Source organism: Kangiella profundi (assembly GCF_002838765.1).
GTDB classification, from domain to species: domain Bacteria; phylum Pseudomonadota; class Gammaproteobacteria; order Enterobacterales; family Kangiellaceae; genus Kangiella; species Kangiella profundi.
Genome location: NZ_CP025120.1, coordinates 115,343 through 230,685, shown reverse-complemented (window position 1 = coordinate 230,685; position 115,343 = coordinate 115,343). Strand labels below are relative to the sequence as shown.

At 44.2% G+C, this 115,343-nt stretch carries 105 protein-coding genes and 1 tRNA gene (2 of these 106 running past the window's edge); 55 read left to right on the top strand and 51 right to left on the bottom strand.

Annotation, left to right across the window (positions count from 1 at the left end; translation table 11 throughout):
• The 3 genes from groL to CW740_RS01085 all read right to left on the bottom strand — a co-directional run.
• Positions 1-905 carry the 5' portion of a chaperonin GroEL gene (groL, locus tag CW740_RS01095; RefSeq protein WP_106645823.1) on the bottom strand. It extends 739 nt beyond the left edge of the window, so only the first 905 of its 1,644 coding nucleotides appear in the window; the start codon lies at positions 903-905; its stop codon lies off the left edge, out of view.
• Positions 906-949: 44 nt separating this feature from the next.
• Entirely contained in the window at positions 950-1,240 is a 291-nt protein-coding gene (groES, locus tag CW740_RS01090) for a co-chaperone GroES (protein ID WP_106645822.1), read from the bottom strand.
• A gap of 160 nt (positions 1,241-1,400) precedes the next feature.
• The gene (locus tag CW740_RS01085) at positions 1,401-1,925 is read right to left on the bottom strand and encodes an FxsA family protein (protein WP_106645821.1); all 525 of its coding nucleotides are present in this window, start codon (positions 1,923-1,925) and stop codon (positions 1,401-1,403) included.
• Positions 1,926-1,992: 67 nt separating this feature from the next.
• Between CW740_RS01085 and cutA the strand changes: the two genes are divergently transcribed.
• The 7 genes from cutA (at position 1,993) to CW740_RS12695 (ending at position 8,389) form a co-directional block, all read left to right on the top strand.
• Positions 1,993-2,346, top strand: coding sequence for a divalent-cation tolerance protein CutA (gene cutA / locus CW740_RS01080; RefSeq protein WP_106645820.1), 354 nt, complete (start codon positions 1,993-1,995; stop codon positions 2,344-2,346).
• Positions 2,347-2,571: 225 nt separating this feature from the next.
• A complete protein-coding gene (locus CW740_RS01075) occupies positions 2,572-3,108 on the top strand; it encodes a TlpA disulfide reductase family protein (RefSeq protein WP_106645819.1) in 537 nt (178 codons plus the stop codon).
• Positions 3,105-3,329: a DUF4266 domain-containing protein gene (locus CW740_RS01070; RefSeq protein ID WP_106645818.1), complete on the top strand. Its 225-nt coding sequence runs from the start codon at positions 3,105-3,107 to the stop codon at positions 3,327-3,329. Before CW740_RS01075 ends, CW740_RS01070 begins: the two co-directional genes overlap by 4 nt.
• Positions 3,330-3,371: 42 nt before the next feature.
• Positions 3,372-4,676: a DUF3570 domain-containing protein gene (locus tag CW740_RS01065; RefSeq protein ID WP_106645817.1), complete on the top strand. Its 1,305-nt coding sequence runs from the start codon at positions 3,372-3,374 to the stop codon at positions 4,674-4,676.
• Between the two features lie 15 nt (positions 4,677-4,691).
• Entirely contained in the window at positions 4,692-5,597 is a 906-nt protein-coding gene (locus CW740_RS01060; protein ID WP_106645816.1) for an FAD:protein FMN transferase, read from the top strand.
• A 149-nt stretch (positions 5,598-5,746) separates the two neighbouring features.
• Positions 5,747-7,654 (top strand): protein-disulfide reductase DsbD, encoded by a 1,908-nt coding sequence (gene dsbD, locus CW740_RS01055; protein ID WP_106645815.1) that lies wholly within the window; start codon positions 5,747-5,749, stop codon positions 7,652-7,654.
• A 459-nt stretch (positions 7,655-8,113) separates the two neighbouring features.
• The gene (locus tag CW740_RS12695) at positions 8,114-8,389 is read left to right on the top strand and encodes a DUF7683 domain-containing protein (protein WP_106645814.1); all 276 of its coding nucleotides are present in this window, start codon (positions 8,114-8,116) and stop codon (positions 8,387-8,389) included.
• 101 nt (positions 8,390-8,490) lie between these two features.
• Here the strand turns inward: CW740_RS12695 and CW740_RS01045 are convergent, their stop codons facing one another.
• Positions 8,491-9,477 carry a DMT family transporter gene (locus CW740_RS01045; RefSeq protein ID WP_106645813.1) on the bottom strand — a complete coding sequence of 329 codons (987 nt, stop codon included), beginning with the start codon at positions 9,475-9,477 and terminating at the stop codon, positions 8,491-8,493.
• 230 nt (positions 9,478-9,707) lie between these two features.
• Positions 9,708-10,418 (bottom strand): winged helix-turn-helix transcriptional regulator, encoded by a 711-nt coding sequence (locus CW740_RS01040; protein ID WP_106645812.1) that lies wholly within the window; start codon positions 10,416-10,418, stop codon positions 9,708-9,710.
• 393 nt (positions 10,419-10,811) lie between these two features.
• Between CW740_RS01040 and aroQ the strand changes: the two genes are divergently transcribed.
• The 3 genes from aroQ to accC are packed head-to-tail and all read left to right on the top strand — an operon-like array spanning position 10,812 to position 13,117.
• The gene (gene aroQ / locus CW740_RS01035; RefSeq protein ID WP_018623416.1) at positions 10,812-11,252 is read left to right on the top strand and encodes a type II 3-dehydroquinate dehydratase; all 441 of its coding nucleotides are present in this window, start codon (positions 10,812-10,814) and stop codon (positions 11,250-11,252) included.
• Positions 11,253-11,264: 12 nt separating this feature from the next.
• On the top strand, positions 11,265-11,723 hold the full coding sequence (gene accB / locus CW740_RS01030; RefSeq protein ID WP_106645811.1) for an acetyl-CoA carboxylase biotin carboxyl carrier protein: 459 nt from the start codon (positions 11,265-11,267) through the stop codon (positions 11,721-11,723).
• A gap of 44 nt (positions 11,724-11,767) precedes the next feature.
• Positions 11,768-13,117, top strand: a complete 1,350-nt coding sequence (gene accC, locus CW740_RS01025; RefSeq protein ID WP_018623418.1) for an acetyl-CoA carboxylase biotin carboxylase subunit — start codon at positions 11,768-11,770, stop codon at positions 13,115-13,117.
• Between the two features lie 58 nt (positions 13,118-13,175).
• Here the strand turns inward: accC and CW740_RS01020 are convergent, their stop codons facing one another.
• A complete protein-coding gene (locus CW740_RS01020; RefSeq protein WP_106645810.1) occupies positions 13,176-13,907 on the bottom strand; it encodes a hypothetical protein in 732 nt (243 codons plus the stop codon).
• On the bottom strand, positions 13,882-14,532 hold the full coding sequence (locus tag CW740_RS01015) for a hypothetical protein (RefSeq protein ID WP_106645809.1): 651 nt from the start codon (positions 14,530-14,532) through the stop codon (positions 13,882-13,884). The genes CW740_RS01020 and CW740_RS01015 overlap by 26 nt, the downstream gene beginning before the upstream one ends.
• 168 nt (positions 14,533-14,700) lie before the next feature.
• On the opposite strand from CW740_RS01015, the gene prmA reads away from it, so the two are divergent.
• From prmA to CW740_RS00970, 9 genes are all read left to right on the top strand, one after another.
• The gene (prmA, locus tag CW740_RS01010; protein WP_106645808.1) at positions 14,701-15,588 is read left to right on the top strand and encodes a 50S ribosomal protein L11 methyltransferase; all 888 of its coding nucleotides are present in this window, start codon (positions 14,701-14,703) and stop codon (positions 15,586-15,588) included.
• A gap of 57 nt (positions 15,589-15,645) precedes the next feature.
• Positions 15,646-16,407 (top strand): zinc-ribbon and DUF3426 domain-containing protein, encoded by a 762-nt coding sequence (locus CW740_RS01005; RefSeq protein WP_106645807.1) that lies wholly within the window; start codon positions 15,646-15,648, stop codon positions 16,405-16,407.
• Positions 16,408-16,689: 282 nt separating this feature from the next.
• On the top strand, positions 16,690-17,670 hold the full coding sequence (gene dusB, locus CW740_RS01000; RefSeq protein ID WP_188459669.1) for a tRNA dihydrouridine synthase DusB: 981 nt from the start codon (positions 16,690-16,692) through the stop codon (positions 17,668-17,670).
• Positions 17,667-17,972, top strand: coding sequence for a DNA-binding transcriptional regulator Fis (gene fis / locus CW740_RS00995; RefSeq protein ID WP_012800185.1), 306 nt, complete (start codon positions 17,667-17,669; stop codon positions 17,970-17,972). The genes dusB and fis overlap by 4 nt, the downstream gene beginning before the upstream one ends.
• 62 nt (positions 17,973-18,034) lie before the next feature.
• The gene (gene purH / locus CW740_RS00990) at positions 18,035-19,600 is read left to right on the top strand and encodes a bifunctional phosphoribosylaminoimidazolecarboxamide formyltransferase/IMP cyclohydrolase (protein ID WP_106645805.1); all 1,566 of its coding nucleotides are present in this window, start codon (positions 18,035-18,037) and stop codon (positions 19,598-19,600) included.
• Between the two features lie 17 nt (positions 19,601-19,617).
• Positions 19,618-20,901, top strand: coding sequence for a phosphoribosylamine--glycine ligase (gene purD / locus CW740_RS00985; protein ID WP_106645804.1), 1,284 nt, complete (start codon positions 19,618-19,620; stop codon positions 20,899-20,901).
• Positions 20,902-20,992: 91 nt separating this feature from the next.
• A complete protein-coding gene (locus CW740_RS00980) occupies positions 20,993-23,632 on the top strand; it encodes an intermembrane phospholipid transport protein YdbH family protein (protein WP_106645803.1) in 2,640 nt (879 codons plus the stop codon).
• A 64-nt stretch (positions 23,633-23,696) separates the two neighbouring features.
• Complete coding sequence (locus CW740_RS00975) at positions 23,697-23,891, top strand: YnbE family lipoprotein (protein WP_106645802.1); 195 nt, start codon at positions 23,697-23,699, stop codon at positions 23,889-23,891.
• An 11-nt stretch (positions 23,892-23,902) separates the two neighbouring features.
• A complete protein-coding gene (locus CW740_RS00970) occupies positions 23,903-24,235 on the top strand; it encodes a YdbL family protein (RefSeq protein WP_106645801.1) in 333 nt (110 codons plus the stop codon).
• A gap of 25 nt (positions 24,236-24,260) precedes the next feature.
• On the opposite strand, the gene CW740_RS00965 is transcribed toward CW740_RS00970, so the two are convergent.
• A complete protein-coding gene (locus tag CW740_RS00965; protein WP_106645800.1) occupies positions 24,261-24,857 on the bottom strand; it encodes a glutathione S-transferase in 597 nt (198 codons plus the stop codon).
• Positions 24,858-24,885: 28 nt separating this feature from the next.
• On the bottom strand, positions 24,886-26,385 hold the full coding sequence (locus CW740_RS00960; RefSeq protein ID WP_106645799.1) for an AAA family ATPase: 1,500 nt from the start codon (positions 26,383-26,385) through the stop codon (positions 24,886-24,888).
• Between the two features lie 111 nt (positions 26,386-26,496).
• Between CW740_RS00960 and coq7 the strand changes: the two genes are divergently transcribed.
• A complete protein-coding gene (gene coq7, locus CW740_RS00955) occupies positions 26,497-27,135 on the top strand; it encodes a 2-polyprenyl-3-methyl-6-methoxy-1,4-benzoquinone monooxygenase (RefSeq protein WP_106645798.1) in 639 nt (212 codons plus the stop codon).
• A 110-nt stretch (positions 27,136-27,245) separates the two neighbouring features.
• Positions 27,246-27,617 carry a DUF6746 family protein gene (locus CW740_RS00950; protein WP_106645797.1) on the top strand — a complete coding sequence of 124 codons (372 nt, stop codon included), beginning with the start codon at positions 27,246-27,248 and terminating at the stop codon, positions 27,615-27,617.
• Positions 27,618-27,673: 56 nt separating this feature from the next.
• On the opposite strand, the gene CW740_RS00945 is transcribed toward CW740_RS00950, so the two are convergent.
• Positions 27,674-31,168 (bottom strand): PKD domain-containing protein, encoded by a 3,495-nt coding sequence (locus CW740_RS00945; protein ID WP_106645796.1) that lies wholly within the window; start codon positions 31,166-31,168, stop codon positions 27,674-27,676.
• Between the two features lie 72 nt (positions 31,169-31,240).
• Entirely contained in the window at positions 31,241-32,098 is an 858-nt protein-coding gene (locus CW740_RS00940) for an ion transporter (RefSeq protein WP_106645795.1), read from the bottom strand.
• Positions 32,099-32,498: 400 nt separating this feature from the next.
• Between CW740_RS00940 and metK the strand changes: the two genes are divergently transcribed.
• Both metK and ahcY read left to right on the top strand, forming a co-directional pair.
• Entirely contained in the window at positions 32,499-33,659 is a 1,161-nt protein-coding gene (gene metK / locus CW740_RS00935) for a methionine adenosyltransferase (RefSeq protein WP_106645794.1), read from the top strand.
• 89 nt (positions 33,660-33,748) lie between these two features.
• Complete coding sequence (gene ahcY, locus CW740_RS00930) at positions 33,749-35,146, top strand: adenosylhomocysteinase (protein ID WP_106645793.1); 1,398 nt, start codon at positions 33,749-33,751, stop codon at positions 35,144-35,146.
• Between the two features lie 48 nt (positions 35,147-35,194).
• Here ahcY and CW740_RS00925 read toward each other — a convergent pair whose 3' ends face one another.
• Positions 35,195-35,410 carry a hypothetical protein gene (locus tag CW740_RS00925; RefSeq protein ID WP_106645792.1) on the bottom strand — a complete coding sequence of 72 codons (216 nt, stop codon included), beginning with the start codon at positions 35,408-35,410 and terminating at the stop codon, positions 35,195-35,197.
• Between the two features lie 132 nt (positions 35,411-35,542).
• On the opposite strand from CW740_RS00925, the gene CW740_RS00920 reads away from it, so the two are divergent.
• Both CW740_RS00920 and CW740_RS00915 read left to right on the top strand, forming a co-directional pair.
• The gene (locus CW740_RS00920; RefSeq protein WP_106645791.1) at positions 35,543-36,892 is read left to right on the top strand and encodes an adenosylmethionine--8-amino-7-oxononanoate transaminase; all 1,350 of its coding nucleotides are present in this window, start codon (positions 35,543-35,545) and stop codon (positions 36,890-36,892) included.
• 2 nt (positions 36,893-36,894) lie between these two features.
• Entirely contained in the window at positions 36,895-37,623 is a 729-nt protein-coding gene (locus CW740_RS00915; RefSeq protein WP_106645790.1) for a 16S rRNA (uracil(1498)-N(3))-methyltransferase, read from the top strand.
• A gap of 11 nt (positions 37,624-37,634) precedes the next feature.
• Here CW740_RS00915 and CW740_RS00910 read toward each other — a convergent pair whose 3' ends face one another.
• The 8 genes from CW740_RS00910 to pilG are packed head-to-tail and all read right to left on the bottom strand — an operon-like array spanning position 37,635 to position 50,048.
• On the bottom strand, positions 37,635-38,099 hold the full coding sequence (locus CW740_RS00910) for a chemotaxis protein CheW (protein WP_106645789.1): 465 nt from the start codon (positions 38,097-38,099) through the stop codon (positions 37,635-37,637).
• An 8-nt stretch (positions 38,100-38,107) separates the two neighbouring features.
• On the bottom strand, positions 38,108-38,701 hold the full coding sequence (locus tag CW740_RS00905) for a chemotaxis protein CheB (protein ID WP_106645788.1): 594 nt from the start codon (positions 38,699-38,701) through the stop codon (positions 38,108-38,110).
• An 18-nt stretch (positions 38,702-38,719) separates the two neighbouring features.
• Positions 38,720-45,397: an Hpt domain-containing protein gene (locus tag CW740_RS00900; RefSeq protein WP_106645787.1), complete on the bottom strand. Its 6,678-nt coding sequence runs from the start codon at positions 45,395-45,397 to the stop codon at positions 38,720-38,722.
• 20 nt (positions 45,398-45,417) lie between these two features.
• Positions 45,418-46,293 (bottom strand): CheR family methyltransferase, encoded by an 876-nt coding sequence (locus CW740_RS00895; protein ID WP_227523874.1) that lies wholly within the window; start codon positions 46,291-46,293, stop codon positions 45,418-45,420.
• Positions 46,294-46,307: 14 nt separating this feature from the next.
• Positions 46,308-48,650, bottom strand: coding sequence for a methyl-accepting chemotaxis protein (locus tag CW740_RS00890; RefSeq protein WP_106645786.1), 2,343 nt, complete (start codon positions 48,648-48,650; stop codon positions 46,308-46,310).
• A gap of 42 nt (positions 48,651-48,692) precedes the next feature.
• Entirely contained in the window at positions 48,693-49,241 is a 549-nt protein-coding gene (locus tag CW740_RS00885; protein ID WP_106645785.1) for a chemotaxis protein CheW, read from the bottom strand.
• Positions 49,242-49,247: 6 nt separating this feature from the next.
• Positions 49,248-49,613 carry a response regulator transcription factor gene (locus CW740_RS00880; RefSeq protein WP_106645784.1) on the bottom strand — a complete coding sequence of 122 codons (366 nt, stop codon included), beginning with the start codon at positions 49,611-49,613 and terminating at the stop codon, positions 49,248-49,250.
• Between the two features lie 36 nt (positions 49,614-49,649).
• Entirely contained in the window at positions 49,650-50,048 is a 399-nt protein-coding gene (gene pilG, locus CW740_RS00875; RefSeq protein WP_018623445.1) for a twitching motility response regulator PilG, read from the bottom strand.
• 239 nt (positions 50,049-50,287) lie between these two features.
• On the opposite strand from pilG, the gene gshB reads away from it, so the two are divergent.
• The 5 genes from gshB to CW740_RS00850 are packed head-to-tail and all read left to right on the top strand — an operon-like array spanning position 50,288 to position 55,633.
• On the top strand, positions 50,288-51,238 hold the full coding sequence (gene gshB / locus CW740_RS00870; protein WP_106645783.1) for a glutathione synthase: 951 nt from the start codon (positions 50,288-50,290) through the stop codon (positions 51,236-51,238).
• Positions 51,239-51,288: 50 nt separating this feature from the next.
• The gene (locus tag CW740_RS00865) at positions 51,289-52,212 is read left to right on the top strand and encodes an energy transducer TonB (RefSeq protein WP_106645782.1); all 924 of its coding nucleotides are present in this window, start codon (positions 51,289-51,291) and stop codon (positions 52,210-52,212) included.
• A gap of 47 nt (positions 52,213-52,259) precedes the next feature.
• Positions 52,260-52,820, top strand: coding sequence for a YqgE/AlgH family protein (locus tag CW740_RS00860; protein WP_106645781.1), 561 nt, complete (start codon positions 52,260-52,262; stop codon positions 52,818-52,820).
• On the top strand, positions 52,820-53,257 hold the full coding sequence (ruvX, locus tag CW740_RS00855) for a Holliday junction resolvase RuvX (RefSeq protein ID WP_106645780.1): 438 nt from the start codon (positions 52,820-52,822) through the stop codon (positions 53,255-53,257). Before CW740_RS00860 ends, ruvX begins: the two co-directional genes overlap by 1 nt.
• A 48-nt stretch (positions 53,258-53,305) precedes the next feature.
• Positions 53,306-55,633, top strand: a complete 2,328-nt coding sequence (locus tag CW740_RS00850) for a bifunctional diguanylate cyclase/phosphodiesterase (RefSeq protein WP_227523873.1) — start codon at positions 53,306-53,308, stop codon at positions 55,631-55,633.
• An 89-nt stretch (positions 55,634-55,722) separates the two neighbouring features.
• Here CW740_RS00850 and CW740_RS00845 read toward each other — a convergent pair whose 3' ends face one another.
• Entirely contained in the window at positions 55,723-56,862 is a 1,140-nt protein-coding gene (locus CW740_RS00845; protein ID WP_106645779.1) for a PilT/PilU family type 4a pilus ATPase, read from the bottom strand.
• Positions 56,863-56,871: 9 nt separating this feature from the next.
• Positions 56,872-57,906: a type IV pilus twitching motility protein PilT gene (locus tag CW740_RS00840; RefSeq protein ID WP_106645778.1), complete on the bottom strand. Its 1,035-nt coding sequence runs from the start codon at positions 57,904-57,906 to the stop codon at positions 56,872-56,874.
• Positions 57,907-57,944: 38 nt separating this feature from the next.
• Here CW740_RS00840 and CW740_RS00835 point away from each other — a divergent pair, with 38 nt between their 5' ends.
• The 7 genes from CW740_RS00835 (at position 57,945) to CW740_RS00805 (ending at position 63,864) form a co-directional block, all read left to right on the top strand.
• On the top strand, positions 57,945-58,628 hold the full coding sequence (locus CW740_RS00835) for a YggS family pyridoxal phosphate-dependent enzyme (protein WP_106645777.1): 684 nt from the start codon (positions 57,945-57,947) through the stop codon (positions 58,626-58,628).
• Between the two features lie 128 nt (positions 58,629-58,756).
• Complete coding sequence (proC, locus tag CW740_RS00830) at positions 58,757-59,614, top strand: pyrroline-5-carboxylate reductase (RefSeq protein ID WP_106645776.1); 858 nt, start codon at positions 58,757-58,759, stop codon at positions 59,612-59,614.
• Between the two features lie 22 nt (positions 59,615-59,636).
• The gene (locus CW740_RS00825) at positions 59,637-60,224 is read left to right on the top strand and encodes a YggT family protein (RefSeq protein ID WP_106645775.1); all 588 of its coding nucleotides are present in this window, start codon (positions 59,637-59,639) and stop codon (positions 60,222-60,224) included.
• A gap of 148 nt (positions 60,225-60,372) precedes the next feature.
• Entirely contained in the window at positions 60,373-60,822 is a 450-nt protein-coding gene (locus tag CW740_RS00820) for a DUF4426 domain-containing protein (RefSeq protein ID WP_106645774.1), read from the top strand.
• 114 nt (positions 60,823-60,936) lie between these two features.
• Positions 60,937-61,569 carry an RdgB/HAM1 family non-canonical purine NTP pyrophosphatase gene (gene rdgB / locus CW740_RS00815; protein ID WP_106645773.1) on the top strand — a complete coding sequence of 211 codons (633 nt, stop codon included), beginning with the start codon at positions 60,937-60,939 and terminating at the stop codon, positions 61,567-61,569.
• A gap of 5 nt (positions 61,570-61,574) precedes the next feature.
• On the top strand, positions 61,575-62,807 hold the full coding sequence (hemW, locus tag CW740_RS00810) for a radical SAM family heme chaperone HemW (RefSeq protein ID WP_106645772.1): 1,233 nt from the start codon (positions 61,575-61,577) through the stop codon (positions 62,805-62,807).
• Between the two features lie 49 nt (positions 62,808-62,856).
• On the top strand, positions 62,857-63,864 hold the full coding sequence (locus CW740_RS00805) for an META domain-containing protein (protein WP_106645771.1): 1,008 nt from the start codon (positions 62,857-62,859) through the stop codon (positions 63,862-63,864).
• Between the two features lie 395 nt (positions 63,865-64,259).
• Here the strand turns inward: CW740_RS00805 and trmB are convergent, their stop codons facing one another.
• Positions 64,260-64,961, bottom strand: coding sequence for a tRNA (guanosine(46)-N7)-methyltransferase TrmB (gene trmB, locus CW740_RS00800; protein ID WP_227523872.1), 702 nt, complete (start codon positions 64,959-64,961; stop codon positions 64,260-64,262).
• A gap of 172 nt (positions 64,962-65,133) precedes the next feature.
• Between trmB and CW740_RS00795 the strand changes: the two genes are divergently transcribed.
• The 6 genes from CW740_RS00795 to CW740_RS00770 all read left to right on the top strand — a co-directional run bounded on the left by CW740_RS00795 (position 65,134) and on the right by CW740_RS00770 (position 70,942).
• A complete protein-coding gene (locus tag CW740_RS00795; RefSeq protein WP_106645769.1) occupies positions 65,134-66,963 on the top strand; it encodes an SLC13 family permease in 1,830 nt (609 codons plus the stop codon).
• A gap of 11 nt (positions 66,964-66,974) precedes the next feature.
• Complete coding sequence (mutY, locus tag CW740_RS00790; RefSeq protein ID WP_106645768.1) at positions 66,975-68,030, top strand: A/G-specific adenine glycosylase; 1,056 nt, start codon at positions 66,975-66,977, stop codon at positions 68,028-68,030.
• A 50-nt stretch (positions 68,031-68,080) separates the two neighbouring features.
• Positions 68,081-68,356 (top strand): oxidative damage protection protein, encoded by a 276-nt coding sequence (locus tag CW740_RS00785; RefSeq protein ID WP_018623463.1) that lies wholly within the window; start codon positions 68,081-68,083, stop codon positions 68,354-68,356.
• A gap of 91 nt (positions 68,357-68,447) precedes the next feature.
• Positions 68,448-68,523: transfer RNA gene (locus CW740_RS00780), tRNA-Phe, on the top strand.
• A 218-nt stretch (positions 68,524-68,741) separates the two neighbouring features.
• Entirely contained in the window at positions 68,742-70,172 is a 1,431-nt protein-coding gene (locus CW740_RS00775; RefSeq protein ID WP_106645767.1) for an NfeD family protein, read from the top strand.
• Positions 70,173-70,192: 20 nt separating this feature from the next.
• A complete protein-coding gene (locus CW740_RS00770) occupies positions 70,193-70,942 on the top strand; it encodes a slipin family protein (protein WP_106645766.1) in 750 nt (249 codons plus the stop codon).
• A gap of 57 nt (positions 70,943-70,999) precedes the next feature.
• On the opposite strand, the gene CW740_RS00765 is transcribed toward CW740_RS00770, so the two are convergent.
• The 12 genes from CW740_RS00765 to tssC form a co-directional block, all read right to left on the bottom strand.
• Positions 71,000-72,406: a T6SS phospholipase effector Tle1-like catalytic domain-containing protein gene (locus tag CW740_RS00765; protein WP_106645765.1), complete on the bottom strand. Its 1,407-nt coding sequence runs from the start codon at positions 72,404-72,406 to the stop codon at positions 71,000-71,002.
• Between the two features lie 2 nt (positions 72,407-72,408).
• On the bottom strand, positions 72,409-73,536 hold the full coding sequence (locus CW740_RS00760) for a hypothetical protein (protein WP_157826388.1): 1,128 nt from the start codon (positions 73,534-73,536) through the stop codon (positions 72,409-72,411).
• Positions 73,533-73,931, bottom strand: a complete 399-nt coding sequence (locus CW740_RS00755; protein WP_106645763.1) for a hypothetical protein — start codon at positions 73,929-73,931, stop codon at positions 73,533-73,535. Before CW740_RS00755 ends, CW740_RS00760 begins: the two co-directional genes overlap by 4 nt.
• A 9-nt stretch (positions 73,932-73,940) precedes the next feature.
• Entirely contained in the window at positions 73,941-74,222 is a 282-nt protein-coding gene (locus CW740_RS00750) for a PAAR domain-containing protein (RefSeq protein ID WP_106645762.1), read from the bottom strand.
• Entirely contained in the window at positions 74,219-74,746 is a 528-nt protein-coding gene (locus tag CW740_RS00745; protein ID WP_106645761.1) for a DUF4123 domain-containing protein, read from the bottom strand. The genes CW740_RS00750 and CW740_RS00745 overlap by 4 nt, the downstream gene beginning before the upstream one ends.
• 20 nt (positions 74,747-74,766) lie before the next feature.
• Positions 74,767-76,860 carry a type VI secretion system Vgr family protein gene (locus CW740_RS00740; RefSeq protein WP_106645760.1) on the bottom strand — a complete coding sequence of 698 codons (2,094 nt, stop codon included), beginning with the start codon at positions 76,858-76,860 and terminating at the stop codon, positions 74,767-74,769.
• Between the two features lie 71 nt (positions 76,861-76,931).
• A complete protein-coding gene (locus tag CW740_RS00735) occupies positions 76,932-77,405 on the bottom strand; it encodes an Hcp family type VI secretion system effector (protein WP_106645759.1) in 474 nt (157 codons plus the stop codon).
• 151 nt (positions 77,406-77,556) lie between these two features.
• Positions 77,557-80,214 (bottom strand): type VI secretion system ATPase TssH, encoded by a 2,658-nt coding sequence (tssH, locus tag CW740_RS00730; RefSeq protein ID WP_106645758.1) that lies wholly within the window; start codon positions 80,212-80,214, stop codon positions 77,557-77,559.
• Positions 80,215-80,227: 13 nt separating this feature from the next.
• Complete coding sequence (locus CW740_RS00725; protein ID WP_106645757.1) at positions 80,228-81,022, bottom strand: type VI secretion system baseplate subunit TssG; 795 nt, start codon at positions 81,020-81,022, stop codon at positions 80,228-80,230.
• 10 nt (positions 81,023-81,032) lie between these two features.
• Entirely contained in the window at positions 81,033-82,805 is a 1,773-nt protein-coding gene (tssF, locus tag CW740_RS00720) for a type VI secretion system baseplate subunit TssF (RefSeq protein WP_106645756.1), read from the bottom strand.
• The gene (tssE, locus tag CW740_RS00715) at positions 82,798-83,226 is read right to left on the bottom strand and encodes a type VI secretion system baseplate subunit TssE (protein ID WP_106645755.1); all 429 of its coding nucleotides are present in this window, start codon (positions 83,224-83,226) and stop codon (positions 82,798-82,800) included. The genes tssF and tssE overlap by 8 nt, the downstream gene beginning before the upstream one ends.
• 3 nt (positions 83,227-83,229) lie before the next feature.
• The gene (gene tssC / locus CW740_RS00710; RefSeq protein WP_106645754.1) at positions 83,230-84,627 is read right to left on the bottom strand and encodes a type VI secretion system contractile sheath large subunit; all 1,398 of its coding nucleotides are present in this window, start codon (positions 84,625-84,627) and stop codon (positions 83,230-83,232) included.
• Between the two features lie 185 nt (positions 84,628-84,812).
• Between tssC and CW740_RS00705 the strand changes: the two genes are divergently transcribed.
• A complete protein-coding gene (locus tag CW740_RS00705; protein ID WP_106647969.1) occupies positions 84,813-85,205 on the top strand; it encodes a DUF3224 domain-containing protein in 393 nt (130 codons plus the stop codon).
• A 3-nt stretch (positions 85,206-85,208) separates the two neighbouring features.
• Here CW740_RS00705 and CW740_RS00700 read toward each other — a convergent pair whose 3' ends face one another.
• From CW740_RS00700 to CW740_RS00690, 3 genes are all read right to left on the bottom strand, one after another.
• Positions 85,209-85,541 (bottom strand): hypothetical protein, encoded by a 333-nt coding sequence (locus tag CW740_RS00700; protein ID WP_106645753.1) that lies wholly within the window; start codon positions 85,539-85,541, stop codon positions 85,209-85,211.
• Positions 85,542-85,654: 113 nt separating this feature from the next.
• Entirely contained in the window at positions 85,655-86,224 is a 570-nt protein-coding gene (locus tag CW740_RS00695) for a flavodoxin family protein (protein WP_106645752.1), read from the bottom strand.
• A gap of 323 nt (positions 86,225-86,547) precedes the next feature.
• Positions 86,548-88,203 carry a serine hydrolase domain-containing protein gene (locus CW740_RS00690; protein ID WP_106645751.1) on the bottom strand — a complete coding sequence of 552 codons (1,656 nt, stop codon included), beginning with the start codon at positions 88,201-88,203 and terminating at the stop codon, positions 86,548-86,550.
• A 540-nt stretch (positions 88,204-88,743) separates the two neighbouring features.
• Between CW740_RS00690 and CW740_RS00685 the strand changes: the two genes are divergently transcribed.
• From CW740_RS00685 to murI, 3 genes are read left to right on the top strand one after another with little or no spacing between them, the layout of a single operon-like run.
• Positions 88,744-89,334 carry a TRAP transporter small permease subunit gene (locus CW740_RS00685; protein WP_106645750.1) on the top strand — a complete coding sequence of 197 codons (591 nt, stop codon included), beginning with the start codon at positions 88,744-88,746 and terminating at the stop codon, positions 89,332-89,334.
• A complete protein-coding gene (locus CW740_RS00680) occupies positions 89,327-90,715 on the top strand; it encodes a TRAP transporter large permease (protein WP_106645749.1) in 1,389 nt (462 codons plus the stop codon). The genes CW740_RS00685 and CW740_RS00680 overlap by 8 nt, the downstream gene beginning before the upstream one ends.
• A 16-nt stretch (positions 90,716-90,731) precedes the next feature.
• Positions 90,732-91,550: a glutamate racemase gene (gene murI / locus CW740_RS00675; RefSeq protein WP_106645748.1), complete on the top strand. Its 819-nt coding sequence runs from the start codon at positions 90,732-90,734 to the stop codon at positions 91,548-91,550.
• Between the two features lie 29 nt (positions 91,551-91,579).
• Here murI and CW740_RS00670 read toward each other — a convergent pair whose 3' ends face one another.
• The gene (locus tag CW740_RS00670; protein WP_106645747.1) at positions 91,580-92,686 is read right to left on the bottom strand and encodes a TRAP transporter substrate-binding protein; all 1,107 of its coding nucleotides are present in this window, start codon (positions 92,684-92,686) and stop codon (positions 91,580-91,582) included.
• Between the two features lie 131 nt (positions 92,687-92,817).
• Between CW740_RS00670 and CW740_RS00665 the strand changes: the two genes are divergently transcribed.
• Positions 92,818-93,549 carry a 2OG-Fe(II) oxygenase gene (locus tag CW740_RS00665; protein WP_106645746.1) on the top strand — a complete coding sequence of 244 codons (732 nt, stop codon included), beginning with the start codon at positions 92,818-92,820 and terminating at the stop codon, positions 93,547-93,549.
• A 97-nt stretch (positions 93,550-93,646) separates the two neighbouring features.
• On the opposite strand, the gene CW740_RS00660 is transcribed toward CW740_RS00665, so the two are convergent.
• From CW740_RS00660 to uvrD, 6 genes are all read right to left on the bottom strand, one after another.
• The gene (locus CW740_RS00660; protein WP_106645745.1) at positions 93,647-94,783 is read right to left on the bottom strand and encodes a S8 family serine peptidase; all 1,137 of its coding nucleotides are present in this window, start codon (positions 94,781-94,783) and stop codon (positions 93,647-93,649) included.
• A 325-nt stretch (positions 94,784-95,108) separates the two neighbouring features.
• A complete protein-coding gene (locus tag CW740_RS00655; RefSeq protein WP_106645744.1) occupies positions 95,109-96,242 on the bottom strand; it encodes a S8 family serine peptidase in 1,134 nt (377 codons plus the stop codon).
• Positions 96,243-96,481: 239 nt separating this feature from the next.
• The gene (locus CW740_RS00650; RefSeq protein WP_106645743.1) at positions 96,482-98,308 is read right to left on the bottom strand and encodes a S8 family serine peptidase; all 1,827 of its coding nucleotides are present in this window, start codon (positions 98,306-98,308) and stop codon (positions 96,482-96,484) included.
• A gap of 395 nt (positions 98,309-98,703) precedes the next feature.
• Entirely contained in the window at positions 98,704-100,779 is a 2,076-nt protein-coding gene (locus CW740_RS00645; RefSeq protein ID WP_106647966.1) for a S8 family serine peptidase, read from the bottom strand.
• A 422-nt stretch (positions 100,780-101,201) separates the two neighbouring features.
• Entirely contained in the window at positions 101,202-103,502 is a 2,301-nt protein-coding gene (locus CW740_RS00640; RefSeq protein ID WP_106645742.1) for a S8 family serine peptidase, read from the bottom strand.
• Between the two features lie 208 nt (positions 103,503-103,710).
• The gene (gene uvrD / locus CW740_RS00635) at positions 103,711-105,891 is read right to left on the bottom strand and encodes a DNA helicase II (RefSeq protein WP_106645741.1); all 2,181 of its coding nucleotides are present in this window, start codon (positions 105,889-105,891) and stop codon (positions 103,711-103,713) included.
• A 56-nt stretch (positions 105,892-105,947) separates the two neighbouring features.
• Between uvrD and CW740_RS00630 the strand changes: the two genes are divergently transcribed.
• The 3 genes from CW740_RS00630 (at position 105,948) to CW740_RS00620 (ending at position 108,256) form a co-directional block, all read left to right on the top strand.
• Positions 105,948-106,712, top strand: coding sequence for a 2-keto-4-pentenoate hydratase (locus tag CW740_RS00630; protein WP_106645740.1), 765 nt, complete (start codon positions 105,948-105,950; stop codon positions 106,710-106,712).
• A gap of 133 nt (positions 106,713-106,845) precedes the next feature.
• Positions 106,846-107,808: a D-2-hydroxyacid dehydrogenase gene (locus CW740_RS00625; RefSeq protein ID WP_106645739.1), complete on the top strand. Its 963-nt coding sequence runs from the start codon at positions 106,846-106,848 to the stop codon at positions 107,806-107,808.
• A 58-nt stretch (positions 107,809-107,866) separates the two neighbouring features.
• Positions 107,867-108,256 carry a hypothetical protein gene (locus CW740_RS00620; RefSeq protein WP_106645738.1) on the top strand — a complete coding sequence of 130 codons (390 nt, stop codon included), beginning with the start codon at positions 107,867-107,869 and terminating at the stop codon, positions 108,254-108,256.
• A gap of 37 nt (positions 108,257-108,293) precedes the next feature.
• On the opposite strand, the gene CW740_RS00615 is transcribed toward CW740_RS00620, so the two are convergent.
• From CW740_RS00615 to lptM, 6 genes are all read right to left on the bottom strand, one after another.
• Complete coding sequence (locus CW740_RS00615) at positions 108,294-108,857, bottom strand: hypothetical protein (protein WP_106645737.1); 564 nt, start codon at positions 108,855-108,857, stop codon at positions 108,294-108,296.
• Positions 108,858-108,991: 134 nt separating this feature from the next.
• Complete coding sequence (locus tag CW740_RS00610; protein ID WP_106645736.1) at positions 108,992-109,657, bottom strand: HAD-IA family hydrolase; 666 nt, start codon at positions 109,655-109,657, stop codon at positions 108,992-108,994.
• 3 nt (positions 109,658-109,660) lie between these two features.
• Positions 109,661-110,560, bottom strand: coding sequence for a tyrosine recombinase XerC (gene xerC / locus CW740_RS00605; RefSeq protein ID WP_106645735.1), 900 nt, complete (start codon positions 110,558-110,560; stop codon positions 109,661-109,663).
• Positions 110,561-110,575: 15 nt separating this feature from the next.
• Positions 110,576-111,253 (bottom strand): DUF484 family protein, encoded by a 678-nt coding sequence (locus CW740_RS00600; RefSeq protein WP_106645734.1) that lies wholly within the window; start codon positions 111,251-111,253, stop codon positions 110,576-110,578.
• A 113-nt stretch (positions 111,254-111,366) separates the two neighbouring features.
• The gene (gene dapF, locus CW740_RS00595) at positions 111,367-112,197 is read right to left on the bottom strand and encodes a diaminopimelate epimerase (protein ID WP_106645733.1); all 831 of its coding nucleotides are present in this window, start codon (positions 112,195-112,197) and stop codon (positions 111,367-111,369) included.
• Positions 112,194-112,421: an LPS translocon maturation chaperone LptM gene (gene lptM / locus CW740_RS00590; RefSeq protein WP_106645732.1), complete on the bottom strand. Its 228-nt coding sequence runs from the start codon at positions 112,419-112,421 to the stop codon at positions 112,194-112,196. The genes dapF and lptM overlap by 4 nt, the downstream gene beginning before the upstream one ends.
• A 177-nt stretch (positions 112,422-112,598) precedes the next feature.
• Here lptM and cyaY point away from each other — a divergent pair, with 177 nt between their 5' ends.
• The 4 genes from cyaY to CW740_RS00570 form a co-directional block, all read left to right on the top strand.
• Positions 112,599-112,916: an iron donor protein CyaY gene (gene cyaY, locus CW740_RS00585; RefSeq protein WP_106645731.1), complete on the top strand. Its 318-nt coding sequence runs from the start codon at positions 112,599-112,601 to the stop codon at positions 112,914-112,916.
• A 30-nt stretch (positions 112,917-112,946) separates the two neighbouring features.
• Positions 112,947-113,615, top strand: a complete 669-nt coding sequence (locus tag CW740_RS00580; protein WP_106645730.1) for an alpha/beta hydrolase — start codon at positions 112,947-112,949, stop codon at positions 113,613-113,615.
• A 153-nt stretch (positions 113,616-113,768) separates the two neighbouring features.
• Positions 113,769-114,806 (top strand): sensor histidine kinase, encoded by a 1,038-nt coding sequence (locus CW740_RS00575; RefSeq protein WP_106645729.1) that lies wholly within the window; start codon positions 113,769-113,771, stop codon positions 114,804-114,806.
• Between the two features lie 6 nt (positions 114,807-114,812).
• On the top strand, positions 114,813-115,343 hold the 5' portion of the coding sequence (locus tag CW740_RS00570) for a LytR/AlgR family response regulator transcription factor (protein ID WP_106645728.1). 174 nt of this gene lie beyond the right edge of the window; only the first 531 of its 705 coding nucleotides appear in the window; the start codon lies at positions 114,813-114,815; its stop codon lies beyond the right edge, outside the window.

Genomic DNA, 115,343 nt, shown 5'->3' with positions numbered 1-115,343 from the left:
GAGATCACTGTTGCACCAGTTAGGATTGCGATGTCTTCAAGCATGGCTTTACGACGGTCACCGAAACCTGGAGCTTTTACAGCAGCAACTTTCACGATACCACGCATGGTGTTCACTACTAGAGTGGCTAGCGCTTCGCCTTCAACATCTTCAGCGATGATCAATAATGGACGGCTGGCTTTAGCAACACCTTCCAATACAGGCAATAATTCGCGGATATTTGAGATTTTCTTGTCAACCAACAGGATGTATGGGTTTTCAAGTTCAGCCTGCATGCTTTCTGCGTTAGTCACGAAGTAAGGAGACAGGTAACCACGGTCAAACTGCATACCTTCAACAACGTCTAGTTCGTTGTGTAAACCTGAACCTTCTTCAACGGTGATAACGCCTTCTTTACCCACTTTAGCCATGGCTTCAGCAATGATTTTACCGACGCTTTCGTCAGAGTTTGCTGAGATAGTACCTACCTGAGCGATAGCTTTTTGGTCTTCGCATGGAACAGAGATGTTTTTCAACTCTTCTACTGCAGCAGTAACCGCTTTTTCGATACCGCGCTTCAGATCCATTGGGTTCATGCCAGCGGCTACGGCTTTCAGGCCTTCAGTAACGATTGACTGAGCCAATACGGTTGCAGTTGTAGTTCCGTCACCAGCGATGTCGTTAGTTTGTGATGCTACTTCTTTAAGCATCTGTGCGCCCATGTTTTCGAACTTATCTTCAAGTTCGATTTCTTTAGCTACAGAAACACCATCTTTAGTGATGGTTGGGGCACCGAATGATTTGTCTAGAACAACATTACGGCCTTTAGGACCTAGTGTTACTCGTACTGCGTTAGCTAGAGTATTAACGCCTTTTAGCATGCGTTTGCGGGCGTCATCTCCAAAACGTACGTCTTTTGCCATGATTATTTTCCTCTAAAATTAGTTGAATTTCGGTTAATTTCTATTAATTAGCCTTCAATTACGGCCATGATGTCGTCTTCACGCAAAACTAGAAGCTCTTCGCCGTCAGCTTTAACTTCAGTACCGGCATATTTTCCGAATAACACTTTATCGCCAACTTTAACGTCGACAGCGCGAACTTCGCCAGAATCCAGTGGCTTACCGTTACCAACGGCAAGAACTTCACCACGGCTTGGCTTTTCTTTAGCGTTATCAGGAATCACGATACCGCCAGCTGAGGTTGTTTCTTCTTCTAAACGGCGCACGATGACGCGATCATGTAATGGACGTAAGTTCATGTTTTTCTCCTGGTATAGAAAGTAGTTAACTCACTATAGAAAGTTTGTTTTTAAGAAATAACCTAATAAAAATTAGTTGCGGCTTTATATGGGGGCTTTTTGCTAGCACTCAAGGGGGCTGAGTGCTAATTTTTTTAATTTTTTACATCTTTTTAGTAACTTATTGTTTTTCATCATCTTTTCTTTCGTATTCACCTTCAATAGTTCGACTTCCGCTGACTCTGGTTTGTTCTTTATAACGCTCTTCGTGTTCTGTATTGGAGCGAGTCTCGCTCTGCTGGTGATATTCGTAGTAAAAATTACCCTGTCCGTTCATTTTCTGGAACTTGAACCAACCGGCTTTAACCATGCCTTTGGCGAAGGCGCTGCGAGTTGCAGGTATCAACCACAGAAAGCCAATAGTATCGGTTACGAAGCCTGGTGTTATCAGAAATGCACCAGCAATGATCAGTAAGACACCCTCAATAATTTCCTGCGCTGGAGCCTGTCCCTGTTGCATCTTGCCTTTAAAGCGTTCGAAAACTGATAGCCCCTGATGCTTTAACAATCCGACACCGATGATACCGGTTAACAGAATCAGACCAATGGTCGCAGGCGCGCCTAACCAGTTGCCAACTTCAATCAGCACGTAGATTTCAAGAGCGGCCAGAACAATGAACAGTAGAAAAAATGATCGAAAAAACATAAGTGTGTCTTTAATAAAGGTTAGCTTTATAATGGGGACACTCGAGTAAATCACAAGTTCTACGGATATGACACGACTTTCTGAACAGGACGATTTTCAAGTAGCCCTATGCACAGCTCCGGATCAGGAAACGGCAGAACGACTGGCCGAACTGATGGTCAGCGATCAGCTGGCGGCCTGTGTCAACATAGTGCCAAACATCACCAGTGTTTATCGCTGGCATGATGCTTCTGGTCGCTCTGCTGTCGAAAAGGACGCGGAAGTACTGATGATCATCAAGACCCATGCCGAGCTGATGGCTGAACTGGGTGAGCTGTTGGAAAAAGAGCATCCCTACGATGTTTTTGAGCTAATCAGCTGTAACATCGAGCAGGCGTCATCAGCCTATCTTGAGTGGCTTGAAAACAGTCTTCGCTTTTAATCCAACACAAGCACTCTATCATTAAGTGCGGTTTTGAGAGCTATGCCTCATTGATTATAAGCTATTGATTTTATAGCCACTGCTGAGTCTGTAACTACCAATTATAGACATATGTCCCCTGCCTATTTTGTTGTATTGCGCATCAAACGCGCATTTGTTCGTTGCCCCAGATCAAGCCTGAGCTCATATTAGCCAACATTAATATGACATATTTAGGCTTGTATCATGCGAACACCTTTAAAACAGCTCTTGTCGAGCCTGCTTCTGCTGGCTGTCAGTTCCCTGGGTTCATCTATCGCTACAGCAGGTGATTCCGAACACAACAATCTGTTGGATCAACTTAATCTTGAGCAATATCACGGCAAAGTAGTGTATGTCGATTTCTGGGCTTCCTGGTGTGGCCCATGCCGCCAATCATTTCCGGTAATGAATGAATTACAGGAAGCCTATGGCGAGGATAATTTTGTCATCATTGCCATCAACGAAGATTCCGAGCCTGGCGCTGCGGCACAATTCTTACAGCAGTATCCCGCCAATTTCACAATCTTTTATGACCAAAATGGCGAGTTAGCCAAATACTTTAAGGTTGATGCTATGCCAACCAGCTACCTGCTGGATCAGACTGGCGCAGCCAAATACCGTCATCGTGGCTTTCGTCAAAAAGATGTAGCCAAACTCGAACAACAGATCGAATCTTTACTTTCCGACCACTCACAAAATGCTGGGACCTCCAGTACCAGCAATTCAGGAGATACAGAATGAAGAAACAATCGCTACTGTTACTGGCCACTCTCGGTTTTAGTCTACTGAGTGGCTGCTCCACCATGGGCGTCAATGCATGGGAAAAAGACCTGCTAGCTAAGCAAGAAATGGCGCTTGATGAACAACCGTTAACTGATGCTCTTGATGATCACATTTACTTCAGTAAAGAAGCTTCCAGCGGTGGTCGAGCCTATGCTGGTGGTGGTTGTGGCTGTAACTAGAGACTAATACCGGCAACTGATAACAATAGTGAGTACTCACCTATGAAAAAGAATTTACTACTCAAATCTGCACTGGCGACTGCTACCTTGACCCTTATAACGGGCACTGCGCAGGCTGACGAGGGTCAGGAGCAAGCGGCACCAGCAAGTAAAGAGCAGGCGATCGGTGACTGGAAATTTGATGCAGCGTTTTTGTTTTACTCGGAAAGCGATAGTCGCGTGTCTGCCATTGAGCCAGTCTTCAATGCCAACAAGCGTCTTGATGAAGAAGAGTATCTGAACCTCAAACTGACGGTTGACTCTTTAACCGGCGCTTCTCCCAGCGGTGCAGTAGCCAGCAACCAACCTCTAACATTTACCCGTCCTTCAGGTAATGCGAGTTATACGGTTAGTGCCAATCAATACCCCTTGGATGATACCTTCAAGGACACCCGCGTTGCTTTGGCTACAAACTGGACTTTTCCGGTTTCAGATATGACCAAGGCGGGACTTGGAGCCAATATTTCTAAAGAATACGATTATTTGTCAGCCTCAATTAATGGCAACATCAGTTACGACTTTAACAATCGTAACAGCACCCTGTTCGCTGGCCTGTCTTATGCGTTCGACTCAATTGATCCGGTTGGCGGTGCGCCAATTGCTTTTGGTCGCATGCAGCCGGTTGGCGATCCGCAGAACAAACTTAGCGGTAGTCAGGATAAGGACACGCTCGATCTGTTAGTCGGCATTACCCAGGTCATTGATCGTGAAAGCCTGTTCCAGATTAACTACTCCTATAGCATGTCAGATGGTTATCACAATGATCCTTACAAAGTGCTGAGCGTGCTCGATGATCAGGGCAACTACTTTGATGATGGTATCCCAGTTGCCAATGTGCTTTTTGAAAGTCGTCCTGACGAACGTACCAAGCATGGTCTGTTCGGTCGCTACAAACGCTATATTGATGGCGATATCCTCGACGTTTCCTATCGTTACATGACGGATGACTGGGAAATCGATTCACATACCGTCGATCTGAAGTATCGCTTTGCTTTCGATAATGGCGACTACCTACAGCCTCATGTTCGTTATTACACCCAGACTCAGGCCGATTTTTACCAGCCCTATTTGCGTCAAGATCAGCCTTTGCCACAATTCGCGTCATCTGATTACCGACTGGCAGAATATGATGCAGTAACGCTTGGTTTAGAATATGGCTGGATGTCATCCGGTGGCAACCAATGGCGGATGGCTCTGGAGCTGTATAACCAGACTCCTACCGAACCAGAAAAATACGGTGTGCTGCAGCAGCAAACCTTGTTACCGGACTGGAATGCCGTTATGTTAAGGGTCAATTATTCCTTTTAAACTAGCGTCCTGCTCATGAATGAGGCGTTACACTCGATTGTCTATAAAAACTCGCAGGGCTTTGTCACTGGCCATTTTACGGCCATGGCAGGCTCCTGTGAGGTCATTATCGAAACATCGGATCAGGAACTGGCCGAAAAAGTTACTTATGCCGTTGCCAGCGAAGCCTGGCGCATAGAAAGCACCTTCAGTCGTTATCGCAGTGACAATATTATTTACCGCATCAACAACGCGGACGGAGCGCCCATTGAGGTCGATTCTGAAACGTCGCGCCTTCTGGATTTTGCCGATCTATGTTTTGAGGTCAGTGATGGCATGTTTGATATCACCTCCGGAGTACTCGGTAAGATCTGGAAGTTCGACGGCAGTTCTAACGTCCCTGATCAGAGGGATATTGATAGGCTGTTACCCAAAATTGGTTGGGATAAGGTGACATGGTCCAAACCAACTTTACAGATGCCCGCGGGCATGGCTCTCGATTTTGGTGGAATTGGCAAAGAATATGCAGTTGACTCGGCGGCACAGCTAGCACGTCAGATTACAGAGCTGCCAATATTGATCAATTTTGGCGGTGACATAGTGGCTACTGCACCGCCGATTAGCCGAGAACATTGGCTGATTGGCATTGAGCCTTTAGCATTAGGGCAAAACACCGTACCTCCGCAAGTCGCCTTGAAGCATGGCGGAGTGGCTACCAGTGGCGACAGTAAGCGCTATCTGGTGCATAAAGGCAAAGTGCTAAGCCATGTGCTTAATCCTAAAACAGGCTGGCCAGTTGCCAATGCTCCCGCCTCGGTTACGGTGCTTTCCAGCAACTGTACACAGGCTGGTATGCTGTCGACGCTGGCCATGTTGCAGGGCGCTGACGCGGAAGATTTTCTTCGGTCACATGAGGTGGAGCACTGGATTCAGCGAAGATAACGACAAAATAGTTCAATTAAGCAGATTATTTACAGAAAGCTGACACTGGCTTTCAGGAATTTACATACAGTTCACCTGGCTTTGCGTAAAATAACGTGTTATCTCAGCGATTGAACTGCGGTTAATCATTATCAAAGGTCACTCTTTACATGAAAATCGGCATTAAAACCTCTATTCACAGCTTCTTATTGGCGTTTTTTAGCTTCGTCGCCCTGAGCCTATCCTCAAATAGCTCGCAGGCAGCCCAGATTGATCTCAACAGTCTGCTTGGCGAAGAAGAGGAACTACTCAAAGTCGATGACGCTTTTGTGCTTCAGGCTGAGATTTTAGACAACACCGTATTGGTCAAATTTGAAATCGCTGATGGCTATTACATGTATCGTGAGCGCTTTGGTTTCAAAAGCGACAATGCAATTCTTGGCGAACCTCTGATTCCGGATGGCAAGGAAAAAGACGATCCTTATTTAGGACAGACCGAAGTCTATTATCACTTCATTGAAATTGCGGTCCCTTATTCCAATGCGACCAACCCAATGACACTGAGCATCGATTTCCAAGGCTGCGCTGAGGACAGACTCTGTTATCCACCGACTACCCGTGAAGTCACTCTTGAAGTTCCGGCTTCAACATTGGCTCTTGCCAATAGCGGCGAACCAGCAGCAGACCTTCAAGCTGCTAAAGATGGTCAGCAGGGCTTTGTCAGTGAACAACAGAGCCTGATGGAAGATCTTGAACAAAAGGGTGTATTCTGGAACTTTTTCAAGTTCATACTAATTGGACTGGGGCTGACCTTCACGCCCTGTGTTTTCCCGATGATTCCGATTATTTCAGGCATCATCGCTGGCCAGGGGAAAGACATCACCACCCGTAAAGCCTTTGGTCTTGCCTTGAGTTATACCCAGGCCATGGCCATCGTCTACACCATCTTCGGTGTGCTAGTTGCGTTGGCGGGCCAATCGCTTTCTGGCTACCTGCAAAGCCCGGCATTCGTTATTGGTGCCGCGATAGTATTTGTTCTGTTATCGCTATCCATGTTTGGCTTTTACGAACTGCAACTACCCGCAGGACTACAAGCTAAACTGGCGGAAAAAAGTAATAGTCAGAAAACCGGTAGTTATATCGGCAGTGCGATTATGGGTGCTATTTCGGCCCTAATCGTTTCGCCCTGCGTTACGGTGCCACTGATTGCCATCCTGCTGATCATTGCGCAAACCGGTGACATTCTATTAGGTGCCGTTTCCCTGTATGGGCTCGGTATCGGTATGGGTATCCCACTGATCATTATCGCAGTCACCGAAGGTCGCTTCCTGCCAAAGGCTGGCAATTGGATGAATGCCATTAAAGCCGCTTTCGGTGTCGCCATGTTGGCAGTCGCTCTGTATTTAGTGAAGCACCTACTGCCAAATAGCGTCTACATGTATGGTTGGGCATTATTGGCACTCATTCCGGGCTACTACCTGTTCAGAAACCAGCTACCAAATCTTGGCTGGAGAAATCTATTTGCCGGTTTAGGTCTGGTACTGATGATTTACGGTGCACTGCTGGTGATAGGCGGCGCTCAGGGTAATCGCAATTTATTACAACCTCTTGGGCAATCATACTCCGTGATGACCACCCAATACTCACAGATGGCAGAAGGACCTGCCACAATTAAACCTCAGGGCACATTAACCGACAGCTCAAAACCTCATCTGCAGTTTGAACGGATTAAAGCTCTCTCTCAACTAGAACAGCGAGTTGCAGAGGCCAACGCGCAGGGTAAAACCGTCATGGTCGACTTTTTCGCCGTATGGTGCGCCGCCTGCTATGAATTTGAAGAGCTTGTTTTCTCTGACCCAGCGGTACATGCTGCGCTCAGTAATACCGTGTTACTTCAAGCCGATGTAACCGCCAATGATCCACAGGATGTTGAACTCATGAACGCCTTCAACATACTTGGCTTGCCTAGCATTCTGTTTTTTGATCTTGAAGGTAATGAGTTAACTCAGTACCGGGCCAATGGTTTTGAAGAAGCAGATATTTTTGTAAGAAGAATTAACGCAGCGTTTGGGTCGTAGTTTTTTTACTCTTGTCATCCCCGCGTAGGCGGGGATCCATGCTCTTATATATTCCATTCCTGAACTTATAGTTTCGCTTCTCTGCGAGTTACTTTTCTTGCGTGGTCAAGAAAAGTAACCAAAAGAAGACCACCCCGATATTGAGGCCACGCTACGCGTGACTTCCTGCGCCACTCCCAAAATACTTAACGCAGGGTCTGCCCCTTTGGGTACCAGAATTTACATCACATCCCTGTACTGATAATTCTTATCAAAATCATCTCCCCAAGGGGATTTCCTTCGGTCACAGATTTTGATTACTATATTTTGTACGTGTCTTAGCTCAATATAAGGGGATCATTTGAGCAAACTTTAACATTAGTTGCTCCTGAACAATTCACTGTAAACATGTAATACAATATTGGCTGGTAATGAGCAAAGTGAACCCCAACAAATTAGCTTCAAATAACACTGAATATTATGATTGATTCCACCTATAAAGTAAGAAGGTACATATCAGAATTTTGCAACCATTCTGACCAGTTATTAGCAGAATACGACCTTAGGTCTTTTGACCTGCATAAATTTCAAAACGAATTCGGGGTTATTGACATGAAAAATCCGATGTTTGACTGCTACCCATTACATTGGTCTAACATACCTTTCATGAAGGCTTATCTTTCATTGGAGCCTGAATGGGATTTCGTAAACAAATCATACTTTGTTGAATCTCAAAGTATCGAAGAGCAAAACTAAGAATCTCTTATTTTAAAACAATGGCCCTCACACTTTAGACTCTAATATATTCTGATAAAAAAAGCCGGCGTAAGCCGGCTTTCTCCTTGGCTTAACACACACTAAGGGGTTTCTACTAAGCCAAAACTTTTACGAATTTTCTGCTTTGCTTTATGTCTCAATGAACGAGTAACCATCTCCTGTTCGATAAAGACTGTTTTCGGACGTGGTTTAGTCTGTGACCAGATGACGCCAAATAGTACTAAGCCAGCCGCTACATACTGCATGTTGTTCAGTGTTTCACCTAACAACGCCCAACCAAAGAACATTGTGCCTAGCGGCAGAAGGTTCATTAAGCTGCCGACCTGGCTGGCAGGCATGGTTTTAAAGGCGAAGTTGTAGCAAGTAAATGCAAATATGTTTACGCCAAATGCCAGGAACATAATCGCCAGTACCGCTTCCGCTGATACGTCAAAACTTATCGGTGCGCCCTGCACAAATACCAGCGGCAGGAAGAAGATACTACCCATGACAGTTTGCAGTAATGTTAAGAATACCGGCGAATAGCGTTGCGAAAGACGACGCGCCAATAAACAATAGCCGGTGGCTGCCAAAATGGCGCCGAACTCTAATGCATTACCCAGCATTGGGTTTGAAGCATGCTCGCTGGATGAGCCCGACAGGGTCAGCCAGACCACACCGACTACTGCAATAACACAGCCCACGACCAAACGGCTATTGAGCTTTTCTTTCAATAGATAGTAAGCGCCCACTGCCACTAAAAGCGGCTGTAATGCTGTTACCATGCCTGCTTCGGATGCTGTAGTGTAAGTCAGTGCATAGCTTTCAAAAATAAAGTATAGGCACGGCTCACAAAGGGCTAACAATAATAATAGCCACCAGTCGCCTTTCTGGTACTGCTGCTTCTTCGCCATAGGTGGCAAGAAGAAAATCAGTACCGCAGTGGCTAGAATCATGCGCAGGAATACCGTCATGATCGGCCCGAACTCGGCAATCGCCAGCTTCATGGCAACAAATGATGCTGACCATAAAATGACCGCCAGAATTAAACCGGCGAACGCTAGTTGCTGCTGTGGTAGTTTTTTCATGATATGCCCTGCCCAAAACAATCAATCTGATAGAGCTGCGCATTGTATGAATTTCGTTCAAATAAGAAAAACGATCTTTTTTCATCCCTGTTATAAATTAAAGTTATACGAAGGACAGATTCAGATTACATTGGGCCTGTTTGTCTCTTGTCGATAAATGAATAACATTAAGGCCTCCTCAACCAAGGAAGCCTCAAATTCTTAGCTATGGTAGGTTTTTGCAGATGGGTTTATGCGACTGCTTCAGTTTCTTCTAATAGCTCAAGGCGATAGCCGTGTTGATACACGGTTTTGATGCGATACATTCCGTCACCTTTAATATTAAGCTTCTTCCGCAATGAGCTGACATGAGCGTCAACCGTTCTGGTACTGATATCGCAGTCGATACCCCATATTTTCTTGAGCAGGAACTTTCGCGAGTAAAGGCGCCCTGGATTTCTGAGGAATAAGGCTCCGAGATCAAACTCTTTGGAGGTGAGACTTATCGGCTTATTATTAAAACTAATTTGCTTGAGCCCCATTGCAATCTTATAAGGCCCCAATTCAAAGTTATCCTGGTGCATGGTGTATCTTGCATCATTCACCAGCTTATTGGCATAGCTTAATAATGTATTGGGCTGAATCGGCCGGGTAAGGAAGTTATCAAAATGGTGTGTGCAGACTTGATGTAGCTGCTTTTCTTCGCCTTTGTCTGCTATGAAAAGAATTGGGCCCTGCCACTTTAGGAATACACGAATCTGTTCCAATAGCCACTCAGTGGTATCATCGTTTCGCCAATCCAGTATCAGCAAATCAAACTCTTCTGCTTCTAACTGTTTCAGCAGATGCTTTCTGTCCTTGCCAATATAACACTGGTAGCCTGCATCTTTTAATGCCACCAGATAAGGTTCATCAAACTCGAACTCCTGAACCAGATGCAATACTTTTGGTAATTTAGACATGTCTCCGTACTCCCTTTACTCATTCTCGCTTTAATATTGCTCGCTTGAGACTCCTTGCAAATTCCACTGCGTAGGCACTGTAATAGTTTACAAAATGCTTTTGTTTATTTTTTATACGCCTTACCTACACTAGCAGATTTTTTTGAAATGTAAAATTATTATGTATCAATTTGTAGACGCCCGTTAATTAGACTATCGTCGAATTAATACTACTCCGACCATTAAGATTAAATGTGGTTATTTGCTCCTAACTTACTGTAAAATGCACCATCTTATTTTTTGCTTACTGCGTCACACTGGATCGGCTTTAAAAACCGGCTCCATATCGATAAACTGACTTTTCAGCGAAAATAACCGAATTTAAGCTATTTTTAGCGTTACTTAGGTAATGGTATGGCACATATTTTGCTTTTGCATGGCCCAAATCTTAATCTTCTTGGACAACGTGAGCCTGACGTCTATGGCAGCGATAGCCTGGAAAGCATCGATATGGCCGCCAGAAAGCAGGTAGAGTCAGCCAATATGCGCTTTTCCAGCCTGCAAAGTAACTCTGAAGCTGAGCTAATTAACGCTATTCAACACGCAAAAGTCGACAATGTGTCGCTAATTGTTATTAACCCAGCTGCATTCACGCATACCAGCGTTGCTTTACGCGATGCTCTGCTAGCAGTTGATATTCCCTTTATCGAAGTGCATCTATCCAACCCACATCGTCGAGAAGCTTTTCGTCGTCACTCCTATTTCAGTGATGTCGCGCTAGCCGTAGTCGCTGGGTTTGGGGCGGACAGCTACCGCTATGCCATAGATGCAGCCATTAAAACCCTACAACATTAACAGGTAGTGATTATGGATTTACGCAAAATTAAAAAACTAATTGAGTTGGTCGAAGAATCTGGCGTTGCCGAACTGGAGATCCAGGAAGGTGAAGAGTCAGTTCGTATCTCTCGCCACAGCTCAGCCGCTCCAGCACCAGTTCATTATTCAGTTCCGCAAGCAGCTCCAGCGCCACAGGCAGCACCGGCTCCACAACAGGATAGTGCACCTGCTCAATCAGCTGAGCCTGAAATGAGCGGCCATATTATCCGTTCACCAATGGTTGGTACTTTCTATGCCGCTCCATCACCTGGCGCCAAAGATTTTGTCCAGGTTGGCCAGCAAGTTAAAGGAGGCGATGTTCTGTGTATTGTTGAAGCGATGAAGATGATGAACCAGATCGAATCGGACGTTACCGGTACGGTTAAAGCCATTCTGGTATCCAACGGCGAGCCTGTTGAATACGACGAGCCAATGTTCATCATTGAGTAAATCCTACGGCTTGTAAAAGCCCATGAATGAATAGGACACTGAATATGTTAGAAAAAGTGGTCATAGCCAATCGCGGTGAAATTGCCTTGCGCATTTTGCGCGCCTGCCGCGAATTGGGAATCAAGACCGTCGCCGTGCACTCGACCGCTGACGAAGATTTGATGCACGTACGACTGGCTGACGAGTCAGTGTGTATCGGTCCAGCTTCAGCACAAGCCAGCTACTTAAATATCCCTGCGATTATTTCTGCAGCTGAAATTACCGATGCAGTGGGTATTCACCCCGGTTACGGTTTCCTTGCCGAGAATGCTGATTTTGCCGAACAGGTCGAGCAAAGTGGTTTCACTTTCATCGGCCCTAGAGCAGATACCATACGCCTGATGGGCGATAAGGTTTCTGCAATATCTGCGATGAAAAAAGCAGGCGTACCTTGTGTGCCCGGTTCCGACGGTCCATTAGGCAATAATGAAAAAGATAACATCGCCATGGCTAAGCGCATCGGTTATCCGGTCATCATCAAAGCCGCCGGTGGTGGTGGTGGTCGCGGTATGCGTGTTGTGCGTAAAGAAAGCGAATTGGTTAAAGCGATTGAGCTTACCAAGGCCGAAGCAGGCTCTGCATTCAACAATGACATGGTTTACATGGAAAAATTCCTGGAAAACCCGCGTCATATTGAGATTCAAGTTTTAGCAGATAGCCACGGTAATGCGATTTACCTAGGTGAACGCGACTGCTCGATGCAACGCCGTCACCAGAAAGTGGTTGAGGAAGCGCCAGCTCCAGGCATTTCTGAGCAGATGCGTCGTCATATTGGCGAGCGCTGCGTTCAAGCCTGTAAAGAGATTGGTTATCGCGGAGCCGGTACATTTGAGTTCTTGTATGAAAAAGGCGAGTTCTATTTCATTGAGATGAACACTCGTGTGCAGGTTGAGCATCCTGTAACCGAACTGATTACTGGTGTGGATATCATTAAGGAACAGCTGCGTATTGCCAGCAATCAGCCCCTATCGTTCAAGCAAGAAGACATCAAGCTGAACGGTCACTCTATCGAGTGTCGTATTAATGCTGAAGATCCTGACACTTTCATTCCATCGCCAGGTGTTATTCAGCGCTATCATGCACCGGGTGGCCCAGGAATTCGAATCGACTCGCACATTTATGCAACCTACAAGGTTCCGCCCTACTACGATTCAATGATTGGTAAATTGATTACGCATGGTGAAACTCGTGAAGTTGCAATTGCGCGCATGCAGATGGCGTTAGAAGAAATTGTGATAGATGGTATTAAAACCAACATCCCATTACAGAAGCGTATTCTTGCTGATGCTAACTTCCACAAAGGTGGCACTAATATTCACTATCTGGAACAACACATGTTTGGCGAGAAAGAGTAAGCGTTAACCTGTACTTCTTAAGCCGCCCTGTTTTTTTCAGAGAAACTAGGCGGCTTTTTTATTGCCAGTCAATTTGATCAATGAATCGCCATATAATCTTAGGCTTATGCTCCTTTCCTTCAATAACCAGCAAATCAACACCTTCGCCATCACCTGAATCTTTGACCACCCATTCAGTCATAATCATCAGTTCTTCCATCCCATCAGCATTAAAGTCCGCTCTGGCAATTTCAGTAATCTTGACGCTTAAAACATCATTCAACAAAATTTCAAATACATGATCCTGAACAGTATTGTTCTCATTAATATTGAGTTCGCCTAATGTTTTCCGCTCAGCATTTCGTTCCTGTTGTTCATTAAAACTAGGAATTACATTTGCAGGAAACTGTTTTAAATAATCTGTGGTTAAGGGGTTTGGCAGATAGCTGGAAGTTGCTGGCTTAGCATGGATAAATTGCCTGGCAATTGCACAATCCAACTTAGCGGCAAGCAATAAATCAACTTCTGTTTCAATCACTGAATTGATTGGCGTTGCATCAATTTCCATACAATTCTGCAAATATCGCTCATCATTGTTCTTAAACTTTATCGGAGAATAGAGTTTCAAACGTGTATTACTATAGTTCTCACCCAGCTTTTCAAAATGCTCTACGATATTGGGATTGAGCCATTTCTTTTTCATTTCAGCTTGTTGATTACTGTTCTGGTCGCAACCAGTCGATAAAGTAATCAGCAATGTAATAGCTGCAATCGAGCGGATAAGACTAGGAAGCCTTAGATTTTTTCGCATCTTGGTCCTGCTGTTTCTGTTGTGCGATTAATAACAAATCACGTACATAATTGTTTCGAGTCGTTGAAACCTGTCGTCTCCGCGATTCGGCAGCAGCTGTTTTCCAGTCTTCAATTTTGATGGCACCATTAAATTTTGGCCAGCTGGTACGCAAGTTTGTCATGCCTAAATTAAATATCATATCGAATAGAGCCATCTGCACTTCATCCGGAAAATCATCAAAGTTACGCTGGAAGCCGTTTTTCTTGCTATAAAGCTGAGCTAATTCCCGGTAAAAACTTTCGATATGTTTCATCAGCAAAGCTTCTATATCCTGATCCAGCATTATTAAACGGGTAAATTGCTTATAATAACTGGCTTTATAACGACGCGGATTGTCCGGCCCATTTAATTGCACGAACTGATATTCTGCTCGCTTTTCTTCTTCAGTTGCACGGCGCAACCACCAGTTGAACATTCGGGGAATGTAAAGAGGAAGTTCTGCGGCAGCATCTTCTGAAACTACTTGATGACCGATACCAATTGTCACCTTACCTACAGAATCCAAATAGAAATGATTGACGCAGCCCTCAAGTTTTTCCAGTTGCTCAATCAGTGCATCCTTTACGCTATCCTTTAGCGACATAATAACTCCTTGTTGCCCTTATCCATTACTTGCCATTGGCAAGCCGATCAGTATCTTTTCTGACCTAATTGAGGTTATAGCAAGTAAATTCCCTCAATTCAATGTGCCTATTAGTAGATCGCAAGGTTTGCCTCTATAATAGCGGCAAATTATTGATTCACTCTAACCATGGCCTGGATACAACTTAAATTTAACTACAAGCACCCCGATGCGGATTCGCTAAGTGACTATCTGATGGAACTTGGTGCACTAGCAGTGACCTTTCTGGATGCAGAAGATAAGCCAATTCTCGAACCGAAGCCTGGCGAAACCCCGTTGTGGGAACACCTTATTGTTTTGGCACTGTTCGATGCAGATGTTGATACTAAAGCCATCGACGGCGCCATTCAGTCGCATGAATATTCCCAACATATTGGCCAGCAGTACGAGTGGGAGATTATTCGTGACCAGGATTGGGAGCGCTCATGGATGGAAAACTTCAAGCCGATGCAATTCGGCAAACGGGTGTGGATTGTTCCAAGCTGGTGTGAAGCCCCTGCTCCCGATGCAGTTAATATTAAGCTCGATCCGGGCCTGGCATTCGGCACTGGCACCCACGCCACCACCGCTTTATGTCTGCAATGGCTCGATGGCGCCGATCTAACCGGCAAAACCGTCATTGATTACGGTTGCGGCTCCGGCATTCTGGCCATTGCTGCTTTGCTTCTTGGGGCTGAAAAAGTGTATGCCGTAGACATCGATCCGCAGGCCATTGAAGCCACCAGACAGAATCTCGACCGCAATGGTATTGCCAGTAATAGACTGGTATTGGGATTGCCCGAACAGGTCGATCTTCCGCAGGCTAACATTCTGGTGGCCAATATTCTCGCAGAACCTTTGCGCCAGTTGGCAGAATCTATTGCAAATTCGGTGCAAGTCGGCGGTAATCTGGTATTATCGGGCCTTCTTGAAACTCAGGCTGGCGAGCTTAACAGCCTATACAGTCAATGGTTCGAGATGGATGCCCCTAAAGTACAGGAAGACTGGGCACGCCTATCAGGAACCAAGAAATCTTAATGCCTGGTTTCAAGTTTATTGTCATCAGCTGTTCAATGGGGTAGTCATTTCAGTTCTATGAGCGAAACCTTTTTAACCAATTGTCCGCACTGCAAGTCAGTGTTCAAATTGCGTCGCGAACATCTTGAAGTCGCTTCGGGCCATGTCCGTTGTGGCAACTGTCATTCTTTATTTTTAGCGACTGATTCGCTGGTATCGCTGGATAAAGAAACACAAAAAGCGCAGATGGAAGATACCGTTGAAAAGGCTGAAGACAATATCATCGATAAGGCAATCCCTGAACTTACTGATGAAGACAAAAGCGAGCATTACGAGCTGGCCATAGAGGCTGCACCAAGTTCTGCTCCACATTATTTCAAATGGTCAATCTATTCCCTTGCCGGACTTATCCTGATTTTCCTTGGCATCTGGTTCCTTTATGTCTGGCCCAACAAAGCAACTTTATCTCAAGACGCTAACTGGCGGCCCGTAATGCAGGCATCATGCAAAGTATTCCAGTGTGTTGTGCCACCGCTTCAGGACCTAAAACAATATCGTGTTAGCTCAATCGACGTATCCGAAAGTCCGGGGGGGCAAAAAGAAGTCAGCATGGTATTAAAGAACTTAGCAGACTTTGCCCAGCCTTTCCCTAAAATTCAGGTCATTTTAAGCGACATTAAAGGCAAGCAGTATAAAAGCCCAGTCTATTCGCCAGAGCAGTACCTGCCCGAGGTTAATCACAACGCCCTGATCCAACCCGGCCAATCAGTGCAAATCGGCTTCAGCTTCAACAGCAGCCTTGAGCACTACAGCGGCTATCAGGTGCAGTTGGTTCAGTAGCTACTTTATTACTTGTCATTGCAAGGTAGGCACCGGCCGACACGACAAATTTGTTAAATTTGCAGATACGGCTTACTAAGATTGTGACGCTCCTGCCTGTCACTGGTAATGACCAAGCGACGTCTTGCCTACCAAATTGACATTTAGCAAGTCCTCTCCCCTTAAGCCTTTGAACTCATTATTGTCAAGCAAAAAATTGATGCTTTTTTATACAAATTCCGTTCAAAAAATGAATTAAAGCGTGTATGATCGGCCACCTTAAATTCAACCCTGATGGCGCTTATGCGAATTGGTCCTTATCAACTTGAGAATCCGTTGATCCTGGCGCCGATGGCGGGTGTGACTGATCGTCCCTTCCGTCAACTGTGTAAAGAGCTTGGGGCTGGCATGACCGTTTCTGAAATGATCGCCGCCAATCCGAAGCTTCGTAATACGCGAAAAAGCATACAGCGTAGCAATCATCAGGGAGAGCCTGGCATCCGCTCTGTGCAGATTGCCGGTGCTGAGCCAGAAATGCTGGCCCAGGCCGCGCAGTACAATGTGCAAAATGGTGCTGAAATCATTGATATTAATATGGGATGTCCCGCCAAAAAGGTCTGCAAAAAGGCAGCTGGTTCGGCACTTTTGCAAGATCCTAAGTTGGTGGAAGACATTCTGAATACCGTTGTGTCAGCGGTCGAGGTTCCGGTGACACTGAAAATTCGTACTGGCTGGAATCACGACAACCGTAATGGTGTCCAGATTGCCCAGATTGCGGAACAGGCAGGTATTCAGGCGCTGGCGGTTCATGGCCGTACCCGCGCTGATAAATACCTTGGCAATGCTGAGTACGATACGATTGCAGCGATTAAACAATCAGTGTCGATTCCAGTGGTAGCCAATGGCGATATCACCAGCCCTGAGAAAGCCAGGTTTGTATTGGATTACACCGGCGTTGATGGATTGATGATTGGTCGCGGTGCACAGGGTAATCCCTGGATTTTTCGTGAAGTTTGGCATTATCTGCAAACTGGCGAAAAGTTATCACCACCAAGTTGGCAGGAAGTGCGTCAGGTATTGCTAGGACATATCAATGCTCTTCACGAGTTTTATGGCGCTGTGATGGGACCTCGTATCGCACGCAAACACGTTTCCTGGTATCTGCAAGAACAGGCAGATGCCAATGAGTTTCGTCGAACCTTCAATGCCATCGAAGATGGTACTGAACAGTTGGACGTTTTAGACCGTTATTTTGAACAAAAGCAACAGGCTATAGCAGCATGACTATTTTTGATACAAATCTAACTCGAGAAAGTAACAACCAAGACAACCCAGTAGACGGTAACTCGTTTGCATCCAATCCAACGTTGCGCGAGCACGTTGCCATGTCAATGCAGAACTACTTGAAGCAAATGCATGGTCAGCCGTTAAGCGAAGTCTATGACTTGGTTCTAACGCAGGTGGAAGAACCGTTACTACGCGCCATTATGGACTATACGCGTAACAACCAGACTAAAGCCGCTCAGGTTTTAGGTCTAAACCGCGGTACCTTGCGTAAAAAGCTAAAACGCTACAATCTTCTGTAACACAATCAGTCACCTCAAATTAGGGTTCTTATCAGAACCCTAAATTTTTTTAAGGAGCTATCATGTCTAACTATCGCCCAGTCAAGCGCGCCTTGATCAGCGTTTCTGACAAATCTGGTGTAGTTGAATTTGCCCAAGCCCTTGCCGACAAAGGCATCGAAATTTTATCTACCGGCGGTACAGCCAAGCTGATGCGTGACAATGGCATCACTGTAACCGACGTTGCAGATTATACTGGCTTTCCTGAAATGATGGATGGTCGCGTTAAAACCCTGCATCCTAAAGTTCACGGTGCCATTCTTGGTCGCCGTGGTATGGATGATGAAGTGATGCAGGAGCACGGCATCATTGGCATCGATCTGGTTGTAGTAAACCTATACCCTTTCGAAAGCACTATTGCTCGCGCTGATGCGACTCTTTCAGATGCGATAGAAAATATCGACATTGGTGGGCCAACTATGGTTCGCTCTGCCGCGAAAAATCACCAAGACGTTACTATCGTTGTTGAAAATGACGACTTTAATGAAGTGGCACGCCAAATCACTGAAAATGGTGGCGTGGATCTAGCGACACGCTTTCGCCTGGCAGCCAAAGCATTTGCCCACACTGCCCGTTATGATGCGGCTATTTCGAACTACCTGGGCGTACAGGCTGCCGATGACAGCAGTGAATTCCCACCAACCTATTCTGTGCAGTACAAAAAAGCACAGGATATGCGTTACGGTGAAAACCCACACCAGAATGCTGCCTTCTATGTTGAGCACAACCCACAGGAAGCCAGCGTTGCAACTGCAAAGCAGATACAGGGCAAGGAATTGTCATTCAACAACGTAGCTGACACTGATGCTGCGCTTGAGTGTGTTAAAAGTTTTGAAGAGCCTGCCTGCGTTATCGTGAAGCATGCTAACCCTTGTGGCGTCGCCATTGCTGACAACATTGGTCAGGCCTATGAGCTGGCGTTCCAGACCGACCCAACATCGGCATTTGGTGGCATTATCGCCTTTAACCGTGAGTTAGATGGTGACACAGCCAAAACCATTGTTGAGCGCCAGTTTGTCGAAGTGATCATTGCGCCTAAGGTTTCTGATGAAGCCAAGGCAGTCGTTGCCAGCAAGCAAAACGTTCGTTTGCTTGAGTGTGGCGAATGGTCAGCTCCAATTGCTGCCCATGATTTCAAACGCGTTAATGGTGGTCTGCTGGTACAGGACCGCGATCTAGGCATGGTCTTCGCAGATGATCTTCGCATCGTCAGTAAACGTGAACCGACCAAAGAAGAAATGCGCGATTTGATGTTCTGCTGGAAAGTTGCCAAATACGTTAAATCGAACGCTATTGTCTATGCTCGAAATGGTCAGACGATTGGTGTTGGCGCCGGCCAGATGAGCCGCGTCTATAGTGCCAAGATTGCTGGCATCAAAGCAGCCGACGAGAACCTCGAAGTCAAAGGTTCTGTAATGGCTTCTGATGCATTCTTCCCATTCCGCGACGGCATAGATGCTGCTGCTGAAGCTGGCATTACTGCAGTAATTCAGCCTGGTGGTTCGATTCGCGACGATGAAGTTATTGAAGCTGCCAATGAGCATGGCATGGCCATGGTCTTTACTGGCATGCGTCATTTCCGTCATTAATCAGTGTGAGCTCTAATATGAACGTATTAATTATTGGTAGTGGCGGTCGCGAGCATGCCCTGGCATGGAAAGCGGCCCAGTCTTCTCAAGTCGACACCGTTTTTGTGGCGCCGGGCAATGCAGGCATTGCGCTGGAAAACAAAATTAAAACCGTGGCCATTGGTGCAGAAGATATCGATGCTCTGATCGATTTTGCCAAAGGCAATCAGGTTGCATTAACCATCGTTGGTCCCGAAGCTCCGTTAGTAATTGGCGTTGTTGATGCCTTCACCGAAGCTGGTCTTAAATGCTTTGGTCCAACTAAGGGCGCAGCACAGCTTGAGGGCTCAAAAGCTTTCACCAAAGACTTTCTAGCACGCCACAACATTCCAACCGCTGCCTATCAGAACTTTACTGAAATTGAGCCAGCCAAAGCCTATGTTCGCGAAATGGGTACGCCAATCGTGATTAAAGCTGATGGTCTGGCTGCCGGTAAAGGCGTTATCATCGCGCAGACAATTGAAGAAGCCGATGAAGCTATTGATGACATGTTAGCCGGTAACAAGTTTGGCGATGCCGGTCACCGTGTGGTTATCGAAGAATTTTTGCAAGGCGAAGAAGCCAGCTTTATTGTGATGGTTGACGGCAAAAACATTTTGCCTCTTGCAACGTCACAGGATCACAAAGCTCGTGATAATGGTGATACCGGACCTAACACTGGTGGTATGGGCGCCTATTCACCTGCTCCAGTGGTAACTCCTGAAATGCACGATCGCATAATGCAGCAGGTTATTATTCCGACCGTTGAAGGCATGGCGTCAGAAGGCCATCCTTACACAGGTTTTCTTTATGCTGGCGTGATGATTGATGCCAACGGCGTACCCAAAGTTCTGGAATACAACTGTCGCTTTGGCGACCCTGAAACGCAGCCTATCATGAGTCGTCTTCAATCCGATCTGGTTGAGCTTTGTTTAACGGCTCTGGATGGCAAGCTTGATACGGCCACTACCGAGTGGGATTCGCGTGCAGCTGTTGGTGTAGTGATGGCTGCTGGCGGTTACCCAGAAAGCTATCCCAAAGGCGATGTCATTCATGGTCTTGACTCTGTTTCCGGTGCTAAAGTTTTCCACGCTGGTACTGCTGAGAAAGACGGCCAGATTGTTACCAACGGTGGACGAGTGCTTTGTGTCGTAGCGTTAGGTGATTCTGTGACCGAAGCTCAAGCCAAAGCCTACGAAGGTGTTAAACAGATCAGCTGGGACAAAGTCTATTACCGTACTGATATCGGTCACAGGGCGATTGCTCGCGAACAGGCAAAATAAACCTGGTTCATTGACCATTCATCAAAAAGCCTTACACTAACCTGTAAGGCTTTTTTTATGCTTCAGAAAATTATAAGCGGACTGGATTTACTTGATTAAAAAGATTCTAAAATGGACTGCATGGATCAGCGCCGTTCTGGCGTTACTGTTTGTGATCGCCTACTGGACATCACCCTACTGGGTACCCGGCCAACTTGCCAAGTTTCTTCCCTCTTCAATCAAACTTGAATCACTGGAACTTGAACGTCCCGGGCTAACCCGTACCAAAGTTAAAAATCTGACATTACAGATAGATGGCAATACCCAACTCTTACTGCAGCTTGCCAACACTGAACTTCATTACTCCCTGTGGCAGCAAAAGCTACTCTCTGTTTCAGCCGAACAAGCGATTGTTACTGTCACACCGGCAAAAGACACCACCACTAATCTTGGATTCCAGTTACCACAATCTATCTCTGTTCCTCAGTTACCTGTTAATAAGCTTTCAATTGAGCAGGTGCAGTTAAAGGGCATTGCTGCGCAGGATATAGCAATATCGAATATCCAGTTTGCAGGTGATAATGAGCAACTTCAGCTGTCCAGCCACATCAATTGGATGGGCCTGGAAGCAGAGCTTGCAGCAACAGTTGGTCACTATCAACAGCAGCTTAGCTCAATTAATCTTGAGGTTCAGCAGAATTCTAATAAGCTATCGGTAAGTACTCAACCATTGGCACAGTCAGGCTGGCAGTTTAGTCTTAATGGTCAAATCGCACAGATTCCGTTTGTACAAATTTATTCAGCAGATCTGGGGACGATCAACTTTGATTTAACTGGCTCTCTTCAGCAAGTTGGCGATAAACAGTTTGCAGCACAACTCGCAGAGGGTAGTTCATTCGAACTACCTATCGATTTTAATCGCTCATGGTTTGAGCAGCAGATAAATAGTTATGCCAAAGCATATGGTTTAAGCCTTGATGCAAAAAAACTGGCAAATCAAGCAAACTTTGCATTTGCTGCAGGTAAAGCAACTGATATTCAATTCAGTACCGAATCACAAATCCTTAGTGTTAATGGCCAACTGGATATTAACGCCAAAACTAAAGACATTGAGCTGACCGCCATCGCTGACTCTATTAACTTTGACCTTACTAAAACTTTTAGCGCTCCAGAGCAGCAGATAAGCTCACAGATAAACCTAACCATTAACTTGCCAGCGACACAATATCAGACTACTGAGAAGACTATGTTTTTCTCAACTGACTCAATAAACGCTGATCTTCAAAGTTCAGTACAACTGGCTAATGGAAATCTTGCTTTTAATACTCAACAGTTATTGGCCAGACTCGGAAAAACTAATCTCAAAAGTGCTAGCTACACCGTTAACTTACCAGCACATGATTGGCAAGGCTCAGCAGATTGGTCACAGCCCCTTGCCGGAACACTTAATCAAGAAGTTGCAAAGCAAGAAAGGAAACTTAGTCTTAAATTAGCAGCTCCAATAGATGTGCAGGCCCTGTTAGACAAAGAAACAGTTAAGCTGTCGCAGTTTAAGACCCAGGTTGATCTCAACAATGCCAATCTGCAGGCCAGTTACGCTGCAAAGCAAATTTCGCTAAGCAAGCAACCACTCACACTTTACGAAGTTAAAGGTTCACTAAAGCCAGACCCAAGCAATGCAGCCATTAATGGTAACTTGAGTTTCATACAGGCCAGCTACCTTACTGACAATGTTGCTGTTGATTACGTCAGTGGTCAATTTGACTGGAAACTTTTAAAGCAGACCTTTACTGCCAAAGGTTCGTTGCAGCATTCGCAAAGCACTATTCCCGTTCGTTATGCCTACAACCTTAAAGGAGGCACTCATAATCTGCAGGTTGATCGCTCCAGCTTGCCAATGCTGACACTTAAAAGCTGGACGCCATTTTTAAAAGCTTATCCTGCCTTACAGGTGACAGGCGGTGATCTTAATATCAGTAAATTATCAGGTGACCCGCTAAAGTTGCTTTTTGAAGGCGCCATGAGTATCGATAAACTGAATCTGCTGTATGACAAATTGGCGCTAAATAATGCCAGCATTTCAGACAACCTGAGTAAGCAGTCAGCACTTCAGGGTATTGTTACAGCTAAGATAGATAGCATAGAGCTGGCCGCTGGCATTGCCATTCGTGACTTAAATTTCAAGCTCGATCACACAGCTACCAACTATCGGTTTAAAGATATAAGCGGCCAGTTGCTGGGGGGCACCATCAGCATTCCACGTTTTGACATGCACAAAACTACTATTGAGCCATTCAGTTTAATGCTTTCCAATATCAGTTTGCAGCAACTCCTTACCGCGTTGGAAAGTGAAAAGCTATCCGTTAGTGGCAACTTCGATATTATTTTGCCACTTATTATCAAACCGGGTAGTCGCCAAATTACCAATGGCACTTTCATCAGTAAGAAACCAGGTGTTCTAAAGTTGAAATCTGAAGGCGGGAAAGAGGCTAATATAGCTTTCCAGGCGTTGGAAAACTTCCACTATAAAGAGCTAAGCGGCACTATCGATTACAGCAGCGAGGGTGATTACATCATTACTCTTTACGCCCTTGGATCAAACCCCGAACTTTATAATGGGTTTCCGATCAAGTTGGATCTTACACTGCGCGGCAATTTGCCAAATCTGCTTTATTCAATGCTGGTAACTGGCGATATGGCCACTCCGGTGATTGATGATTTAAAACAGAAGCAATTGCTCAAAATTCAGTGATAATTCATGTTAAGCTCGTAAAATAACAGTTATCTTCAGTTAATAATCTGTGTAAGGAAATAGTATGAAAAGAAGCGGATTACCAGCTCTAATCTCCGTTGCCAGCCTATCTATATTGGCATCGGCCTGTACCGTGAAGCTGGAAGCACCAGACAAACCTATCCATATCATTGGTGATTTCACCATTAAACATGAAATTGTGGTCAAGGTTGAACGTGAATTGGATAAAGCCTTGAGCGAAGAATCAGGCTTATTTTAGGAGAGGCAATTATGAAAAAGCTAAGTTATTCAATAATGACGCTAATTGTTAGTTTACTATTATCTGCGCAGGCCTTTGCGCTGGATATCGGTACGCTTAAAGACCAGGGTATTGTGGGCGAAATGTCTACTGGCTATGTTGGTATTGTAGTATCAAACCCCAGCCCTCAAATTCGCTCTTTTGTTCAGGACATTAATGACAAGCGTCGCACCATATATGCTCAGGAAGCTCGTAAAGCGAACATAACTTTAGCGGAAGTTGAAGCTATTGCCGCCAAACGTAATCTTGATAAAACCCAGTCAGGACACTACATCAACATCAACGGAGCCTGGCGTAAGAAATAACAGAACAGTCTGTTAACTAGTTCTGCTAAGCCTTCGGTTGTGTTGCAACAATCGAAGGCTTTTCTTTATAACCCGCCCACCAATTTTTCAGCGATTCAAACTTGTTCTGCCACTGATATTCCGGATGCCTGAAGTCTAGATATTCCAATACCGTAATCAGGTTGACATGAATCGCCGAAAACTCTTTTGGAAGTTCATCTATCCGTTTTGCAAAATACTCCAGTCCTCGGTCTATGCTCTTTATGAATCGCTCCTGCCAGAATTCAGAACGCTGCTCAGGTTCCCTCATCTTATCCTGTTGCCAGGCTACAGCTGAGTCCAGCAATCCTCTAGTTAGCGAATACAAGGTCTTCTGATGCCAGTCTCCAGAGATATCTTTGAACAGTTGGCTTCCTGCTTCAGAATCCAGATACTCACAAATTACCTGGCTATCAAAGATTGCCTGCCCCTTATCCGTGATCAGGCAAGGAACTTTACAAAGCGGATTAGCAGCAATCAATTCCTGTGGGTTCTCAAACGGATGCTGAAAGACTTCCTTCACCCTGTCCTCTAAACCAAGTTCCTGAACAAAAATTCTTGCTGTCCGTGCGTAAGGTGATGCCGTCGAATATATTAATTTCATTCCAAACTCCCTGATCCTTAATTTGCGCTTAATTAGCTAATACGGCTCTGCCATCAGCCCAATTTCTTAGTAACTGCATTTTCTCCGCCATCACTTTGGATAATGGGCTGGTCGCTGCTATTTCTTTGAGTAAGGTTTCATCACAAAGGGGCTTATCGTCATAATGGGCTGCGTATAACCCAGCAATAATGACCTGCTCTATCTCTGCCCCACTAAAGCCATCACAGGCATCAGCAAGAGCTAGTAAATCAAACTTTTCTACCAGCTGTTTGCGCTTGCTTAAATGTATGCGAATGATTTCCTGACGTGATTCATTGTCAGGCAGGTCGACAAAAAAGATTTCATCCAGCCGCCCTTTTCGAACCAGCTCAGGTGGCAACGCTGAAATGTCATTGGCGGTAGCTACAATGAAAATGGGCAATTTATTTTCCTGCATAAAGGTTAACATGGTGCCAAGAACCCGTTTTGAAGTTCCACCATCATTATCGCCAGTTGAAATACCCTTCTCGATTTCATCCAACCACAATACGCAAGGCGCCATCATTTCCGCTAGTTTGAGTGACTCACGCAGATTCTTTTCACTTTCGCCATGCCATTTGCTGTAAAGCGCTCCAAAATCGAGACGCAGCAAAGGCACACCCCACATGCCGGCAACAGCCTTGGCAGCCAGTGACTTGCCACCGCCCTGCACACCAACCAGCATAATACCCTTCGGTTTATCCAACCCGATATCACGGTCATCAAGAAATATTTTGCGACGTCGTTCGAGCCAGTTCTTGAGTACCTGCATACCACCGACATCGGCAAAGTGTGCAGTTTCATATTCATAGTGAACCGCACCGTTTACATCCAGCAATTCATATCGCGCACGATTGACCTTGTCCATTTCACAGTCGGTGATGGCTCCATCATCATAGATTAGATTACGTATGATCTGTTGCGCATCACTTAGGGTTAATCCTGTCAGATTTTGCACCAGCCTCTGCATGGTAGCCTTATCAGTTCGTACTTTTTGTCCCTGATTGCCAAGCGCCCAGCGAGTGGCTTCGGCATGAATCAACCTTTCCAGTTCAACATGGCTCGGCAGCCGTAGTTCAAACCTGGCTGAAAAGCGTCGAATTTCTTCAGGGAGTTTCAACTTATGACTGACAAAAACTAATGTCTGGTGATACTTTTGAAACTGTAAAGCAATATCTTTGACCAACCTTACCTGTTCTGGGTGATGCTCATCAAGAAAAGGATGAAAATCATAAAGCACGTAAATTCCGGGGCGCTCCATGCGTTTGATATGCTTTAGGCAATCGTCGGGTTTTTGTGTGTTATCCAATGGCGCAAAATGTGAGTCAGTCATTTCCACGCGGCGCAAGCCTTCCGTCAAATGCCAGCCGAACAATGGCTTTTTGAGTTTTATTGCAACCTTGGTCAGTAGCTCAGTAACACGGCTCTCTTCATGTGACTCAATGATGATAATGGGATTTTTCGATTCAATCAGTATTGCCAGATCATTTTTTTCTAAAGTATCACCCATGATTAATAAATTGCCTCTATTTCCTATTCTTGCGGCCAGTGGCCTAGATTAACTTTTCTTAGATTTATCGCTACAATAGCTTTTCTTTGAGCGAATAAGTGTAGCAGATCTATGCGTCAATACAGCTTTTTTGATCGACTCTGTCTAGTAGCGGACTCAGCGCTAAAAACGACTCGGGGTATTTATGATGCCAAGCCTCGACCAACTCCAGCGCAAGGCATTGATGAATCGAAAATGTCCGATCAGGAAAAACGTCATGCTGCCAGTTTGATGCGCATCAATCATACAGGCGAAGTCTGCGCTCAGGCTCTATATCAGGGACAGGCACTTACCGCAAAATTACCGAACGTTCGTGACAAGATGGAACAGGCGGCACAGGAAGAAGTTGACCACCTGGCCTGGTGCAGCGAACGTATACATGAATTGGGCAGCCGCGAAAGCCTGCTCAATCCCTTCTGGTATGCCAGTTCCTTTACCATCGGCGCCTTGGCCGGTATTGCTGGTGATAAGTGGAGTCTGGGCTTCGTTGCAGAGACCGAGCATCAGGTCTGCCGTCACCTGGACGATCACCTGCAAAAGCTACCCATTCAGGACAGTAAGAGCCGGGTTATTCTGCAACAGATGCGCGAAGAAGAGCTGAAACACGCCACTGTTGCGATTGAGCATGGAGGTGCCGATTTACCCAAGCCCATCAAAGGCGCCATGAGCCTGATGTCCAAGGTGATGACCTCTAGTGTTTACTATGTATAAGCGCTTCTGATTATTTATATTTTCTATCAATGAATTGATCTACATCACTTGGCTCAGACCTGGGCTAAGAGTAGAATGCAAACAACAATCATTCTCAACAAGGAATAAACATGTCACTCCGAAAAACTGTTTCCGCAATTATTCTTGCAGCAGCAACAGTATCAGTTGCCCACGCAACCGACGTCAGACATTTTAAAGGTGAAAAGCCTGAAACCATGGCTGAAGCTATAGCCATTCTCGAAAAATACAATACTCAGCTAGAGGGGCGCATCAAATACGAACTCACCCCATACACCATGGCTCAAATACACCAGATGTCTTATAGCTTGGAAAATGCACTTCAGTTTATTGAGCAACACTTAGAGCAAACTCAGGAAAATCTGGAGAAAGTGCACATTGCATCAGAAACCAACGATCCTGAAACCGTGCAGCAAAAAGGAGAAGAATACCTAAAAGGCACCAAGGATTTGTTAGGTAAATAATTGACCCTGCTTAATAAAAAAGGGTAGCTCATGGCTACCCTTTTTTTATTCATACCTCATCTGCGATGGTAACCAAACCTCACCATTATCAGAGAAGCTAGCATCAATAACAGTAGCCAGTTTGTTGAGCCACCGCCACCTGAACTACCCTCACCAGAACCATTATCTGGCGTACCAGAACTCACGTTCTTAAGGATAATTTCAACTTCATCTTGTGCGGTGTTTCCTACAGCGTCTTGGACAGTTAGCTTAACGGTAACACTGGTATCTTGATTGATACTAGGGACTGAGAATTGTGTCGAAGCAGCAGTTTGATTTGTAATGGAAACATTTTGACCTGACACAACTTCCCAATAGAAAGAAAGCTCATCGCTCTCTGGATCTGATGATTGTGTTGCATCAAGTTTTACAACTTGCCCCTCATTAGCTTGTGCAGGCGCGTTTATGACTGCATCCGGGCCTGTATTTGGAAGCACTTTTACCTTTTGTGTTGTCGAATCTGCATCGTATCCATCATCGATAACTTCAAGTTGCAATTCGATAGTGGTCGAAGATTCAACTGTTGGTGCAATAAAACTGGCTTTCCCTAACTCAGAGCTATTGATTTCAACATTTGGCCCAGAAACCACAGACCAAATATATTCAAGTATATTGCCATCAACATCCTCAGTAACTGAGCCATCCAGTTCTACTACATGCCCGCTATAAACCGTACTACTGGCAATATTGACTTTTGCTACTGGAGCAACATTGATGTTCATTGAGAAAGGTTCACAACCAATCGTATAGTGGCATGCCTGCAAAAATAACCATTTACCATGGCCTCTCGCTATAGGATAGTCACCATTATTATTATCGCTAATAAAATTGAATTCTTGTGCAGGATTTAAGTATGTTAGTTCCCCATTCTTATCTAACGCAACAAGATCATGGTAGAGTGGATAACCATTTATAACTTGAAATATTGTATAGTCGCCCAACTCCATTACTGAGTTTATTGACTGGAAGTTACTATTTAACGAATTTTTGAGAGTGACGTTTGAGCCATCAAATGAATATATTTTAGCCCCGCCCGACCCAGGCAAGATAATCCAATCTTTACCTAGCTCTCTGTCATTATTACTTAACCAAAAATTATAGGCAGAGGGTAAAAATGTATTAACAAATTCTCCATCTGCATATACATATATAGTATAGCCTTCTTGCTGTGAAGCTGCCGCTTTGAAGTATAGCCGGTTATTTAGAGTCTGACTTCCACTACCTATATTGTAAAAGCCGTCTGATACAAGCTCTATTACGCCACTCTGCAAACTCCAAAGCTTACTAGCTGACTCAACTGTTGGAGGGGTAATTATAGCTATCTCATTACCTAACTCATAAACTTTAACGCTCCAGCAACCATCTACTGAAAGCTCGGTTGTATCAACTTGAGATATTCCACTTTCTTCTGAATAGCTGGTTAAGGTAAAGTTACCTTGGCTGTCACATCCGGAGAAATATGTATAAGCACTTTCAGTATAGAATCTGGATTCATAGCTTTCAGAAACGGAATTTGATTCATTGCTAATTCTTTTAACTGTATTACTTTCTACTCTCCAAAGCTCTGCATAATCTCGAGATCCAGTCTGGAAGAAAATTCCATTATCATTTACATCTAATCTGTTTACATTTTCAGAATTATAGAGTTCGACTAAACCATTATCAGTAATTTTTATTAGCGATCGACCGTAGTTACTACCTATACCACCTAAGAAATAAGCGGTACCGTCATCTGATAAGTATATTTCCTCATTGAACACAGTGTTTACATTTTCGCTAAGCAGCCGTGTTTCAGAACCATCGTAAAGCCAAATCCGATATTTTGACTCTGCATAAGACCTTGTTAGAACCAAGAGGTTTTCACCAAGCTGTTTCAGACTGATAATATTGTTTGAAACCCCGTCGGCTTCTATTCCTGGAACTTTTTCCACAGAATATCCGTCAGACTTCCAAACTGCTTGAAGATCGCCCTCCACTGCAGAAAAGTATGTTTTATCTTTTACGCTAACAAAGTTTTTAGGGTTACTACTGCCCGTTACGCCTTCAATTATTAACTTATTTGCTGTCGTTTCCTGCACTGCAAAAATATTAGAATCAATACCTGCATAGCCAGTAGCAAAGACGGTACTTGTAAGATCGTCGGCTGCTAAGCTTTTTAAATTTCTGATATCAAATGTACCGACTAGGGATGCGATATTTGATGGATCATCAAGGCGATAAAGTTGGGTTTGGGTTCCAGCATCTATAAAATTATATAACTCGCCATTAAGGGTAAATATTTTTGAATTTCCAAAGTAACCCTCTTTAGAAAGTACACGTGCAGCAACTCCGTTAGTTACCTTCCAATAAGCGCTATAGTAGTTCGAGTTTTCACTATAACGTCCCGTTACATACACACTGCCATTGTGAGATACAAACGGCTCAGCTGTATAGTTGTTATCAAATGTTTCAGCATCTAATATAACTGTTTCTATTGTACCGTTTGTAAGGTACTGTAATTCAGTACCTTCTTGATTTTGCAAAAGAAAATATAACCCTTGCTCACTAGTTGTAATTTTTCTTATGTTTGTATAATCATCAGATATATTAGTGAGCTGCTGGAGATTGCTTCCACTCAAGCTCCAAATTTGATATTTATCTAACTGGCCCTTTCTGGCATAAAAAACCAAGTTATCTCCATCTAACCCCCAAGACTGAGTTATGTTTGAGAAACTATCAATGTAGTTCGTGTTAGTTCCATCAAAATGATTAAGGCCATAATCGTAATTAGAATCGTAATAGGTGTAGTATAAATCACTATTGGTTTGATGGAGACTTCCTAGGTTCACACTGGTAAATGTATTTAGTGTTTCAATAGTGTCATTAACGATTCGTCTGTGCTCAATGGAATTATTACTAGCAATACGAACAAATACATTCAAAGCTCCATTGAACTCTGTGAAATCTAACACTGAATAATTTACGTTTTGATTTTCTACAGCAATCGCAGCTGTTGACTGTCCATTAAATGCTACTAGACTTTGCTTGTTTGTTGTTATATCCCTAGCAAGTGCATACCAGGTATTACCCAATTTCTTAAACCTGCCGTTGTAATATCTCAGTCCAAGATCCAATGTTTTAAAGTCATCACTTGGTTGCTCCAAATAATAAATAACATCGGCATTATTTTGTCCAACTCCGGTAATGACGTAATAGAGAAAATTACCGTCAGTAAATGCTTCAATAGTTGAAGCCTGGTTTGGTCCCTCTATGGCTTCAAAAGCCAAAGATGTATTTCCGTTTTTATCTGAGCGCCATATTTCGGTGCCTATTTCGGGTACATAACTTCTAAAAAAGTAATACCCTTTAAATGCTATGTTGTCATTAGCTGTTGATAATTTTGCAGTAACGCTTGATTGATTAATATCTTCTACTATGGAAATTGGTTTCGTTGCAGAAAATGTTAGGTAGTAACTAAACGCAAGAACGAGTGGCAGAATCGCTACAAGGATTCCATATTGTATTTTTTTCATATCCCAACCTTTTTATTATAAAAGGCAGTATTATATGCATTTTTGACTCGTGTTCAATTTTTCGACACTTTTTTATAGTTTAGCTCCACATTTTTTACAAAATTCTGCGTCTTTATCATGACCTTCATAGGCACAAGAAGGGCATGCATTATTGGTGACATCTTTCTTTTTCATAGCCTCGCGGGTTATTTCTGCGCTGTAAATCCCTGTTGGTACCGCAATTAATCCATAACCTAGAATCATAATGCAGGATGCTAAAAACTGACCGACAGGAGTTTGTGGTGAAATGTCGCCATACCCAACGGTTGTCAATGTTACGATTGCCCAGTAAACCGACTTTGGAATGCTGCTGAAACCATTTTCTGGACCTTCGATGACGTAAACTAACGATCCAAACACTACTACTGACATCAATACGGTATACAGGAAAACACTGATTTTAGCGCGGCTGTTACGTAGCGCATTCATCATCATACTGGCCTCGCCCATATAATTTGCCAGCTTGAATATCCTGAATATTCTTAAAACCCTTAAGATTCGAATGACCAGGAAGTATTTTGCGTCAACGATGATCAATGTCAGGTAAGTCGGCAGAATAGATAATAGATCGACGACGCCATAAAAGCTCTTTGCGTACAGCATAGGCTTGCGAACACTTATCAGCCGTAAAATATATTCAATGGTGAATAGAATGGTAAAGGCCCATTCTGCTGCGAACAACATGCTTCCATATTGAACAGAAATAACCTGGACACTATCAAGCATTACCGCCAGAACGCTGATGAAGATGGTGATTATTAAGGCGACATCGAAGGTTTTTCCGGCAAAGGTATCTGCCTCAAATATGACTTCATGAATCTTTTCCCGCCAGGGAGACAGTGGTTCCCCTTCATCAAACTTATGTTTTCTGTATTTAAATTCTGGCGTCATCGTTCCTTCCCGCTTATTCATTAAGTCATGCTGCTTAGTATTTAGATTCTAAACAATTATTACGATTAGTTATAGGTGATATGTATCAATCCATATTTAGCATTTTCTAATTTAAAGCCAGCCCATATATTTCGGTATACCATTAATATGTGTGTGGTTTTTGTAGTTGATTTCATTACTATTTGTAACTTTTTGTCGGTTTCATTATCTATTAGTCTGATTATAATAAAAGCCAATTCTTTTCATGTGATTTTCACAGGCAAAGGTGTAAAAATAGGTGATTTAGACGTCTAAACAGTGTAAAATCCGCCTACTTTTTGACCAGCGTTTCAGCCTTTTAAAGGCAATATAGTAAGGCTGGTTTTTCACTTTAGTTTTAATAAAAGGTAACTAAGTAGAAATGAGCAATTATTCCGTATTCACGTCGGAGTCCGTTTCTGAAGGACATCCAGACAAAATTGCCGATCAAATTTCCGATGCAGTTCTTGATGCGATCCTAGCACAGGATATCAACGCTCGCGTTGCAGTTGAGACCATGGTTAAAACCGGCATGGTCATTGTTGCTGGTGAAGTAGCCACTTCCGCGTGGGTTGATATTGAAGAACTAGCTCGTAACACCATTAAGCAAATTGGCTATAACAGCTCGGAAATGGGTTTTGACTGGGAATCCTGTGCCGTACTAAACGCCATCGGCAAACAAAGTCCGGACATTGCTCAAGGTGTTGACCGTGACGATCCAGAAGCGCAAGGCGCAGGGGATCAGGGTTTGATGTTCGGTTATGCATCAAACGAAACCGACGTGTTAATGCCAGCACCTATCACTTATTCTCACCGTCTGGTTCAAAAGCAGGCTGAGCTTCGTAAGAATGGCACTTTGGCTTGGTTACGCCCAGATGCCAAAAGTCAGCTGACTTTCCGTTATGAAAATGACAAGCCTGTTGGTATCGATGCGGTGGTATTATCAACACAGCATGATCCAGAGATTTCGCAAAAAGATTTGCAGGAAGCTGTGATTGAAGAAATCATCAAACCTGTTCTTCCAGCGGAATGGATTAGCGATAAAACCAAATACTTCGTTAATCCAACGGGTAAGTTTGTTATCGGTGGCCCAATGGGCGACTGCGGCTTAACCGGTCGTAAAATTATCGTTGATACCTACGGCGGCATGGCCCGTCATGGTGGCGGCGCTTTCTCCGGTAAGGATCCATCAAAAGTAGACCGCAGTGCTGCTTACGCAGGCCGTTACGTTGCCAAGAATATCGTTGCAGCCGGTCTTGCAGATCGTTGTGAGATTCAGGTTTCTTACGCTATCGGTGTTGCCGAACCAACGTCTATCAGCGTTAATACTTTTGGCACCGGTAAAATCAGCGAAGATAAATTAGTTGAGCTGGTACGCGAGCATTTTGACCTTCGTCCTCGTGGCTTAACAAAGATGCTTAATTTGTTGCAGCCAATTTATCAGGCCACAGCAGCATATGGTCACTTTGGCCGTACTGAAGACAGTTTTACCTGGGAAAAAACAGATAAAGCTGAAGCATTGCGTGCTGCTGCAGGTCTATAACCTTATTATTTTTTCACTCACTAGATGGCTCTTTCATTATCAGTATTCTGATAAATCCTTAGGAAAGAGCCGAACAATTTGGGAACATTATGACTGACCACATCATTAAAGATATTGCTCTAGCCGATTGGGGCCACAAAGAAATTGATATCGCAAAAAGCGAAATGCCTGGCCTTATGGCAATTCGTGAAGAATATGGTTCAGAACAACCTCTAAAGGGTGCTCGCATTGCGGGTTCTCTACACATGACAATTCAAACAGCTATGCTAATCGAAACACTTGTTGCACTTGGTGCAGAAGTTCGTTGGGCATCATGTAATATTTACTCGACTCAGGATCATGCTGCTGCGGCAATTGCGGATCAGGGCATTCCAGTGTTTGCTTACAAAGGCGAAACTCTCGATGAGTACTGGGAATACACGCATCACATCATGGAATGGCATGATGGTGGTTCACCTAATATGATTCTTGATGATGGTGGTGATGCAACAACTCTTCTTATTCTTGGTACTCGCGCTGAAAAAGATATTTCAGTTTTAGATAATCCAAAAAGTGAGGAAGAAGTTGCTTTGTTCAAAGCAATTAAAGTGAAGCTTTCTGAAGATAGCAATTTCTATTCACGCACGTTAGCCAATATCCAAGGTGTAACGGAAGAAACCACTACAGGTGTTGCACGTCTTTATCAGATGAAAAAGCGTGGCGAACTTCCTTTCCCAGCAATCAATGTTAACGACTCAGTAACCAAGTCTAAGTTTGATAACCTTTACGGCTGCCGTGAATCATTGGTTGACGGTATCAAACGTGCAACTGACGTTATGATTGCAGGTAAAATCTCTATTGTTTGTGGTTATGGTGATGTGGGTAAAGGTTCTGCACAATCACTTCGTGGTTTAGGTGCGACAGTATGGGTTACTGAAATCGACCCAATCTGTGCCTTACAGGCGGCGATGGAAGGGTTCCGTGTCGTTGACCTTGAAGATCCAAACATTGTTGAGCAGGCTGATATTTTTGTAACTGCTACCGGTAACTACGACATCATTCGCCATGAACACATGGTTCGCATGAAAGATCAGGCTATCGTTTGTAATATTGGTCACTTCGATAATGAAATTGATGTAGCCAGCCTTGAGAAATATGAGTGGATCAACGTTAAAGAGCAAGTTGATCAAATCAAATTCCCAGATGGCAAACGCATCACCTTATTGGCAAAAGGTCGTCTGGTGAACCTTGGTTGTGCAACTGGCCACCCAAGCTTCGTAATGTCCAACTCGTTCACCAATCAGGTGTTGGCTCAGATTGAGTTATGGAAAAATGGCGACAAGTATGACAACGATGTTTATATCTTACCTAAGCATTTAGACGAGAAAGTTGCCAAATTGCACCTTGAAAGAATTGGTGCTCGTTTAACAACGCTTCGTCAAGATCAGGCAGATTACATTAATGTACCGGTTGAAGGCCCTTACAAGCCTGAACATTACCGTTATTAATGACTGTTCTGCTAGTACTTTAAAAGCCGGCTTTTGCCGGCTTTTTTATTACTCTTTTGCTTCATCTTTTTTTGGTACTTTTTCGTCAAGCCTGCTATGAAGGTAACTTAAACTTTGCTCAAGCCTATTCACAGACTCTTGAAGTTTATCAATCTTATCCTCTATCTCATTTGATCTTACATTTCCGAATATTGCAACAACCAGAATAATTATAAATATTGTTCCCCCAGTAAGCTTTACTTTTGCACTTTCTGATTTATCCATTTACTTTTCCTCAATTTAATAGTTGCTTTCTTTTACCATTTTTCCTATTGGTATTCTAGGTTCCTCTTTGAGTCTCGCTCCTAAATACGCGATAATAGCGCCATCATTTTTCAATGGTTTCAATAGAGTTTTATGGATAACGCTTCCCTTAAACAACGTGACCTTGCCGTACTTTGGCACCCATGCAGTCAGATGAAGGATTATGAGCGCTACCCTATGACGCCAATCAAACGTGGTGAGGGCGTCTATTTAGAGGACTTTGATGGCAACCGCTATATTGATGCGGTGAGCTCTTGGTGGGTTAATCTGTTTGGCCATAGCAACCCAACCATTGCCAATGCCATGAAAGAGCAGGTGGATAAGCTTGAACATGTAATTTTTGCCGGTTTTACCCATGAGCCAGCAATTGACCTGGCTGAGCAACTGGTTGCGATGACACCAGATGGCTTGGACCGTGTATTCTATGGTGAGAACGGCTCTTCGGCTGTCGAAATTGCCTTGAAAATGAGTGTTCATTATTGGCAATTGGCTAGCAAGCCCGACAAGACAAAATTTATTGCGCTTGAAAGTGGCTATCATGGCGAAACTACTGGTGCTCTGGCAGTTTCCGATCTGGGACTTTACAAGGCTCCATATAAGTCTTTAATGTTTGATGTCATGACAGCCCCTTCTCCTGATTGTTTCTACCGTGAAGAAGGCGAAAGCTGGCATGATTACTCATTACGCCAGTTTGAAAAAATGCGCGATCTTGTCGAGCGTGAACATGGCAATGTTGCTGCCATTATCGTCGAGCCTTTAGTTCAATGTGCATCAGGTATGCGTATGTACCATCCGGTCTACCTTAGCGAATTACGCAAACTGTGTGACCAGTATGATGTGCATTTAATTGCTGATGAAATCGCTGTTGGCTTTGGCCGAACCGGCACCTTATTTGCCTGTGAGCAGGCAGATATCAGTCCTGACTTTATGTGTGTCTCAAAAGGATTAACGGCTGGCTTTTTGCCTTTGTCTGCCATGTTGACCAGAGAGTCAATTTTTCAGGCTTTTTATGATGATTACGAAAAGCTTACTGCCTTCCTTCATTCCCACAGTTACACCGGTTATGCGACAGGTTGTGCAGTAGCCAAGGCAACCCTGGATATTTTCCAGAGCCAACCAATTATTGAAAATAATAAAGTATTAGCACAACACATGGCACAAGCTACCGTACATTTTGCCGATCATCCCAATATCGCTGAGGTTAGACAAACGGGGATGATCTTGGCCGCAGAGATGGTACAGGATAAAAAGACTCGTAGACCTTATGACTGGAAAGAGCGACGAGGTATGCGCGTTTACGAACATGCCCTGTCACAAGGCGCTTTATTGCGCCCGCTGGGCAATGTCGTTTACTTCATGCCTCCTTACGTCATAACCCCTGAAGAGATCGATAAACTGGCCGATATAGCTTGGCAGGGTATTCAGCTGGCAACTAAGGATTAAAGATGCGAATTCCCCGGATTTTTACCACGCAACAGCTGACAACCTCTTCCTCAGTAATTCTTGAGAAAGAAGCTGCCAATCACGTTAGTCGTGTCTTGCGTATGACAACTGGACATCAACTCGAATTATTTAATGGGGACGGATATAGTTATTTTGGCAATATTGTTTCGATAGAGCGAAACCAGGTCAGCGTTGAAATTGTCGAATCACGAGCTAGCGACAATGAATCACCCTTAAATATTCATTTATATCAGGGTGTCTCACGCGGCGATAAAATGGAGCTCACTCTGCAAAAGGGTGTTGAGCTAGGTGTTAAACAATTTACTCCCCTAATTACTGAGCGCTGTGGTGTTAAGCTTGATGACAAACGCTGGCAAAAAAAACATGAACACTGGCAAAAAGTCATTGAAAGCGCCTGTGAGCAGTGTGGCCGTAATAGTATCCCAACACTTCATCCAGCGATTAAATTGCAGGCAGCCCTTGAGCAGCTCACCAGTAACAGTTTTTTTATGCATCCTGATGCCAGCAATAGCTTCAAATCAATTAACGCTGACACCAAGTCAGAACTTCAGTTATGGGTTGGCCCGGAGGGTGGTTTCAGTGACGAGGAAATTAACTGGGTAGAAACGCATGGCTGCAAACCTGTTAAACTTGGGCCAAGAGTTCTAAGAACAGAAACGGCAGCCTTGGCTGCCGTCGCGGTGATGAATAGTGTCTGGGGTGACTTCTGAGTATTTCCGTACTAAGAAGCGCTCTCAGACAACATATTTTCCAACAGGTCTAAATCAGGTATAAGCGCCTTTCGCCCTTCCAGATCGGCCCAGGCTTTAACACCCTTTGGCAAATCTTCCTCTACCAATTTACTGTTACTCTCATCTACCGGTACCAATCGAGGAATGCCCTGTACCATAATCGCAATATAGGGAATTTCTTGGTTACCATTTAATGTATAAACAATTGCGATACGCGAACGGCGCAGTTCACCCAAATCTTTTTTACCTTGCACTCTTTCCAGGGAAACTACCGGAATCTTGATGTTACGCCATACAATTTGACCAATCTGCCAGTCTTCACTCGATTCAGCATCTTCCATGAGATCCACATTCATAAATGGAACGATCTCAGCAACTGTCGCATTCGGCAACAATAAACTGTTTTCAATCATTGGAATCAAAAAGCTGTAAACATCTTGTACTTTGTTGGTCATGCTTTCTCTCACGCGTATTGGTCAACTGGAAACAACGCCTCTAACAAAATGACCAATTGCTCTGCCAGTCCGGCTGGGTCATCTTTGTAGGTTACATTTCCTGTTTTAATCATACTTTCGGGCATTGAAGACTGGATACAACTTTCTATTGTCTGGCACCAGATATCAACCCCACTCTCAGTCAACAAATCAGAATTTGCTGAACCATCATCACCCATACCACTGAACACAATCGCTAGTTTTTCAACATCTCTTAGCTCGAGCGATTCGGCAAATAGTTCATTAATATTGGGAGCATAAGGTTTGCTCCACTCTTCATCAGTAATGATGATCTTACCCTGCACCACGAAACTAATCTTTTTATCGATCGGAGCTATATATAATTTGCCAGGCTTAATATCTTTGTATTGATCTATAATTTCAGCATCAATAAAAGCATGCTCGTTAAGCATTGCTTGCAAATTAGGTAATGACCCTTCATTAATGTGATTCGCCAGAACAAAACAAACCGGTAACGGCTTATCGGGCAAGGCATCAATAAAAGCCTTAACTGCTGCTGGACCACCGGTTGAGGCTGCCAGCAACACCAACATTGTATTCATTACAGCTTGTTTAATCCTTTAGTCTTCCAACTTAAGCATTTCATCAATCGTGCCTAACAGAGTTTCCTCATTATAAGGTTTACCCAGATAACGATTAACACCAATCTGCTCTGCACGCTCGCGGTGTTTTTCACCGGTACGAGAAGTGATCATAATGATTGGTAAATGCTTGAGTCTTTCATCATGTCGAATAATGGTTGCTAGTTCAAAACCATCCATTCGTGGCATCTCAATATCCAGTAGCATGACATCTGGAATATCGTCATGTAGCTGTGTAATTGCATCAACACCATCTTTTGCTGTCATTACCTGGAATTGATGACGTTGCAGTAGTCGTGCAGTAACTTTACGAACTGTAATCGAATCATCCACAACCATAACTACTGGGATACGATCTTCGACCGGTGTCTCCTGTACCATTCCGGCTTCGTGAGAGAAATCCCACTCGTGGAAACGGTCAACTAATGTCTGCATATCCAGAATCAGTACAACGCTACCATCACCCAGAATTGACGCACCTGAAATGCCCGGCACTGTCGAGATCTGACGACCAATGTTTTTTACCACGATTTCACGTGAACCGATCAATTCGTCAACGTGTACCGCAATTGGTTTATCTTCACCTTGAATAATCAATACAGGAACGAATTCATCTACCGGGGGAACAATATCTGAATTTCGATCTAGAATCTGACCTAGATAACGCAACTCATACTCTTCACCAAGATGCGTGAAGGTCTTATCTTTATCCTGATAGATCTCTAATACTTCTTTTGCACTAACACGTGCAACTGTCGTGATATTCGACAATGGAATCGCGTATGGCTCACCTTTTACTTTAACCATCAACGCCTGGTTAGATGATAAGGTGAATGGTAAACGCACTGTCATCGTTGTGCCTTTACCTTCTTCAGAGCTGATATTTAATGAACCACCAAGCTGAAGGATCTCACTATGCACTACATCCATGCCCACACCACGACCAGAAATCTGGGTCACAGTTTCTGCTGTTGAGAAACCAGGCTGTAGAATCAGACGGAATAGCTCACGATCTGTAGGATTGTAGGATTCATCGATCATGCCCTGCGAAATAGCACGTTTACGCACCTTATCTTTACGGATACCGGCACCATCATCCTGAATCTGGATATAAACTTCATTACCACGTCTCGACAAGCTCAGGTGCACCGTACCTTTTTCTGCTTTACCGGCTTTCTTACGCTCATCCTTAGATTCAATACCGTGGTCAATTGCGTTTCGGAGCATATGGTCGAGCGGTGCAACCATTCGCTCAATTACAGTACGGTCCATCTCACCTTCAGACTCCAGAATCAGATCAACATCTTTATTTAGTTCGGTTGAAATCTGACGAACCATACGGCGCAAACGACTCTCAATACTGTTAAACGGCACCATTCGTGTACGCATCAAACGGTCTTGCAACTCGGTATTTACGCGACCCTGTGCCAGCAATGTGGCTTCTGCATCGCCAACCTTGGTTTCCAGTGTTTCCTGAATTGATAACAAATCACTTGCAGCCTCCAACAAGCTTCGTGTTAATTCCTGTTGGCGGGTATAACGGTCCATTTCCAGTGGGTCGAACTCGTCAAAATCAACACCGGAAATCTCTCGGCGATACAGTACCTGTGCTTCTGTTTCAATTTCCAGGTTACGTAACTGTTCACGTAGACGATCAACAGTTGATGACATCTCACCCAGGTTGAAGTTAAGGTCTGCAACCTGCTGCTCAAGACGCGAACGGAAGATTGAAGCCTCACCAGACAAATTCACCAAGTTATCCAGTACCTCTGAGCGTACGCGGATGACATCCCGGTTAGCTGCTTCTTTAGCTTCTTCTTCCTTTTGTTTCTGTCTGTCAGCTAGTGAAACAATTTTCACTTCAGCCTGTTCACCAGACTCAGCAAGATCACGCTTATCCAGTTGCTCTAACTGAGACTCAATGGTTGCTTTATCATTTTCGAGTTTACGTAATAGCTCAGCTGGTTTCGCAGGCATCTGACCATTACGAACCTGCTCAACCATTTCGTGTAGCTCGTCATAGCTTCGACGCAGCATATCAGCCCAGCGGGCATGACCAAGTCTAGGATCTCTTGCCAGAGCCTCGACTACTCCTTCAAGCTTGTGAGTTAAATCACCAACTGGAGTAATAGCAGCCAGTTTTGCACCACTCTTAAGTGTATGCAGATTACGCATAGCCGTGTTCAATGGCTCTACATTGTGTAAATCTTTCGACCAGCGCTCGATTGCTTCTTCATATGAAGTCAACAGTTCAGATGCTTCACCAAGGAACAGTTCAGCCAGCTCCTCATTCCAGGCAGCTTCTTCTGTATCGATTTCCTCTTTAGCTGCAGCCTCTTCAGGCTCAGCAGGCTGTTCAGTTTCTGCAACGGTCGTTGTTTCTTCGGCTTTCTCTGGCTCTGACGGCTTAACTTCTTCAGCTTCTGGAGCAACTTCTGTCTCTGGCTGTGGACGCACATATGCTCGACCAGCTTTTTGGGCAGCAATAAAGCCTTCGATCTCATCAAGCATTGCAGCAGGTGATGGGATCTTTTCAGGAGTATTGCGAGCATTGAAGATAGCCAATAATTTGTCTTCCGCACGCTCAGCCAAATCGATCGCTTCATCAGATGATGCAAATAGCTGATCGGTAATAGCGGTATATAAATCTTCCAGACCATGAGCCAAGTCGCCAATTGGTGAGAAGCCAGCCATTCTAGCGCTACCCTTAAGGGTGTGTAAGTTACGCTGCAACTCTGCAATAATTTTTAGATTGTTTGGCTCCTGGCGCCACTTCTGAAGTAAGTTTGCATCACTATCGAATAATTCTTCTGCTTCTTCGCTGAAGATCTCAAGTAACTCATCATCTACATCTAGATCAAGGCTTATGGTTTTAGCAAATTCTTTCTCAGGTACTGGTGCCTCTTCGCTAACCTCTGCAGTTTCTTCCTCTGCTGGTACATCTACCTCTTCTACTTGCTCTTCTAATTGCTCTGCAGCTTCTTCGCTAACTTCAGAAACGCTGTCTTCAGCTTCAGACTGTTGTGGCTCTTCTAGCTCTGGCTCTTCAATCTCGGCTGTTACTTCAGGCTCTTCTGGAAGCTCTGAGTCCAATACTTCTTCTTGAGCTGTCTCTTCTGGAGCTTCCTCTTTTTCGTCAGCTGTTAATTCTTCAGATAGGTCTAACTCATCACTTAGGTCAAGACCCAGCTCTTCAGCGGCATCCTCTATACTTAAATCTTCTGTTTCTTCAAGTTCATCAGTAACTGACTCTTCCTCCAATGGTTCAGAGGCAAGGAATTCATCGGAGAACTCAAATTCAACGGAATTATCGTCAGTTGCAGCCTTTTCTTTTTCTTCTACTTTCTCTTCCTGGCTCTCTTCTGATTCTTTGGTAAGGAAATCATCTTCTAGCGTAAACTCTAGTGAATTATCATCTTCTGATGATTCTTTCTCTTCAGTTTCTACAACTGACTTATCTTTAGTTTTTAAAGGCGGCGTAAAGTCATCAAGGTCAAACTCGATTGAGTTATCATCTTGAACAGCTCTATACTCTTCCTTCTCTTCCGTAGCAGGTATTTGTTCTGGTTCTTCAGAAGCTTCTTCAAGATGGATTTCTCCACTTCCACCTGAAGTCGTTTCTTCGGATGCAGGCTCTAATTCAAGATCAGCTGTTTCTGCAGGATTCCAGGTTTGTAGTGCCTGAACCAGGTCTTTAGCTTCTGGAATAGATAAGTTGGCTGCAAGACAGTCAAACTGGTTTTCAAGCTGGTTGTATGCTTCTTGCAGTAAAACACCAATTGAAGTATCAACCTTGTTAGCAGTCATATTACGTTGTAACGCGTCACTCAATGCAGCTACAACCTGGTCAATTTCATTAAGCTCTGCTTCGCTGAGAATACTTTTCAGACGATCTACTGAGGCCATCAGGTAAGATATTTTCTCCAGACGCTGAGGCTCTGGTGTTTCCTGTAAGTTTGTACTTTCAATATCAACTAAAACGTCTGAAGCAATATTAAAGATGTCTTTGATTAACTCTGGGTCACGACCCTGATCCTGTCCAGCCTCACCAGATTCGTCAAAACGCTTCTGCTGCTGGGCAAGTTGTTGCAGAATTTCATCTTCATGTGCAGAGATTACCTGGTCATCTTCAGGAGTGCTGATGATATGTTTTAGTAGATCCTTGGTATGATCAATTAAAGCCATATCAGCCTCTTCGGCTAATAGCTCACGAGTTTTTAACTCCTGGAAATAACTTTCAACAGGGACAATAACATTCGTTAATGACTGTATGTTAGCAATGTGGGCAACACCCTTTAGAGTGTGCAGTGAACGCAACAGATTGTCGCTAATTTGACTCTGAGTAATACCTTGTTGACGCTGATTGGCGAACATTTCAAGACTGGTTACGTGACCTTCTGCCTCTTGCTTGAAGATATCAAACAGTTCTTGCTCAGCGGCCTGATCTGCCTCTTCTTCAGTCTGCTCCTGTTGAGGCTGAATATCCGTAATGATCTCGCCTTTACTTATTCGATTTGCACGGTCTGCCAATTCTTTAGGGAATTTAGTTTTTTGACCTGATGCAAACTGCTTAACCATTTCTGGCAATGTATTAGCAACTTCTTCGGTTGTTACGAAAAGTGCAGGAGTATATTCAATGCTATGGTCAATCAGGCGATTTAACATATTTTCTATCGCCCAGCTTAGCTCACCTATATCAGTGGCACCCACCATACGGCCACTACCTTTAAGGGTGTGGAAATTACGGCGGATAGTGGAGATAGCTTCTTTATTAGTCTGATCCTGTTTCCACTCAGGTAATAGACTGTGCATCTCTTCGAGAACCTCATCGGCTTCTTCAATAAAGATTTCACGCACTTCATCATCTATCAACTCATCGCTATCATCAGACTCGTCATATGATTCGCTTTCGACCATTTCGATTTCTGGCATTTCCAGCGCATCATCCAATACTGGTAAAAGCTCTTCATCAAGACTTCCATAATGAGCTTCAAGCTCACCAATACTATCGATTGCTCGTTGTAATATAACCGGCAATCCATGAAGGCCTGAAGACATCAATCCTTCTAAATAATAGTCAACCGAACTTATCGCATCAGCAAGTGTAGAAATTTCTGCTTCGCTGAGTACTACTTTCTCACTAATTAGATATTTAACTACAAAGTTTTTAGCTTTGGATATTACTTCGAGTAAGTTATCCAATTGTGCGAATGTTAATGCACCTTCAACTTCTTTTAATAGCTCAGGTACTTGCTCTAACCTTTTAATGTTATGACTTTCATCAAGATAGTCGGTAATAGCATCTTTAACTTTATGTAAGTTGCCACGACTTTCCTGAACTAGTTGGTATCGTGCATTAATAATCTGCAAGGACTCGCCTTCACCTTGGCCCAGGCTTTCATTGGCAAGTTGCTTGCTGTCCATTTTTAATGCACGCTCGATATAATCCTCAAGCGATAAAATCCCTTCTGCGATATAAACCAGGCCTTGCTCACGATCTGCCTCAGAGCCATCAAGCAAATTGCCAATGGATTTCATCTGTTTGCTGATCATGTCCTTTGACTGGGTCAGACCTAGCATCGACATGGTATCGGAAATCTTTTGCATTGCCGGAACCATGTCTTCTAACGGTTCTCTTTCCTGCGATTTGGTTCTGATGTAAAGATCGAGTGACTCTTTTATTTCGCCTAAGTCTTCTTTAATAACGTTAAGGGCAATACGAACACTTTCTGTGTCAGGTCCAGTTAAATCACTAGATTCACTTTCTAGATCGCCAAGTGAATCCATAAGTTGATTTAGCTGGAACTTATCCTGAACCTCTTTGACTTGCTCATCTTCTGTATCAAATTGAGCAACGTAGAATAGAATATTGATTAATACCTTATTGGCTTCTTCTTCATTAGCCGTTTTCTCTATTAATTCACGAATCCGACGATCAACCTGACCCAGCAAACCTTTAACTACTGGCTTATCTTTTTTAGAAAGTAGTGCAATATTCTTTAAAAATACTGTGGTTACCCACCATAAATTTTGATAGGGAACACGATTACCCAGGCCCCATAAAGTTTGTGTCACCTCATGCATACGCTCAAGGTTATTTTGAGTATCTACATCACGAATGACACCTAATAAGCCCTGCTGAAACTTCGAACGTAAAGATTTTACTTCAGCTAAGATATCACCCTTTAAATCTACTTTCTGTTTAGGTGCTGGTGCTTCAATACCTTCAGTGGGAATGCTAATTAAATTACCAGCACCCAAACTATCGACATTACGGCAGGCACGCATATCATTGATGGCTGGTAATAAAATTACGGGGAGGTCTGATTTACCTTCAGCATAACGGGATAGATAACTACGGAATCTTAAAATAGCCGATAGAAAAACTTCATATGCCTTTTCATTAGAGGCTACATTTTTCTCGCCAATCGCTTCAGCAAGAGCTTCCATTTCTTCAGCAAGTAATGCAGCTCCTGAAAACTCAAGCATTTGCATGGTGCCACGGATCTGGTGCATGCAATTAGCACAGAAATGTATTTGGGTTTTGTCAGTTTCATCTTCTGCATACGCTTTGATGGCATTTTGTGCCTGTTCAAGCGTGCTTTCGATTTCGTCTTTAACCCAATTTAAAGCTACTTTTGTCTGATTATCTTTCATGCCTACACCATTTTTTGTAGCTATAGCTGCCGCTGATATGCCAAACAGTTTTTCTCGTCAATCCGTACTAACTCTGGATGCTTCCAATTAATAATTTCACCCAGACCTAATATCAATACGCCGCCCGGAATTAATCGTTCAACCAGCCCTTCTAAGATATTGATTCGATCTTCAGGGCGAAAATAAATTAATACGTTCTGACAAAATATGACGTCATAATTTCGTTTCGGTGAATTCCCAATATCATTGAGATTTCCCTGTAAGAACAATACTCGATTTCGAATATGTTCCTTGACACGCCAGTGTCTACTATCATGACGATTAAAATATGATGCCTGTATTTCTGGTGACATCATGTGTAACTTTCTATCGCTATATATCGCGCGTCTTGCTGCACTAAGCGCTGGATAACTGATATCTATTCCAGTAATCCCGTAATAAAATCTCAGTCCTTTTTCTGTCAGCGAGTTTAAACTTAATTCTTCCAAAGCAATGGCCAGACTGTAAGGCTCTTCGCCGGTTGAACAGCCAACACTCCAGATTTGAACGTTACAATCGCTATTCGAGTTAGCTGATTGAATAATCTTCTGCTGACAAACATGTTGCACTAAATCAAACGATTCTTTATGTCTAAAGAAGCTCGTTTCGTGAATGGTTAATGCATCAATTAACTGAAACCATTCTAGTGAAGCCCAGTTTTTATCCTGTAACTTCTGGTAATACTCATCATAGTCTTTAAGGTTCAGATCCCTGATACGTTTCAGTAGACTTGTCTTTAAAAAGAGCTGTCTATTTGCAGGAATCCAGATTCCTGAATACTTTCTAATTAGAGACTGCCATCTTTCAAAAGTGGCAGTCTCCATATCTGGAACATGAGTTAAAGAGCTATGTTTCAACTAGTGGCCCGCGATTAGTCTTTCTTTTTAGTCTCTTCTTCCAAAAAGATGTCTTCGTCTAATTCTTCGAGACTCTCACCAGCTTCTTTCAGGAAATCTTCGAGCTCATCGCTCGATTCCTGCAGATCATTGCTTGCATCTTCGAGTTCACTAGTTTCATCACTTAATGACTCTAACGATTCATCAAGCTCATTGCTGGTAGACTCTTCTGATTCTTCGACATCATCAAACATATTTTCGAAGCTTTCTTCAGAATCGTCTTCTACAGTTGATACCTCTTCACTGCGGAAGTAATCATCATTTGTCGAATCTAACTTAAAGCCAGATACTGAGCGACGTAAGTCTTCTGACAACTCAGTCAACTTACCAATCGAGCGAGCGGTTTCCTGGGTACCTTCAGAAGTTTGCGTTGTAATCTCCTGAATGACCGTCATCGTATTCGACACGTGACCCGCAGATGCAGCCTGTTGACGTGCTGCATTCGAAATACTCTGAATCAAGTCCGCCAGGTTAGTTGATACCGTTTCAATTTCCTCCAGTGCCACACCCGCATCCTGTGCTAACCGAGCACCGCGAACAACTTCAGAAGTAGTATCCTCCATCGAGATTACCGCCTCGTTGGTATCCGTCTGAATGGTTTTAACCAGTGCTTCAATCTGCTTTGTCGCATTCGATGAGCGTTCCGCCAATCGCTGAACCTCATCCGCAACTACCGCGAAACCACGACCGGCTTCACCTGCCGCCGACGCCTGAATCGCTGCGTTCAATGCCAGAATGTTTGTCTGGTCAGCAATATCGTTAATCAACGATACGATGTTACCAATTTCTTGTGACGACTCACCCAGACGCTTAATACGCTTTGAGGTTTCTTGAATCTGCTCACGAATCGTGTCCATTCCTCGAATGGTGTTACGTACAACTTCACCACCTTTCTTAGCGATTTCCACCGATTTTTCCGCAACCTGTGATGACTCAGAAGCGTTTGCCGATACCTGTTCAATAGATACCGCCATTTCGTTAATCGCTGCTGAGGCTCCAGTAATTTCCTGCGCCTGTTGACGAGAAGCTTCTGCAAGTGCAGTCGATGTCTGTTGAGTTTCTTCAGCAGATTTCGATACCTGGTCAACCGCTTCGTTAATCGCGCCTACCACACCACGCAACTGGTCAATGGTTAAGTTAAATGAGTCGGCAATCGCACCCGTGAAGTCCTCGGTTACGGTCGCTTTTACTGTCAAGTCACCATCTGCCAAGCTGTCAATCTCATCCAGAAGACGAATAATCGCTTCTTGGTTTCGAGCATTCTCTTCTTTCTCACGTTCGGCTGCGATTTCTGATTCACGTAAACGAACTTTCTCTGCTTTACGTTGGTTAGCATACATACCAACAAGTAACAACAAGATAAGGACAAACAGTGCACCAGAAATATATGGACTACCTGGTTCAGTGAAACTGGTAGTCATTGCGGCAAACGCTGCTTCAACATTAGTCGTACTGCTCAATAAAGCATCGGCCGAGTTATAAATGGAATCCGATGCATTTTGTACTTCAAACAGCTTTGGCGTACTGAAAACAATATAGTCAACTTTCTCACTAACGCTCTGGAACTCACTGACGATTGACTCAAGTGCGTCGCGTGCCTCGGGATTATTTACGCGTCGAATCTCAAGTAAAGCATCACCGTTTAACTGGCCTTCCAGATAAACGCCGAACGTATCAACGTCCTGACCAAAGTCCTCAGCCGCGATTTGAGCTTCGGCACCACCTCGCAATACTTTCTGCATGCCAGATGAAATACGCTCTGCTAACCACTTCTGACGAGTCGCCTGGTGAACCTCTTCACCATCTGCTCGGTTATCAAGCAGTATATCAATCACACTATCGTACTGACGTTGCATGGTTGGAATTTGTTCTGCCAACTCATCCGCATTGGTGTACATGCGATTTACAACTTCCTGGTTCGCCAAGATTGACTGTGTCTGCGGCTCAACTTCACGCCACAGGCTTTCGAGAGCCTTCAATTCATTATTACGCACGTTAGCTGGCGCTGGAGGTAGGTTGGTTACACCTTCCCCATCGATCAACTTACGTAAATTACCGCTGAATTGCTTGGTCGCTGCATCCAACTCGGCAAACGCCGACTGGGTGCCCTGCGCTGCTTCTGAGGCGTTTGTTGCAATCTGCTGCGACAATACCTTCATTTCAGACGCAAGCTCTGTCCGCTGAATACGGTTCTGACTTTCTAAGAAACCATAACCTGCATTAACCGCCAGCGCGATCAAGACAACGATCAATAAAAAAGCATAAATACCGATCCCAGATCGGCTAGCTTTCTTCATCTTCTTTTTGGTCTCACTCATAGGTTGCTCCCGAGACATCTTGACTTCATATTGTTGTAAAATTTACACAGCGACCTGGTGAAGTTCCGGACTTTCCGATAACTCCTTCATCCCAAAAACCCGCCATAACTCCCCGTTTCTTTCAAAGCCCCCTACGATATAGGGAGCGATAACTGCATCGGCAGTCAGACTGCCTTCAACCTGCTCATCTTCTTCAAAATGGTGCAGGCCACGCACTTCATCAACAATCAGTCCTAAATAGGACCCATGCTGATCAAGTACTAGAACTCGTTGTTTTAAAATATTTCTGGAACTTGGACGACCTAGATACTCCTGCAAATCAACCAACGCTAGTAAGACACCACGTAAATTGGCAACGCCTTTCAGCCAGCCCTTTGCACCGGGTACCTTGGTTGTTTGGGGGACAGGAATAATTTCAGAAATTTCATCTAATGGCGCAAGGTAGTTAACGCCATTTAGCAGGAAACCAACCCCACTATAGAAAGCGCCGCCACTAACATCATGTTGCGGCAGCGAATCGCGATGTTTCTGACTACGTTCTGCTATGTCAGCAAGAATGCCAACAATATTGGTCGCATCAGTTCCAGACATAAGAGGTTATGATCCTAAAACGTTATTCACAGACTCTAATAAAGAGGCTTCATCAACAGGCTTGGTTATATAATCATTAGCGCCCTGACGCATTCCCCAAACACGGTCAGTTGCCTGAGACTTAGTAGATACGATGATGATTGGAATTGACGATGTAGAAGGATCTTTCTTCAGTTGACGTGTGGCCTGGAAACCATTCAAGCCTGGCATCACGACATCCATTAAAATAACGTCAGGGTGATTTGCTTTTGCAGATACAATACCAGACTCGCCATCAGGAGCCGTAATAACCTGGTGGCCATTTTTTTCAAGCATACCGGTTAGAATATGTGCTTCTGTTGGAGAATCATCAACAATAAGTACACGCGCCATTATAAGTTACCTCTCTTTAAAATCTTTAATTCTTAATCAAGCCACAGCCGGTTTGTTTTGCAACTGCTGGGATATGGCGTTTAATAATTCGTCACGGCTAAATGGTTTGGTCAGATAGTTGTCAGAACCAACGACCCGCCCCTTGGCCTTATCAAACACCCCGTCTTTACTGGACAGCATTATAATTGGGGTGTTTTTGAAATTCTGGTTACTTTTAACAAGAGCACAGGTTTGATACCCGTCAAGACGAGGCATCATAATATCAATAAAAATGATATCTGGCTTATAGTCGGCAATCTTGGATAGAGCATCATATCCATCGACACCGGTTACAACATCACATCCCTGTTTTTTCAAAAGTGTCTCAGCGGTGCGGCGAATAGTTTTACTATCGTCCACCACCATCACTTTCAAACCTTTGAACAAATCACTCATGTATGGCTACCTATGAACAGCGAAAATTCACTATTTAATAAAGAGTTAGCGCCTTTTCTTCAACTTTTTTTTAGATTTCTACTTACCTTTTATCATAAAAGTCAAGAAGTCGCAAAACAGTTCACATTTTCAGACTAATTCTGTTGCTGAATCCATGCAACCTTTTTCTTGTAAGAATAAAGGTTTTGCTGGTTAATGCTTCATGATAACTTATTATTAAACCACATGCTTTTTCTTTTATGCCACATTCTCTATTAATGGTCATGGATCCCATTGACCAGGTAAATATCGTTAAAGATACCAGTTTCGGCCTGCTGCTTGAGGCTCAACGTCGTGGCTGGCAATTATATTACTGCCAGCAGCAGGACCTTTACCTGGAACAGGGCGAAGTCAGGGCTAATTGTCAGTCATTAAAGGTCTTTAACAGTGCTGACAAATGGTTTGAACTGGAAACCGTTGAGCAAACAGCTCTGCATCGTTTTGATACGGTTTTTATGCGTAAAGACCCTCCTTTTGACATGAATTATATTTACAGTACTTACCTGCTAGAGCTGGCCGAACAGCAAGGCACTCTGGTGATTAATAATCCTCGAAGCCTTAGAGATTGTAATGAGAAGCTTTTTACCGCCTGGTTCCCTGAGCATACTCCACCCACTTTAGTTACTTCGAACTCGCAGCATCTCAAACGGTTTGTCAGCGAACAGAAGGACGTCATCTTAAAGCCTCTGGATGGCATGGGCGGCGCCTCTATTTTCCGCATACAACAGGGCGACCCAAATACTTCGGTAATCATTGAAACTCTTACTGGTGGCGGTAAACACCTGGCTATGGCACAGCGATTTATTCCCGAAATCACGGCCGGTGACAAGCGTATCCTGATTGTTAATGGCGAAGTAATTCCTTTTGTTCTGGCTCGAATTCCTCAGAAGGGAGAAACCCGCGGCAACCTGGCGGCGGGCGGTAGCGGCGTTCCTATGCCCATCAGCGAACAGGAGCAAGCACTGGCTGAAATCATCGCACCCGAGCTGGTAAAACGCGGGCTTTATTTTGTTGGCCTTGATGTAATTGGAAACTATGTGACCGAAATAAACGTTACTAGCCCAACTTGTATGCGAGAATTGGATAAAGAGTATAATATTAATATCGCTGCCAGACTGTTTGAAGGTCTTGAGCAGAAGATTGAACAATAATAACGTACCACCCTTTCTACTATTTTAATGAGTATGATGAATAAGAGCCTATGAGCCAGGTGAACCCGACTGCCGATAAAGAATTAGTTAAGCTCAACCAGTCTCCGGTTAGAGATGGTGATCGCCTCAAGTTCACCCTGTTTCTTGCTATCTGTTTTCACCTGCTGCTTTTACTCGGTGTACGATTTGTGCTGCCCGAGTCAGAACCCAGCCAGATCCCTATTGCATTGGATGTTACCCTTGCTCAACGCGAAAGCATTGATGCACCAGAAAAGGCTGACTTTGTTGGACAGACCAACCAACAGGGCGCGGGTGAATCTGAAACCGCTGAACGTGCCACGACAAAGCTTGAGAATTTCAAGAATATCGAAGGGCAAACCGATATGCCCTCATTGGAGCTAATTCCTGAGCAACATCAGTCGCAGCAGGCATTGCAGCTGGTAACAACTGAGCAGTCGCAACAGGCAGTCGAGCAACCTATTGAAACCAAGGACAATCAACAGAACACTCCCGATCAAATTGACAAGCCGACAGAAATTACCCCTCCACCAGAACAGCTTGAGCAATACAACCTTGAGCAAGATGTGGTCAATCAATTGCAAACCCGAGGCCTCAAAAAGCGCCAGATTTCGGCAGCCATTTATGAGTCTCCGGCTGACGCCGAATATTTGGAGCTTTGGCGCAAGAAGATTGAGCAAGTTGGTAATCTGCACTATCCGGAGCAGGCCAAGAGACTCGGTATTTATGGCAGCCTGACTCTAAAAGTCAGCATTGATAAAGATGGCAGTCTGCTTGATGTGGTGATACTGAGAAGTTCCGGTGAGAAAATCCTGGATCAAGCAGCGCTGGACATTGTTCGTCTGTCAGCGCCTTTCGAACCGCTTCCAGAATCTATTCGCCATAACACCGATATTCTTGAAATTGTTCGAACCTGGCAGTTCAAACCAGACAATAGCTTAAATACCAGAAATTGATACAATAGAATCATCAATTAATCCTAAATTTTTGTGATAGTTTGCACATGGAAGCAATCCAATCTCTAGCCAATCATCTACTTGTCGCCATGCCTAGTCTGCATGACCCTTTCTTTTCGCGCAGTGTGACCTATGTTTGTGAACATAACGAGCAGGGTGCGCTCGGACTTGTTTTAAGTCTGCCACTGGAGGCGACCTATGATGAGCTATTCAAGCATTTAAATATTGAAACTAACGGCAATGAGGATGACCGTGTATTGCTGGCTGGCGGCCCCGTCGACAGAGAGCGTGGGTTTATTCTGCATAGCCCGCTTGGTAACTGGGAGTCTTCATTGACTATAAGTGATGATATTGCATTATCTACCTCCGAAGATATTTTAAAGGCCATCGCCAAACATCAGGGACCTGAGGATGTTGTAATTGCCCTGGGTTATGCTGGCTGGGAACAGGGACAGCTTGAAAAAGAAATTGAAGAAAACTCATGGCTGTTTGCGCCAGCTGATAAAGACATTATCTTTAGAACGCGACCAGAAGAGCGCTGGCTCAAGGCTACTCAACTGCTTGGCATCGACTGGACTCAGATCAGTGAACAGGACGGTCATGCCTGATGACTGAACTGACCGAGGCTCAACGCTATTTGTGTTTTGATTTTGGAGAGAAAAGACTGGGGGTTGCAACCGGGATACGCTCTCAATTATCCAGTCAGGCACTGACAGTCCTCAACGTGACCAATGATCAACCGGACTGGTCACAGGTTGAAAAGCTGATTAAGGAATGGCGGGTTGAAGCATTCGTCGTTGGACTACCTCTTAATATGGACACCAGTGAACAGCTGCTAACTCAAAAAGCCCGTAAATTTGCCGACCGATTGCATGGCCGATTTGGCCTACCGACATATCTGCATGATGAACGTCTTAGCTCAGCAGAGGTTAAGGATTACCTATTTGAAATGGGTGGCTATAAAAAACTCAAGCAAAATCCTATTGATGCTTATGCAGCTGAGCTGATCCTCAAAGGATTCTTCGAACAACACCACAGCTTCTGATTTGATATTTGTCAATTCGCCGGAAACCTGCTTATAATCAGAACAGGCTTGCTGACCAAAGCACCGTTGGGTAACAGCTTTGGTTTTATTATCAAGGAGATAGCCAAGGAAGAAATGCTGCGCAAACTATCAAATGATCAAAAGCTATTATGGAGCTTTCTTGCCCTCCTGTGGATTAACTTTGTCATATTTGCCGCATTTACCTACATTGCTCAACGCGAACAACTCATAGAAAATGCACTTCAGCAACTCACTCATCAATCAGAACTAACGGGCAACACCCTCGATGAATGGATGTCCTCAAGATTAGGTCTTGTTACTGGACTAGCTAGCGAAATTGCGAATAAAGCTCCCGACCAGCGCGAATCAATTCCCCAGGTATACTTTGAACGCATTGCCGAAACTGGATTATTACAGTACTTAGGCTATGGGCTTGAAAATGGTTTCTATATTTCAAACCCCTGGCCCATCCCCGACGGTTATGACCCTCGCTTGCGCCCCTGGTATCGAAGCGGCAAACAGGCCATGGAACCCACAATTTCAGAGCCCTACCTCGGTGTTGATGATTACACGACAACTTATCTCGCTTTTACTGCCCCGATTATTAAAGGTAATCAGTTTTATGGTGTTGTTACGGGTGATGTCAGTTTCAATGATATCCACCGGAAGATTCTCTCCACTCCCGTTAGCTACAACGGTCAATTCAATCTAATCAAGAGTAATGGCGATGCAGTTCTTAGGCCAGTTGACCCCAGCACCGAAGACACAACGCTGGAGTTCTTCTCTTCAAGCCTGTCACGCGACCAGCTAAAGAAATCCTTAAGTGCCACTTCAATTACAGAGTTTACCGGTGACAATTCAATTGTCGTATTTTACCCATTGGAACATACTAACTGGTGGCTTACCGCTGAAGTTGAAAAGAATGTATTGCTAGCACCGGTCTATCAAAACCTGACCAGCATATTGCTACTTTTTATGGCAATCGCTTTGACCACCATTCTATTGCAAAAGATATTTGCCAGAAGAGTGTATAAGCCAATCCTGCGCAAAATGCAGACTGACTACCACACTAACTTGCCGAATAAGAACACCTTTATCGATCAGATGCACAAGCTGACTCGCTCAAATCTCAAGCATGGGCTATGTATCTTAGTTCACTTTAAGGATATCTCCTCACTGCTATCCAGCTACTCTGAAACAATGGTACTAGACATTCAGCGAAAGACTCTTAAACGAATAAAGAATAGCTTTGTGCGGGATTACATCGTTGGCTCTGTTTCACATGACCAGATTGCACTTTTTATTCCTTTTATAAACACTCCAAACAACACCTTTATCGAACGCCGATTACAGCACCTTGAGTCAGCACTTAACGCTCCTTTCCACATCGAAGATGAGAATCAGGAACAGCACACCATTTTGACGGCTATTAATATTGCCAGTGCCAGATATCCAGAAGATGCCAGTGTTTTTGATATTATTAATAAAGCCAATATGGCGCTGTCTACTTTGCAGAACTCAAGCTCACATTACACTCAATACCACAATAACGTCCTCAGACAACTGGCAACAGAATCCGAGTTGATTCAAGCTTTCCACAATGCCCTACATAATGACGAGCTTACTTTAGCTTTCCAGCCACAAATTGATTGCTCCACCAACGAAATCACCGGGGTTGAAGTGTTCTCTCGCTGGTACTCCAAGGCGTTGCAAAAATCAATTTCGCCACAGATTTTTATCCCCTTGGCTGAGAAACATCATCTGATTCGCAGGCTATCAATCTGGTTATTGCATTCTCTGTTCAGTTACATTAATTCATGGCTTAAATCGCGACTACCAGCGCCACGCTTCGCTATCAATCTGTCCAGTTTGAATTTGCATGACCCAGTATTCATCAAGCAGTTTTTTCAACTGATGAAAAGTTACAATATTCCTGCCAACATTCTGCAAATAGAAATTACAGAGCATATTTCACTTGAGTTATTTTCTGATGGGGACAACCCACTGGAAGCCATGCGTAATCACGGTATTTCAATAGCGATAGATGACTTTGGAACCGGTTACTCATCATTAACCTATTTAAAATATCTGCCTATTGATACCATCAAAATCGATCGTACCTTCATAAAATCACTGCCAGCCAGTCAGTCTGATCTGGCATTAAGCAAGGCTATTATTGATATCGGCAAAGAGTTCGACCTAAAGGTGGTTGCTGAAGGTGTCGAGACTGTAGAGCAACTCAACTTGCTTAAGCTGCATGGTTGTTATCAAATTCAGGGCTATTTGTTTAGCAAGCCTTTATCGGTCGATGAGTTATTTGAATTTGTCGACAGGTGGAGCTCTCATGACCATCCGCAGAGAATAACTTCAAGATAGTCTCTTAAGATAAGCTCTAGAGATATTCTAAGTGCAAAAAGGCCAGCATAACGCTGGCCTTAATTTTTTAAGCTGAGAAATACTGATGCTTAGAACATGCGATTGCTTCGGTCATCATCCATCTCGACCTGCAAGCCATCAGTACTATCGGTAAGTGAGTCAGCATCTTTTTCATGCAGCTTGATTTTAAGACGTAGATCATTTGCTGAATCTGCGTATAACAGAGCATCTTCATAGCTGATTTCGCCCTCGACATAAAGATCGAATAGTGCCTGGTCAAAAGTCTGCATGCCAAGCTCTCTGGAACGAGCCATCAACTCTTTCAACAGATGAACCTCACCTTTACGGATATGATCCGAAATCAATGGAGTATTGATAAGAATTTCAATGGCTGCACGACGGCCTTTACCATCTCTGGTTGGCACCAGCTGTTGCGCGATAATGGCCCGAGTATTCAACGACAAATCCATCAAAACCCTTGAGTGCTCTTCTTTTGGGAAGAAGTGCAGAATACGGTCAATTGCCTGGTTCGCGTTGTTAGCGTGCAAGGTACATAAACACAAGTGACCCGTCTCAGCGAAAGTAATCGCATTCGACATCGTCTCTTTACTGCGCACCTCACCAATCAGAATCACATCAGGCGCCTGACGCAAGGTATTCTTCAGGGCAGTTTCAAATGACTCCGTATCAATCCCAACTTCACGCTGGGTAATGATGCACTTGTCATGACGGTGCACATACTCAATTGGATCCTCGATACTGATAATGTGACCCGCAGAATTATGATTTCGATAACCGATCATGGCTGCCAGTGAGGTTGATTTACCTGTACCGGTTGCACCCACGAAAATAATAATTCCACGCTTTTTCATCGCCAATTCATTGAGGATGTTAGGGATTTTCAAATCTTCAGTAGTTGGAATTTTAGTTTCAATTCGACGAACAACTAAACCTGGCTGGTTACGCTGATAAAATGCACTGGCACGGAAACGACCAATATTTTCGACACTGATCGCATATTGGCACTCCTTCTTCTCTTCAAATTCCTTCATTTGCTTTTCGGTCATCGAAGAATGAATCAAGGCTTCGACCTGCGCCGGCGTCAGCATGCTTTTAGTAACTGGGCGAATTTGCCCGTTGATTTTAATACAGGGCGGACGATGTACTGTAATAAATAAGTCCGAGCCCTTGTGTTCCATCAAGGCTTTTAAAAGTGGATTAATATCCATTGGCGACTCCTAGAACTCTTCTTTGTTCTTGGCTTTCATTCGAGCATCTGTACGTGACACAACACCTTTACTGACCAACTGCTTTAAGCTGTGATCAAGCGTCTGCATACCCAGTGATAAACCGGTTTGCATTGCCGAATACATCTGTGCGACTTTATCTTCACGAATGAGGTTACGAATAGCTGGCGTACCCACCAGAATTTCATGGGCTGCAACACGACCACCACCATTCTTCTTCAACAGTGTCTGTGCGATAACAGCTTGCAGCGACTCCGACAACATTGAACGAACCATTGCTTTCTCACCAGCTGGGAATACGTCAATTACACGGTCAATGGTTTTTGCCGCAGAGGTTGTATGCAGCGTACCAAATACCAGGTGACCGGTTTCTGCCGCTGTCAGTGCTAAGCGAATGGTTTCAAGGTCACGCATCTCACCAACCAGAATAATATCAGGGTCTTCACGAAGCGCTGAACGCAGTGCATTAGCAAAGCTGTGTGTATCACGGTGCACTTCACGCTGGTTGACCAGACACTTTTTACTTTCGTGAACGAACTCGATCGGATCCTCAATGGTTAGAATGTGATCATGTTTATTTTCATTCACATAATCGATCATGCCCGCCAGAGTGGTTGATTTACCTGAACCGGTTGGCCCTGTAACCAGTACCAGACCACGTGGTTCTAATGAAATATCCTGGAAAATTTTTGGTGCATTTAACTCTTCAAGCGTCAATACACGAGAAGGAATGGTACGAAATACTGCGGCTCGCCCACGGTTTTGCACGAAAGCATTGACACGGAAACGGGCTAAATCTTTAAGTTCGAAGGAGAAGTCAGCCTCAAGGAATTCTTCATAATCCTTTCGCTGCTTGTCGTTCATGATATCGTAGATTAACGAGTGTACTTCCTTGTCTTCCAATGGTGGTACATTGATGCGTCGAATATCACCATCAACACGAATAAGCGGCGGCATACCCGCTGAAATATGCAAATCCGATGCATTATTCTTTACACTGAAAGCTAAAAGCTCTGTAATATCCATATGTTAGACCCCACACCTGATAATTGCGTTTTAATAATATGTCTAGGATAGCCTCTCATCTTGCAGATCTGCAACTACAAATCGTAAAAACCTGCGCTAAGCGACGGATTTTTAAACACAATGTGCAATTAATCGCTGTTAGTAAAAGACATTCAGCCGAAAGCATCAAAGAGGCATTCGCTGCAGGACAACGCGATTTTGGTGAGAATCAGGTACAGGAAGCTGTCGATAAAATCTCCGCGCTGTCAGATCTTGACATAAATTGGCATATGATCGGAGCCATCCAGAGTCGAAAGTGCAAAGACATTGCGCAACATTTCGACTGGGTACAGAGCGTTGATCGACTCAAGGTTGCGAATAAACTCAATGAGCACCGCTCTGAGAATCAGGCTCCGCTCAATGTCCTGATTCAGGTAAACCTTTTTGGCGAAGAGCAGAAAGCTGGGGTTGATGCTGAATCCTGTAAACAACTGGCAGCAGCCATCATGCAGCTACCAAAGCTTCGCTTGCGCGGGCTGATGGCCATTCCGCCCAAACAGACCGAACCACAAGCTCAGCTCCAACAGTTTGAGCAAATCCATCAGCTATATCAGGAATTACAAAATTTGTACCCGCAAATAGACACTCTTTCGATGGGCATGTCAGGCGACTTTGAACAGGCCATTCTAGCTGGAAGCACCATGATTAGGCTTGGAACCGCAATATTTGGGGCACGCGACTAAACTCCTTGCTAAAGGCCTGTAAAATAGCCAGTCAGGCCTGGCTTTGTTATGCTATGCGCTCTTTTGGTCGGGCCATTTATCAATACTCTTGGTCTGAGCCCACATTGACTTAACACATAAAGGTACTCATGTCTGACGCAATTCAAGCAATAGCAAACGCAAAAATTGGTTTTATTGGTGCCGGCAATATGGCCGCCAGTATTCTGGGAGGACTGATTCAATCTGGCCTGCCCGCAAAACAAATTTATGTCAGCAACCCCAGTCAGGGCAAGCTTGATGCTTTGTTAGAACGCTATCCCGATCTGAATACCAGCAATGACAATACCTATGTTGCTGAGAATGTTGACTACTTATTACTTTCAGTAAAGCCTCAGAAAATGGGCCTGGCCTGTAAGCCTTTACAGTCCTTGAATCTAAATTGCTGTGTTATCTCCGTAGCCGCGGGCGTTGCCTGTCAGACAATTGAAGAATTACTGGGCAAATCATTACCCGTCATTCGCTCGATGCCAAACACACCTTCTTTGATTGGCGCAGGCGCGACAGGACTTTTCGCCAATCAACATACCAGCGATCAGCAGAAAGCTGCCGCAACGGCGATTTTTGACGCAGTGGGCTTAAGTGTCTGGGTTGATGATGAATCCCAGATGGATCTGGTCACTGCAGTGTCTGGCAGCGGTCCTGCCCACTACTTTCTGTATATGGAGTCGGTGGTTGCCGCAGCAATTGAACAGGGTCTTCCTGAATCTACCGCTCGACAACTGGCGGCCCAGACGGCGCTTGGCGCGGCTCGCATGGTCCAGGACAACGCAGAACTTGAAATCAGTCAATTACGCCGCAATGTTACTTCTCCGGGCGGTACCACTGCCGCAGCACTCGATGTGCTCAATGACGGCGGACTTCCCAAGCTGATAGCCAAGGCCATCAATGCCTCAGTGGTACGCGGTAAAGAACTGGCTGAAATTGCCAGCAAACCTGATAATAATTGACCCTAACCGAGATCCCTGACGCATGAACCCTGTATTTACCATTATTGAGTACGTCATCAACTTATTTGCCATGGTCTTCCTGTTGCGCGTGCTTTTGCAACTTGGTAGTGCTGATTTCTTTAATCCAATCGCGCAATTTATCCATAAATTTACGGCACCGGTGATCAATCCCCTGCGTTCCGTTTTACCGGATATCGGCAAATTTAATCTGGCAGGCTTTGTTTTCGCATTAGCTCTGCTGACCGGCAAAATTTTTGTATTTAAGTACTACTTCCTGTCACAGGCTGACGCTTCAATGCTGACAACGCCAGTGATGCTATTCCTTATTTTGGTGGGACTGGGTCCTATTTCCGGCCTGTTTATGGTAATTTCTAATTTGCTGCTGATTCTATTTATTGGCTTGATGATCGCCAGCTTCATGAGTGGTGGTCGTTATAATCCAGGCCTCATTTTCCTAGCCCAGGTTACGCGTCCAATATTACGTCCGATTCAAAAGATTATTCCACCGTTAGGCGGCACTATCGATCTGTCACCAATGATAGTCTTGCTGGGACTATTCTTCCTGCAAAGTGCTCTTTATAACTTCGGCGTCAGCTTACTCAGCCAGTAATCAAATCTTATATTTCATACCCAGCCCGGACATTTCTGCAGTATTCGGGCTACTCTTCAATGATTCGTCCGTGTTATTGTATTACACTAATATTTTGACAGGCTTTCTGAACTGAAAGCCTAATCATCCAGGGAATATTGGAGGTCATATGTACACCACAATTAAAAGTCTTATGTTGTCACTAGTTGGCGCAGCTTTGCTGCTCGCTAATACTGCCACGGCTGCAGAAAAGAAAGTCGGTGATTACATTATCTATTACAACGCATTCAACAGTTCCTTTTTGCAACCCGATGTTGCCAGCACTTATAAAATACCTCGTAGCGGCTTAACTGCCATTCTGAATGTGTCAGTTCACAAAGCTGGCGAGCCTACTGAGCAACCAGCCGTTCCTGCCAACATTCAGGGCAAGGTAACCAATAGTCTGTCGCAATTCAAAAATCTTGCATTCAAGGAAATTAAGGAAGAAAAGGCTATTTACTATATTGCTGACTTCCAGTTTAGACCTGAAGAAGATACCAGCATTGAGTTCACAGTTAAGGTTCCCGGAATGGAGCGCCCAGAAACCATCAGCTTCAAACAGAAATTCTTTGCTGAGTAATTTCTACTACTCAAGATATCCTGCGCCACTTATTTAAATCCAATCTGCATTTAGTTAAGTGGCGCAGCCTTTTTAGGCTATAATCCCCTATCTCACGCTCAATCAGATTTTTCCATGCAAAAAATTGTACTGGCATCCGGTAATGCTAAAAAAGTTAAAGAACTCAGCGAGCTTCTCGCCAGCTTTGACTATCAAATTATTCCGCAAACTGAACTCAATGTTTCAGAAGTGCCCGAAACAGGCACCACCTTTGTTGAAAATGCCATTATTAAAGCGCGTCATGCAGCAAATGTAACTGGCTTACCGGCCATTGCTGATGATTCTGGAATTGAGGTGGACTACCTCAAAGGTAGGCCGGGTATCTATTCAGCACGTTTTGCTGCCCTTGATGATCCCGAGCACCAGGGCAACGCTGATGACCAGGCCAATAATGATTTATTGCTTGATAAACTTGAAGGCGTACCAACAGCACAACGTCAAGCACGTTACCAATGCATTCTGGTGTTCATGGAACATGCTGATGACCCAACCCCGATTATTTGTCAGGGCAGTTGGGAAGGCCGCATTCTAGAAGCTGAAGAAGGCGATGGTGGTTTTGGTTATGACCCATTGTTCTGGAATCCTGAGCATCAATGCTCGGCAGCGTTACTGAGCCCTGAACAAAAAGCGGCTATTAGCCATCGTGGCAAAGCACTACGCATTCTGATGGAACAATTGTCCGCACTGCGCACTGCCAAGAACCAATAACCATCATGTCATTACTGACCAATCCTCCCTTATCCCTGTATATCCATATCCCATGGTGTATTAAGAAATGTCCCTATTGCGATTTTAACTCGCATGGCATTAAACAACTGGGAGGACTGGATGAAATTCCTGAACAGGCCTACATCGACAAGTTGCTGCTCGATTTAGAACAGGAGCTACCTTTTGTCTGGGGAAGAAGACTGCATAGTATCTTTATTGGTGGCGGCACACCCAGTCTATTTTCTGCAGAAGGAATGGATCGCCTGATTAGCGGGGTGAGGGCTCGCCTACCATTCGAAGGTGATATTGAAATAACCATGGAAGCCAACCCTGGAACTTTTGAAGCAGAGCGATTTGCCGGTTTTCGTCAGGCAGGTATTAATCGACTTTCGATAGGCGTACAAAGCTTCAATGCCAAGCACCTGGAACGATTGGGTCGAGTGCATAATCCTGAACAGGCAATTGCAGCAGCAGAATTTGCCCATCAGGCCGGCTTTCGTTCCTTCAACCTTGATTTGATGCATGGACTGCCTGACCAGACTACTGAGCAGGCACTGGCCGATCTGCAAACTGCCATTGATCTCAAACCCCAGCATATATCCTGGTATCAACTGACTATAGAACCTAATACTTTATTTTATCAGCAGCCACCAAGCCTGCCGGTTGATGAAACCCTGTGGACCATTCAGGAGCAAGGACAGTCTCTACTTAAGCTGCATGGCTATCATCAATACGAAATATCCGCCTATGCCCGCTCGCCAGAATTCCGTTCGCAACATAACTTGAACTATTGGCAGTTCGGTGATTATCTAGGCATAGGCGCCGGTGCGCACGGCAAAATTACGCGACTTGATCTCAACCAGATTGAACGCACCACCAAAAGTCGTCACCCCAAAGATTATTTGCAAAAATCAGTAGCAGAAATTCGTACATGCAATGCTATTTCGTCCCATGAACTTCCTTTTGAATTCATGCTCAACGCTTTGCGTCTGCTGGAAGGAGTCCCAAGCTCCTTTTTTGAGCAGAGAACAGGACTTCCCCTAAACTCCATCCAGCCTATGTTAAATCAGGCAATCAAAGACGGTCTTTTGTTAGATAGCATGAACACCATTGCCCCAACTGAAAAAGGCAGCCTGTTTCTCAACGAGTTATTGCAGCGTTTTATTGATGAAATGGACATTTCTTCACAAACTAATACCCCACAGGAGAATCAAATTAATATAAAATCGCTGGACTAAAACTTATAAGCCACCATATAGTAAAAAATATACAACAAGGATATTTGTAATGGATTTCAATAAAATTACAGCTATTAGTCTGCTCTGTTTATTTTCAATTGCAGGCTGCGACTCCCCAACCAACACCACTGAGCAGGCTGTTGATCAGAACAGCATTCGTGTGACCACCGACAAAAAATCATCTAACTATATTTGTTCTCATCTGCTGGTAAAGAGTGACTTGGTAGCAGACAAACTAACCCTCACTATTGAGGATAAAAGCTACCACCTTAGCCAAACCGAAAGTGCATCAGGTAGCAAGTATATCAGCCAAAATGAGACAGTGACTTTCTGGCAGAAAGGTGACAGCGCCAGTTTAGAGTTTAATGGGCAAAGATACAGCAACTGCGAAAAAGTGACTGTTCAGCAGGCAACAAATAGTCGTAACACTATCGAGCTGCCATTTACCGCCAGAGGTAATGAGCCAGGCTGGATGTTAAATATGTCAGCAGAGAAACTTAAACTGACCACCGACTATGGCAAAAACACCATTTCTTTTCCCACACCTGAAGTTAAGCATATTATGGGGGGCTACCAGTTTCATACTGGAGACAACACTCACAGCGTGACACTTGAGGTACACAAAAAGCTTTGCTACGACAGTATGACAGGACGCCCTTTTCCTGCCTTCGTCACGCTTAATCTTGATGGCGAGACATTGCCAGGCTGTGGCGGTGATCCATTAGATCTTCTGGTGGGGTTTGAATGGGTCGTTGAGGATATTGCAAGCGAAGGCATTATTGATAGTTCAAAGGTAACCATTAATTTCAATCGAGAAGGTAAGATCTTTGGAATATCATCCTGCAATAATTATAGCTCAAGTTATGAAATCACTGGCGAAAACCTGACTCTTACGCCACCAGTTGGAACATTAAAAGCATGTCCACAAGCCATAATGATGCAGGAACGTAAATTCCTGGATTTATTAGTTAAAGTCAATCGTTATGATATCGACGGCTTCGGAGCGTTAATTCTTACCACAGATGACGTCCAAACCATCATCGCAAGGCAACCATAAGAAAGAATGAATATCGGTTCGGCCTATTTTCAGCCAAGAGATTCGCGAGAAGTTCAAGGCTTGCAAGCTTCGAGTCGCCAAGTCGCAAACCTATTCAAATAATCTGGATATTTTGCCGAGAACGCGGCATTTCATGAGTGAAAAGAGGAGTTACCACACTGGGTAATGACGATTTTGAACTCATGAAATAACAAAGTGTTGCTCTATTTTCAGCCGAGAGATTCGCTAGAAGTTCAAGGCTTGCAAGCTTCGAGTCGCCCAATCGCAAACCCATTCAAATAATTTGGATATTTTGCCGAGAACGCGGCATTTCATGAGTGAAAGGAGGAGTTACCACACTGGGTAATGACGATTTTGAACTCATGAAATAACAAAGTTATCGGCAAAATGGACAATTATTTGGCTGAAAACATTAGATCCCAAACCCCATGCCCTAACCTCTGCCCCCGCGCTTCAAACTTAGTCAACGGACGCGAATCAGGCTTTGGCACATAATCACCCGTCTCTGACAGATTTTTAAATTCTTCCATCGGGTTTAATACTTCGAGCATGTACTCGGCGTAATTTTCCCAATCAGTCGCTAGGTGCAGGATGCCACCTTTAACCAGTTTCTTATGCAATTTTTGGCAAAACTCGGTTTGCACGATTCGACGTTTGTGATGTTTCTTTTTATGCCAGGGGTCGGGAAAGAAGATCTGAATGCGGTCAAGGCTGTTATCTGGAATACATTTATCGATGATTTCCACTGCATCATGGTTGATGACACGCAGATTGGTTAAATCATATTCTTCAGCTAGCACCAGGCAGGCGCCGACACCAGGTTTGTGTACTTCGATTCCGATAAAATCTTTATCACGTTCGATTGAGGCCTGCTCGGCAAGTGACTTACCCATGCCGAAACCAATCTCCAGAACCACCGGCGCCTTGCGGCCAAAAATAGCTTCAAAGTCATAAGGCTGCTCCTGATACTCAAGCCCCATGTTTGGAAAATGTTCTTCCAATGCACGCTGTTGACCTTTGGTTAAGCGGCCTTCGCGCAACACATAGCTGCGGATTTTGCGGATTCTTTTTTCGCCTTTAGTCTCTTCGGAACTCACTGATTTATCTCGACTTGCCGTAATTGGCGCGATTTTAGCACACTCTTTGTTCAGTTTTGCATCATTAGCTTTGGCCTGACAAAAAGGATTGCGAAAATACCCCTAAATCAGTAAGGTGAGCAGTTCGACCCGGCATAAAAACAATGACATAGAGTAGGAGTGGAACTAAGGAATGCCGTTTCCTGATTTGCCCAACAATCACGCTCTTTTTGTGCTGTTACTGACGGCTTTTGCGTTGTACCTGTTTCGTCGTGATGATATTCCGCTCGAAACTTCCTGCGTAATCGTATTGCTAGCCCTGACCATTGGCTTTAGCTTCGCTCCGTTTCATAACTTCAATGGCCGCCTTGAGCCAATGCAGTTCTTCAGTGGCTTCGGTCACGAAGCTCTGGTTGCGGTCTGTGCCCTGATGATTTGTGGCCAGGGTCTGGTTCGGACGGGCGCCTTGGAGCCGATTGGACGATTTCTGGGCTCAATATGGAAATCCGCCCCGCTATTCTCCTTATTACTGACATTACTGATAGCTGGCGCACTTAGTGCCTTCGTCAACAACACACCGATCGTAGTGTTGCTATTGCCAATCTTGGTGAGTGTTGCCATTCGAACCAAAACCAGTCCCTCAGCACTGTTGATGCCGATGGGCTTTGCCACCATCATTGGCGGTATGGCAACCACCATTGGTACTTCAACCAACCTGCTGGTTGTTTCTGTTGCTTCCGATTTAGGCCTTCCTGACTTTGGTATGTTCGACTTTCTGGTGCCCGCCAGTATTGCGGCAATCGTCGCCATCATCTACCTGTGGCTGATTGCTCCACGCATTCTGCCCGAACGCCAAGCGGTCATGAAGAACACCTCACCTCGCGTATTTACCGCGCAACTTCATATCGAAAAAAATTCTTTTGCGGATGGTAAAACTCTCTCTGAAGTGATTAATAAAACCGATGGTCAGATGAAGGTAGTTCGCATTCAGCGGGGCGATGAAATTTCTATCGTTCCTATGCCCGATGCTAAAGTTAAGGCTGGCGACCGTCTACGCGTTATCGACACTCCGGAACACCTTAAAGAATATGAACAAGTTCTAGGGGCCAAACTGTATCGCCGCGGTAAGCAGATCAGTGAAGACCACCCCTTAACCGCCGAAAACCAGCAACTTTCTGAAATTGTTGTCACTCCCGGCTCTCCTCTGGCAGGGCGCACTCTCAAGGATGTGGAGTTTATTGATCAGTATGGCCTGGTCGCAATTGCACTGCACCGTGGCGACAGTGTTGTGGACATGCACAACAAAGGATTGGGTACCGTTACCTTACACGTCGGCGATGTGCTGTTGGTGCAAGGTGGTCAGAAGGATATTGCCGAGTTCAAGAAAAGTGGCGAGATCTTGATCCTTGACGCCACCACCGATCTACCGAAATCTCATAGAGCTCCAAGAGCGCTTTTCATCATGGGCCTGGTTGTATTATTGGCTGCTGTTGGCGCTTTACCGATTGCCATCAGTGCACTTGGCGGTGCCATGTTGATGATCCTTGTTCATTGCATGACCTGGCGTGAAGCCATGCATGCCCTCAGTGCGCAGGTCATTCTAATCGTCGCTTCAAGTTTGGCCCTTGGTATAGCCATGATTGAAACAGGTGCCGCTGAATATCTGGCCCAGGCATTCGTAGCGTCACTCTATGGCGCACCACCGGCAGTTTTGCTCAGTGGATTGATGCTGTTACTTGCCCTTCTCACCAATGTGGTCTCCAACAACGCCGCCGCAGTTATCGGTACGCCCATTGCGGTCAGCATCGCGAATCAGCTGAACCTGCCAGCAGAGCCATTTGTTATCGCGGTTCTGTTCGGTGCCAACATGAGCTTCGCTACGCCAATGGCCTACAAAACCAACCTGCTGGTAATGAGTGCTGGCGGTTACAAGTTTTCAGATTTCATCAAGGTCGGTGTACCGCTAGTTATCCTTATGTGGATAACCCTTTCCTTCGTGCTGCCGATCCTTTATCAGTTCTAACGACTATTCACATGACAAAACCCTGGTCACCCACAGACTTTGCTGCAAAGGTCATAGAGTACTACCATGCTCATGGCCGCAAGCACCTGCCCTGGCAAAACACGAAAGATCCCTACAAGATCTGGTTGTCGGAAATCATGCTCCAGCAAACCCAGGTCACAACCGTCATTCCCTATTTTGAGCGTTTCATTCAAAGCTTCCCAACGGTAACAGATCTTGCGCAAGCTACGGATGATCAGGTGATGCAACACTGGAGTGGGCTGGGCTATTACAGCCGCGCGCGTAATCTGCACAAAGCCGCCCAAATCGTAGAGTCTGAATATTCCGGAGTCTTTCCGCAAGACCCTGAGACTATCGAAACCCTGCCGGGCATTGGCCGCTCGACAGCAGGAGCAATCGCCTCTTTTGCTTTCGGACTGCCCACCGCCATTCTTGATGGCAACGTTAAACGCGTGCTGGCCCGCTGCTATGCCATTGAAGGCTGGCCAGGCAACGGCAAGGTATTAAAAGCATTGTGGAAAAGAGCCGAAGCAAACACGCCACAACAGGAAACTGCTGCCTACAACCAGGCCATGATGGATCTCGGAGCGGTTGTTTGCACTCGCACTAAACCAGACTGCACTATCTGCCCGCTTTCCAAACACTGCCTTGCCTATAGCAACGACAGCATTGAGCAGTATCCCGGTAAGAAGCCAAAGAAGGCTCGCCCCAGCAAGTCAGTGTATTGGCTTATTAGTATTCATCAAGATAAAGTCCTGCTACATAAAAGACCACCCAGTGGCATCTGGGGCGGGCTCTGGACTCTACCGGAAGTGGTGCAGAGTGAAACTACCAGCGGCGATTTACAAACCCTTGAGCCTTTTGTTCATAAATTCAGCCATTACGATTTGCAGGTTCAGCCTCTTTTAGTCACTTCAAAAGCCGATAAAGCATTAGTGGAAAAAAATTCCCATACGAGTATCATGGAGCCCGCACAAGCAGACTGGTTTAGCCTAAACCAGCTGAGCGAGATTGGCTTGCCCACTCCGGTCAGCAAACTTTTAATGAAACTCCTTGAGCACTCCTGAGTTTCGATACCAAAGGCAAACCACTCAACCGATGACAAGTGGAGATAGAAATGTCACGCACCGTATTCTGCAAAAAACTGCAAAAAGAAGCCGAAGGCCTGTCCTTCAAACCTTACCCGGGTGAACTTGGCGAAAAAATATACAACGAAATTTCGCAAGAAGCATGGACCCAATGGTTAAACCATCAAACCATGCTGATTAATGAAAAAAGACTCAGCTTGATGGACCCTCAAGCGCAGTCCTATTTGGCCGAACAAATGGAAATGTATCTGTTTGGTGGCGACTACGAAAAGCCCGAAGGCTACGTCCCAGAAGAAGACAAATAAAGGCCCGTAAAGCTAAGCCCATAAAATTGCCAATAATTTTAAGAAAGGGGCTTGACTTAAAGCCTCTCAATCGGTTTAATACGCGTCCTGCGGCCTGGTAGCTCAGTTGGTAGAGCGGAGGATTGAAAATCCTTGTGTCGGCAGTTCAATTCTGCCCCGGGCCACCATTATTCAGAAAGCCTGACTAGAAATAGTCGGGCTTTTTTGTGCCTACAATATTTTAATAATTAATAGTCTCTTTTGAATTACACCTTCACGCTTTCTTGCTGTACATTTCTTATACTATTTTTGTATTCAAGTGCTATTCGCGCTACATTATTCACTATGGCATGAAGCCATGAATCCTGCTTCCTGATCAAGGAAGCTCAAGCTAGAAGGATTTGGTATGAAACAGGCTATATACATTGCTCTGTATTTTCTTCTCCTGTGCTTTTCTGCGCAGCAGGTTCATTCTGCCGAAACAAACTCATCCAAGCGCGCCATGCAGTTGACGCTTGATGGTTCAGTCAATCCTGCCATTGCCCATTTCCTGGTACAGAATATTGAAGAAGCCGCTGAGCAGGATTATCAGCTCATTATCATCAAAATGAATACGCCTGGCGGACTCGATCTGGCCATGCGTGACATCATCCGCGTCATATTGTCCTCACCTATTCCTGTTGCTACTTATGTTTACCCTCCTGGTTCGCGTGCTGCCAGTGCAGGAACCTATATTCTGTATGCCAGCCATGTTTCGGCAATGGCGCCAGCAACCAATCTTGGGGCAGCAACGCCTGTATCAATCGGCGGTATGCCCTTACCGGACGAGTCTCAACAGCCAGAACAATCTAAGCCGTCTGATAACAACCAAGAAGGATCAGATACATCAAAAGATCAGGCGAAAAAATCACCTACCCCATCAAGCACATCCAATAAATCAGCCATGGAAAAGAAGGTCATTAATGATGCCGAAGCCTATCTCAGAAGTCTTGCTGATTACCATGGCCGTAATATTGACTGGGTGCGAAATGCTGTTCGTGAAGGTGAGAGTCTGTCCTCAAGTGAAGCATTGGAAATTGGCGTGATTGACCTCATCGCTGAAAACCCACAACAGCTACTTACAATGATTGACGGCAAATCTGTTCGCCTACCAAATCGACAAGCACAAATTGATACCAAAGGCATGACCATTGAGGTTATAGAAATTGACTGGAAAACTAAGCTCCTCAGCATTATTAGCGATCCAAATATTGCCTATATTCTGCTGATTATTGGCATCTATGGTCTCATTTTCGAAGGCTATAATCCCGGTACTTTTATTCCCGGAGTCATCGGTGCAATCTGTTTACTGCTCGCTTTCTATGCATTACAAATTATGCCCGTCAATTATGTCGCCGCCGGACTACTTGTTTTGGGCATTGCCCTGCTAGTAGTTGAAGCTTTTGCGCCCAGCTTTGGCATACTCGGTGTCGGCGGCATCATCGCCTTTATCCTCGGCTCCTTCCTGCTCTTTAATGAACCAGAAACCGGTATGGCCATAGCCATGCCTATCCTTATATTCGTGACTATCGTTAGCGTTATATTGCTGAGTTTCGTACTCAGTCTCGCCATTCGCGCCAGGAATAGACCCGTGGTCACCGGTACCGATGAAATGTTGTCGGAAATTGGCGTGGTCGAACACGATTTTGAAGACAAAGGCTGGATTAAAATTCATGGAGAAATCTGGAAGGCTCGAAGCTCGCAACCCTTAAAAGCAGGACAACAGGTCAAGGTAGTTGCCGTTAATGATTTAGATTTAGACGTCATCCCAATCACGGATGCCAAACCCAAACTTTAAGCTCAATAGAAGGATTTATTATGAACATTTTTTATCCGGTTATTCTGGCGCTGATCATACTGACAATAGCAAGTATGTTTAAGATTCTTCGCGAATATGAACGTGGTGTTATCTTTATGCTTGGACGCTTCTGGAAAGTCAAAGGCCCAGGCCTGATCATTTTGATTCCATTCGTGCAACAAATTGTTCGCGTTGACCTCCGTATAATCGTCATGGATGTCCCTACTCAGGATGTGATTTCACGTGATAACGTCTCGGTCAAAGTTAATGCCGTCGTCTATTTCCGTGTGGTAGATCCGCAAAAAGCCATCATCAATGTTGAGCACTATTTTGATGCCACCAGCCAACTGGCTCAAACCACCCTTCGTTCCGTACTGGGTCAACATGAGCTGGACGAAATGCTCGCTTCACGCGAAAAGCTCAATGAAGATATTCAAGAAATCCTCGACAGTCAGACCGATGCCTGGGGAATTAAAGTATCCAATGTAGAAATTAAACACGTCGACCTCGACGAAAGCATGATCCGAGCCATCGCCCAACAGGCAGAAGCTGAACGTCGCCGTCGCGCTAAGGTGATTCATGCACAAGGTGAAATGGAAGCCTCGCAGAAGCTTTTTGAAGCCGCGCAGGTGCTCGGACAGAAAGAAGAAGCGCTACAGCTTAGGTACCTTCAAACCCTCACTGAGATCGCAGGCGAAAACAGCAACACCATCGTCTTCCCTCTACCAATCGATCTTTTAAAGAAGTTCTTGGGAAATAAAGATTCTTGATTGGTAAAATAATAGGCAAATAGTCCAAATCTATTTGCCTGTTTTTAACACTTTAATTTATACAGAAAGATTTTCCGTATTTATTTCAGCACCGTAAGCGTCTTGCCTATCGTTAGCTGTAGGATCTACCGCCTTATGAGGCTCGTTATCGAATACGGTTCTAATGCCACTTTCTTCTGGCGCATGAGCCTTTTCTTCAAAATATGAAAACAACTTGTACATTTCCACCCGATCCTCTGGGTCTATATCAGATTGATGAACGTAGTTTGAATATATATGCTGTTTGTTGATATTACTTAATGGCTGATTGTGTAATATTGCCAAGCCATAATCGCTTAGATCTTCAGGAATTTTGTGTTCTGCATCATCGGGCAAATTATCGAAAGGAACTCCACAAGTAACAGCTTTTAGATGCATTAAATGTAGGTATACATTTGCCAACTCTTTACTAACCTTTTTTGTCCCATACAACCATTTATCATAGCCCTTGGTTCTTTCTGAAAGGGTGTAACCTTGCTTAATATAGTTTTCTTTTATGACGGCTAACTCATCATCTTCTATTAACTTAATTGTACGATAACTATATCTACTGACCATTTGTGTTCTACTGATTCTTGTTAAATAATTTTTAATATCCGAGTCTTCGCTTTCATTGCTATATCCACCTCCAATATCAGAGTGCACTCCTATAAATCCCTTTTCATTAATAAACCCTCCCCCTGTAGGCTTAACACTACTAAGAGGAAAGTTTTCACGGATTTCGTCATTAGCAGTGAAGTGCTCTATATAATCAGCTGATGCAGCGGATAAATTGAAATTAAAGTCCTGGATAATTTTTTTATAATAAGGTTCTTCGACTGTGATACCCAAATAAGGATTAACGACTCTTTTGCGTGTTCCGCTCTCAACATACCACTCTGCACGATTGATATTATCACCAGCTTTATCTTCCTTAAATCCAGCGGCACCTAACCAACCATCTACAAAAGATCCCACAGTATCAAATAAACCTACAAAGCCTACTTTAACGTTTGGGCCCGCAGCACGGTCATGGATTTCATTAATAAAGTGACGAGCCTGCGCTGCACCACGGCTAAAGCCAAACACATCAACGATAAATTCTTTTGCGCAGGGTTTCTTATGGAAAAAATTTGCTACTTCCTTTAAAGCACTATGGACACGCTCTATACCGCCTTTACCTAGCGCCATGCCGCTACTTTCATAGTCATCTTCATCGACTCCATCTATGGTTCCGACTCCATTTTCGTAATGCATCGCATAACTTGTCATTTTGTCATCTATATTTCTATCAATATACTTCTCTGAAAGTTTTGCTATATTTGATGCTTTCCCTCTAGGTATATCATTTACTTTATTATTTCCCGTACCATCAAAAAACACTCCTATTCGCATTGTCCAAGGACACTGCTGAGGATATTCATTTGGGCTATTTCTACTGCTCATAGCTAATCTTCCTTGTTCTGAGGTGCTCCTGGATACCAATCATCAAATAATACTGTTGGCTCCCATTTAGCCCATTCATCTTTTCTCGACTTTCTTTTTTCGAAACAGTCCAGTCGATAGTCTTCGCCTTCTTTATAATGATGAAATTTTGTTACCACTTCATTCGTTGCCTTTCCCTGTGCCTCTCCAATTATCATTATTTCCTGTTGTGATTGTGGGTATAGGCTGCTAGCAAATTTAACCCATACTTTATTATTTGGTCGAATATCTATTATTATGTAAGAATGCGGTCTCTGATGAAATTCAGACTCGTACCATGGTGGAAAATAGTAAAGGCGCTCCATGATTTCCTTTCCTGGTAACCTTACAGTTGCCTCAATATTTTTTCTTTCATTCCACGAGTACCACTTGGCATATACTGAATCAACAGGCGGTGGTGAATATAAGGATGCGGTTCTACCCCCTCCATTAACCGATCGTCCACATTCATGAATTCCTGTCGCGCCACTTCTAAACTTTCCATCTAATATTATTTCATCTATGTCAATACTTCCTTCTGAACTATTGTTGGATGAAACGGTAATACTTGGCTTCTTTTTTATTTGCTTTCTTTTGTTTTCTATTTTGCTCAGCCAAACTACTTTTTTTACTTCAATTTTGGTGGGCTTAGGTTCTGGGACGTTATTCTTATTTAAATAGTCTATAGCCTGGTCAATTTTTCTAAACCCACTTTGATTATTGTTGTGCATAATCTTGCGCAACTCATAGTCAGCCTCATCATCAACCATGAACCCTGCGCCTGCTGTCATTGCAACCTTTACAAACCCTAAAACATCTGTCCCATAGCCGTAGCCGTATTTGGCTCCTGTATAGAGTGCATAATCTAACCAAATATCTTTTTCCTGTTCACTAAGGTTACTCCAGTACCCTGGGTAATCTGAATCTACGTAATCCTTTACTCTTTGTATCACTTTTTCGTTTTCAGAGTTATTTATGAATTTATACTCATACTCTTGATAACTTATATTGTCATAATTAAGTTTTCCATGAGCTATCTCTTTTGGATTCTCTGCATTACAAGCCGTAAGTATTCCTAATGCTAATAGCAATGTGTATACAAGTTTCATCATTTATTCCCTTTATAATCGCTTGGTACAGGGTAGGTTAACTTAGGAGAGTTTCTATCAATATATCGGTTAGTGTCTCTGACTCTGACGTAAGGTGAAAAGTTACTATCACTAATAAATTTTACAATATTGTCTTCAACAGCAGGGTTAGTAATAAAATCTTTGCCGATTTTACAGACAATATCTAAATAGCCTTCGATTAAAAATTCATTGCCGAAATGTAGCTTTTTTGCATCGATTACCACAGAGTCTATCCACTCCAGTACTTCCTGGTCAGTTAATTGCTTCCAGAAGTCTGGATAATTAGATTGGATTCTGTTCTTTTGTGATTCGAGAAACTTTCGATAATAGTTATCAACAAAAAGCTTTTTGACTTTCGACAGTTTATTGTCTTCCATGGCTGACCACTATTCTACTTTGACCAATGATTCACCTTTATCGATAAAGCCGCCTATGGCAGTTTTATCGCCAATTCTTGCCACTGGCTTTCCATTAATTTTTACTATTGCCGATCCAGTTACTATGGTATCTATGGTGTCATCACAGGTTATCTTGTCTCCAACCACGGCCACCGGCATCCCATTAACTTTGACCAGTGTTTGCGCGGCCTGAATTGGGCCATTCTTATGAATGCTATTTTTTGTTCCTTTGCAGGTGTGGGTATGTCCATTTAACGCTATCGATTTCATTCTTTACTTCCGATTGTCCACTTCGTGTATTTTTCATTTGAGGCTTTCATGACGATAACACTATCGGGATAGATTTCTGTGACTATGCTATCACTTCCTGAGCCTTCATTCTCAATAAGCTGCCTCAATACAACTGGATCATAATGTCTGAAAAGACTGACTTTTCCTTTCTCGTCTTTCTGATATATCCACTCTGAAAGCTTATTTACCCAATCCTGATGGCAAGTTTCACTTCCAATTACAAAGCCAAGGTCTTTATCAATTATGTCATCGATAATCCAGTTAGCATCTTCGGCTTCTAGTTCTAGCAAGTAAGGCGCGACTGTTTTCAGTTCCTGACGACTGTCCTTTACAAACAGACTTGTGTAGCTATCTTTTCGACCTTTGATATATGAAAATAGGGTTTCATTCTTTGCCGCATCAATAATAGCGTAGTTTTTTATCCCAAGGCTGGCTTTTTCTAACTGCTCTTTCAGGCCTGCTCTACTCAATGAATGTTTGCATACTATCTGCTTGCTCAACATCGCCAATCCTTGCTTTTCGATTAGCTATTGCTTTCACACTCTTCACAGAATGGTAAACCTTCATTGGCCGCACCCTTTAAGGCTTCGATCTGGCTTGCTGAACCTGAGCCAAGATTGATAGCAGACCCTTTAATGTTAATTTCTTTACCTTCTATGGTAATGCCACTGCTATCAATTATAATGCTTCCGCCCGGCCCCGCGATTTCTAATGTATCCGAAACTTCTAATAGGAATTTGTTAGTTCTAGTAAAGATTTTTTCCACTGCTTCCAGTGTATATTTACCAGCAACTTTGTGTTTATAATGGCCACCAACCTCTTGCGAGTGGTTAGCATAGACATAATCTTTCTGATGATTGTTGACCGTATTGATAGAATCTTTTTCAATTTCAACGGTTCGGTTCTTGCCAACCTTAAGCACACTATTATTGGCAATCTGCAGGGTCTGGTTATTGCCAATTTCTACTTCTTCATCATTACCAACTTTTTCTTTGCGGTCATTTTTGACTTCTACTGTTTCATCATTATCGATGGTTTTTCTTCTATTTTTACCTACCCAATGGAACTCTTCATTTTCCACCTCAATACTCTGGTTGCGCTCTGCATGAATCAACAGATGCTCTGCTCCCTTGCGATCTTCAAAGCGGATTTCATTAGCTGTGTCTTTTGTGCCGTCTGGCGTACTACGTGACACCCAACCACTTTGAGTCTTGTTATTAGGTAGCTGGTAAGGTGGCATGTTACGCGCGTTGTACACTCGACCAGTAATTATTGGCTTATCCGGATCACCATCTTCAAATTCAACCAGAACTTCCTGTCCAATGCGCGGGATATTGATGCCTCCAAATCCTGCGCCAGCCCACTGGTGCGATACTCTCACCCAGCACGAGCTATTTTCATCTTTTTTCCCTTCTCGATCCCAGTGGAATTGGATTCTAACGCGCCCATATTGGTCGGTATAAATCTCTTCGCCTTCTGGTCCAGTTACGACCGCGCTTTGCAGGCCTTTGACCGAAGGTTTCTGGTTATTTACATCCGGTCTGAATTGTACCTCTGCAGGTATCAGCTGTGCTTTATTTTTAATTTCCTGCTTAGATTCGCTCGAATTCTTATAACTATCATCTTCAGCATAGTATTCCAGCTCGGTGACCAGATAGCTGTTTCCTACTTCGTTGATGTTTTCATGTTTCACTATGGAGTAAACATGACCGACTTTCAGATCTCGAATATTACTTTCGGCATAGACTTGCAGTTGATGCTTCTGAATGGCCTCAAGTCGTTTTGCTGTTTCGGCTTGTCCATCACATTTGTTCTGATAGTCACCCGGATAGCGGTAGACTTCCATATTGTTAGCATCTAGAACTTCATTCTCAGAATGCTCGCGGTCTGATCTTAATGAGCTGGCAGGATGCTTAAAGTCATAGCCATTACTACTGTATTTGATGGGCAGCAGCTGGCTACTGGTTTGCCATTCGCTGAAATGTTCTGACTCAAGGGTGCCATAGCTCTGGCTTAGCAGACCGTTGCCTTCACTATCATATTGATTCTTATCGTCCAGCAAGATCAGCTGATGCTGATTAGTTTGTTGTTTGAAGTAATAAAAAATCCCGGCTTCGGCCAGTAATCGTTGCACAAAGTCCAGATCGGTTTCCTGATATTGCACAGAATATTCATGTACCGGATAGCTGGCAGTTAATTTAGACTCGAACACCACCTGATGCTCAGACAGTAGTTGTTCCACTATCTGTGGGATGGTTTTGTGCTGGTAGATCCTGATGTTTGTACGCTGCGATAATAGCCACAGTTGCGGCACTACTTTTAATTCATATTGATACAGGGTGTCCGAGATCTTACCCCGATGCCTTAACTCACAAACGATACCATTAAAGGCTCGCTCCCCTCCGTCATTCAATTCAAAGCTAAAGTCGATTACTTTACCCATCAACTTATTCGGCTCTATGGCTGACAACTGCGACAGACAGGTAAGAGAAAACTGATATGGTCTGGATAATGCTTCATGACCTTCTACCTTGGTCAACAGCAATTTGTCACTTCCAAGCTCAGTGTCAATGCGGATTAATCGGTTGGTTTGTGAGAATTTTTCGAAGAGACCCATTAACGATCCTTGTATACATTAAATGGTACTGGGAAAAAATACGACACAGCAAATGCTGTGCCGTATCTGTTTTACATCATAGAAGCTTTAGCAACATCATAACCATTGCTAATTGGGCTACTAGCTTTATGGTCATCGTCGTAAGGCGTGTATTTCTGTTCAAGCTTAGTGAAGCTCAGTGTAATCTCTTCAACTGGACGCTCGCCATCAGAATTCACACGATAGCCACTAATCATGCAGTCGCTCAATATATACTCCATGTAGCTTTCTAGAGTATCGCCTGTTTTAGTAAGGTGTAACTCAACTTTCTTACCTTTACCAACGCAAGCCTCTTTAAATAAGTATGGCGTTGTGTTGTCCATGTATTTAGTTACACGTAACTCGCTAACGTCCGCTGAAGTAGCTTCACGATCCTTGCTGGTGCCTACTCGAGCAGTAATACCACGCTGAACACCCCAATCGATTGATAGGACATCAATCCAATCTTCGTGTCCTTTTGCAGTAGCTTCACCCTTGATGTTGTCATAATTCATGAAAATTGACATGAATATTACTCCTTTTTTGTTTTGACTATATTCCGCTTAAAAAAGCATCATTTGCGACCTGATATATCAGATACATCCGAGATACTATCGCCTACTTCAAATTTTTCAACTCTTTTTTTACTGATCGCAGTGTTTTTTGAAGTAGGTCATATTATTGTGCAGCCAATTCCGCCGATTGCTGCTGATTGGCTTCCTGTACTGGTAAATATGACTCCGTACTTATCTCCAGCTCTCCATCTTTCAGCAGTACGACAACATCCTTCAACTCATCCTCCTGTAAAAGACGAGTGAGGAAATAATTCGAAATTTGTGGCAGGATATTTTGCTGAATAATTTTCTGGATATTACGAGCGCCTGAATCCGTTTCTGTACAGCGTTCGACGATGTTCTCAATCAGCTCATCAGCAAATGTGCAGCTCACCTTGTAGGAATCCTTGACCCGTTCACTCACTCTTGCTAGCTGAATCTTGGTGATATCTCGCAGGATATCCTGCTCCAGAGCTTTATACGCCAGCAAAGTGGTGCGCCCCAGGAAGGCGGGCTTGAAGTAGCGCAGTAAATCCTGATGCAGAACCTGAGTCAGTTCTTCATATTCCTGCTCAGGTGACGTCTCGACAATTTCTTCTTCATCATCAGCCTCTAAGCGCGAATAATCCATCATGGTTTCGGTGCCGGCATTGGTCGTCATCAGGATTACGCTGTTTTTAAAGTCGATATCTCGGCCTTCACCATCTTTCATCATGCCTTTATCAAAGACCTGGAAGAAAACTTCCTGCACGCCCGGATGAGCCTTTTCCATCTCATCCAACAGTATCACTGAATAGGGATTACGTCTTACTGCCTCGGTCAGGATACCGCCTTCACCGTAACCGATATAACCCGGAGGCGATCCCATTAATAGTGATACCTTATGCTCTTCTTTAAATTCAGACATATTGATGGTTATCACGTTTCTCTCGCTACCATAAAGGGTCTCAGCCAGGGCTAAAGCAGTTTCTGTTTTACCTACACCACTTGGGCCAGCGAGTATGAACACGCCGCGTGGCTTGTTTGGATCCATCAACTTTGCAGCTGAAACACGCATACTTTGCGCAATCGATTTAAGGGCCAGATCCTGTCCACGTACACGCTCAGTCAGCTGCTCTTCCAGTTCCAGTACCTGATTGATATTCTGCTTTTTCATTTTGCCCACTGGAATTCCGGTCCAGTCCGAAACGATGGCCGCAATAACTGCCTCATTGACCGTTTCAAAGACCATAGGGCTTCCTTGTTGCACAAACACAAGTTCAGCTCTTAATTTTTCCAGCTGCTCTGGCTTTTTATCTTCCTGCTCGTGATAAGCATGAATCTTTTTGACTATTGCAAGCTCTGCCTGCCACTTCTCGTTTAAACCTTGTAGTGTCTTTTGCTCTTGCTCAATCAATGCCTTGAGTTCTGCTATTCGCTCCTCATGAGTTGCCTCCATTTCACAGATGGCTAATTCTTTTTGCCAGCTTTCTATGGATTTCTCACTTGCTTCGATCAATGCAGGCTTGGCATTCTGGCTCAGATTTACTCGGGCACATGCAGTATCAAGTAGGCTCACTGATTTATCAGGCAACTGTCTTGAAGGAATATAACGCTGGGACAACAGAACACTACTGGTCAAGGCTTCATCAAGAATATGCACCTTATGATGTTTTGCCATCACTTCAGAAACGCCACGCATAATATCTATCGCTGTATTTACATCGGGCTCTTCTACTTTGACTACCTGAAAGCGTCTAGAAAGTGCGGCATCTTTCTCAAAAAATTTTTTATATTCGGCCCAGGTGGTGGCAGCTATGACTCTTAACTCACCTCTGGCTAGCGCAGGTTTCAACAGGTTTGCTGCATCATTCTGGCCTTCTGCTCCACCGGCTCCAATCATGGTATGCGCTTCATCAATAAACAGGATTACAGGCTTGATGGATGACTTAACATCAGCAATTACCTGCTTCAGACGATTCTCAAACTCACCTTTAACGCCCGCACCCGCCTGTAACAAACCCATGTCCAACACTCGGATCGATACGTTATGCAAAACCTCTGGGACTTCTTTGCTTATAATTTTTTGTGCCAGACCTTCTACCACAGCCGTTTTACCGACCCCTGCCTCACCCGTCAGGATCGGATTATTCTGGCGACGTCTGGTTAGAATATCGATCATCTGTCTGACCTCATTTTCTCGGCCTAAAACCGGATCAAGCTCTCCAGCCTGCGCCTGCTGAGTCAAGTCAATCGTATATTGCTCAAGTGCTTTTTGACTGCCGGCTTTTTTCGCTGCTGTTTCCTGTGTCTGACTACTAATATTCTCACTACTGCCGGATACTATGCTGGTAAAGTCAGCCTCCAGTTCTGCACAATCAATCTTACTCAGCTCCTTGCTCATACCCGACATCAGGAACGCCAGGCTGTCATCATTGCACAGCACTAAAAATAGATGTCCTGAACGAACGCTAGTACTTTGCTGATTGATCGAAGCAGAAACCCAGGCCTTCTGTATCATCTTCATCAGGTATTCAGACAATGCCGGAGCATGGCCATTGCCGGTTTTAAACTGCTGCTCCGCTTGTAAAATGTCTTGCTCTAACAGATCGCTGTTGACTGCAAAATATTTTAAAATCTCATGCACATCATTGGTTTCACTCTTTAACAGCTCAATTAACCAGTGCTGTATTTCCACATAATAATGGGTCTTGCTAAAACAGGTTGCCACCGCCTTTTCCAGCGAAGATTTACATTCATCATTTAACTTCTCGATTAAATTCCGTATTTCTGTATTTGCCATTGTCGTTTCCTTTTTATAAAACTACTTGAGTTGTTTCATTCAAATTGCCAAGCCAGCTATCAGTGCCTAACTTTGAGCCACCATTTGCCGAATTCAATTGTATTGCTGTACCGAGTTGAGGATTAATCACTGCTACTACTTGATATTCAATTGCAGAGTCCAGATAGCTATGAACCATCTGCTTAATAACCGCCGCCTGTTGTTTCATTTCCTGCCACTTGTGCTGCTCCAGCTGGTCTTTAACATACATCCGAATGACAAGCTTCTGCTCATAGTTCCATTGCTTTTCACCCAGCATTACATCCAATCCCAGTCGGTTAAAGCTACCAGCTTTACCTAGTCGACTTTTCTGCTCATCAGGTATGGCCAACCAACTACCGACGAACTCTTGAATCTCAACTTTCTTGATGTAATCCACCAACCAATGCTCAATAACTGTTTTAAGTGCAGCAGCTGTATTAACGGTGGTTGGCATCAGGCCACAATAATAGGTAGCAGTTTTGTCATTATTAGCTGATACCATTCTGGTCTGGTACAAGCTACTTGTGACGTCCAGCTCATTAACCGTGTGCTTTAATTCAGTTGCTAGCTGACTACGCTTTTTGCCCTTTGCTAAAAGTTGATTCAATCGCCTGGTCAGCATCAGCAGAAAAGCATCTGCTCCTGTCCCCTGATCCTTAATGCTTTGCAGTATGTCCTGACTAAAGATCTCCGGTAGCGGGCTATAGGCATCAAGTAAATTTAAACCGAGATGTACCTGTTCCGATAATGCACGGTGCAAATCAAGCACATCACTTTGTCTAATCATTCTCGCCCCTTTATATAAACTGTATCTGCCCCATTCGTGCCGGGTAGTTGAGCTCTTGCCTTTGCTGTCCGCTAGTCACAATCTTCAACTCGGTAAAACTATTTATTGCCGTTAGCTCCGTTAATAGACGACTTATTACCAGGCCAAACAGATAGAGACTAAAGTTGCCAAATGGCTCTGTTGATATTTGTATCTTCACTTTTTGTCCATTAATAAAACCGGAATGTTTCTTATCAAAAGCTCGTTTAACGATTCGTTCTGTGTTGCACTCTGTAATCGCTTCAATCATTAAATTGATTTGATTATCTTTGTATATATTTGCTTGCTGCAGAATTTCTTGTAATGCTGGGACACCATTGGTTGTGATGTGGCCAATGCCGGTTTTCTTCAACAGTGTCCATCGCGCCTGTCCATTGTGCTCTACACTTTTTTCGGCACGCACTGTTTCAATCAACTCAATAGACTTCAATTCTGAATGCGCTTCATGAAACTGTATCTCCAATTGTTGGGCTCGATTGATCACCCGGCTAATATCCTTATGGTTCTTTACCCAAACCATAGGGCAAATGATGTAATCATCCTGCTCCTCATCACCCAAAATACTGAGCACTGTTTTGCTGTAACTTCCCTGCTGTGCAGATTTATGAATCCGCTTAGCAGACCATCTCAATGCACCTTCCTGCTTATCCCCCGGTTGATATGCGGCGGCAACAGTTTTCCGCTCGGACTTTCCCTGTAAATAATCCACTCTGTCGACTTTATAGACTTCAAGCGCTTCCCCTTTACTACCGCGCACCTCAACTTCACGCGTCTCATTGCCCTTTAACTTATAGGGCTCTGCAGCCTTCTGGAATAAATTAACCACCGGCAGACAGCCATAGGCGAAACTTTCATGATTTATAGCTTGCTCAAGCTCTGGATTGTCGGTCAGCAAATAAAAATTTACGACCAGTTTCTCGCTTGCCTTTAATTCAATTTCCAGGTGATCCAGTAGTAAATGCTCGAAGCTCTGTTTCGAATTTAATACTTCGCGGGCCAGTTGCATGGAGTCCAGCTGCTGATAACTTTTAGGCAACAAACTCAAATCGGAATCAAAGCCACCTTTTTTGATTGTCTCTTTCCCTAACAGTTTTCTTTTATCGCCATAATCACACTCAATGCAAACTGCATCTTTTGCTAACGCTTGATATAACAGACTATTGATTCTCGGCTCATCATTCAGCTTTAGATTAATTTCATTTATCACTATAAATTCATCTTTAGCCACTTCTTTTTGCACTGCAAAATCAATAGTCAACTTTGCTTTAATCTTATCACTATCACTGTACTCTGGTTTTTCAAAAGGCAGCCCGCTATAGGTTGCATTTGCAATATCTATTGGCGCCAGCTCTGCGCTGGCAGCAGTGGTAAAAGTCCACTCCTCACCTTTATCACCGGCTATGCTAATTAATTCGCCTTTATTGATTTGAGTCGCGGTAGTAAGACTGCCGTCTAAATTAAACTTCATGGTCGCAGTTGCCGGAAATGGCGCTTCCACATCTGGATATAGCGTCCCCAAGATCGACTCAGCCAGCTCATCAACACCATCATCCAGCTTCTTACTGATCTTTGCATTTAAGAAAGCTACCGATTCAATCAATCGATTAACGTTCGGATCGTCGATGCCTTTTTCATTGATTCCAAGATTTGGTGCCAGGCCTGGGTTTGCCCTGGCAAATTCCACCGCTTCCTGTTTGATAGATTCTAGTTCACGCTCAAAGTAGCTCAGCAATCTGTCACTCATGATAGAGCTCCTTTATTTCGCTAGCGTTTTCCATAACATCAATATTGGTTCTGATATTTATCTGCTCTTTAGTTTTTAATTCCGCCTTAATATCCAGACGTAAGACTCGGTCTTCTTTACTTTTGTTTTCGAGTATTTCGATAATCATATTTTCTATGCGCGGCTCATATTCTCTGATGACCTGATGGATCTGATTTGCCAGCTCCTTTCTTTCCTCTTCGGTCCCCACACTGCCAAAGCTGAAGTCATTAATGCCATAGTTAAGAATTGACTTTTTAACGTTTGGAAATTGTTCATCTGACAAAAGCAGACTCTTTCGTGTATTCAACATTCTTTTCAGGTCTTCACAGATCGACTTTGCTAACCAATCCTGCTCACTGCTGATCTCTTTTCCGATTAATCTTTCCCACAAACTTTCCATGTTCTACTCGCTATTTTTAATTTCTGTGGTAAAGGTGATTTTGCTTTCGATGCCATCGAGCTGATAGTGCGGCTCAATCATCATCTGACACTCAAAGCTTCCTGGACTGTTATGTTTGGCTGCAACCTTAATCTGTGCTGCTCGTAACGGATACTTGGCTTTAAGTTCCATCGAGGTGCTCTGACTGGCGGAAACATATTGTCGCAACCAACGCTCCAAATATTGCTCACACTCCTCCTCGCTTAAGAACTTGCCAATCTTTTGTCTGCTTATAACTTTGATGTAATGCGCGAATCTTGAAACACATAAGATATATTGCAGCATTCCCGCCAGCTTGTTCGAAGTGCTCTCCTGCTCTTTCACTTCAAAGATTGAGTAGTTGCTCTGGAATAACAGATAGGGGGTATGCTTTATAATAGTTATCGGAATAAAACCACTGGCTTCCAGAGCTCTGGCCTGGCGCTCCTGAATCCAGGCGCTGACTGGCGGAATCTTTATCACCAGATCGGAGTTTTCTTCATAGGGCAGCCCATCTACCAAGCCACCACCCACCTGATCGCGCTTCATACCACGAATTGTTACGTACCACCCATATTCCGCAAAAGCGCGCATGGTCACCGCTGCAAAGGCAAAACAGCCATTAGCCCACAGTCTTTCACGCTCATGCTCAATGGTTTCTTCAAATAACAATTGATTGTTGTAGAGACTTTTCTGGTAACGCTTTCGGATTAATATCTCAGGAATGACGCATCCCAGATAACGGCTTTCCGCTTCGTTTCGCAAGCTGTTCCATTCGCGATATTCACTCTGCCGAAACAAATCCTTTAATTTCAGATTTGGGTGTAGACCAGTAAAGCTGTCAATGCCGAAGAACTCGGCCTTGGTATTGCAAATAAAAGGGGCAAATGATGCTACGGCTATCTTGCCCATCAATTTCAGCACTTCGATATCACTGATAATGCCCGGCCTGCGTTGCAGCTGAATCTTGTAGCTACCGATCAACAGGGAAAATGGCTCACCACCAGGCCTGTCATACTCCCCCTCATAGACCTTTTTGTAGATTTCGCTCTGCTCATAGTCCAGCACTTTACCCAGATCTTTGGCCAGCGCATGAAAACTCACATCCAACAGCTTTATTTTAATCTTTCGCTTGTTACTATAGCGCGTCTTTTCATGGCAAAGATAACTTACCGCCCGCCAGTCCGCCTCGAGTTTCTGAAACTTCGGATGATGCAGAATGGTATTAACCACCTTATTCAGACACTCGTCGATCTCCACTACCAATCGGGTAATCAAATCTTCAAACTGCTGTAAATCAGGCACAGCAACAGGCTGTTGCTCTAGACGGGTACTAAGCAATCCTTGCTGGGGGGCCTGTAAATTAGACGCGTTCAGCTCCATGCACTCGATAACGCTCTGTTATGGGGTTTTACAAAGCGTGCAAGTCTAACAGCTTGTAGCCGCCATCTAAACTAGAAAAATGTGAAATATATCTGAAAGATACAATTTGATGCTAAACTTTCTTGCTTGATGTCCTTACTGGCTTGTACTACATTGTTGATAATTCAGATGAGCCAGAGGTTACTATGCAAATCAACGGAAGTTTTACAGTAACGCTAAACCCTTTAGAATCAAACATTAATGGCACTGACAGCATGACCTTTCGGCGCATGTCGATTGAAAAAGAGTTCTCCGGCCCATTAGAGGCCACCAGTAATGGCGAAATGCTCAGTATCATGACCCCAATCAAAGGCTCTGCCGGGTATGTCGCAATTGAACAGGTAGTGGGCTCGCTCGAAGGAAAGCAGGGCAGCTTTGTTTTACAGCATTATGGTGTTATGGAATTAGGTGCTGAGAAATTAACGCTTGAAGTGATACCTGACTCTGGCGTCGGCGAGTTAGCTGGCCTTTCTGGTCAGATGAATATTTATATTGAAGATGGTAAACACTTTTACGAATTTGATTATCAGTTGCCTTGATACTCACTCATCATCGTTTTTTTCTAATTTAGACTTTTGATATCTACCAAGATAAGTCCCAAAAGATCTAAGTATAGCCACTCCTATAGCGATGCTTGGCAGTAGTAATGCAAAATGAACTATTTCAAATATATGCTGACCAGTCATGGGCTGATCATTAATTTGTGAGTATCTAATCAGCCCACCTATCACCGCTATAAAAATCAAACCAACCACTACAATCAATGATGGTGGTTGGACTAAAGCTGACTTTTTAACAAGCAATAGATAAAAATAGATTCCAGCGGAAATTACTCCTAAGGCTGTGACTAGTATTAATTTAATTGTTCCTTCCATTTTATCCCTTGTATTTGTGTTCTATGAAGCATATACCAACTAATGGTCACTTCATTTTTAAGTAATCACTTTTTTCAGCCATTGGCCTGCCGATCTGCTACATCTAATGATACCTATTTTTCTGATGCAAACTTTCTAGCAACCTTCGCGATTCTCTGTCCGAGGTAGTGAGCTGTAATCAAATCTGTTTCGTGCAGCTCACCATCTTTCGAATGGGCAATCAGCCCAGACTGCGCGCCCAGCCTATTTCTATTTTCCGAGTCGAAGTTACCGGGGATATCAAGACTGGCCCATAACATCCCATGTTGATTAGCAAAGATTTGCAAGTACTGGATAGTATTAAGCTGATCGCCACTTAAGTTTGAACCGATGGTAAAGCCTGCTGCAAATTTATCTGCCCATCGTTTTTCAGCCCACAACTCTCCAGTTGCATCCGCAAAAGCCTTAAACTGAGCCGAGACACAACCCATATAGGTTGGAGTTCCAAAAATCATGGCATCAACATCATTTAGGACTTCCAATATTTCACTGTTCCTGTATCGACCTTCAACTATATCCGAGCCTACTATTTCAAAACTCATTGTTTCATTGCCCGGTACAGACGAAGCACCCGCAGTGACTGCTTCGGCTAATTGTTTTGTTGTACCGGTTACGGAGTGAAATATCACTGCTACTTTTATCATTATATTTTCACTTATTAATATCTTTGAGAGTTGTCATTACGCAGAGCCTGTCCTAGGGAAGTCCTACGTACTGCACCAAAAATTTTAACGCCTTTAATATTGTTAGACTCTATTAGTATTGCTTCTTGTTTACAAGCATGCATAACAGACTTAAGAGCAGATTCTGAATTAAATTCAGAATGACATTTCTCTGGTTGATTGCCTTTTCTTATATTATGTTCTTCCTAATCGTATTCCTTTGGTCACGCTCTTCCACAAGTACGAAACAATAATTAGGGCGGGCACATTGGCCCGCCCCTATCGATACAAATAGATAGTGCCTGCTATTTTTTCGTAAGCACCGTATCTTTACCGTGCTGGGTGATGGTGAGTTGGCTTTTGTCAGCTTCGAAGTTAATGACGATACCTGCCAGCTTGAAGCGGAAGCGGGTTTCGCTTTCAGCAGTTAGCGGGAATTCGGATTGGCCGGTGGCCTGTCCATAGAGGCTGCCATCTTTGACTTTGATTTCCAGATCAAGCGGGAAGCCTTCCGAACCATAAACTCCGGTATATTGTTCAAGCACAGTTTGCGGGACTTGGTAACCTTTCTTTTTAGTCGCTCCTTCTTTGGTAAAGGCATAACCTTGTCCTCCCTGCATCAGGACAAACTGTTCAGTATCGCGGTCAAAACGCATTTCAATACCTGCTTGTATGTATTCAAACTTGTCATCCGGATAGGCGTCTAGTGGGAATGCACCCTGTCCAGTTGCCTGAGCATAGAGCTGGCCGTCTTTGATGCTGACGTTAATATCCAGCGGGAAAGTTTCACTGCTGTAGTTACCTGCTAACGGTTTCAGTTGTTCTTCGGTCAGTTTCAGCGGCTCTGGGAAGGTGGGTTCTTCAATGGGTTTACCAGAATAGGCGTCCAACATGGCTTCGTAGATTTCACGCATGTCATAACGAAGGCCATTGGAGAGCAGCACTATACTGAGATCCTTTTCTGGGTAATAGGCCAGATGGGTTCTAAAGCCTTCTATGCCGCCATTGTGCCAATAGCCCTCAAGTTTATTGTCGTCCTCGCCATAACTGGTTTCGAAGATGCCAAGCCCATATTTCATGTCCATGGTGGTCATGGTTTTGAGGCTTTCCTTTTTGATGATTTTGCCATCGAATAATAGGTTAATGAACTTATTGAGTTCGTCGGCATTCGAGACCAGCGCTCCGGCAGCTCCGGGGATAGACATATCCCACTGCGCCATCTTGCCCCAACGCCCTTTGTATTCGTAGGAGTGTACTTCGCCGTTACGCTCTTTGATGTCGTCACCATAATAGGTGTCATTCAGGTTGTAGGGCTTGCTGATACGTTCTTTGACAATTTCAGCGTAGGGCTTGTTTTCGATATCTTCTGCGATGAATCCTAAGAGTAAGTAACCACTATTACTGTATTCAGCTTTCTCTCCCGGCTCGAACACTGAGTCGAAACTTTCAATTTTGCTAACTAGAAAATCTTTATCCTTTGGTTTAAAGACATAGTCACTAAAGCCTGGCTCGTTGGTGTAGTTGAATATTCCGGATTGGTGGTTGAGTAGATGCTTGATGGTGATCTTGTCTGCGTTTTTAACTTTCGGATAGAACTTTGCAAGCTTGGTGTCGAGCGTCAGTTTGCCTTCTTCTATCAGCTGAAAAATGATGGCGGATGCATAGGTCTTGCTGATTGAGCCAATTTTATATTTTAATTCCTGGTTTGCACTCAATGACCACCCATTGTCGGCTTTATTACTCGGCTGAATGGTTATTTGATAGAGTGGCTGCGTATCAAGATAGATGGCTGCGGTACCGATAAAGCGACCATTATCCGCCAGAGTTTCAAAGTATTGGCTGAGTTGTTGTGAGCTTTGTTCGCTTAGTTGTTCCGCTGCCTTTTTATCCACATCAGCTATCGCTAATGGACTTGCGACCATTACCAGGCTCAATAAGGCGCTGTTTATTGCTAAATTCATAAGATTACCCTTTTGTATTGTCCTTTGATTTTTTATATCAATGACCAGATTTTCTGATATCACTCCACGCCCATCATGCGTGTTTCCCGCCTGACCAGGTGTTAATTTCAGTCATGGCTTATGAGTGTAACGCTGGCAAACTCATTTTATTCCACGCAATTTACTAGAGATATTTAATAAGTGTAACTGGCCTGGAAAATTTGTAAGTTTTTACATTCTCAGCTATTGGATCTTTGGGCTGTTTTGGAGTATCTTAAACAGCTCGAGTTTTGCTTATTTTTTATCCACAGCATGGACATTTCTGTGGATAACTTTGGTGAAAACTTTTTGGGGAAACTGAGAAACATATAATAAATCACCTATATAGGTTTTGGGGAATCTATCCTTCGTCGATTTTCTCAGTATTTTCAGGCGCTTACAAAGCCAATTAAAAGAACCTTATGAACATGCAGGTTTGTTAATATTTATTCAAACCTGTGGATAAGCCGTGCCTAAATTTTCATTTAGTGCTTAATAAACGTAAATTTAAGAGTCAGGATTATGGTCAAACGCCCTATTCTTGCGCTAATACATATCCTCGAAAGTTTTACTGAATGGACAGGCAAGCTGATCAGCTGGCTGACCCTGTTTATGGTGCTGGTCGTGGTTGCTGTGTTGCTGCTGCGCAATGTTTTCGGTTTTAGTGCAATTCCGCTACAAGAATCCGTCACCTATATGCACGCTATCGTCTTTATGCTTGGCGCTGCCTATACCTTAAAACACCATGACCATGTTCGTGTGGATGTGTTCTATCACCGTTTTTCGCACCGCACCAAGGCACTGGTTGATATGGCTGGATTTCTGATTCTGTTGTTGCCGGTGTGTGTGTTCCTGATTATCTATAGCCTCGATTACGTCATTTTCAACTGGAAGATCAAAGAGGGCTCAAGTCAGCCTGGCGGTCTGCCCTACCTTTATATGCTCAAGACTTTATTGTTGGCTCTTCCCATTACTCTGGTTATCCAGGGGACGGCCCAATTCCTGCACAACATGGCCTACCTGTTAGGTTGGAAAGCATTACCACATGGAACCGATGAGGACACTGAAGCGGTTCCACAGGTAACGGGTGATCAGGAGATGAAGCATGGCTGATTCAATTTTCACCTTAATGCCATTGCTGTTGTTCTTGTCAGTGTGTCTGGTGCTACTGTGGGGTTATCCGGTTGCTCTATCTTTGGCAGGGGTCTCTCTTATCTTCGTAGCGATTGGTGCCAGCACTGGCATGCTGGATCCGATCCAGCTTAATTTCCTTCCTGGTCGACTCTATAAAATCATGGAGCGCAGCACGCTGATCGCAGTGCCGCTGTTTATCTTTATGGGTTTAATGCTGGAGCGAACCAAGATTGCCGAAGATCTTCTCGACTCGATGGCTACTCTGTTCGGCAAATTACGTGGTGGCATGGGCTTTGCAGTAACGATTGTCGGAATGTTATTGGCAGCCAGTACCGGTATTGTTGGTGCAACGGTTGTGACCATGGGCTTGCTGTCTTTGCCAGCGATGCTTAAACGCGGTTATCAGCCAGAACTGGCAACCGGTGTTATCTGCGCCTCAGGTACTCTCGGCCAGATTATTCCACCCTCTATTGTTCTTGTTCTGCTAGGTGACGTTCTGGCTAACGCCATGACACAAGCCAAAAGTATGGGCCTTCAAACTGAGCAAGTGGCTTCAATTGGTGACTTGTTTATGGGCGCCATTATTCCGGGCATGATTCTGGTGGTTGGTTACATGCTGTACGTTGCATTTGTTGCCTGGCGCAAGCCTAATGCCGCTCCGGCCATTGAGTTCGACGATTCGGTCGATATGCGCAGCGTGATCTGGAAAGCCTTAATCAATTTATCACTGCCCCTGATTCTCATTGTGGCGGTACTGGGTTCCATTCTGTATGGCTTCGCCACTCCAACAGAAGCCGCAGCTATCGGTGCGCTGGGTGCAATTGTGCTGGCTATCATTCGTCGCCAATTAACTTTTGCACGTCTTAAAGATGTTATGCGTTCAACAGTTAAGACCACCAGCATGGTATTCCTGATTCTTATTGGTGCCTCTATCTTCTCGCTAGTATTCCGTATGTACGGTGGCGACGATTTGATTCACCAGTTCTTTGCCGATCTTCCGGGTGGACTATTTACCGCATTACTGATCATTATGCTGGTGATGTTCCTACTGGGCTTTATCCTTGATTTCATTGAGATCACGTTTGTGGTTGTGCCAATTGTCGGGCCGGTGCTGTTAATGATGGGTGCCGATCCAATCTGGTTGGGTATATTGATTGCCATCAATCTGCAAACCTCATTCCTGACACCGCCTTTTGGTTTCGCTCTGTTCTATCTGCGCGGTGTCGCGCCACGTACCATTCGTACTTCGCAGATTTACCGTGGCGTAATACCATTCATCGTCATCCAAATAGTGGTGCTGATTATGATTGCTGCATGGCCATCACTGGCTACATGGCTACCAGCCTACGTCAGTGGATGAGAAGGGGCTTATTCCGATGAGTAAGGCACCAATCGGCGTATTTGATTCAGGCGTGGGTGGGCTAACAATTCTCAAAGCCATTCGCGATCACCTGCCCAATGAAAACTTATTGTATGTGGCCGACTCAGCCTATGCACCTTATGGTCGATTACCTAAGGAGATACTGCATAAACGCTGTACTCACATTGCCCGCTTCTTTGTTGAGCAAGGTGCCAAAGCAATGGTCATTGCTTGTAATACGGCAACAGCGGTTATGGCAGAGTGGCTGCGAAAGGAATTTGATATTCCGATCATTGCCATGGAGCCTGCGATAAAGCCAGCTGCACTGGCGACACGCTCAGGTAAGATTGGAGTCTTTGCCACTGACAACACACTTAAAAGCGACCGCTATCAGAAGCTGTTAATTGAATACGCCAAAGATAAAAAAGTATTTGAGTCCAGCTGCGAGGGATTTGTTGAACTAGTTGAGAGTGGTGACCTAAACAGCGTTGAAGCTTTCCAATTGGTTGAGAAATACCTGCAGCCAATGATTGATGAGCATATTGACGTTCTTGTTCTGGGTTGTACCCATTACCCATTTCTTGCTCCACTGATGCGCAAAATTTCCTCACAACAGGTAGCAGGAAATCAGGAACTACAAATCATTCACACAGCCGATGCCGTTTCGCTACAGTTAACCCGAGTTCTGGCAGAACATGACTTACTGAACTTTAAAGATCAGGAGTATGTTCGATACTTCACCAGCGGAGATGCTGAGCGAGCATCAACCATATTCTCACAGCTTCTTTTAGAGAATATTTCCGTTGCGGAGCTACCCGATAATTGCAAAAAATAAGGCGCCCAATAGCGCCTTATTTTATTGTGTTATTTTCGACCGCGGTAATAACTGACTTCTGAAACCTCGTGCCAGCTCTTGGCCTGATCGCGGAATTCTTTAAACGATTTGAGAATTCTTTGATCAAGTTCGGTCTTGGCCTGCTCTTCTATCATTGCTTCCGAAATCGTTTGCAGCTCATTAAGTACATCCTTTGGTAGCTCTTTCAGTTGCACGCCATGTTTGTTGACTAAGGTTTGCAGTGCCTTATTATTTTCTGAGGTGAAATGCGCCAACATATCTGCGTTAGTCACACGGCAGGCGTGACGAACCACATCCTGCAAGTCCTGCGGCAGTGCTTCAAAGGCTTCTTTATTGATCAGTGCTTCCAACGTTGAACCCGGTTCCTGCCAGCCTGGGTAATAGTAGTATTTAGCTGCCTTGAATAAGCCAAAAGCCAAATCATTGTATGGACCAACCCATTCTGCTGCATCAATTGCGCCAGTCTCAAGCGAGGTAAAAACTTCGCTTCCCGGCATCAATACCGGAATACCACCTGCTCGCTTCCAGACCTCACCGCCAAGACCCGGGATCCGCATTTTGAGCCCTTTAATATCACTCATTGAGTTGATTTCTTTGTTGAACCAGCCCGCCATCTGTACACCTGTATTGCCTGCTGGTTCTGGGATCAAATTGAAAGGTGCGTATAACTCTCGCCATAATTCAATGCCACCGCCATGCAATAGCCAGCCATTCATTTCCTGTGCATTTAGTCCAAATGGAACCGCGGCAAAAAATGGGGACATCGAGAGTTTCCCTGACCAGTAATAGGCAGCACCATGACCCATCTGGGCAGCGCCAGTTGCAACTGCTTCGAAAACCTGTAGTGCCGGCACCAGTTCACCAGCACCATAAACTTTGACTTCCATCCGACCGCCGCTTAGCTGACCGATCAATTTAGCCAAATACTCCGCGCCTTCGCCCAGCCCGGCAAAATTCTTCGGCCATGTAGTAACCATGGTCCATTTAATTTTTTCACCTTTCTTAACTGCTACCTGACCGTCTTTGCATTCTGTCGGCGCTCCCCCGCAGGCAGCCAATCCCGCCACTGCTGCACCAGCACCTAAAGCTCCAATAAACTTTCTTCTTTTCATCATTTATACCGTTATGTTTTTGTGTCGACATGATTACATAAAAGGACTGGCAACAATGTACCCAGTATAATAGGCTATGGCAACTTTGATTAATAAAAGACCAGCATCAAATTAATAAATGGGGTTATATTGGTATGTCCAGTTTTATAAATATCTACAAACAGGCTTTAGATCCTGAATTCTGCCAGCGTTGTATTGAAAAATTCGAAAAGAGTGAGCATAAGCATCAAGGCCAAACAGGTGCCGGTGTCGATAAAATAAAAAAGAATAGTATTGATATCACCTGCACCAGCTTTCCGGATGAGTGGCAGGAAGAAATGCTCCACCTACAGAATGTTGTACTGCGCGGCTTGATTCACTACGTTCGACAATATCCTTTCCTACTGGCTGGCGCCATTTCGCTTCAATATCAGAACAAAGAAGGCGAAATGGAAAACTTGAGCTATGTCGATGTCGAAAAGATGGACGACGCATCGCTGGGAGAATTTATCAAGACAGTTTATCGTCTAGGCCCTGTAAACATGCAAAAATACGAAAAGGGGCAAGGCGGATATTTTCATTGGCATTCTGAGCATTATCCGCATCCAACCGATCCTCATCAGGATAGCTTGCATCGTAGTCTGGTCTGGATGTTCTATTTAAATGATGTAGAAGAAGGTGGCGAAACTGAGTTCTTCTATCAACAGGTTAAGAGCAAGCCTGAGCAAGGTTCATTAGTCATCTTCCCTGCCGGCTTTACTCATACCCACCGTGGTCAAAAACCTATATCCGGCGATAAATATATTTTCACCAGTTGGGTGCTCTATCAACGTGCTCAGGATATGTATGGCACTGCACCACAAAATCAGCAAAAACCACAGCAATAATCTTTACTACCGTCCATAAAAAAAGCGCTCCAAGGAGCGCTTAATTGAGCCTTAGCTCGTCTATCCGTTATTTATTATTAGTTCTAAACAACAATCCTTACAGATGAATAATCGGATCTGGATTGCCGTCTGGATCATTTCCGGCTGTACCATCGGTTGATGGATTACCGTTTTTCAGCATGATCACAGCACAAGCTGCTGGAGATGCCATTGAAGTACCTGACATGGTCGTAGTACCGCCACCATTTCTTAGAGACAGGATGCTAACACCCGGTGCTGCATAGTCTACTGGTGGGTTACCATAGTTTGACCAGTAAGGCATGTTGTCATTTGAGTCAGTTGCTGAAATGGTATAAACACGGTTACCACTGGCGCGTGCTGGCGAGTAATTGCTGGCATGACTACCATCATTACCTGCTGCAACCACAAAGTATGCACCTGAGCTTTGCGCTGCTGCTTCTACTGCATTATCAACATCAGAACTAGCAGGACCACCTAAACTCATGTTTACACAGTCACCAGAATTTGCATTTGCCGCAACATAGTCGATACCGGCGATAACGCCTGAGTATGAACCTGAACCACGCGAATCCAATACTTTAATCGGTACTACTGTAGCACCAGCTGCAACGCCGACAACATCCTGCGAGTTGTTTAGTGCTGCGATAGTACCGGCAACGTGTGTGCCATGACCGTTACCATCATCTACAGAAGCATCTCTACCTTTAGTAAATGCTGTAAAACCGCGGCTTGCATCAACGTTCAAGTCAGTGTGGTCAACGTCAATACCGGTATCAATGACCCAGGCTGTATAACCTGCGCCACTGACTGGACCACCAACCCGAGTTACGCTCCAAGGTGTGGTTTGGCCACCGCCACCACCACCGCCGCCGCCTGGCTTGCCTTTAAAGCTAACACTGACAACACCGTCTGGACTCATGCTTTTAACGTTCATGTCACCGCCGAAAGCTTTTTCTGCCGCATGGCATGGCGCATTCACCGTAAAGCCTTTTATTGAGTTTTTATAGACGTGGCGTACGGATGCGTTAGCGCGTTGGGCTAAACCTTTGGCAAGACCTTTTACTTGTGAAGCGTCAAGATTGTCGTGGAAAGTTACGATACAACGGTTTTGAACATTCAGTTCATCGTTTGATGAGAAGGTTGGTTCAACGGCCATTGCGGAAGTGGAAAGTACCGCTAATCCAACGGCGCTTGCGACTAGAGATTTTTTCATATACCTACCCCTTAGGATTTGTGAATTGCTCTATTTCTATTTTTACGTACTGTTCATTTTATGTTCGAGTGAACAGATTGCATTTTTATAGCAATCAAGTTTTCCTTGCGCAATCATTATTTTTATTCTTGTGAACTGGACAAACCAATAATTAAAAATAATGCTAAATGTGTCGACATGCTTTACAAAAACCACTTCATTTGTAGCGTTTTGTATCATTAGTTAGCAAAGCTTAGCAGCCCTGATTAGTGCACTATTTTCTTTATTCATAAAAAAAGGCGCTCATGTTGAGCGCCTGTTTCTACCCCAAAGTATCCAAACTTATCTATAGATGGATAATTGGATCTGGATTGCCGTCTGGATCATTACCGGCGGTTCCATCAGTTGATGGGTTACCGTTTTTAAGCATGATCACAGCACAGGCTGCTGGAGATGCCATTGAAGTACCAGACATAGTCGTAGTACCACCACCAGCACGAAGAGAAAGAATACTTACGCCAGGAGCAGCATAGTCTACTGGTGGATTACCATAGTTTGACCAGTACGGCATATTGTCATTTGAGTCAGTTGCCGAAATGGTATAAACACGATTTCCGTTAGCGCGTGCTGGAGAATGGTTGTTTGCATGATCACCGTCGTTACCCGCAGCCAAGACAAAGTAAGCACCTGAATTTTGCGCTGCAGCTTTAACCGCATCGTCTAACTCCTGGCTTACTGGGCCACCGAGGCTCATATTGGCACAATCGCCTGAAGAAGCATTTGCTGCAACATAATCAACACCAGCAATAACACCCGAATAAGAACCTGAACCACGCGAATCCAATACTTTGACCGGAACTACAGTAGCACCAGCAGCAATGCCAACCACGTCCTGCGAGTTGTTTAGCGCTGCAATAGTACCGGCTACGTGTGTACCGTGACCGTTACCATCGTCAACACCCGCATCACGACCTGATGTAAAAACGGAGAAGCCACGGTTGGCATCAACGCTCAAGTCAGTGTGGTCTACATCAATACCGGTATCAATGACCCACGCCGTATAACCAGCACCACTGACAGGACCACCAACACGCGTGACACTCCATGGCGTAGTCTGGCTACCGCCACCACCGCCACCACCTGGCTTGCCTTTAAAGCTAACGCTAACCACACCATCTGGGCTCATACTTTTAACATTCATATCACCGCCAAAGGCTTTTTCTGCTGCGTGACATGGTGCATTCACGGTAAAGCCTTTGATTGAGTTCTGATAAACGTGACGAACAGAAGCATTTGCTCGTTGCGCTAAGCCTTTTGCCAGCCCTTTTACCTGGGAAGCGTCAATGTTGTTATGGAAGCTGACGATACAACGATTTTGAACATTCAATTCATCATTTGATGAATAGGTGGGTTGTGTTGCTGAAGCTGAGAATGACACTACGGCCATACCAACAGCGCTAGCGATTAGCGTTTTTTTCATATACCTACCCCTTAGTGTGTATATTAATTAAGTTAAATCTACTGGCTTTCATATATTATTTTTTCTAATGAAAGCCAAGTACTTATATCAACATATATAGATACAATCAAACAAATTTTCACATTTTGTGTAGAGGTCATACCAATAAGTTTTTCTAATGCATATTTGCATTAATTTCTTTTCATCCGTGCATAAAAAAGCCCCACCGAAGCGGGGCTCAAACTTACCAAATATCGTTATTATAATTGGAATGATGCTGCACAGGTTGTTGTGCCAGACTCACAAATTGTCACAGTGTAAGTCGTATTCTTGCTTGCGCCAGAATAAGAAACTGCACCGTCATTCACTTGTGTATCTTGTAGGACCGTAGAGCCACCTGAAGTAATAGTGATGTCAACGTTAGAGCCTGAGAAACCGCTCCATACTAGATCCAACTGGCTACCGCCTTTAGCACGAGAACCTGAAGCTTGTAGATCACCGCCTGATGGTGGTGGTGGTGGTTCAGTACCGCCGCCTTGACAACCGTTTGCAGTGATGTAATCACTCGCTGCTTTGGCTTTAACGATTCCGTAACCGAAGTAGTCATCACGACCTGCTGCGCCCTGATCTTCCGCAGTTGCTTTTAAGGCTTCACGGATTTCAGTACCAGTACAGGTTGGGTGATTAGACCAAACTAGAGCTGCAACACCCGCTACTGCTGGAGTCGCCATTGAGGTACCGCTCATGTAACCGTAATCGCTTGCACCTGAATTGATGCTGGCATTCGCTGCACCAACGATAGCTGCACGATCTTCAAATGCCGTGCCAACTGCAGGAATACTAGTAGTTACACCAGTAATGTCCATGTAGATAACGCCTTCGCCAGCAACGTTGTTGATTACAACCGCACCGATACCGCCTGAGTTGCCACAGTTGTTGATTTTGTCAGCGAAAGAAATGTTACCACGGTCAATCACACAGATTTTACCGTTAGCGCCTGAATCAACCACTTCAGCTGTACCCATGAAGTAAGTCGCACCAGATACTGAACCGGTGTTGTCAGTTGCTGCCGTTGGTACGCCAACGCCATCTACTGTAAGGCTAGCAATCACAGCACCGCCAGCTGGGTAAGTTGAAAGAGTATCAACACCACCTGCAGTTACTTCAACGCCATAACCGTCATGAGTTTCAGTAGTAGCTTGTTTACCACGACCTGAAGTTTTAGTGTTTGATGGGAATTGAGAGAAGCTTGCGATGTTGTTGTTAGCATCGTTAGCACCAACCATCATCACTGATTTGTAACCCGCTGGGTATGAACGAACGTTATTTCCGTCGTTACCAGCCGCAGCTAGAACCAGGCCACCATTGTTAGTGAAAGTGTTGAATGCATTCTCTTCAACAGAGTTTGCACCGCCGCCACCTAGTGACATGGTGATGATGTTCGCACCAGCTTGAGTACATTTTTCTGCAGCGTATGCTAGGTCAGATGAATAGCCCCAGCCAGCAGCGTTGAATACTTTGATGATGTGCATTGGAACGCCAGGAGCCATACCCACAACACCGATACCGTTATCAGCAGCACCAACTGTACCCGCTACGTGAGTACCGTGCGGACCACCGTCAGTGAACCAGTCGCCAGTACCTGAATCGCTGTCACCAGTGATTACTGACCAGTTGAAGTCGTTATTTTTGCCGCCAGTTTCACCTTGGCCGCCTGCGATACCTGAGTCGATCACACATACTTTCTGGCCAGACTGAAGTACTAGTTGGTCAGCTTGTGATTGATAAACAGCATATGGAGTTAGCTGTTGCGCGCTTGGGTCGCCAGCATCATCGTTATAGATAGCCATTGGGAAACGTTGGAAATCTTTTTCCATTGACTTGAAGCCTTTTTGGCCACGAATAGCACTTTTGCCATTCTCATCAAGCTCAACGGCGAACCAGCCATTACCTTCTACTTTTACTTGATGGCCTTTCTTAAGGCCTTGACCGTTACTATCGTATGAAACAATAACGCGCTCAGCGTGTGCAGCTGAACCTAGCGCTAATAATGTGGCTGCGCAAGCCATCTTTACTTTAAATGACATTAAACCTACCCCTCGTTGGTTAAATTATGTCTTGGAAAAAATATTATTTCTTTTGATATCTTTCAGAATATTTCGAAGAACTTGTCTTGGAATTCTTGTGGACACAAAAAAGCCCCATTTGCTATAGATGCAAATCTCAAATATCCATCCATAGCAAATGAGGCGATAACGATTAAAGCAAAGTGATCAAAAAGTCGTCAAGCAATAATTTTACTAATTGTATAAATAAGTTTGTTTTATGCGAAATGTAACACTTTCTTACACCTGTGTATCAGTTTGTATCATGAACCTGCCTGTATTTTGCACTATTAATGCAGATATGCATTAGCATACAAGGCGAATACGCAAAAAAAAGCGGACCGAAGTCCGCTTATTCATTTCTTTACAAAACTTTATTAGAAGACAACGGTTACTTCTGAAGAACAAGTTGAAGTACCAGCTTCACAAAGTTGGTAGTTATAAACAGCACCACCACGATTGTTAGTTGAATCTGTGAATGCACCATCGTTTGCTGTTGTAGCAATCAATGAACCATTACGATAGACATCAACGTCATTTGAAGTAGCGCCGCTCCAAGCCAGGTCAATATTATGACGGCCTTTTACTTTATAACCATTCGCGCTCAAGTCGATGGTATCGCCGCCTGTATCACCACCTGCAGCAACAGTCACAGTTTGAGAAGTGCTATCAGACTGACCTGCTGAATCGGTTACTGTTAATGTCACAGTGTAAGTACCATCAGCAGCAAAGGTATGACTAGGATTAACAGCTGTACTTGAATTACCGTCACCGAAGTTCCAGCTGTAAGTGGCAATGCCATTGTCGTCCGAACTACCATCCGTAAAGCTACAGCTTAGTTCTGTACAAGAATAATCAAAACTAGCTACTGGTGCGTTATCAGTTGGATCAGTATCACCACCAGCACAACCGTTAGCTAGTAAGTAATCATAAGCGTTCTTCGCTTTAACGATACCGTAACCGAAGTAGTCATCACGACCTGGTGCGCCCTGATCTTCCGCAGTTGCTTTCAACGCTTCACGGATTTCAGTACCAGTACAGCTTGGGAAGTTTGACCATACTAGAGCTGCTACACCGGCCGCACCTGGAGTTGCCATTGAAGTACCGCTCATATAACCGTAATCACTTGCACCTGAATTGATGCTCGCATTAGTTGCGCCAACGATTGCAGATCGATCTTCATAGGCTGTACCTACAGCTGGGATATTGGTGGTAACACCCGTAATATCCATGTAGATAACACCTTCGCCAGCTACGTTGTTGATTACAACCGCACCGATACCGCCTGAGTTGCCACAGTTGTTGATCTTGTCAGCGAAAGAAATGTTGCCACGGTCGATGACACAAATTTTACCGTTCGCACCTGAATCAGTCGCTTCAGCTGTACCCATGAAGTAGGTTGAACCTGATACTGAACCTGTATTGTCAGTTGCTGCTGTAGGAACACCAACACCGTCAACCGTTAAGCTGGCAATGGTTGCGCCGCCCGATGGGTAAGTCGATAGCGTATCAACACCACCAGCCGTAATTTCTACACCAAAACCATCATCAGTTTCTGTGGTTTGATTACCGCCACGACCTGATGTTTTAGTGTTTGATGGGAACTGAGAGAAGCTCGCGATGTTGTTGTTAGCATCGTTAGCACCAATCATCATGACTGATTTATAGCCCGCTGGGTAAGAACGAACGTTGTTGCCGTCGTTACCAGCTGCTGCTAGAACTAATCCACCATTGTTAGTGAAAGTGTTGAATGCATTCTCTTCTACTGAGTTTGCACCGCCACCACCTAGCGACATGGTGATGATGTTCGCGCCAGCCTGAGTACATTTTTCTGCAGCGTAAGCTAAGTCAGATGAGTAGCCCCAACCAGAAGCATTGAATACCTTGATGATGTGCATTGGAACGCCAGGCGCCATACCTACAACACCAAAGCCATTATCAGCTGCACCAACCGTACCAGCTACGTGAGTACCGTGTGGGCCACCGTCAGTGAACCAGTCGCCAGTACCCGAATCGCTGTCACCAGTGATTACTGACCAATCAAAGTCAAAGTTCTTGCCGCCAGTTTCGCCTTGGCCGCCTGCGATACCTGAATCGATAACACACACTTTTTGTCCAGGTTGCAATGTTAGCTGATCAGCCTGTGACTGATAGATTGCATATGGCGTCAATTGTTGGCTTGCAGGATCACCTGCATCATCATTATAGATAGCCATTGGGAAACGCTTGTAGTCAGCTTCCATTGATTTGAAGCCTTTCTTACCGCGGATGGCACTTTTACCATTCTCATCAAGCTCAACGGCAAACCAGCCTTTTCCTTCTACTTTTACTTGATGACCTTTCTTAAGGCCTTGGCCATTGCTGTCATAAGAAACGATTACACGCTCAGCGTGTGCAGCTGAACCTAGCGCTAATAATGTGGCCGCGCAAGCCATCTTCACTTTAAAAGACATACCTACCCCTTTCTGGATAATTCTTTCAATCATTAATTAATCTATCTAAATAATGATTACTCAATCATTTGCTTAAGCTTCCGATCTAAAAAGACCAGTTACCGCAAATGAGGTGGGTCCGATTTAAGCAAAGCGATTAAAAAGTCGTCAAGGAATAATTTAGCTAATCCCATTAATTAGCTAAATTTATCATCAATGTAAAGAAACCTATCAGGAATGTATCAGTTAGTATCGACAAAAGTGTAAAAAATATCGGCATTAATTAATAAGAGCTATTTAATTAACTATAACTATAAGATTAGTTTTTTTAGGTCTAAATAGATTTATCACAAACCGTTATTGTTGGTGATTGTTTTTTATCTGATTTGTTTGCCTATAAAAAAAGGCCGCCTAAGCGACCTTTTTCTTTTTGACTATAGAGTCTAGTTTGAACTTCCTTCCAGACTAACACCTGAATAGCTGCTGTAGCCACTAAGCATGATGTAATAAGTACCTTCCTGAGCTGTGAGTGAACACGACTCATTATTACCGTACTTATATGGACGACAGTCATAGCTTGAAGTTGTTGGTTCAGAACCGAACTTAACATATAAGTCTGCATCGCCAGAACCACCTGACATCACGATATCAACCACTGAACGCCCGGCTGGAACGTCAAGCGTGAAGTACTGCTTGCTGCCTTGCGCACCTGATAGGTTTGACTCGCTTAAGGTGTCATTGATTGGAGTAGAACCACCATCAACATAGTCTGCGACCAGGCTCATACCTGAATATGCCTGATAGCCACGAATCATGACATGCCATGTTCCGGCCTGTGGTGAAGTGAAACTACAATTTTCCGTGTTGCCACCTTTGTAAGGACGACAGTCATAGCTTGAGGTTGTTGGGTCCGCGCCATATCTGACATACAAATCAGCATCGCCTGAACCGCCGCTGATATCAAAAGTCAGATCAGCAGCTCCTGCTGGAACTTCAAATGTGTAGAAGGTTTCAGAACCCTGAGCACCGCTTAGGTTGGTTAGTGCTACGCCCTTGCTCAATTCATTACCACTTGGTGGTGGTTCTGTACCGCCGCCACAACTGCTAGCATTCAAATAGTCTACAGCAGCCTGAGCTTTCACCAGACCGTAACCTGTTTTGTTATCAACACCTGATACATCCAGATCCACGGCAGTTGCTTGTAGCGCACTGCGAATTTCTGCTGCGGTACAACTCGGATGGAAGCTCCAGGCCAATGCAGCTACCGCACTGACGTGTGGCGTTGCCATTGACGTACCATTGTAATATTCCCAATCCTGACCACCGTCTTTCGACATAGTCACGCTTTGACCAGCGCGATTAGCAAGCTCCAAACCTGTTGCACGGTCAACCGAAACAACTGGTGTGGTACCAATCTTACTGTCGAAATCGATCAGGAATGGGTGCTGTAAGCCAGGACGAGCAGCATTACTGTAAACTACTACGCCTGAAGCACCGGCATCCATACAGGCATTTACCGCACGATATTCTGGATAGTTGTTTTCTGTTGAGCTGGTGTTATCAGCCTGGTTTTCACCACGTTGAACCAAACATACTTTGCCCACCATGCTAGGACAACTGTAACTGGTACCAGAGGTTGAACAAACACCTAATGTCCCAGAAGCAGAGCCTACGTTGGCACCATTATCAAACTGTAGGCTACTGTTATAGAAGTTCTGTGGAACCACGCCATTGTCGAAATAATCCACACCACCTACAACAAGCTGGCCTAAGTAACCGTCACCAATTGCAACACTTGAAAGGATTGCTTCACCTGGGCCGGCTAGCTCAACCTGATCATTTCGTTGTGAGAAGTTGGCATGCTGATTACCAGAGTCAACTGCCGCAATTGATACGACATCATCATAAGACGCAGGGTATGAGTATGAAGTGTCACCACCGTTACCTGCTGCAGCGATGCTTAATACGCCATTGCTGTAGTAGTTAGAGAAGGCATTGCCCTCAGTCGTTGAGGAACCGCTGCCACCTAAACTCATACTGATGATATTCGAACCGGCTGCAACGCAGTCGTCTACTGCACTAACCAAATCTGATGAGTAACCCCAACCAGACTCATTGAAGACTTTGATGATGTGCAAATTAACATTCGCATTGGGTAATACCCCTTCAACACCAGAGCCGTTAGCCACTGCGGCAATAGTTCCCGCCACGTGAGTACCATGTGAACCACCTGGCTGATACCAGTTACCGGTTCCTGAATCATTGGTACCAGAAACGCTATTCGAACTTAAATCAGAATGGTTAATGTCATAACCTGAGTCGATGATACACACGGTACGGTTACCAGCATTGGCATCAGAAACTAAATCAGCTTCAACTCGCGCCAGACCCCATGGCTCAACCTCAGTAGTATCAAGATTGGTTGATAGCAACTTACGAGTCAGATCGGGCTCGATGTATTCAACATTTGGATTATTGCGTAAACCTTTCAATGCCTGAGTAGGGACCTCAATGGCAAAAGCATCATGCTTTTTTAAGTCTACTTTAAGTTCACCGCCAGCTCTTGCCGCTGCGGATTTAACATTGCTTCCATGCCCTGGTTTAAATTTAATGATTACGCGCTCTTTACCTTTTGCTGTGGTTGGCGCTTTATTTGCCTGATTACCGAGACCATTAGCTCCATGAGCGGTGACGCCCATTGCCAATAGTGTTGCGGCGCAAGCTATCTTTAATTTAAAAGACATTTAACTACCCCTTAGCTATATTTTTTAGTTAATAAAAAAGCCCTAACTCCGAAGACTAACTCACGAGTTCCGTCTTAAGAGATTAGGGCTGGGTCTGGTTATACCAGTTAGAAAAATTGATTACAAGGGTAGTTTTGTATTAGATCCAGTAATACCTATATTGCGTGGCATACCGTTTTTATTTATTAAATTTATATTAATCAAAAACTTATGTTACTGGTTCAAGCTTAGCGTAAGCCAGCATTAATTTTTTCAGTCCTTCCTTCTCAAAATTGATCTGAACGGAGGCCTGAGGTCCATCGCCCTCATAGTTGATAATGATCCCTTTACCGAATTTCGGATGCTTAACCAGTTGCCCCAGATAAAACCCTTCGGGGCCTTTGCGCTGGATCGGTGATTTAGGTGAGCGGTTAAACACAGGACGCTGCACCTGAGTATTTAGTCGCACTTCGGTTAGCAGTTCGTCAGGGATTTCGCGGATAAAACGCGATTGTTGCGGATAGGTTTCGCGACCAAAAATGCGACGCTTTTCTGCGAAGGTCAGATACAGCTGTTTCATTGCACGGGTGATCCCCACATAGGCCAGGCGACGCTCTTCTTCCAGACCACCGGGTTCATCCAGCGACATCTGATGAGGGAACAGCTTCTCTTCGACACCGGCAATAAACACCAGCGGGAACTCAAGACCTTTTGCCGAGTGCAACGTCATCATCTGCACAGACTCCTGATATTCGTCAGCCTGAGTTTCACCGGCCTCCAGAGTCGCGTGCGCGATAAAGGCCTGTAGTGGCGTCATGTCTGGTGTTTCATCAGGAATCGCTTCATCCGGGTCAAACTCACGGGTCGCGTTAACCAGTTCCTGCAAGTTCTCTTTACGCGCCTGTCCTTTCTCGCCTTTTTCCTTACTGTACATTTCCAGCAAGCCAGAATGCTCAATCACAATATCGGTCTGTTCCCACAAATCCAGCTCTGCGGTGCTGGTTTCCAGTTCATTGACCAGATGCAGGAATCCGGCCAAAGCATTCTTGGCGCGAGGTGGTAACAGCTGTTCCACCACCATTTTACTGGCCGCCTGCCACAATGAGGTTTCATCCTGACGGGCCTGCATTCGAATCATATCAACCGATTTCTCGCCCAAGCCTCGCGCCGGCTGATTCACTACCCGTTCAAAGGAAGTGTCATCATCGCGATTGGCCATTAAGCGCATATAAGCCAGCGTATCTTTAATTTCAGCACGCTCGAAGAAGCGTAAACCGCCATAGATTCGGTAAGGAATGCCTTTTTGTAGCATCGCGTCTTCCAGAATCCGTGACTGAGCATTACTGCGGTACAGAATGGCTATATCGTCGTAACTGTTGCCCTGCTGCACCCAGTCTTCAATCCTGGCAGCAATAAAACGAGCTTCTTCCTGCTCGTTAAACGCCGAATACAGAATAATCGGTTCGCCCTCGTTGCCCTCAGTCCATAAACTCTTACCCATGCGATCCTGGTTGTTGGCAATCACCGCGTTGGCTGCTTTTAGAATGGTCGAGGTGGAGCGATAGTTCTGCTCAAGGCGAGACACCTTGCAGTCCGGGAAATCTTTTTCAAACTGCTGAATGTTTTCGATGCGCGCGCCACGCCAACCATAAATCGACTGGTCATCATCCCCTACAATGGTAATCCGGTTGTTGTCATTGCATAACAGGCGAATCCAGGCGTACTGAATGGCGTTGGTATCTTGAAACTCGTCCACCAGAATATGCTGAAAACGATCCTGGTAGTGTTTTAGTAGATGTGGATTATTGGCCCACAATTCATAGGCTCGCAGCAGCAGCTCATTGAAATCGACCAGGCCGCCTCTTTTGCAGGCTTCCTCGTAGGCGTAATAAACTTTGACCATAGTACTGACAAAGAAGTCACCGTGATGATGAATATCACCGGGACGCAGACCATCGTCTTTCTTGGCATTGATAAACCATTGTGCCTGCTTGGGTGGCCATTCGTTATCATCCAGATTGAGCTCTTTCATGACCCGCTTGATAACCCTTAGCTGATCCTGTGCATCGAGAATCTGGAAGCCTTCGGGCAATCCTGCATCGCGATAATGAGCTCGCAACAGGCGATGGGCAATACTGTGGAAAGTTCCAATCCACATACCTCGTGCAGGCATGGCCAGCATATCCTCAACACGACCCAGCATTTCCTTGGCCGCTTTATTGGTAAAAGTCACAGCCAATATAGAATGAGCAGAAACGCGCTCCACCTGTACCAGCCAGGCGATTCGGTGAACCAAGACGCGAGTTTTACCCGAACCGGCACCGGCCAGCACCAACAAGGCTTTATTGGGCGCGGTGACCGCTTCTTTCTGGGCGTCATTCAGGGGTTGTATTATGCTACTGGCATCCATTAGGGTATGCTTGCTTCTATTGAAAATAATCGGCCTATTGTAGGGAAAAAGCCACTATGAAAAAAGCATTGCTCGGTATTAGCCTCGTTTTCTCGTCATTAGTTGTCGCATGCGTCTCTACGAATGCACCAGAAAAGAATCCATCGGCTGACGACCTAGAATCAGCTTATCAGCTACAATATCAATTAGTTCAAGGAGTTGCCTTTCCTGTCATAGGCTACAAGGCAGGACTAACCAGTGAAGCAGGGCAAAAGAAGTTTAATGTCAGCGAGCCAGTGGCTGGAGCCTTGTTCCAGGAAGGTCTTGCTTTTGACCGTAGCGCATATTTACTCAGCAATTACACCAACCTCATGCTGGAAACGGAAATTGGTTTTATTCTCAATCAAAACATTACCCAGCTAGTGACTGCAGAACAGCTACCCGCCATGATCAAAAGCGTGGTACCGGTGATCGAATTACCCGACCTTCGATTTGAAGATCCATCCAGCATTTCAGGACATGGCTTGATCGTTAATAATGTAGCATCTAATAGCGTTCTGGTAGGTAAACCGGTCGATGTAAACTCCGTCGATATTAATCAAATTACTACGCTACTTACACGAAATGGTCAGACGGTAATTGAAGGCAAAGCCACCGATGCCATGGGTGATCAATGGCAGGCACTGGCCTGGCTGATTAATCGTAGCCTAAAAACCGGTTATCCAGTCAGTGAAGGCAACTTGTTGATTACCGGCTCTTTAGGTCCGATGATCCCGGCCGAGCGAGGTCAATACGACGCCGACTTTGGTAAACTCGGTAAACTGGCTTTCTCCATTCGATAGCTTTACTAGCTTTTGTGTCATTCCCGCGAAGGCGGGAATCTATTTTTTATAATAGAGCTTTATGGATTCCCGCCTTCGCGGGAATGACAATGATTAATTTACTTGAAAAAAAATTTAGACAGGAACGATATTTATGCGCGCAGTTTTTCTTGATGCAGACACTTTGGGTCAATGGCAGGATAGTGACCACCAAAAAGCCAAAGTGGATTTATCACCACTTACCAGCTGTTTTGACGAATGCAAATTGTATGGACTAACCAGCCCGGAGCAGCGACTAGAGCGTTGCCAGGATGCTGATGTCATAATCACCAACAAGGTGGTTATTGATCGTGAGTTGATGGATCAACTGCCCAATCTTAAAGCGATCCAATTGGCTGCCACTGGCATGAACAACATTGATCTGGAAGCAGCTAAAGAAAAAGGCATCCAATGTTTTAATGTCGCCGACTACTCAACTTTTGCAGTAGCGCAGCTGACCATGCAGTTTATTTTAAACTTCGCCACCCGTGCCAGCGATCACTTCAATCTGACTCGTCAAGGTGCGTGGCAGGAAAGCCGCATGTTTACGCTTACTGATTTCCCAACCATGGAAGTGGCAGACAAAACATTAGTGCTGATCGGTTATGGCAACATCGCACAACAAGTTGAAGCGTTAGCCAAAGCATTTGGTATGCGCGTACTGATTGCCAATATTCCCGGACGACCCATGCGCGAGAATCAGGTACCACTGCATACCGCATTACCGCAAGCCAACTTTGTTTCCATCCACTGCCCATTGACCAAGGAAACTAAAGAGCTGGTCAACAAAGACTTTATAGATCTCATGAAAACCGGCAGCTTTATCATCAACACCGCACGCGGCCCTATTATCAATGAGCAGGATCTGGCGGACGCTCTCAAAAGTGGCAAACTCGCCGGCGCCGGACTCGATGTACTCTCCGTTGAACCACCAAGTCCGGACAATCCACTGTTACAAAACGATGTGCCTAGCACTTGCATTACGCCGCATATCGCCTGGGCCAGTCACGAAGCAAAAATTCGACTGATAGATGGTATGGCTGAAAACATGAAAAATTTTATAGCTTCAAATCAATAACTGCATGGATCTATAAGTAATGATTAGTACTTTTCTTTATTAATAGTTGGATATTTATATGAAAGCCTTTTCTATTCTAAGCCTGTTTTGCTTACTCTCTTTTTCCACGCAAGCAGCTGAGTCCACCAATCAACAAAATATGCTTGCCTCCGCTCTGGATGAATATGGAAAAGTTGCCGGCGCCTGGTTTCTTAATCAACGATGTCTTTATATTACAGGACAAGAACTTAAAGCTTTTGAAGATAATGTTGCCAATATTACTGTTGCGCTTGGTAATGATATAGGCAATCCACAAATGTTGTTTATGATTCAGGCGGGTGCTAAACAGGCGACTCAAGAAGAAAAATATCAAGACTGCAATGGAGTAGCTAAGGATCTTTTTGAATATGGAAGAGCTCATGCAAAAAACTGGAGTGACCAAATCCAACAATTACAAGTGAGTCAATAGTTAAGTAGGGTCTAACCCACTGGCTACCCTACTAAGTCTAGTTTTTATCTATTCGTGTTCTTGGTGGAATAACAATGTATCGATGTACTAAAGTCCAGTTTTTATCGAGTTCAAAGTAACAAATGCCACTCTCACCTAAATTTTCTAAGTAATCTTCCTCACACAAATAAGATTCTGCTACAGGTGACTTATAATACTCATAAGAAAATGAATGAGACCGATTTTGCTTTACAGTATCAAACGTCAAAAGAACGAATCTATTAGGGTCACCTCCACCTAAGGGATTAGCCTTAGCATTATATAAAGCTGTACAAATCTCTTCATAGTTTAATATTTCTTTCTGCTCCTGTAGAGATAGTGATTTAAAGTACTCATCTTCTCTTACATCCTCTCCATCAAAGTAATAAATGCAGTGTTCTTCACCTATAAATTTGTGATTATTGTCATAGTAATAATTCTTAATAAACTCAAATTCCTCAACGTTATCCTGAAAGTTCTGCTTAGTAACTCTAATTACTTTTTCTAACGAAGAATTTTGATCTATGGAGGGTCCACAAGCTTGTAAGCTTAGTGCAAGCAATAGCAATATAATTTTATTCATCACATAATCCAATTAAATACGTCTTTGTATTCCACCCAAAGTCAGCTGCGCTGTTCTAAATCGCTTCAGACGATTTTGACCGCGGTTAGCTATTGGAGGAAGTTCCCACAGAGCCGCGGTATGAAAAGGTTAGATTAACCCACCACCCACTCATATAGCTTCCCAATATCCTTTACATGGATTTCTAGGTGCTGACATTCGGCAGCGATACTACTTTTAATATCGGTTTCATAGCTGTCACCAATATGCAGAAGTTCTTGTGGCTCAATCTTCTTGAGTTCACAGATTTTATGTAACATTTCTGGCGATGGTTTGGCGCGGCCATGGATACCTGCAATGAAGTGCTGTTCAAAGTAATCCATTAATCCCAGTGCATACAAATTGGAATTACCATTGCTGGTAGCGAATAAACTGTATTTTGATTTTAGAGTTGATAATAAATCATGAGTGAGTTTCGGAATGTCAATTTGGCTGCGACAACGATAGAAGACTGCAAAAGCTGGGTTAATCAACGCAAGGTCACCACCAGTTTGCTCAAGCATTTGATGAATCATTTCTTTTCGCAAAACAGTCATGTTATCGAGTTCAGAACGATCTTCTTGAATCAGTTTGTTCGAGATAGCCTGCATGTCTTCGATGTCAAACTGCTCGCCAATGGGAGGATGTTCTTTGGCCAGATAATTCAACAAATCCTGTTCGCATTTCTCTATTACTCCCTGGTTATCCCACAGAGTATCATCTAAATCAAAACTAATAACTTTAACTTTTTGCCAGTCGATTTCTTTAAGCTTTTCGGTCATGGTTTAATCTTTCTTTTTTCTAGCTCGAGGATGCGCTGCATCGTAGGTTTTCGCGAGATGCTGAAAGTCAAGGTGCGTGTAAATCTGGGTGGTTGAGATGCTTGCATGGCCTAGCAACTCCTGTACCGCTCGCAAGTCACTGGAAGATTCTAGTACATGGGTCGCACAGGAGTGTCTTAACTTATGCGGGTGTAATCGATCATTTAATCCCAGATGTTTTCCCCAGTGAGAAAGCCTCTGCTGAATCGCACGATTGGTTAATCGATTACCTTGCTGGCTGACAAAGAGTGCTTTTTCTTGATTGTTTTTTATCAACTGATTCCGCTCTTTCACCCATCGGCTTAAAATTTTCTGTGCGCTATTGCCAAAGGGTACTTCGCGAATTTTATTTCCTTTTCCGAGTACTCGTAGTGTCTGATCCGAGAAGCTTAAATCATTAACATCCATGCCGCTGAGTTCTGATAATCGAATTCCAGATGAATATAAAAGCTCCATCATCGCCTTATCACGAATCTGTAATGGTTCATCTTCGGGCATTTGGTCAAGAAAATGATTCAAGCTATCGACATCAATATTTTTGGGAAGACGTTTTGCTTTCTTAGGTCCACGCACACCAACAGCAGGGTTAACTTTAATTTTCTTTTCGCTAAGCAAGAATTCTAGAAAGCGTCGTGATGCTGATAATAGCAATGCACAGGTTGAAGGTGATGCTCCCTGCCGATGTTGTTTGGCAATGAGCATTCGAATATCCTGAGTTGTGATTTGTTGCCAGTTGTTATAGTCAACGTTTTGGCAGAATGCTAACAACTTTTCCAGCTGACGTCGGTAGTTTTTGACCGTGTGATCTGAATACCTTTTTTCATGCAAAAGTCTGTTCAGATAGCGTTGAATATCAGATTCCATGGTCACCAGTTAAAACTAACTCTCCTGTTTAGCCAGGCACGCTTCTGTTACATCACCAATTAAGCGTAAAAATAAAGTGCCCATATCAGCGGTAAACAAATCAACATCTTTACTGCCTAATGCAATAACGCCAATGCTGGCATTTTCACCAAGCGGTATCATTGAATAAGATTCCAGTTCATGGTCACCACCAAAAAGTTGTGAAATACTCTCAGTGACTCTGCCACAAACAGGATCGTTTTGAATGAAATGCTGATCGGTAAGCTGTCGAATAATTTCAATATCACTGTAGTTCACATGATGCAATGTTCCCACATCATCACATAACCATAATTGAACATTATCCAATTCGAAATTATCTCGTAGATGCTCCAGCAATCGATCAACCATTTCCTGAGTGGAGTGCGAAGCGATCATGGCAACAAATAATTCTGCACATTTATTGAGTAACTCGCCATTGCTGTGAGCATTATCGATTAGAGTGTTAAGTTGCGCTTGCAGTTTTTCTGCCTTATTTCTTAGACCCAAAATCTGACGCTCAACCAAAGAAACCGAACCATACACTTTATGCTGTAATCTCAGCTTCTCTAAAATTTCTTGATGATTCTCAAAGAACTCTGGATGCCGTTCTAAATAAGCAGCTACTTCCTGTTCTTTTTTCAATCGGTCTTCTGCTGAATTGCCTTCTGTCATTTTACTTCCCCGAAAAAGGTATTCCCTTGATAAATTACTAAAACCATTTCCCAACTAGTGCGCAACTCGCGCTATTTTTATTATTAATAATCTAACCTGTTAAATGCCAACTATTAAATCTCTACCTGACCTTCAAAAACGACTTTGGCAGGACCACTCATTAATACTGTAGAGCCCTCACCTTGCCATGTAATCCATAGGCTACCACCTGGTAGCGTTACTTTAACCTTTTCATCTGTCAGCCCTTGCAAACGACTAGCCACCACCGCAGCACAGGCCCCTGTTCCACAAGCCAGTGTTTCACCGACACCACGCTCATACACACGCAGTTTAATATTCTGACGATCAATGACTTCCATAAAGCCAACATTGGCTTGTGCAGGAAAATAACTATGCTGACTCAGCAATGGGCCAACGGCTTGAACCGGTGCTTTTTCCACACTGTCTACTTTAAGGACACAGTGAGGATTACCCATTGAAACCGCACCCACCTTATAACTAATTCCACCAGCGTCTATTGAATACAGGATCTGTTTTTCCGCAAAACGCAATGGGATCTGTGCCGGTTCCAATCTTGGCTTACCCATATCAATGGTTATCAAGCCATTATCTTCCAGTGTCGCCTGCATGGTCGCAGTATTAGTCGACAATTTGAGCTGTTTCTTCCAGGTTAGCCCCTTTTGACGAACATACTTTGCAACAGCGCGCGCACCGTTGCCACAATGCCCAGCTTCACTACCATCGGCATTAAATATCCGAAAATGGAAATCAGATTCCGGGTGTTGCGGTGCTTCGACAATCAGTAACTGGTCAAATCCAATACCAAAATTTCTATGGGCCAAATTGGCGATCTGTCCTTGGTTTAAATAGACCGGCTGCGATATCGCATCCACTACCACAAAATCATTTCCCAGCCCCTGCATTTTGCTGAAAGGCATAATCATGGCTGGTCACCTTTTGCCTGAACAGGCTCCTGTTCAAGCTGTTGCTCGGCTTCCATGATAGGTCCATCTTTTGGATCCTGCTCTTCAGGCGAATCTTTCTTCTCTAGTTCGCTTTCAGTAGTTTCAGGTTCCGGCAAGAACAAGTCACCTTTTTGGCCACAGCCTGTATTAATCAAGGCCAGCAATGACAGTGCTAATAACTGTCCGATTCGATTTTTACACATTGTGTGTCGATTTTTTTCATCAATTTTAGAATTAGCTCTATCTTCCTACAGCTTGCCGTTTCCTGCAAGTTCACATCGCCCATAAAATCTGGCCTGATAGACTATTTTCACTTAACCCTGTGCCACCAATCTGGCACAATGTGCCAGCATTAATCATTAAGATTATTAGGAATTGCTATGACTGAATCTGAATTCAATCAACAGGTTGATGACACCCTTATTGCCATCGAAGAGGCGCTGGACGAGCTGGATCTTGATATTGACTATGAAACCAGCGGCGGGATTTTGACTATCACGCTAGAAAACGGCACCAAGGTCATCATCAATCGTCAAACACCAGTTAAACAATTGTGGTTAGCAGCCAAAGATGGCGGCTATCATTTAGACTGGGTTGATGAACAATGGGTTACTGACAAAGATCAGGAACCGCTTTCTCAATTATTATCACGCGTTATGACTCAGCAGTCTGGCGAGTCAGTGACCATAACTTTATAACCATTACCTTATAACTATAAGCTTCTTACTATGTCTGAATTACTTCCTTGCGTTACCGTTGAACCGACTGATGAACATAAAGCTACCGTGATCTGGCTTCATGGACTAGGGGCTGATGGTCATGACTTTGAGCCGATTGTTCCTGAGTTAAAACTTCCTGCTGAGCTGGGAGTTAAGTTCATCTTTCCTCATGCGCCAGTGATACCGGTTACCATTAATGGCGGTTACCAGATGCGCGCCTGGTATGACATCCGCAACGCTGATCTGTCTCAGCGCGAAGACGAAGCAGGAGTTCGCCAGTCTGCCGATCAAGTGGAACTACTGATCAAGCACGAAATAGAGCAAGGTATTCCCGCAGATAGAATCATCCTTGCAGGATTCTCGCAAGGCGGTGCAGTGACTTTGCACCTGGCTACTCGCCTTAATCAAAAGCTTGCCGGCATTATCGCCCTCTCCACCTATCTGACTATTCCAGACAAACTTGCCGATGAAAAATCAGACGCCAATCTAGATACCCCAATCTTCATGGCCCACGGCCAGCAAGATCCCGTGGTTCCTATGCAACGCGGTCAATACAGCGCCAAAGTGCTTGAAGAGAACGGCTTTAAAGTCCAATGGAGCGACTATCCAATGCCACACGCAGTGTGTTTAGAAGAAATCCAGGCTTTGGGTAATTTTATTCAATCGATTTTGAAGTAACTCTTTTATCTTTTCCTGCAACCAGCACCTTGTTAATGGTTGCAGGTGGGCTATTGCCAGTTATGTAAGGCTGATATCTAATCACCCGTTAAACTTTACTGTTTTTAAACTAACTTATGGATTTTCCAGCATTTTTGCGCGACTATAAGCTTCATGAATGCTGCAAAACAGACTGACAGCTCTATAAATCAGCTTCCCGACTTCTGTCAGGCGGCCACGCTATATCTGATAGTAATTGCCAGCGTTATTCTGGCTTTGCTGCTCAGTTTTGCCACTGCCAACTGGCAACAGCAATTCTGGATACACCTCAGCCTATACTCTCTTTTTATTCTGTGGACCTCACTGACCAGTCTAGGCATTCTGTGTCTGTTGCGACGCTATATTCTCTTAAAGCTGCCCAATGTCAGCCTGCAACGCTTTTCTGCTCTGGCGATAGGCATCATCCTGCTGGTCACTTTGTGTTATAGCCTACTTATCAGTTTCTATTTAAGCGAGGAGCCTTCGCTGTGGTTCTTGCTCCGCAACCTGTTCATTGCCTTAATCGTCAGCGGCGTTTTCTTTCGCTACTTCTACCTTCGAGAAGAAAGCCTGCGCCGCATTCGCTCCGAGGCTGAGGCTCGTATTCAGGCCCTGCAGTCACGCATTCGACCGCATTTTCTGTTTAATAGCCTTAATACGCTGGCTAATCTGGCGATTACTGATCCGGTAAAAACCGAACACATGATCCTCGATATGGCGGATATTTTTCGTGCCAGTATGCAGCGCTCGGACGTGCTTATTCCTTTCAATGAAGAAAAGCACCTGTGTTCTCAGTACCTGAATCTTGAGCAACAACGGCTCGGTGACAAATTGCGCTTTGAATGGCAAACCGATACTATCGACCCGAGCTTATTAGTTCCGCCATTATTACTTCAACCTATTATTGAGAATGCCGTCTATCATGGCATACAGGCCTGTCCACAGGGCGGCTCCATTATTATTAAAGGTGTCAGTTATCAAAAGCATATCCAGTTGGAAGTCATCAACCCGCTACCTGAAGAAAGCGCTAAAAGTCACAAAGGCAATTCACTGGCTTTGAGTAATATTCAGCAAAGACTTGATGTTCTATTTGGCAACAAGGCATCAGTTAATTATCATCAGGCAAATGGTCGTTTTTACTGCACCCTGACCATTCCCAAACGTCTAAGCTGATAGATTATGATTTCCGTACTGATTGTCGATGACGAACAACCTGCCCGCCAACGCTTGCGTCGCCTACTGGATGAGCATCCACAGCTGGATATTGTTGGTGAAGCAGATAATGGTCAAACTGCGCTCGAATTAATCGAGCAGCAACAGCCAGACCTGATCTTTCTTGATATATCGATGCCCGTAATGAATGGCATGCAGGTAGCTAAGCAGCTCAATCAGCAAGCTCACCAGCCGCATATCATTTTCACCACCGCCTATGATGAATACGCCTTACAGGCTTTTGATGTCGATGCTCAAGACTATCTGCTGAAACCCATTCGTCAGGAACGTCTATCTAAAGCCCTGCAAAAATTGGAGCGGCAGCCGACATCTGGCAAGCCTATATTTATGAGTATTCGCGAACGCGATACCGTTCGTCGCATACCCATAGCAGACATCCTGTTCCTGCACTCGGATCAGAAATATACCGAAGTGCATTTGGCCAACGAAGTACTGTTATCCAGCGACAGCCTCAAAGATCTGGAACAGCGCTTTGCC

What these genes read in the sequence shown, in the direction of transcription:
- dusB (WP_188459669.1), top strand. Translation starts at nt 16,690, where the DNA reads ATGCGAATTGGTCCTTATCAACTTGAGAATCCGTTGATCCTGGCGCCG.
- gshB (WP_106645783.1), top strand. Translation starts at nt 50,288, where the DNA reads ATGCCACATTCTCTATTAATGGTCATGGATCCCATTGACCAGGTAAAT.
- CW740_RS00610 (WP_106645736.1), bottom strand. Translation starts at nt 109,657, where the DNA reads ATGACCGAAAAGCTTAAAGAAATCGACTGGCAAAAAGTTAAAGTTATT.
- ahcY (WP_106645793.1), top strand. Translation starts at nt 33,749, where the DNA reads ATGACTGACCACATCATTAAAGATATTGCTCTAGCCGATTGGGGCCAC.
- purD (WP_106645804.1), top strand. Translation starts at nt 19,618, where the DNA reads ATGAACGTATTAATTATTGGTAGTGGCGGTCGCGAGCATGCCCTGGCA.
- CW740_RS12695 (WP_106645814.1), top strand. Translation starts at nt 8,114, where the DNA reads ATGATTGATTCCACCTATAAAGTAAGAAGGTACATATCAGAATTTTGC.
- CW740_RS01085 (WP_106645821.1), bottom strand. Translation starts at nt 1,925, where the DNA reads ATGTTTTTTCGATCATTTTTTCTACTGTTCATTGTTCTGGCCGCTCTT.
- CW740_RS00920 (WP_106645791.1), top strand. Translation starts at nt 35,543, where the DNA reads ATGGATAACGCTTCCCTTAAACAACGTGACCTTGCCGTACTTTGGCAC.
- CW740_RS00650 (WP_106645743.1), bottom strand. Translation starts at nt 98,308, where the DNA reads ATGTCATTTAAAGTAAAGATGGCTTGCGCAGCCACATTATTAGCGCTA.
- tssC (WP_106645754.1), bottom strand. Translation starts at nt 84,627, where the DNA reads ATGGAGCTGAACGCGTCTAATTTACAGGCCCCCCAGCAAGGATTGCTT.
- CW740_RS00625 (WP_106645739.1), top strand. Translation starts at nt 106,846, where the DNA reads ATGCGCGCAGTTTTTCTTGATGCAGACACTTTGGGTCAATGGCAGGAT.
- CW740_RS00950 (WP_106645797.1), top strand. Translation starts at nt 27,246, where the DNA reads ATGTCACTCCGAAAAACTGTTTCCGCAATTATTCTTGCAGCAGCAACA.
- CW740_RS00680 (WP_106645749.1), top strand. Translation starts at nt 89,327, where the DNA reads ATGGCTGATTCAATTTTCACCTTAATGCCATTGCTGTTGTTCTTGTCA.
- CW740_RS00670 (WP_106645747.1), bottom strand. Translation starts at nt 92,686, where the DNA reads ATGATGAAAAGAAGAAAGTTTATTGGAGCTTTAGGTGCTGGTGCAGCA.
- tssH (WP_106645758.1), bottom strand. Translation starts at nt 80,214, where the DNA reads ATGGCAAATACAGAAATACGGAATTTAATCGAGAAGTTAAATGATGAA.
- CW740_RS00925 (WP_106645792.1), bottom strand. Translation starts at nt 35,410, where the DNA reads ATGGATAAATCAGAAAGTGCAAAAGTAAAGCTTACTGGGGGAACAATA.
- CW740_RS01015 (WP_106645809.1), bottom strand. Translation starts at nt 14,532, where the DNA reads ATGTCGCTAAAGGATAGCGTAAAGGATGCACTGATTGAGCAACTGGAA.
- CW740_RS01070 (WP_106645818.1), top strand. Translation starts at nt 3,105, where the DNA reads ATGAAGAAACAATCGCTACTGTTACTGGCCACTCTCGGTTTTAGTCTA.
- mutY (WP_106645768.1), top strand. Translation starts at nt 66,975, where the DNA reads ATGACAAAACCCTGGTCACCCACAGACTTTGCTGCAAAGGTCATAGAG.
- CW740_RS00660 (WP_106645745.1), bottom strand. Translation starts at nt 94,783, where the DNA reads ATGAAAAAATCTCTAGTCGCAAGCGCCGTTGGATTAGCGGTACTTTCC.
- purH (WP_106645805.1), top strand. Translation starts at nt 18,035, where the DNA reads ATGTCTAACTATCGCCCAGTCAAGCGCGCCTTGATCAGCGTTTCTGAC.
- CW740_RS01065 (WP_106645817.1), top strand. Translation starts at nt 3,372, where the DNA reads ATGAAAAAGAATTTACTACTCAAATCTGCACTGGCGACTGCTACCTTG.
- CW740_RS00975 (WP_106645802.1), top strand. Translation starts at nt 23,697, where the DNA reads ATGAAAAGAAGCGGATTACCAGCTCTAATCTCCGTTGCCAGCCTATCT.
- CW740_RS00765 (WP_106645765.1), bottom strand. Translation starts at nt 72,406, where the DNA reads ATGAGCAGTAGAAATAGCCCAAATGAATATCCTCAGCAGTGTCCTTGG.
- CW740_RS00865 (WP_106645782.1), top strand. Translation starts at nt 51,289, where the DNA reads ATGAGCCAGGTGAACCCGACTGCCGATAAAGAATTAGTTAAGCTCAAC.
- CW740_RS00705 (WP_106647969.1), top strand. Translation starts at nt 84,813, where the DNA reads ATGCAAATCAACGGAAGTTTTACAGTAACGCTAAACCCTTTAGAATCA.
- CW740_RS00630 (WP_106645740.1), top strand. Translation starts at nt 105,948, where the DNA reads ATGAAAAAAGCATTGCTCGGTATTAGCCTCGTTTTCTCGTCATTAGTT.
- CW740_RS00725 (WP_106645757.1), bottom strand. Translation starts at nt 81,022, where the DNA reads ATGATTAGACAAAGTGATGTGCTTGATTTGCACCGTGCATTATCGGAA.
- CW740_RS00575 (WP_106645729.1), top strand. Translation starts at nt 113,769, where the DNA reads ATGAATGCTGCAAAACAGACTGACAGCTCTATAAATCAGCTTCCCGAC.
- coq7 (WP_106645798.1), top strand. Translation starts at nt 26,497, where the DNA reads ATGCGTCAATACAGCTTTTTTGATCGACTCTGTCTAGTAGCGGACTCA.
- CW740_RS00890 (WP_106645786.1), bottom strand. Translation starts at nt 48,650, where the DNA reads ATGAGTGAGACCAAAAAGAAGATGAAGAAAGCTAGCCGATCTGGGATC.
- tssE (WP_106645755.1), bottom strand. Translation starts at nt 83,226, where the DNA reads ATGGAAAGTTTGTGGGAAAGATTAATCGGAAAAGAGATCAGCAGTGAG.
- CW740_RS01060 (WP_106645816.1), top strand. Translation starts at nt 4,692, where the DNA reads ATGAATGAGGCGTTACACTCGATTGTCTATAAAAACTCGCAGGGCTTT.
- CW740_RS00885 (WP_106645785.1), bottom strand. Translation starts at nt 49,241, where the DNA reads ATGTCTGGAACTGATGCGACCAATATTGTTGGCATTCTTGCTGACATA.
- lptM (WP_106645732.1), bottom strand. Translation starts at nt 112,421, where the DNA reads ATGTGTAAAAATCGAATCGGACAGTTATTAGCACTGTCATTGCTGGCC.
- CW740_RS00640 (WP_106645742.1), bottom strand. Translation starts at nt 103,502, where the DNA reads ATGTCTTTTAAATTAAAGATAGCTTGCGCCGCAACACTATTGGCAATG.
- CW740_RS00580 (WP_106645730.1), top strand. Translation starts at nt 112,947, where the DNA reads ATGTCTGAATTACTTCCTTGCGTTACCGTTGAACCGACTGATGAACAT.
- CW740_RS00900 (WP_106645787.1), bottom strand. Translation starts at nt 45,397, where the DNA reads ATGAAAGATAATCAGACAAAAGTAGCTTTAAATTGGGTTAAAGACGAA.
- pilG (WP_018623445.1), bottom strand. Translation starts at nt 50,048, where the DNA reads ATGAGTGATTTGTTCAAAGGTTTGAAAGTGATGGTGGTGGACGATAGT.
- CW740_RS00745 (WP_106645761.1), bottom strand. Translation starts at nt 74,746, where the DNA reads ATGTTGAGCAAGCAGATAGTATGCAAACATTCATTGAGTAGAGCAGGC.
- CW740_RS00655 (WP_106645744.1), bottom strand. Translation starts at nt 96,242, where the DNA reads ATGAAAAAAACGCTAATCGCTAGCGCTGTTGGTATGGCCGTAGTGTCA.
- CW740_RS00695 (WP_106645752.1), bottom strand. Translation starts at nt 86,224, where the DNA reads ATGATAAAAGTAGCAGTGATATTTCACTCCGTAACCGGTACAACAAAA.
- CW740_RS00700 (WP_106645753.1), bottom strand. Translation starts at nt 85,541, where the DNA reads ATGGAAGGAACAATTAAATTAATACTAGTCACAGCCTTAGGAGTAATT.
- tssF (WP_106645756.1), bottom strand. Translation starts at nt 82,805, where the DNA reads ATGAGTGACAGATTGCTGAGCTACTTTGAGCGTGAACTAGAATCTATC.
- CW740_RS01020 (WP_106645810.1), bottom strand. Translation starts at nt 13,907, where the DNA reads ATGCGAAAAAATCTAAGGCTTCCTAGTCTTATCCGCTCGATTGCAGCT.
- CW740_RS00775 (WP_106645767.1), top strand. Translation starts at nt 68,742, where the DNA reads ATGAAACAGGCTATATACATTGCTCTGTATTTTCTTCTCCTGTGCTTT.
- dapF (WP_106645733.1), bottom strand. Translation starts at nt 112,197, where the DNA reads ATGATTATGCCTTTCAGCAAAATGCAGGGGCTGGGAAATGATTTTGTG.
- proC (WP_106645776.1), top strand. Translation starts at nt 58,757, where the DNA reads ATGTCTGACGCAATTCAAGCAATAGCAAACGCAAAAATTGGTTTTATT.
- CW740_RS00880 (WP_106645784.1), bottom strand. Translation starts at nt 49,613, where the DNA reads ATGGCGCGTGTACTTATTGTTGATGATTCTCCAACAGAAGCACATATT.
- CW740_RS00620 (WP_106645738.1), top strand. Translation starts at nt 107,867, where the DNA reads ATGAAAGCCTTTTCTATTCTAAGCCTGTTTTGCTTACTCTCTTTTTCC.
- CW740_RS00685 (WP_106645750.1), top strand. Translation starts at nt 88,744, where the DNA reads ATGGTCAAACGCCCTATTCTTGCGCTAATACATATCCTCGAAAGTTTT.
- CW740_RS00845 (WP_106645779.1), bottom strand. Translation starts at nt 56,862, where the DNA reads ATGGATATTAATCCACTTTTAAAAGCCTTGATGGAACACAAGGGCTCG.
- CW740_RS00795 (WP_106645769.1), top strand. Translation starts at nt 65,134, where the DNA reads ATGCCGTTTCCTGATTTGCCCAACAATCACGCTCTTTTTGTGCTGTTA.
- groES (WP_106645822.1), bottom strand. Translation starts at nt 1,240, where the DNA reads ATGAACTTACGTCCATTACATGATCGCGTCATCGTGCGCCGTTTAGAA.
- CW740_RS00770 (WP_106645766.1), top strand. Translation starts at nt 70,193, where the DNA reads ATGAACATTTTTTATCCGGTTATTCTGGCGCTGATCATACTGACAATA.
- cyaY (WP_106645731.1), top strand. Translation starts at nt 112,599, where the DNA reads ATGACTGAATCTGAATTCAATCAACAGGTTGATGACACCCTTATTGCC.
- accC (WP_018623418.1), top strand. Translation starts at nt 11,768, where the DNA reads ATGTTAGAAAAAGTGGTCATAGCCAATCGCGGTGAAATTGCCTTGCGC.
- CW740_RS00665 (WP_106645746.1), top strand. Translation starts at nt 92,818, where the DNA reads ATGTCCAGTTTTATAAATATCTACAAACAGGCTTTAGATCCTGAATTC.
- CW740_RS00750 (WP_106645762.1), bottom strand. Translation starts at nt 74,222, where the DNA reads ATGAAATCGATAGCGTTAAATGGACATACCCACACCTGCAAAGGAACA.
- CW740_RS00785 (WP_018623463.1), top strand. Translation starts at nt 68,081, where the DNA reads ATGTCACGCACCGTATTCTGCAAAAAACTGCAAAAAGAAGCCGAAGGC.
- CW740_RS01045 (WP_106645813.1), bottom strand. Translation starts at nt 9,477, where the DNA reads ATGAAAAAACTACCACAGCAGCAACTAGCGTTCGCCGGTTTAATTCTG.
- CW740_RS00965 (WP_106645800.1), bottom strand. Translation starts at nt 24,857, where the DNA reads ATGAAATTAATATATTCGACGGCATCACCTTACGCACGGACAGCAAGA.
- CW740_RS00840 (WP_106645778.1), bottom strand. Translation starts at nt 57,906, where the DNA reads ATGGATATTACAGAGCTTTTAGCTTTCAGTGTAAAGAATAATGCATCG.
- cutA (WP_106645820.1), top strand. Translation starts at nt 1,993, where the DNA reads ATGACACGACTTTCTGAACAGGACGATTTTCAAGTAGCCCTATGCACA.
- CW740_RS00860 (WP_106645781.1), top strand. Translation starts at nt 52,260, where the DNA reads ATGGAAGCAATCCAATCTCTAGCCAATCATCTACTTGTCGCCATGCCT.
- fis (WP_012800185.1), top strand. Translation starts at nt 17,667, where the DNA reads ATGACTATTTTTGATACAAATCTAACTCGAGAAAGTAACAACCAAGAC.
- CW740_RS01040 (WP_106645812.1), bottom strand. Translation starts at nt 10,418, where the DNA reads ATGTCTAAATTACCAAAAGTATTGCATCTGGTTCAGGAGTTCGAGTTT.
- CW740_RS00945 (WP_106645796.1), bottom strand. Translation starts at nt 31,168, where the DNA reads ATGAAAAAAATACAATATGGAATCCTTGTAGCGATTCTGCCACTCGTT.
- CW740_RS00805 (WP_106645771.1), top strand. Translation starts at nt 62,857, where the DNA reads ATGGATTTCAATAAAATTACAGCTATTAGTCTGCTCTGTTTATTTTCA.
- ruvX (WP_106645780.1), top strand. Translation starts at nt 52,820, where the DNA reads ATGACTGAACTGACCGAGGCTCAACGCTATTTGTGTTTTGATTTTGGA.
- CW740_RS00835 (WP_106645777.1), top strand. Translation starts at nt 57,945, where the DNA reads ATGTCTAGGATAGCCTCTCATCTTGCAGATCTGCAACTACAAATCGTA.
- CW740_RS00760 (WP_157826388.1), bottom strand. Translation starts at nt 73,536, where the DNA reads ATGATGAAACTTGTATACACATTGCTATTAGCATTAGGAATACTTACG.
- CW740_RS00735 (WP_106645759.1), bottom strand. Translation starts at nt 77,405, where the DNA reads ATGTCAATTTTCATGAATTATGACAACATCAAGGGTGAAGCTACTGCA.
- CW740_RS00690 (WP_106645751.1), bottom strand. Translation starts at nt 88,203, where the DNA reads ATGAATTTAGCAATAAACAGCGCCTTATTGAGCCTGGTAATGGTCGCA.
- rdgB (WP_106645773.1), top strand. Translation starts at nt 60,937, where the DNA reads ATGCAAAAAATTGTACTGGCATCCGGTAATGCTAAAAAAGTTAAAGAA.
- CW740_RS00615 (WP_106645737.1), bottom strand. Translation starts at nt 108,857, where the DNA reads ATGAATAAAATTATATTGCTATTGCTTGCACTAAGCTTACAAGCTTGT.
- CW740_RS00970 (WP_106645801.1), top strand. Translation starts at nt 23,903, where the DNA reads ATGAAAAAGCTAAGTTATTCAATAATGACGCTAATTGTTAGTTTACTA.
- CW740_RS00755 (WP_106645763.1), bottom strand. Translation starts at nt 73,931, where the DNA reads ATGGAAGACAATAAACTGTCGAAAGTCAAAAAGCTTTTTGTTGATAAC.
- uvrD (WP_106645741.1), bottom strand. Translation starts at nt 105,891, where the DNA reads ATGGATGCCAGTAGCATAATACAACCCCTGAATGACGCCCAGAAAGAA.
- accB (WP_106645811.1), top strand. Translation starts at nt 11,265, where the DNA reads ATGGATTTACGCAAAATTAAAAAACTAATTGAGTTGGTCGAAGAATCT.
- hemW (WP_106645772.1), top strand. Translation starts at nt 61,575, where the DNA reads ATGTCATTACTGACCAATCCTCCCTTATCCCTGTATATCCATATCCCA.
- aroQ (WP_018623416.1), top strand. Translation starts at nt 10,812, where the DNA reads ATGGCACATATTTTGCTTTTGCATGGCCCAAATCTTAATCTTCTTGGA.
- metK (WP_106645794.1), top strand. Translation starts at nt 32,499, where the DNA reads ATGAGCAATTATTCCGTATTCACGTCGGAGTCCGTTTCTGAAGGACAT.
- CW740_RS01075 (WP_106645819.1), top strand. Translation starts at nt 2,572, where the DNA reads ATGCGAACACCTTTAAAACAGCTCTTGTCGAGCCTGCTTCTGCTGGCT.
- prmA (WP_106645808.1), top strand. Translation starts at nt 14,701, where the DNA reads ATGGCCTGGATACAACTTAAATTTAACTACAAGCACCCCGATGCGGAT.
- CW740_RS00915 (WP_106645790.1), top strand. Translation starts at nt 36,895, where the DNA reads ATGCGAATTCCCCGGATTTTTACCACGCAACAGCTGACAACCTCTTCC.
- dsbD (WP_106645815.1), top strand. Translation starts at nt 5,747, where the DNA reads ATGAAAATCGGCATTAAAACCTCTATTCACAGCTTCTTATTGGCGTTT.
- CW740_RS00740 (WP_106645760.1), bottom strand. Translation starts at nt 76,860, where the DNA reads ATGGGTCTCTTCGAAAAATTCTCACAAACCAACCGATTAATCCGCATT.
- CW740_RS00645 (WP_106647966.1), bottom strand. Translation starts at nt 100,779, where the DNA reads ATGTCTTTTAAAGTGAAGATGGCTTGCGCGGCCACATTATTAGCGCTA.
- CW740_RS00905 (WP_106645788.1), bottom strand. Translation starts at nt 38,701, where the DNA reads ATGAATACAATGTTGGTGTTGCTGGCAGCCTCAACCGGTGGTCCAGCA.
- CW740_RS00960 (WP_106645799.1), bottom strand. Translation starts at nt 26,385, where the DNA reads ATGGGTGATACTTTAGAAAAAAATGATCTGGCAATACTGATTGAATCG.
- murI (WP_106645748.1), top strand. Translation starts at nt 90,732, where the DNA reads ATGAGTAAGGCACCAATCGGCGTATTTGATTCAGGCGTGGGTGGGCTA.
- CW740_RS00820 (WP_106645774.1), top strand. Translation starts at nt 60,373, where the DNA reads ATGTACACCACAATTAAAAGTCTTATGTTGTCACTAGTTGGCGCAGCT.
- CW740_RS00600 (WP_106645734.1), bottom strand. Translation starts at nt 111,253, where the DNA reads ATGACAGAAGGCAATTCAGCAGAAGACCGATTGAAAAAAGAACAGGAA.
- CW740_RS00910 (WP_106645789.1), bottom strand. Translation starts at nt 38,099, where the DNA reads ATGACCAACAAAGTACAAGATGTTTACAGCTTTTTGATTCCAATGATT.
- CW740_RS01005 (WP_106645807.1), top strand. Translation starts at nt 15,646, where the DNA reads ATGAGCGAAACCTTTTTAACCAATTGTCCGCACTGCAAGTCAGTGTTC.
- CW740_RS00940 (WP_106645795.1), bottom strand. Translation starts at nt 32,098, where the DNA reads ATGACGCCAGAATTTAAATACAGAAAACATAAGTTTGATGAAGGGGAA.
- xerC (WP_106645735.1), bottom strand. Translation starts at nt 110,560, where the DNA reads ATGGAATCTGATATTCAACGCTATCTGAACAGACTTTTGCATGAAAAA.
- CW740_RS00825 (WP_106645775.1), top strand. Translation starts at nt 59,637, where the DNA reads ATGAACCCTGTATTTACCATTATTGAGTACGTCATCAACTTATTTGCC.